The organism is Stenotrophomonas sp. SRS1 (genome assembly GCF_026130205.1).
Lineage (GTDB): Bacteria > Pseudomonadota > Gammaproteobacteria > Xanthomonadales > Xanthomonadaceae > Stenotrophomonas > Stenotrophomonas rhizophila_B.
The window spans coordinates 862412-977754 of sequence record NZ_JAINFD010000002.1 but is presented as its reverse complement, the minus strand read 5'-3'; the positions used below and the strand labels follow the sequence as shown (position 1 = coordinate 977754).

Below are 115343 nucleotides of genomic sequence, written 5' to 3'. Positions count from 1 at the left end.
AGCGACCAGCGCGCGCAGGCTGCTCAGCAGCGGCAGGCCTGCACCCACCGTTGCACTGTCGCCGTACTGCGCAGCACCCTGCTGTCCACTGTCGGCGATGGCTTGGGCACGGGCCAGCTGTGCGCCCTGGCCGAGCTTGTTGGCGGTCACCACGTGCACGCCCCGCGCCAGCCACTGTTCGTGCCAGTTGGCGACCTCGTCACTGGCGGTCGCGTCGACCACCACATCGCCACGCTGGAGGCCTTCGGCTTCCGCCCAGGGCTGCAACGCCACCGCGCCGCGTGCGGCCAGGTTGGCCTGGGCGAGTTCCTGCGCCGGGGTCTGTTCGCAGGCGCGCGCCGTGCGCGAGTTGGCCAGCCAGGAGAACGAGGGCAGCGTGACGCCGCGATCCTGCAGCGCGGCGTACCGTTGCACGAACGCGGTGCCGACCGTGCCGGTACCGAGCAGCGCCAGCTTGCGGTGGGCGGCCAATGGGAGGGTCAGGACCGCGCTCATGCATCCACCTGTTTGCGCCGCTGCACATCACGGTGCTGGTCGATCACCACCTGCGCGCGTTCCAGCCCGGCCTGCAGATCGGCCACCAGGTCTTCCGGCGATTCGATCCCGACCGACAGGCGCAGGAGCCCTTCGCTGATCCCGGCGTGCGCACGCGCTTCCGGGGTCATGGCCGCGTGGGTCATGGTCGCCGGATGCGCGATCAGGCTCTCCACGCCGCCCAGCGATTCGGCCAGGGTGAAGCAGCGCAGGCCATCCACGAAGGCGCGCACGGCCGCATGCGGATCCTCGCCCGGGCACGAGGCCAGTTCGAACGAGAGCATCGCGCCGAAGCCGCTCTGCTGGCGCGCGGCGATCGCATGGCCGGGGTGATCGGCCAGGCCCGGGTAGTACACGCTGGCGACCGCATCGCTGGCGGCCAGCAGGTCGACCACGGCCGCCGTGTTTTCCTGGTGCGCACGCAGACGCGCACCGAGCGTCCGCAGGCCGCGCAGGGTCAGGAACGCATCGAACGGCGAACCGGTCAGGCCCAGCGCGTTGGCCCACCACACCAGCTGCTCGTGCACCGCCGGATCGCGCGCGATCACCGCACCACCGACCACATCGCTGTGGCCGTTGATGTACTTGGTGGTGGAGTGCAGCACCAGATCGGCACCGAAGCTGATCGGCTGCTGCAGCGCCGGCGACAGGAACGTGTTGTCGACGACGACCTTGGCACCGGCCTTGTGCGCGGCATCGATGACGAAGCGCAGGTCGGTGATGCGCAGCAGCGGGTTGGACGGGGTTTCGATCAGCACCAGCGTCGGCGACTGCGCCAACGCATCGGCCAGCGAGCGCGGATCGGTCAGGTCGGCGGTGATCAGGCCGAAGTGACCCTTCTTGGCCAGCGCATTGAACAGGCGCCAGCTGCCGCCGTATGCATCGTGCGGCACCACCAGGGTATCGCCGGGCTGCAGCAGCGCGTTGAGCACCAGGTTGATCGCGCCCATGCCGGTGGAGGTGATCACGCCACCGGCGCCGCCTTCCAGTTCGGCCAGCGCTTCACCGAGCAGATCGCGGGTGGGGTTGCCGCTGCGCGTGTAGTCGTACTGGCGCTTGTTGCCGAAGCCATCGAAGCTGAAGTTGGAGGACAGCACGATCGGCGGGGTCACCGCGCCGTGGGCGGTGTCACGGTCGATGCCGGCACGCACGGCGGCGGTGACGCGGCTACAGGAAGGCTCGGTACCAGCGGAACGGCTCATGCGGATTCTCCGGGGGAACGAAAAGCGGTGGCGAGGATCGCGTCGATGCGATCGGTTTCTTTCAGGAAGGCGTCGTGGCCATACGGCGAGCGCAGCACGCGCAGGCTGCCGCGCGGGCCCAGCCCTTCCACCAGTCCGACACAGTCGGCCAGCGGCACCAGGCGGTCACCCTCCACGGCAACGACGACGGTCGGCACCTGGATGGCGGCCGGGTCGATGCGGTGCAGGTCGATCGATTCGGACAGGCGCAGATAAGCATCGACCGGGGTGCGGGCGACGTACTGCGCACCCGCTGCATCCAGATAGTCCTCGGCGGCAACGCGCACGCGGCCATTGACCACTTCCGGCGCGGCATCGAAGCGCTCGCCGAATTCTTCCGGCGTGCGGTAGCTGAGCATGGCGAACTGGCGCGCGAGCGACAGCCCGTGGCTCTCGGCGCATTGCAGCTGACCCAGCGCGACCGCACGGCGCTGCAGCGCGCGCCAGGCCGCGGCATACGGGTGCGGGCGATGCGCACCACTTACCGCGATCAGCTTCTGCACGCGCTGGCGGTGACGGATCGCAAACTGCTGGCCGACCAGCGCGCCGTAGGAGTAGCCCACGAAGCACTGCAGGCGGGCGATGCCGAGATGGTCGAGCAGCAAGGCCAGCGCGTCAGCCTGGTCGGCGGTATCGATCGGCAGATCGAGCGCGCCGTCGGCGCCGATGAAATCGAACGCCAGGATGCGCAGCGAGGCCGGATCCAGCGCGCGACCTGCGGCCACCAGGCCCTCGGCCCAGCCCTTTTCCGGGAACTCGGCATTGGCCGCCACATGACGGTGCGCGGAGATACCGCCGGCCAGCACCACCACCGGCGCATCGGCGCGGCCGACGATCTCATAGCGCAGGCGTACCGGTCGCGGTCCACCGTGACGCATCGACAGCACCGCCGCGATATCACCGCGCACGGCGTTCAGCCCGGCGTCGACGGGGACGCTGAGCGGGGCGAAGGGATCGGTGGCGACAGGGGCGGCGGTGGCGAAGCGCATGGCGGTATCCAAAGGAGGAAAACGGCCATCGAGCTTTCGCGGAGCTCGCGTTCGAAGCGCGCGCACGGTGCACGGTTCGAACCATCTTTCGGAAGACACCAACGGTCTCCGCAGGATTTGGCACCTACGCAGGTCGCTTTCGCGTCTGCGGGCTGCCCCGGCTTCAAAGGGCCTGTCCCTCTGCCGGTCTCGATGGTGGAGCCACGATGCCAGCGCTTCCGGCCCATGTCAATCCCTTCATCGGCATGAAGCGATATATATTCCGGATGATCATCAGTCGCGCATACTCCGGGATCCTCCCTGCCCGGCCGACGCCTTGCGCTGCCTGCGTTTCACTGCCCTGACGCTGATGATGATCCCGGTGCTGAACGCCTGGGCCGGCCCGGGGGTGAACTGGCGGAACGGCTGGCACCTCGACCGGCCAGCACCCGCTTCGGCACCCCGCGACGGCCTCGCCACGGATGTGCCGGCCTTGGCCGTGCTGACCTTGGAAGGGGCTGGCGAGCGCTGGCAGGCGCGCGTGGACAACCGCGTGGCCGGGCCGGTCCAGGTCGAACTGCGACCCGCCGCCGGCGCCGCCGCGCTACCGGGGCTCCCCCTTCAGACGGTGGTCGCCGCAGGCGCCAGCGTCGTGGTGACCCACCTGCAGCCGCCGGCCGGCAGTACCGCGATCCGTCTGGATCTGACGGCCGTTCCGGGCGACCCCGGCGCGCGCGCGCAGGATGTGACCTACCAGTTGCCGTTCGATGCCGCCCGCATCCAGGTCAGCCAGGCACCGCGAGGGCGCTTCAGCCACCACGATGCCGAGAACCGCGAGGCCATCGACTTCGCCCTGCCCGAAGGCACGCCCGTACTCGCGGCGCGGGCAGGAACCGTCATGCAGGTCCAGGCCGGGTATCAGGGCAACGGGCAGGACCGGGACCATGATCTGGGCCGGGCCAACCTGGTGCGGGTGCTGCATGAGGACGGCAGCATGGCCGTGTATGCCCACCTGCAGCACCACGGCGTGCTGGTCCGCCCCGGCGAGCAGGTCCAGGCAGGGCAGCGCATCGGCCTATCGGGCAACACCGGCTACAGCGCCGCGCCGCACCTGCACTTCGCGGTCCAGGTCAATGCCGGGATGCGGCTGCGCTCGATCCCGGCACGGATCGTCAGCCCACACGGCGAGCTGCACTTCGCCCGGAGCACGGACGAGGCCGGCCCATCCGCCCTGCCCTGACCCCGGCCGCCCTCCCCCGCTATACTGAGCGGCTTATCTCCATGAAAAGCGCCCCGGGCGGGCGCGTCACGCCATGTCCGAAGTCGCTACCGAAGCTGCGCGCCGCCGCACCTTCGCCATCATTTCCCATCCTGACGCCGGCAAGACCACGCTGACCGAAAAGCTGCTGCTGTTCGGCGGTGCGATCCAGATGGCCGGTTCGGTCAAGGGCCGCAAGGCCGCGCGCCATGCGACCTCCGACTGGATGGCGCTGGAAAAGGAGCGCGGGATCTCGGTCACCTCCTCGGTGATGCAGTTCCCGTACGAAGGCAAGATCGTCAACCTGCTCGACACCCCCGGCCACGCCGACTTCGGCGAGGACACCTACCGCGTGCTCACCGCGGTGGACTCGGCGCTGATGGTGATCGACGTGGCCAAGGGCGTGGAAGAGCGCACCATCAAGCTGATGGAAGTCTGCCGGCTGCGCGACACGCCGATCATGACCTTCATCAACAAGCTCGATCGCGAGGGCAAGGAGCCGATCGATCTGCTGGACGAAGTGGAAAGCGTGCTCGGCATCCAGTGCGCGCCGGTCACCTGGCCGATCGGCATGGGCCAGCGCCTGAAGGGCGTGGTGCATCTGATCAGCGGTGAGGTGCATCTGTACGAACAGGGCCGCAACTTCACCCGCCAGGATTCGACCATTTTCCCCTCGATCGATTCGCCGGGGCTGGCCGAGAAGATCGGTGAGCGCATGCTGGCCGACCTGCGCGACGAGCTGGAGCTGGTGCAGGGCGCCAGCCATCCGTTCGACGTGGAGGCCTACCTGGCCGGCAAGCAGACCCCGGTGTTCTTCGGCTCGGGTGTGAACAACTTCGGCGTGCAGCCGCTGCTGGACTTCTTCGTCGAGCATGCGCCGTCGCCGCAGCCGCGCGCCACCACCGGCCGCGTCATCGCACCGCAGGAAAACAAGCTCACTGGCTTCGTGTTCAAGATCCAGGCGAACATGGACCCGCAGCATCGCGACCGCGTGGCATTCATGCGGGTGTGCTCCGGCCGTTTCGTGGCCGGCATGAAGACCTTCCATGTGCGCACCGGCAAGGAAATGAAGCTGGCCAATGCGCTGACCTTCATGGCCAGCGACCGCGAGATCGCCGCCGAGGCGTGGCCGGGCGATGTGATCGGCATCCACAACCACGGCACGATCTCCATCGGTGACACCTTCACCGAAGGCGAAGCGGTCAGCTTCACCGGCATCCCGAACTTCGCGCCGGAACTGTTCCGCCGCGCCCGCCTGCGCGATCCGCTCAAGCTCAAGCAGCTGCAGAAGGGCTTGGCGCAGCTCTCCGAAGAGGGCGCGACGCAGTTCTTCCGCCCCCTGATGAGCAACGACCTGATCCTGGGCGCGGTGGGCGTGCTGCAGTTCGATGTGGCGGCGTACCGCCTGAAGGACGAGTACGGCGTGGAAGCCACGTTCGAGCCGGTCAGTGTGACCACGGCGCGCTGGGTCACCTGCAGCAACGAGAAGAAGCTGGAGGAGTTCCGCGAGAAGAACGCAGGCAACCTGAGCATCGATGCCGCCGGCCAGCTGGTGTACCTGGCACCGACGCGCGTCAATCTGCAGCTGGCGCAGGAACGCGCGCCGGACGTGCGCTTTGCGGCCACGCGCGAAGCCGCGCACAGCGTGTCGGTCAGCTGATCGCTCAGCCGATCTGTCGGCTGAACGGCCGCGCGTGCATGCGCGGCCCATCTTGGCGATGATAGGGGGGAGCGGGCTCCCCCTCCCCGCACATCCGATCAACGCCATGACCTCTGTCGTTTCCGTTCGAGAAGAAATCGCCAGCGCCTTGACCCACGGGCTTGGCGCCGTTGCTGCACTGGCTGGCAGTGCGGTACTGATCACCCTGGCCGCCATCTATGGCGACGGCTGGCAGCTGGCCAGCGCGATCGTGTTCGGCGTGGCGCTGTTGCTGTTGTATACGGCATCCACGCTGTATCACGCGATCCAGCATCCGGTCGCCAAGGGCCGGCTGAAGGTGTTCGATCACTGCGCGATCTATCTGTTGATCGCCGGTACGTACACGCCGTTCACGCTGATTGGTCTGCGCGGGGGGCCGTGGGGCTGGGGCATGTTCACCGCGATCTGGGCGCTGGCACTGTTCGGGGTGGTGTTCAAGCTGTTCTATACCGGCCGGTTCAAGCTGTTGTCGACGATCATCTATATCGCGATGGGCTGGATGGTGATGGTGGCGATCAAGCCGATGTGGCATTCGCTGGATGCGTGGACGCTGGGGTGGCTGCTGGCCGGCGGTGTGTTCTATACGTTGGGGACGGTGTTCTATCACCGGGAGTCGGTGCCGTATTCGCATGCGATCTGGCATTTGTTCGTGATCGGCGGGAGTGTGTGTCACTTCGTTGCGGTGACGGCGCAGATTCTCTGAGTGCTGTTTTTCTGCCAGGCAAGTGCGACGGCACCCTGACCAGCGACAGCAATAGCACTAGCACTAGCAACAGCAACAGCAAGAGCGAGACCAAGAGCGACTCGGGCGTCAGGAATGCGCCAGGCGGGGTCGGCACGGGTGGGTCGGCTGGACACGCCGTGAATCCGTCCCTGGAGGCTCATGTCGCGCCATCCATGGCGCTCATGGTCCCGCCAACCCACCCGCACCGCCCCCGCTCACCGTTGGCTGGTGGCCTGAGAAGGTCAAAGCCCTGGTTGGACCGGTGCCAAGCATGGCCGCCGTACTGCGCCTGGCGTGGTCGTCGCCAGCGGCGACGCTGAGTATCGGCACGCCTCACCCTGACACTACCCTTACCAATGCTTCGCGTTGCCTGCACGATGCAAGGGCAACCATGGGGAGGTGAATACTGTGCCCTCCCCTGTTCCTTCCGATGCTCCTTCTCGTTCCCGCTGGCGCTGGCGTCGTCCTGGCAAGCGGGGGCAGCGGTGGTTGGCGATCCTGGTGTTTCTGTTTGCTGCACTGCTGATTCTGATCGCGTTGTGGGATTGGAACTGGTTCAAGGGGCCAGTGGAACGGGCGGTTCAGGCCAAGACCGGGCGGGAGTTCCATATCCATGGGGATCTGGATGTCGATCTGGGTCTGGTCACGACGGTGCGCGGCGATGGGCTGACGTTTGCGAATGCGACGTGGGCCAAGCAGCCGCAGATGGCGACGGCGGATCGGGTGGAGATCGATCTGCGGGTGTGGCCGTTGTTGCGCGGGCAGGTGCGGATTCCGGAGATCCGGTTGATCCGGCCGGATCTGTTGCTGGAGACGGCGCCGGAGAAGAATCAGCCGGGCAATTGGGATTTCCTGGGGCCGAGCGACGGTGATCCGCCGGTGCTGCAGCGGTTGTTGGTCGATGATGGGCGCCTGCAGTTCCAGGATGCGGCGGGCCGGACCGATGTGATGGTGTCGCTGGACAGCGGCAAGCCACGCGACAAGGACAGCGGTCCGCCGCTGCTGGTGAAGGGCAACGGGCGCTGGCAGGGCAATCCGTTCTCGCTGGAAGGCAATACCGAGTCGCCGTTGGAGCTGACCAATACCGGGCACCCGTTCCGCATCCATCTGGATGGGCGCGCCGGGAATACGCATGCGATCGCCAGTGGGACGTTGACCAACCCGTTCCAGCTGCGCGTGTTCGATCTGGAGTTGATGTTGAGTGGTCAGGATATGGAGGATCTGTATCCACTGATCGGGGTCGCCATGCCCTCCACGCCGCCTTACAGGCTCAAGGGGCAGCTCAAGCGCGACAACGCGATCTGGCGTTATGAGAATTTCACGGGTACGGCCGGTGACAGCGATCTGGGCGGGACCGCGCAGATCGACGTGAGCGGTGACCGGCCGTTCCTGAAAGCGGACCTGGTATCCAAGCGGTTGGACTTCGATGACCTGGCCGGGTTCATCGGGGCGCCGCCGAAGACGGGTGCGGGCGAATCGGCCAATGCCGAGCAGAAGGCCCAGGCGGCTGCGCTGGCGACCCGCGCCAAGGTGCTGCCCGATACGCCTTACAACCTGTCCAAGCTGCGTGCGATGGATGCAGATGTGCGGTGGAAGGCGCAGCGGATCAATTCGCCGACCTTGCCGCTGGATGACATGGATGCCCACCTCAAGCTCAATGACGGGCTGCTGCGCCTGGAACCGCTCAACTTTGGTGTGGCGGGCGGCGATATCCGCAGCACGATCCGGATGGACGCGCGCAAGCAGGCGATCTCCACGCAGCTGCAGGCGACCATCCGCAAGGTGCAGCTGGGCAAGCTGTTCCCGGATGCGAAGCTGGCCGAGCAGGCCTCGGGCGGCATCAGCGGTGATATCAACCTGACCGGACAGGGCAATTCGGTGGCAGCGATGCTGGGCAGTTCAGACGGCGCGGTAGCCCTCGGCATCGGCCGTGGGCATGTCGGCAATCTGATCATGGAACTGGCCGGACTGGATGTCGCCGAATCTGTGAAGTTTCTGTTTACCGGTGACAAGCAGATTCCACTGCGTTGCGCGTGGGGCGACTTCGGAGTCGCCAACGGTGTGATGCAATCACGTTCGCTCGCCTTCGATACCACCGACACCCTGATCCTCGGCGAAGGCAAGGTGGATCTGAAGCAGGAACAGCTGGACCTGCTGCTGCGGCCACGCCCGAAGGACATGAGCATCCTGGCGCTGCGCTCGCCACTGCGCATCGGTGGCACCTTCAAGGATCCCTCGTTCCGCCCGGACTTCAAGGCGCTGGGCATCCGCGGAGCGATCGCGCTGGCGTTGGGCAGCATCGCCCCGCCGGCTGCCCTGCTGGCCACGATCGAGACCGGCCCGGGCGAAGACAGCAACTGTGGTGGGCGTTACGCCAAGTAAGCAGATGCGGTCATGGCCGGATGCCGGCCGCTGACCGGCCATCCGGGCAACATCCAGGGCCGCTCAGCCGGCGACGATGTACTGCTGCAGTTGATCGAGTTTCTGCGCCTGTTCGTCGATCACCGATTTGACCAGATCGCCGATCGAGATCACGCCGAGCACGCCCGTGCCGTCGACCACCGGCAGATGCCGGATGCGGTAATCGGTGACCAGTTGCAGGCAGTGTTCCACCTGCTCGCCGGGCGCTACCGTCACTACCTTGGGGGTCATGATCTCGCGCACTTCGGTCGTGCTTGACGAGCGCTCGTGCAGGACGATCTTGCGCGCGTAGTCGCGCTCGGAAAGGATCCCGACCAGTTGCCGGCCCTCCATCACCAGCACCGCGCCGATGCCCTTTTCGGCCATCAGCCGGATGGCATCGATCACCGCCGATGTCGGCGCTACGGCGAATACCTCAGGGGACTTGCCTTCCAACAGCTGTCGTACCGTGGTCATCTCGCTGCTCTCCACCGATGGGATGCACGGTCGAGTCTGCCACGAACGGCGCCTGCCAGGTGTCAACCAGATACAGCGGGCGCTGTTTGGATTCCTCATAGAGGCGGCCGAGGTATTCACCGATCAGCCCCAGCGCGATCAGCTGGATGCCGCCCAGGAACAGGATCACCGCCATCATGGTCGGCCAGCCCGCGACGCGGTCGCCGTACAGGGCGGCCTTGAGGACGACCACCAGTGCGAACAGGAACGCGACGCTCGCTGCGGCCAAGCCCAGGTAGGTGGTCGCCCGCAGCGGCGCGGTCGAGAACCCCGTGATGCCTTCCAGCGCGAAATTCCACAGCCGCCAGACGCTGAACTTGCTTTCCCCCACCAGCCGCGCGTGACGATGATAGGGCAGCGCCTTGCGGCGGAAACCCACCCAGCCGAACAGCCCTTTCATGAACCGGTGACGTTCACGCAGCTGGCCAAGTGCCTGCAGCGCGCGCGGGGAAAGCAGTCGGAAATCCCCGGTATCAGCGGGAATCGGCGTGTTGGACAGGCGCCCGATCACCCGATAGAACACCTTCGCGGTGGACCGTTTGAACCAGCTCTCGCCATCGCGTTTCAGGCGCGTGCCATACACGTTGTCATAGCCCTGCTGCCAGAGCGCGACGAACTCGGGAATCAGTTCGGGCGGGTCCTGTCCATCGGCGTCGAGAATCATCACCGCGCCGTTGTCGACAAAATCCAGCCCGGCGGTCAGCGCCGCCTCCTTGCCGAAGTTGCGCGACAGCCGCAGCACGCCGACGCGGGGGTCCGCATCCGCCAACCCTTGCATCACCTCCCACGAGGTATCGGTACTGCCGTCGTCGACATACAGCACCCGGCCATCGATGCCACCCAGGTCGTCGAGCACCGCGCACAGACGCACGTGCAGCATCGGCAGGGCCAAGGCTTCATTGTGGGCGGCAACCACGACGGTCAGGCGTTGGGCGTTCATGCCGCGATTGTAGCGTCAGCCAATCACGTACATGAATGCTCAGTCGTCGCCCAGGTAAGCGTTGCCGCCCAGCTGGCGGGCCTGCCGCTGGATCCAGGCCGCACGGCGCTGCACGTAGGGCCCCGGCTTGGCGGCGTTGTAGCGGCGCGGCGATGGCAGCACCGCGGCCAACCGGGCGCTTTCGGCCGGGCTCAGCCGCGAGGCGTCCTTGTTCCAGTAGTGCCGGGACGCCGCCTGTGCGCCATAGATGCCGTCGCCGAACTCGGCGATGTTGGCGTACATCTCCAGGATCCGCGACTTGGGCCATAGCGCTTCGATCAGCACCGTGTACCAGACTTCCAGCCCCTTGCGGATCCAGCTGCGGCCCTGCCACAGGAACAGGTTCTTGGCGACCTGCTGGCTGATCGTGCTGGCCCCGCGCAGGCGGCCACCGCGCGCGTTGTGATCGCGCGCCTTTTCGATCGCCTGCAGGTCGAAGCCATTGTGCTCCGGGAAGCGCTGGTCCTCGGCGGCCACCAGCGAAATAGGCAGGCTCGCGGCCATCTGGTCCAGGTCACGCCACTGGTAATGCAGCCGGTAGCCCCAGTCGCCCTGCCCCAGCGCCTCGCCGTAGCGCCACACCATCACGCTGGACACGGGCGGATCGATGAAGCGCAGGGCCAGTACCTGCAACACGCTGATGCCGACGAACAGCACCGGCAGCCACATCAGGCGTTTCCAGCGCCAGCGCCGCGGCGGTGACGGTTCCAGGTCCGGCTCGACCTTGAGGTTGCTGCGCTCTGCCCCCATTACTGGTGCATCCTTTACTTGCACGGTTGTCGGCGCATTATCCGGCAACCGGCACTCCTTTCGCGCAGCCACCGAACCGATGACCGCCCAGACCGACACCCTTGCCCGTTTCCTGCTCCCCGATGCCGGCGTCCGCGGCGTGCACGTGCACCTCGATGCGACCTGGCAGGAGATCCTGTCCCACGCCGCCTACCCGCCGGGTGCAGCCGAACTGCTCGGCGAAGCGAGCGTCGCCTCGGCGCTGTTCACCGGCCACACCAAGGTTGATGGCCGGCTGTCCATCCAGCTACGCAGCAACACCGCGCTGCGCACCCTGTTCGCCGAGTGCACCGCAGCCGGTACCCTGCGCGGCATCGTCCAGCTGGCCGACGGCGGTGGTGATGCCCCGCGCGATCTGACCGCCCTGGGCGATGACGCGCTGCTGGCGATCACCATCGAGAACCCCGGCCTGGACCCGCGCGAACCGCAGCGCTACCAGAGCCTGGTCGGACTGAGCGCGGCCGGCCTGGACGAGGCATTCGAGGATTACTTCCGCCAGTCCGAGCAGTTGCCGACCCGGTTGCTGCTGGCTGCGGATGGCACCCGCGCCGCAGGCCTGCTGCTGCAGAAGCTGCCGGGCGATGAAGGCGACCAGGATGGCTGGTCGCGTGCCAGCGCGCTGTTCGAGACACTGGGCAAGCAGGAACTGCTGGATGTGCCCGGCCACGACCTGTTGCATCGCCTGTTCCATGAGGAACACCCGGAACTGCTGGGCGACAAGGCGCTGCGCTTTGCCTGCTCCTGCTCGCGCGAGCGCGTCCAGGGCATGTTGCAGTCGCTGGGCGAAGCGGAAGCACGGGCGGCCGCCGAGCCGACCGGTGCGGTCGAAGTGCGCTGCGAATTCTGCGGGCAGGAGTATCACTTTCCGTTGACGGAATTCGACATACTGTTCCGCGAGATGGATGTATCCTCGCCGGCACCTGAACGGCTTCAGTAATTTTGGTACGAGTTTTGTTCTGGGGAGAACCAAGACTTGTTAAGAAATCATAAACGCCCTAGGATCAATGCCCCGCTTCGGCGGGAACTTGTCGTCACAGCGCTTGTCTGAGAGTTCCCATGCATCCCCTTCTGCGTCTACCGCTGGCCCTGATGATCGCCCTTGGCGCGGTCTCGGGCGCGCATGCGCAGGCCAAGGGCAGGCAGGACGGCACGGTGTTGCCGGTCTGGAACAAGGGCAGCGGCAAGGTCGAGGCGCTGCTGTATCTGGAGCCGACCGGCGAACAGGCCGTCGGTGCCCGCTGGCATTTCGGGCGCAGCTCGCTGGATGCGGCCTTTGGGCTGTCCTCCGGTGATTCGCTCGGCCTGCTGTGCAACAGCAGCCGCGGCACCAGCATCAGCGGGTTGGCCAGTCATTGCATGCTGGCTACTCTGGGCGATGAAGAAGACAACACCCTCAGCCGCCGGGTCAGCGGCACCGCCGCCTTCAACCGGCCCGGTGGGCGCGTGGGCATCACCGCCGGCAGCGGCCGCGACACCCTGCCAGCCTGGCTGGCGGGGCCGAACAAATCGCCGTCGCTGCGCGCCGAACAGAACGATCTGACCGTCTTCGGGCAGAAGAACATCGGCCGCGAAGGCTTCGTGTCGATCGGCGGCACGTATGCGAAGGCACGCCTGGTGCCGATCGCGGACGCCTCGCCGGCCATCGTCGACCGCTGGGACAGCAAGAGCCTCACCATCGGTGCTGGCTACGGCAATTTCAGCGGCAACATCATCGGCCGCGTGGTCGATGTCCCGGGGCAGCCCGGCAAGTGGGAAGGCCTGGGCGTCGGCTTGACCTGGCGCACCCCATGGAGCGGCCAGCTCACCGTTGGCGCCGAGAACGTCGTCACCCGCGGCAAGAATCCGTTCGCTCCGCGCAATGAGAGCACCGACGAAGGCACCGTGCCCTACGTCCGCTACGAGCAGGACCTGTAAGCCCTCACCGATGGGCCTGCAACGGGCCTGCACTGGTGCACGGGTGATTCCTGCCCCCCCCCTATCTGGATTGATTGACCGCTGCCTCCTGCGGCGGCATTGCCGTGCGCGCGTTCACCGTGCCCCTCATTACCGTCAGTCATGTAACGATTCCTAGCATAAGGCGTGCCGAAACGCCCGCTGACGGGACAATCACGACGCTTCAGGAACGCGGCGCCCGGTCGAGTGCGAGCCCTCCCGGCCGCCCATTCAGGCGAATTCGATACAAATCGACATAAAAAATGTGCCAAAAGTCATCACATCTTAGGCACTGCCAATGGGCCCGAAGCACTCATCGCACCCGCAATACCCTGGGGCACAAGGACTTTGCCGAATTTCACCTAAATCACATGAAGTATTAACGGGTCTTTAATTTCTCCGAATACGTGGTTACTATCGAGTCAGCTTCGCGACTTGGAGACGCCTTTCGTCTCCGCCCCGCAGAAGCCAACTTCGTGTCGTACCCAAGCCCACTTGGAGAGAGAGAGAGCAATGAATTTCAAGCACAACAAGCTGCGTGATGCAGTGGTGATCGCGCTGGTCGCGACGGCAGGCACTGCCACCACCGCTGTCGCCCAGGAGTCGGCATCGCCGACCAACCTCGATCGCATCGAGGTCACCGGTTCCCGCATCCGCTCCGTGGACGTCGAGAACTCCCAGCCGGTCTTCATCATGGACCGCGCTGCGATCGAAAAGCAGGGTCTGACCTCGGTCGCCGATGTGCTCCAGCGCATCTCGGCCAACGGCGCCGGTCTGAACACCAACTTCAACAACGGCGGTGACGGCTCGTCCACCATCAGCCTGCGTAACCTGGGTTCGGAACGCACCCTGGTGCTGGTGAACGGCCGCCGCTGGGTGTCCAACACCTCCGGTTCGGTGGATCTGAACACCATCCCGGCCTCCATCATCGAACGCGTTGAAGTGCTGAAGGACGGCGCCTCGTCGGTCTACGGTTCCGACGCCATCGCCGGCGTGGTCAACCTGATCACCCGCGGCGATTACGAAGGCGCGGAAGTCAACGCCTACGTCGGCCAGTACGGCCAGGGCGACGGTCAGCGCACCTCGTTCGACGCCACCGTCGGCACCAGCAGCGATCGCGGCAACCTGGTCATCAGCGTGTCGCGCGTTGAAGAAGACGCCGTCTCCGCCGGTGACCGCGCCATCTCGGCCGTGCCGGAATTCGGCCGCGGCAGCGCCACGTACAGCAGCTACTCGGCCAACGGCAAGATCAACGCCTCGGCAGCTGCAGGCGGCAATCTGGCCCTGCGTCCGGGCGCCATCGCCAGCGGTCTGGCCAGCGATCCGTACTACGCGCTGAACCAGTACATCCCGTACACCAGCGACTTCAACTACAACTTCGCCAAGGACAATTACCTGGCGACCCCGCAGAAGCGTAGTGCTCTGTTCGCGCAGGGCAGCTACAACCTGTCGGACAACATCACCTTCAAGATGGATGCGCTGTACAACGAGCGTCGCTCGGCCCAGCAGCTGGCCGGCTTCCCGCTGAGCACCATCAACACCGGCCTGAGCCTGAGCGGTGACAGCTACTACAACCCCTACAACGCCGCTTACGGCGGTGATGGGCGTGATGTCAGCTGGACCCACCGTCTGACCGAAGCGTCGCGTCTGTACGACCAGAACACCAAGACCAGCCACGTCTATCTGGGCCTGGATGGCTTCTTCGAGTTCGCCGGCCGCCAGTTCAACTGGGATGCCGGTTACGCGTTCAACAAGACCAACGAAGTGGAGACCCAGGTCGGCGACGCCAACCTGCTGTCGCTGGAAGCTGCCCTCGGCGCGTCCGAAGTGCGTGGCGGCCGCGTGGTCTGCGTTGACGGCCCGGGCGGCGACATCATCAGCGGCTGCACCCCGTTCAACCCGCTGTCGCCGGCCGGTGGCGTGAGCCAGGAGATGCTGGACTACATCCTGTTCACCGCACACAACACCTACCAGTACCGCAACGAAAGCGTCACCGCGAACCTGTCCGGTGAACTGTTCGAACTGCCGGCTGGCTGGCTGAGCTTCGCGGCTGGTTTTGAACACCGCAAGGAAAGCGGCTATTCCTCGCCGGACGCCTTCATCGCCAACGGCCTGACCTCGGGCAACTCCTTCACCGCGACCTCCGGCGAGTACTCGCTGGATGACGCGTACATCGAAGTGGCGATCCCGCTGCTGAAGGACCTGCCGGGTGCCCAGCTGCTGGAACTGAGTGCTGCCACCCGTTACTCGGACTACAGCAACTTCGGCAACACGCTGAACAGCAAGTTCGGCTTCAAGTGGAAGCCGCTGGACGAAGTGCTGGTCCGTGGTAACTGGGCCGAAGGCTTCCGTGCACCGTCGATCACCAATCTGTACCGTGGTGACTCCGACACCTTCGCCACCTACTCCGATCCCTGCTCGGGCGACGGTCGCTTCGCCGGCAACGCTGGCGTGCAGGCCAACTGCGCCGCCCGCGGCGTCCCGGCTGGCTTCGTGGCCGATTACAACAGCGGCGGCGGCGTCAACGGTGGCCAGACCATCTATCCGTTCACCCTTGGCGGCAACCCGGATCTGACCCCGGAAACCGCCACCAGCAAGACGCTGGGCGTGGTGTACAGCCCGTCCTGGGCGACCGGCCTGAACATCTCGCTGGACTGGTGGTCCATCGAGCTGGAAAACCGCATCAGCAGCTTCGCGGCCAACACGATCCTGGACAAGTGCTACGTTGACAACATCTCCAGCTACTGCGACCTGATCACCCGTGATGCGACCGGTCTCGTCACCGGCATGTTCATCGGCCCGATCAACGCCGGTTTCCAGGAACTGGAAGGTTACGACCTGACCGTGAAGTACCGCCTGGCAGACACCAGCGTCGGCACCTTCGGCTTCACCCTGGATTCCACCTACGTCACCAAGAACCGCTCGCGCGATTCGACGCAGGACGATTGGGAAGCGCTGAACGGCAAGTACTTCGAGTCCGATCCGTACTGGCGCCTGCGTGGCAACCTGACCACCGACTGGACCTACGGTGATTTCAGCGCCAGCTGGATGATCCGCTACCGTTCGGGCCTGACCGAAGATGTGAGCGAAGGCACGCTGGAATCGATCACGTACCACGATCTGCAGCTGAGCTACAACCTGCCGTGGAATGCGACCGTGCGCGTCGGTGCCAACAACATCTTCGCCAAGGACCCGCCGGTCACGCTGGATGCGTTCGCCAACTCGTTCGACCCGCAGTACGACATCCCGGGTCGTTACATGTACATGCAGTACACCCAGCGCTTCTGATGGGTCTGAGGTAGTAGCAACCGCTTGAGGATGGCCCGGTTCGCCGGGCCATCCTTTTTTCCTTCCAGGACCGAGGATGAGCCCCATGAAAAAAAGGATGTTGACCGGCCTGCTGCTGGCGTTCGCCGTCTCCGGCGCCGCTTGGGCGCAGGACAAGAGCGTGATCGATCTCAACCACTCGTTCGCCGAACAACGCAAGACGGTCATGGCCGATCTTGAGAGCGACAAATATCGCGAAATCTCGCTGGAACAGAAGAGCTCGGTGGTGGCGGCACTCAACCGCATCCAGGCCAAGCTCGGCAGTGCCGACGATGTCTCGCGCCTGCACGAAAACGACCGCGTTGCGGTCATGAACGACCAGTCGCAGATCAATACGATCCTCACGCAGGCCGCCGCGGACAGCCGCCTGGTGTGTCGCCGCGAGAAGACCATCGGCAGCAACCTGCCGCAGAACAACTGCCTCACCGTCGCCGAACGCGCCCGCCTGAAGCTGCGCGCGCAGGACGACACCGTCCGTGCGCAACAGCGGATCGGTCAGAGCCAGAAGTAAGTAAACGCACTACCGCTGATACGCAAAGGCCTGCCCCGATCGGGGCAGGCCTTTTTTGTGCATGCGATGACCAGGCGCGCCGCGCCGCCCTCACCCGATCGGAATCAACGTCTCGATCACATGCTCCACGTAGGCCTCGAAATCCTCGCGCGCCTGCTTGGGCTGCTGCAGCTGCAGCGACAACTGCAGGAAGCCGACATAGGCGGCATAGGCCAGGCGTGCACGATGCTGCGCGTCGGTACGGCTCAGGCCGGCCTGGCGGAACGAGGCGACCAGATACTCCAGCCGGCGATGCGAAACGCGGTCGATGACCGGGCGCACCATCGGGTGATCGAGCGCCTTGAGCAGCTCGCTGTAGATGATGTGCGGCTGCACTTCATGCGCCACCACCTGGAACAGCTGGCGCAGACGCACGCGTGGATCGGTGACGTCGGCCAGGCTGCCGAACACCTGTTCCTGCTCGAACAGTTCCCAGCGCTCCAGTGCGGCCTGCAGCAATGCATCGCGCGAAGGGAAGTGCCAATAGAAGCTGCCCTTGGTGACACCGAGGCGACGCGCCAGCGGCTCCACCGCGACCGCGCCCACGCCTTGTTCGGCAATCAGATCCAGTGCGGCCTGGGCCCAGTCTTCGGCACTGAGGCGGCTGTTGCGGCCGGCACGTGGCTCGCCGGCGGAAGCTTCGGGTTCATTCATAGGTGGATTTAACCATACGCCGGAGTTGGTTGCAGTATGTGAATCAGCAAAAGGGCGCTTCACGCCTGCTGCCACAAGGGATGGACCCACCATACTCCGAAGTATTGACATCGCACAGGGCAAGTCCATACTAGCGAGTATGGTCATTCCTCCTTCTCCCCTGCCCCGCCTTGGCGATGAGCGACTGACCGGCGCGCATGACGCCGTGCTGGCCGCCACCCGCACAGGTCCGGGGCGCCGTGGCACGGTGCTGTTCGCGCACGGCTTCGGCCAGACACGGCATGCGTGGAACGCCACCGCGAACGCGCTGGTCGACGCCGGCTACCAGACCCTGGCTTACGACGCGCGTGGCCACGGCGATTCCGACTGGAACCCGGCCGACCTTGCGTATCACGGTGAACAGTTCGCCGATGATCTGATCGTGCTGGCCGGTGAACAGCCGCAGCCGCCGATCCTGATCGCCGCCTCGATGGGCGGTCTGTTCGGCCTGCTCGCCGAGTCGCGCTGGCCGGGCCTGTTTTCGGCGATGGTGCTGGTGGACATCACCCCCCGCTGGGATACCGCCGGTGTCGAAAAGATCCTGATGTTCATGACCGCGCACCCGGAGGGTTTCGCGTCGCTGTCCCAGGCCGCCGACGTGATCTCCTCCTACCTGCCGCACCGCCCGCGCAAGTCGGATGATTCGCTGCGCGCATTGCTGCGCGAGGACGGCCACGGCCGCTGGCGCTGGCATTGGGACCCGCGCCTGGTCGCCGAGCTGGCGCGCGACAGCGAGCACCACCAGGACGCGCTTGCCGAGGCGGCGCGCCAGGTGAAATGCCCCGTGCTGCTGGTCAGCGGCGGCCGCAGCACCCTGGTCACCCCGCAGACGGTGGCCGAGTTCCTCGCGTTGGTGCCCCATGCACGCCACGTGCAGTTGCCGGAGGCCACGCACATGGTCGCCGGCGACGACAACAACGCCTTTACCGCTACTGTGTTGGACTATCTGGACGTGTTGCCCTCGGCCTCCGCCGTCGCATCGTCCGCCATTACCGAGCACGTCACCGGAGCACGCTCATGAGCATTGTCGTTCCCTTCCTCGCGATCCTCCTGGCAGGTGCGTTCGTCGCCTACCACCGGATGCGCCTGATCACCTGGACGATCATCAGCCTGGTGCTGCTGGCCGCCTGCTGGTTCATCCCGTACGTCAACCAGACCGCCACGATCGTGGCTGCGGCCATCGTCGCCGTCATCGCCGTGCCGCTGCTGCTGCCCTTCATCCGCAAGCCGCTGCTGACCGCGCCGATGATGAAGGTGTTCCGCAAGGTACTGCCGCCGCTGTCGCAGACCGAGCGCATCGCGCTGGAAACCGGCTCGGTCGGTTTCGAAGGCGAGCTGTTCACCGGTGATCCGGACTGGAACATCCTGCTCAACTACCCCAAGCCGCAGCTCACCGCCGAGGAACAGGCGTTCCTGGACGGCCCGGTGGAAGAGCTGTGCAAGATGGTCAACGACTGGGAAATCACCCACGTTTACGCCGACCTGCCGCCGGAGCTGTGGAGCTTCATCAAGAAGAACAAGTTCTTCGGCATGATCATTCCGAAGGAATACGGCGGCCTGGGCTTCAGCGCGCTGGCCCACCACAAGGTCATCCAGAAGCTGGCCTCGGTGTCGAGCGTGGTCAGCTCCACCGTCGGCGTGCCCAACTCGCTGGGCCCGGGTGAACTGCTCAACCATTACGGCACCCAGGAACAGAAGGACCAGTACCTGCCGCGCCTGGCTGATGGCCGTGAAGTGCCCTGCTTCGGCCTGACCGGTCCGTTTGCCGGCTCGGATGCGACCTCGATTCCCGATTACGGCATCGTCTGCAAGGGCGAGTGGAACGGCGAGCAGGTGCTCGGCGTCAAGCTCACCTTCGACAAGCGCTACATCACCCTGGCCCCGGTGGCCACGCTGATCGGCCTGGCCTTCCGCATGTACGACCCGGATGGCCTGATCGGCAGCACCCGCGATATCGGCATCACCCTGGCGCTGCTGCCGCGTGATACCGCCGGCGTGGAAATCGGCCGTCGCCACTTCCCGCTCAACTCGACCTTCCAGAACGGCCCGATCCGCGGCAAGGATGTCTTCATCCCGCTGACCCAGCTGATCGGCGGTGCCGAGAAGGCCGGCAAGGGCTGGAACATGCTCAACGAGTGTCTGGCCGTCGGCCGCTCGATCACCCTGCCCTCCACCGCCAGTGGCGGTGCCAAGGCTGGTGCGGTGGTGACCGGTGCCTATGCGCGCATCCGCAAGCAGTTCGGCCTGTCGGTCGGCCGCTTCGAGGGCGTGGAAGAAGCGCTGGCCCGCATCGGTGGCAAGGCCTACGCGATCAGCGCGCTGTGCCAGGCCACGGCGGCGGCGGTGGACCGTGGCGACGTGCCGTCGGTGCCGTCGGCCATTGCCAAGTACCACTGCACCACCATGAGCCGTGAAGTGATCTCGGACGTGATGGATGTCATCGGCGGCAAGGGCATCATCCTGGGGCCGCGCAACTTCGCCGGCCGCAGTTGGCAGGCCGCGCCGATCGCGATCACGGTCGAAGGCGCCAACATCATGACCCGCAGCCTGCTGATCTTCGGCCAGGGTGCGATCCTCTGCCACCCGTGGGTACTGAAGGAAATGAAGGCCGCGCAGGATCCGGACACCCGTGCCGGCCTGCAGGAATTCGACCGCAGCCTGTTCGGCCACATCCGCTACGGCATCTCCAACGCCGTGCGTTCGTTCTGGTTCGGCCTGACCGGTGCCCGTTTCGGTGCCGCCCCAGGCGATGGCTACACCCGCCGCTACTTCCGCAAGCTGGACCGTTACTCGGCCAACCTGGCGCTGATGGCCGACATCTCGATGATGACGCTGGGCGGCAAGCTGAAGTTCAAGGAATCGCTGTCCGGCCGCCTGGGCGATGTGCTGAGCCACATCTACATGACCAGCGCCATGCTCAAGCGTTACCACGACGAAGGCGCACCGGCCGCCGACCAGCCGCTGCTGGCCTGGGCCTTCCATGACAGCGTGCACAAGATCGAAGAGTCGCTGTCGGCCGCCCTGCGCAACTTCCCGGTGCGTCCGATCGGCTGGCTGATGTGGGCGCTGATCTTCCCGTTCGGTCGTCGTGCCGAGGCGCCGGGCGACCGCCTTGGCCACCGCGTCGCCGCGCTGCTGATGGCGCCCAACGAAGCCCGCGACCGTCTGGCCAGTGGCGTGTTCCTGACCCCGTGCGAAAACAACCCGGGTGGCCGCATCAACAGCTACCTGTCCAAGGCGATCATGGCCGAGCCGGTGGAGCGCAAGTTCATCAAGGCGCTCAAGACCAAGGGCATCGAGGCGCTGGACTTCGTTACCCAGCTGGACGAAGCCGTGGCCGAAGGCGTGATCACCCAGGACGAGCGCACCCTGCTTGAGGAGCTGCGCACGCTCACCCTGGAAACGATCACCGTGGACGACTTCGATCCGGAAGAGCTGCGCTCGGCGGGCTACTACAAGCGTGCCCAGCAGGACGCGCAGTCCGAAGCCGCCTGATCCCGATCCTGGCACCAGGTAAACGACAACGGCGGACTTCGGTCCGCCGTTTCTTTAGGGAGATCTTTGATGTCCGCTCCACTGCTCACGCTTTATCGCCGCATGCAGCGATGGCCTGCCGGCAACTGGCTGTTCTCGCGCGCGGTGTGTTTCAAGGCACCCTACTTCGCCAGCATCGCCCCGCGCATCACCCTGCTTGAACCGGGCCGCTGCGAAGGCCGCATCGCGCACCGGCGCAAGGTCACCAACCACATCGGCACGGTGCACGCGATCGCGCTGTGCAACCTGGCCGAGCTCACTGCCGGGCTGATGGTGGATGCCTCGCTGCCCAAGGGCATGCGCTGGATCCCGAAGGGCATGGAGGTGCAGTACCTGGCCAAGGCAACAGGCTCCCAGCATGCCGTGGCCATGCCGGAGCAGCCGATCGTGGCGGCCGAGGCGGGTTACGCGCTGCCGGTGAAGGTGCAGGTGCGCGATGACGCCGGCACGGCGGTGTTCGAGGCCCGGATCGCGATGTGGGTGTCGCCGGTCAAGCGTTGATCGTTGGCGCGCAGCCACCCATGGGGTGGCTCTACATCCGATTCGTGTATCGCAGGGCAGAGCCACGCCACGCGTGGCTGCCGCCTGTCAGGCCGGCACCATCCACCATGCCGCCACGGCCAGGATCGCCGGCACCGCCTGGATGAAGAAGATCCGCTTGTTGACGCTGTACGCGCCATAGCAGCCAGCCACGATCACGCAGCCCAGCGAGAAGTTCACCAGCATCGGCAGATGATCGAACAGGCCCCAGAACAGGCCCGCGGCAAGGAAGCCGTTGTACAGCCCTTGATTGGCCGCCAGCACCCGCGTGGCCTGCGCTTTTTCCGGCGTATTGCGGAAGGTCTTCAATCCCAGCGGCTTGGTCCACAGGAACATTTCCAGGACCAGGAAGTACACGTGCAGCAGGGCGACCAGCAAGGTCAGTGACAGCGCGATCCAATACATGGGCAGGCTTCCAGAACGTAATGCAGAGAGCTTACTCCGGGCGCTCGCCCGGCAGCTTCTTTTCTTCGCGCAGCAGGCCAAGGGCGGCGACGGTCATGGCACCGGCCACGACCAGGCCACCGAGGAACACGATGTGCGAGCCGAACAGGGACAGCCCCTTGTGCACCCAGGCGAAGGTCAGGTCCGCACCGCGGTAGACCACAGTGTCGATCGCCGCGCCGGCCTTGTAGCGCCACTGTCGGTCCACACGGGTGTAGATCGTCTCGCGCGCCGGTTTGGCCAGCGAGAATTCGCTGGCGCGGGTCATGACCTGGACCATCGCCACCATCAGCGGCAGCGGCGAGGCGGCCAGGATCGAGAACCCGATGATGATCGCCACCCCCGGAATCAGCAGTGCGGGTGCGATCCCGTACCGCGACAGCAGCCAGCGCGTCGCGCCGAGCTGGATGATCAGGGTCAGCGCGTTCACGGCCAGATCCACGCGCGAGAAGAACGCCGTGCTGGCGGCAGGGTCGGTGTACAGGCGTCGTACGATCGAGGCCTGCTCGTTGTAGAGCATGGTGCCTACGCCCACGCCGAACAGCACCATCAGCGCCAGCCAGCGCAGCATCGGCTCACGCACGATCAGCTTCAGGCCATCGAACACGCTGCCGCCCATCGGCGTCTCGCCGGAGACCAGTTCCCGCTCCTGTTCGCGTGCCACCGCCCACAGCCGCAGCCGCCAGATGCAGCCCAGGCAGATCAACAGGAAGCCGGCCGAGACCAGCATCAGATTGGCGATGCCGACCCGCTGCACCAGCGCCGAGGTGATGATCGGCCCAAGGAATGCGCCGATCGTCCCGGCCGCGCCGAGATAGCCGTAGTACGCGCGCGCCTCCACGTTGGAGAACACGTCGGCCATGAAGCTCCAGAACACGGCCACCGCGAACAGGTTGAAGACGGTGATCCAGAAGAAGAACGCCATGCCGCGCCCGGGCACGCCGGTGTCGAACATCACGTAGAACCCGAGCAGGGTGACGATGAAAAACCCGTACACCACCGGCAGGAATACCCGGCGCGGATAGCGGCTCACCAGCGCGCCGTACAGCGGCTGCAGCACCAGCATGATGAAGAACACGCAGGTGAACAGGAACTGCAGCACGAAGTCCTGCAGGGCGATCCCATGGCCGGCGAACCACTCGATCAACGGCAGCGGGAACACCGTCTGCAGATCGGAGGAGGCCGCCATCGCTTCGCGCACCGGGCGCAGCACGTAGTAGCCGCTCAGCAGGCAGAAGAAATACAGCGAGGCCCAGATCAGCGGTGGCGAACGCCGCCACGCACTCAGCATGCCACCGGCTGCCGTGCCGGTCCCGGTCGCCGCGGTCATTGCCCGCTCTGCGCGCACAAGGGGCGTTGCAACGGCAGCATGTGGGGAACTCCGGGCGTCGAAGCGCGCAAGGTAAACGATGCACCGCAACATCGCCAGCCTCCGGCACGCCCATCGGCGCAACGCTGCGTGACGCACCCCGCAGCCCCTGCCTGCCGCAACCTGTCTTATGCTCGGTGCGCACCCCGGCAAGGAGCGGCATGTACGACTACATCGTGATTGGAGCCGGTTCTGCCGGCTGCGTGCTGGCCCACCGGCTCAGCGAGGACCCGGCCTGCCGGGTACTGCTGCTGGAAGCCGGTCCGCGCGACACCAACCCCTTCATCCACATGCCGGCGGGCCTGGCGCGGCTGGTCAACAACCGCCGCATCAACTGGAATCTGGAGACCGAGCCCGAGCCTGCGCTGGACGGCCGTCGCCTGTGGTGGCCGCGCGGCAAGGTGCTGGGGGGCTCGAGCTCGATCAATGCGATGTGCTACGTGCGCGGCGTACCGGCCGACTACGACGGCTGGGAAGCGGGTGGTGCCACCGGCTGGGGCTGGGACCAGGTGCTGCCCTGGTTCCTGCACAGCGAGCGCAATAGCCGCGGCGCCAGCGCGCTGCACGGCGCCGCAGGACCGCTGTCGGTGTCCGACCTGCGCCACCACAATCCCCTCTCGGCCGCGTTCATCGCCGCCGCCCAGCAAGCCGGCCATCTCCACAATGCGGACTTCAACGGTGACCAGCAGCTCGGCGCAGGGCTGTACCAGGTCACCCAGCGCGACGGTGCACGGTGTTCGAGCGCGGACGCCTACCTGCGCCCTGCGCGCCACCGGCGCAACCTGACGGTGCTTACCGGTGCGCAGGCGACCGCGCTGAGCTTCGAGGGCACGACGGCGACCGGCGTGCACTATCGACGCGGCCGCCACCACCTCCATGCACGCGCGGCGGTCGAGGTGATCCTCAGCGCCGGCGCCATCCATTCCCCGCACCTGCTGATGCTCTCCGGTATCGGCGAGGCGGACACGTTGCGCTGCCACGGCATCACCCCGCGCGTGGATCTGCCCGGTGTCGGCCGCAACCTGCACGACCACCTGGACATCTGCACCGTCGTGCACACCACACCGGGCGTCAGCTACGACCGCAGCAACGAGCTGCGCATCGCCGTGGACTACTTCCTGCGCGGCCGCCGCGGTGCCGGCACCAGCAACCTGGCCGAGGCCGGCGGCTTCGCCCGCTCGTCGCTGGCCACCGATGCGGGTGCCGACATCCAGTTCCATTTCGTCCCGGCGATGCTGGACAACCACGGCCGCCACCGGCTGCCGGGCGATGGCTACACGCTGCATGCCTGCCCGCTGCACCCGCGCAGCCGCGGGCAGCTGCACCTGCGTGATGCCGATGCGCGCTCACCGCCGCGCATCCACGCCAACTACCTCGGCGATGCGGAGGGCCACGACCTGAAGATGATGCTCGAATGTGCGCGCCTGTCGGCCCGGATACTGCACCAGCCCGCCTTCGACCGCTGGCGCGGCGCGCCGGTCTTCCCCCCGCACGACGCGCTGGACGACACGGCACTGGAAGCCTTCATCCGGGCCAAGGCCGAGACCATCTACCACCCGGTCGGCACCTGCGCGATGGGGCAACATGCCGAGGCCGTGGTCGATCCGACCCTGCGCGTGCATGGCACCCAGCGGCTGCGGGTGGTGGACGCGTCGGTGATGCCGCGCCTGGTCAGCGGCAACACCAATGCCCCGACCCTGATGATCGCCGAGCGTGCAGCGCATTGGATCCGGACCGCCGCCACTGCCTGAACAGGGGTGCGCTGGACCGTCCTTACCGCCCGGGCAAAGGATCCTTTGGAGATCGGCAAAACCCGCGTATTTTCAATGCGATACGCATTCATCTTCGTTTCGTTTGTGCAATCACGAAAAGCGGCGCTAGAATCGGTCACAGCAGTCGCGCACGGGCACCCATACGATGAACCAGAACAACAGGCGCCGACCGATCCGTTCGGCGGCAACCGGGTTGTTGGGCATGTTGATGCCCATCGCCATGTCTTCCACTGCACAGACACCCGCCGCTGCGCCCGCCGGGTTCCCGGTCAACATCGAGGAATCGGCGCCGAGCGCCGCCCCGCATACCCAGCCTGCCGCGTATCGCACCACCCCGGCCGGCCTGAAAGTGCAGCCGCCCGCGCAGAGCTTCAACGTGGCCTCGATCGAATCGATGGCGCAGCAGCTCACCTACGGCGAGCGCGTACCCGGCATGGCCGTTGCGATCGTCCAGGGCGGCCGCGTGCTCAGCGCGCGCGGTTACGGTGTCACCGACGTCAACAATCCGCAGCAGGTCGACGCGCACACCGTATTCCGCCTGGCCTCGCTGTCCAAGGCCTTCGCCGGCACCATGGCCGGCCTGCTGGTCAACGATGGCACCCTGCGCTGGGACAGCAAGGTCACCGACTACGTGCCCGGCTTCCAGTTGAGCACGCCCGAAGCGACCGAGCGCCTGACCGTGGCCGATCTGCTCAGCCACCGCGTTGGCCTGCCCTACAACGCCTACGACCGCGACGTCGAAGCCAACGCCGAGTACTACACGCTCACCCACAAGCTGGCGGCCACCTCGCTCAAGTGCCTGCCCGGCGACTGCTATGCCTACCAGAACGTGGCCTTCAGCCTGATCGGTGATGTGGTCTACGCCGCCTCCGGCAGCTTCTACGAACAGTCCGTCGAGCGCCGCCTGTTCAAGCCGCTGGGCATGGATGACGCCAGCCTCGGCCTGGCCGGCATCCAGGCCAGCTCGCGCTGGGCGCGCCCGCACGTGCGCAGCCGCAACGGCTGGGTCGCGCTCACGCCCAAGCCGACCTATTACCGGCTCGCCCCGGCCGCCGGCGTCAATGCCAGTGCCAGTGACATGGCGCAGTGGCTGCTGGCACACACCGGCCATCGCCCCGACGTCCTGCCCGCCCCGTTGCTGGCCACGCTGCACGCCAGCCTGATCAGCACCCCCGGTGAGATGCGCTCGGGCTGGCGCCGCGAACGCCTCAACTCGGCCGGCTATGCACTGGGTTGGCGCACCTTCGATTACGCCGGCCATGAAGTGATCTTCCACGCCGGTGCCGTCCAGGGTTATCGCGGCCTGGTCGCCCTGGTGCCCGAACGCGACCTCGGCATCGCCATCATGTGGAACGGCGAAAGCAGCCTGCCCAGCGGCCTGCTGCCCACCGTACTGGACCAGGCCATGGGCCTGCCGACCCAGCGCTGGCTGGACGTGGACACCGACTTCGGCAGCGACAGCCTGATGGCCGAGGATGCCGCCCCGCAAGGCAAGCGCAAGGGCGTGTCGTCGAACCGCGCGGTCGCTTCGCCGCGCTGATCCTGCCCGCACGTGGCATTGAAAAAGGCGGCCGGATGGCCGCCTTTTTTGTGGTTTTTGGTACCGCCCATAAAAAAACTCCTTCCCCGCTGGGCTGCCAGGGAAGGAGTCTCAGGTACGGCTATCGGGAAAAACTCAGATCAGCGGTGCCGGGGTTGCCGGCAGTGCGACCGGTGCGGCCTTCTTCTTGCGAACGGCCGGCTTGCGCTTTGCAACCTTCTTCACTGCCTTCTTCGCGGATGCCTTCTTGGCCGGAGCCTTGCGGGCAGTCGCCTTCTTGGCGGTGGCCTTCTTGGCTACCTTGCGGGTGGCCTTCTTGGCGGTCTTCTTCGCGGTCTTCTTGGCAGCCTTCTTCGGAGCGGCTTTCTTGGCTACCTTGCGGGTCGCCTTCTTGGCCGTCTTCTTTACCGCCTTTTTCGCGGTCTTCTTGGCAGCTGCCTTCTTTGCAGTCTTCTTGACGGCCTTCTTCGCCGTCTTCTTCACTGCCTTCTTCGCGGTCTTCTTGGTGGCGGCCTTCTTCGCAGTCTTCTTCACTGCCTTCTTTGCCGTCTTTTTCACTGCTGCCTTGCGAGCGGTCGCCTTCTTGGCCGCCTTCTTCACCGTCTTCTTGGCAGCCGCCTTCTTGGCTACCTTCTTCACGGCCTTCTTGGCAGTCGCCTTTTTAGCGACCTTCTTGGCTGCCTTTTTGGCGGCCGGCTTTTTCTTCGCAGCTTTCTTGGTTGCCATGGGATGGCTCCTCGTCAGTGATCTATGGAGTGGAAACGCCCAGGTAAAGCAAACCCGCCGTTGCTGCGTCGCGGGGACCGCCGTCGCGTCATGCGCGTCGTGACGGATACGGTGACACCCGCCGCATGTGGCCAGGCAGGTATCGAAGAGGAAAGGAACTTGCGGTTCGCCGGAGGAAGCGAAGCCATCTCCACCGTCATGGGACGCGAGGTGGATGTCCAGGTTGTGCTTCGCGACTTGATGTCGATTCTGCTCACTCTGTTCGCAGGCAAGGTCTGCTGAGGCGAAACCTAATCACGCTTTTTTTCACTGTCAACAACCCCGGCGAAAAATTTTCACACTGGCGCCTTGCGGCACGCCCCTCGCCGTACCCGTCAGCGCCCCGACCAGAGCGCCATGCCACCGCCAGCGCGAACACTCCGCGCAATCAAACGCTGACAACGCAGAAAAGAAAAACACTTAAAAGAAGCACTTTCGTGTCGCGACATCGCAACATCGGCGTGCGCCGCCCCGCAACGCCACGTGCGCATCGCATGCCATCGCCCCCGCCACGGGACTCCCCGTGCGCACCTTAAACAGACCGCAAAACTTTTCACATCTGCCCGCGCTTTTTTCGACCCGATTTGCGTAACTGCGCAAACTTTTGACCGTTCGGCACCGACATGTTCGCGCCTGGCGTTCGCCATCGAACGTCGCCGCGCGTCCGCTTGGATGCCTGCTCGGCATGCCGCCGGCGCGTCGCCGCAGACCAGATCACCGGCGCGCATCGGCACCGAACCGATCGTCATGAGCCTGCCGTCGCGACCACCGCCCATCGCGCTCGCAGTGCGATCCTCACGCACCACTAACGCGATCGACGCATGCCCGGGCAAGCAGGCAAAAAAAAACGGCCGCACCCAGGCGGCCGTTTTTCAGCAGACACGACGATCAATGATCTTCGTTTTCCAGCAGCTCGGCGTAGTCGTCCGGACCCAGCAGGTCGTTGACTTCGTCCAGGCCGGCCACTTCGACGACGTAGATCCAGCCGTCGCCGTAGGCGTCTTCGTTGATGGTTTCCGGCTTGTCGCTCAGGGCCGAATTGACCTCGACCACCGTGCCGGTGATCGGGCTGTACACGTCCGAAGCGGCCTTGACCGACTCGACCACGGCAGCCTGTTCGCCGGCCTTGACCTCCTGGCCAACCTCCGGCAATTCAACATAGACCAGGTCGCCAAGCAGGCCCTGGGCGTGGTCGGAAATACCGACGGTGACGCGGCCGCTGCCTTCAACGCGTGCCCACTCGTGGGACTTGAGGAATTTGAGGTCGCCGGGGATCTCGCTCATGGGACTGCTCCGAGGAATATCAGGGGGGTCAAGAAACGGGGGTAGTGTAACCAACCGGCGCGGACACGAACGCGTCCGCACCGGATACATCACGGCATCAGCCGTCGATCAACACGCCGGGCTGGGCCTGGCCTTCGCGCACGAACGGGAACTTCACCACGCGCACTGGAATCTGCTTGCCGCGGATATCCACGCGAACGTCCCCCAGTTCGCCACCCGGCACGCGGGCGAACGCGATGCCCTTGCCCAGGGTCGGCGAGAAGGTGCCGGACAGGATCTCGCCCTCGCCGCTGGCGGTGAGCACGACCTGGCCGTGACGCAGCACGCCCTTGTCATCCATGACCAGGCCGATCAGCTGGCGGGCGTTACCGGCCGCCTTCTGCGCCTCGAGCACATCGCGCCCGATGAAGTCGCGGCCTTCGTCCAGTGCGACGGTCCACGCCAGGCCGGCTTCATAAGGCGTGATCTCCTCGTCCATGTCCTGGCCGTAGAGATTCATGCCGGCTTCCAGTCGCAGCGTATCGCGCGCACCCAGGCCGGCCGGACGCACGCCCGCGGCGCTCAGCGCATTCCAGAACGCGACCACGGCGGTCTGCGGCAGCAGGATCTCGAAACCGTCTTCACCGGTGTAGCCGGTACGCGCCACGAACAGCGCGGTGCCGTCAGCGGTGGCCGTCTCCAGGGCGGCGAAGCGGCCCAGCTTTTCCAGCGCCGCGCGGTCGCCCTCGCCCAGCAGGCCGATCACCCGCTCGCGTGCGGTCGGGCCCTGCACGGCGATGATGGCCAGGTCTTCGCGCTCGATGACCTCCACGTTGAAGGCTGCCGCCTGCTCGCGGATCCAGGCCAGGTCCTTCTCGCGGGTCGAGGCGTTGACCACCATGCGGAAGAAATCGTCAGCCATGTAATAGACGATCAGGTCGTCGATCACGCCGCCGCGGGCATTGAGCATGCACGAGTAGAGGGCCTTGCCGGTGGCCTTGAGCTTGTCCACCGAGTTGGCCAGCAGCGTGCGCAGGAACGGCTTGACCTGCTCACCGCGCAGGTCGACCACGGTCATGTGGCTGACGTCGAACATGCCGGCATCGCCGCGCACCAGATGATGCTCGTCCAGCTGCGAACCGTAATGAATGGGCATGTCCCAACCACCGAAATCGACCATCTTTGCGCCGAGTGCGCGGTGGGTATCGTTGAGAAGCGTCTTCTGGGTCATGACCGGTTCCGGGGGAATGAAGGCAAGCCATCATTATCCCAGAACCGTCTTCACAACGCCTGCGGCGGTGCGGGAAAACCGCGGATCAGGCTTGCTGCACCTTCAGCGTCATCCCTTCCACCGCCACCACGCGCACCGGGCTGCCGGCCGGCAGATCCGGCCCGGCGACCACCCAGAACGCATCGTCGATCTTGGCCCGGCCCTTGCCGGCCACGATGCCCTGGTCGAGCACCACTACCCGCCCGATCAACTGCTCCGCGCGCCGGTTCAACAGCGGCTGATCACTCTGGCGATCGTGCGATCGCCCCCAGCGGCGATAGCACTGGATCGAGACCACGCTGAGCACCACGAAGGCGACCACCTGCCACAACAGGGGGACGTCGGCGAACACCGCGACCAGCACGAACACGGCCGCCGCACCGATCCCGATCCACAACATGAAGGCGCCGGGCGCGAGCGCCTCGGCGGCGAACAGCACCAGTGCCAGCGCGCCCCAGGCCACCACTTCCCAGCGCATGTCAGCCTCCGATCCGCGGCGGGACGCCGCGCGTGGCTTTCTTCTCTTCCTGCTTGGCGAACGCTTCGCGCGCCAGTTCAGCCACGCCGGCGATCGAGCCGATGACGCCACTGGCCTCCATCGGCATCAGCACCAGCTTCTGGTTCGGCGAGGTTGCCAGTTCCTTGAATGCTTCCACGTACTTCTGCGCGATGAAGTAGTTGATCGCCTGCACGTCGCCCTGGGCGATCGCCTCGGAGACCATCGTGGTCGCCTTGGCCTCCGCCTCGGCCAGGCGCTCGCGCGCTTCGGCATCGCGGAAGGCAGCTTCCTTGCGGCCCTCGGCCTCCAGCACGGTGGCCTGCTTCTCGCCTTCGGCGCGCAGGATTTCGGACTGACGCGAGCCTTCGGCTTCCAGGATCTGCGCGCGCTTTTCGCGCTCGGCCTTCATCTGCCGCGCCATCGCATCGAGCAGATCGCGCGGCGGCTGGATGTCGCGGATCTCGATGCGGTTCACTTTCACGCCCCACGGGTTGGTGGCATGGTCGACCACGCTCAGCAGCTGGGCATTGATCACCTCACGCTGGCTGAGCGATTCATCCAGGTCCATCGAGCCGATCACGGTGCGGATGTTGGTCTGCACCAGCGCGATCATCGCCACCTCCAGGTTGGCGACCTCGTAGGCCGCTTTGGCCGCATCGAGCACCTGGAAGAACACCACGCCATCCACGCGCACGGCGGCGTTGTCCTTGGTGATCACTTCCTGGCTGGGCACGTCCAGCACCTGCTCCATCATGTTCACCTTGCGGCCGACCCCATAGACGATCGGGATCAGGAAATGCAGGCCGGGCGACATGGTGTGGGTGTAGCGGCCGAAGCGCTCCACGGTCCATTCATAGCCCTGCGGCACCATCCGCACGGCCTTGAACAGAATGACAACGGCCACGAAGGCCAGCACCAGCGAGAACAGCATGGTTGGAAACATCAGGTCACTCCCTTTCCCCGGTATCGTAGGTCGAGTATAGCCACGCCGTCTTCACACCGGCGTCGGGGAGTGTCCTGGGTGCCCGTCAGACAGGATCAGGCGGTGCGCGGGGCGAACATGATGACCATCATGCCGGCCAGGCACAGGCCGACGCCGAGCAGGTCCCAGCGGCTGGGGCGGATGCCATCCACCAGCCACAGCCACATCAGCGCGGTGCCGATATAGACCCCACCGTAGGCGGCATAGACGCGCCCGCTGGCGGTCGGGTGCAGGGTCAGCAGCCAGGCGAACAACGCCAGACTGACGGCCGCCGGCAGCAGCAACCAGGCGCTGCCGTCCTTGCGCAGCCACAGCCACGGCAGGTAGCAGCCGACGATCTCGGCCACGGCGGTCACGACAAACAGCAGCAGGGTGTTCATCCCGTGCGCTCGGCATCCTTGGCCCGCTGCCAGAGCGCTTCCTGCGCCTTCAGATCGAGCGCACCCATGGACTGTCCGGCCGCCTCGGCCTGGGCTTCCATCGCGCGGAAACGCCGTTCGAATTTGTGGTTGGCCAGCCGCAGGGCGGCACCGACATCGACCTTGGCGTGACGGGCCAGGTTGGCGCAGACGAACAGCAGATCGCCCAGCTCTTCCTGCAGGCGTGCCTGATTTTCCTCGACCGGGCCACGCGCGAATTCAGCAGCGACTTCGTCCAGTTCTTCGCGCACCTTGTCCATCACCGGCGCGGGGCCCGGCCAGTCGAACCCGACCCGCGCTACGCGTGCCTGCAGCTTCACCGCCCGCTGCCACTCCGGCAGGCCACCCGAGATGCCGGCCAGTGCCGAGGTATCGGTGTGGCCCTTTGCAGCACGCTCGGCGCGCTTGATCGCTTCCCAGTTGCTGTTGACGTCATCGGCCCCGTCCACCTGGACCTGGGCGAACACGTGCGGGTGCCGGCGCTCCATCTTGTCGCTGATCGTGCGGGCCACGTCGGCAAACCCGAACGCGCCCTGCTCCTGCGCCATCTGCGCGTGGAAGACCACCTGCAGCAGCAGGTCGCCGAGTTCATCCTTTAGGTCATCCAGATCGCCGCGGTCGATCGCATCGGCGACCTCGTAGGCTTCCTCGATGGTGTACGGGGCGATACTGGCAAAGTCCTGCTGCAGGTCCCACGGGCAGCCCTGCTGCGGATCGCGCAGGCGCGCCATGATGCCCAGCAGGCGGTCCAGTTCAGGGGTGGCAGGCATCGTTGCTCCAGTCAGGTCAGGCGGGCAGCCACGCACGCCACGGCAGGCGGGTATCGCCGAGCGCGATGAAGTCGCCGTTCAAGAGGCTCTCGCGGCGGTTGTAGCGGAACGGCTTGCCGGTCTCGGCCGAGAGTACCGCGCCACCGGCGGCGTGCAGCACGCACTGTCCGGCGGCGGTATCCCACTCGGCGGTCGGGCCGAGCCGCGGGTAGACGTCCAGCGTGCCTTCGGCCAGGCGGCAGAATTTGAGCGAGGAACCCTGTGCGAGCACCTCGATATCGCCCATGCGGTCCAGCAGGGCCTGCGTCTGCTCGCTGCGATGCGAGCGGCTGGCGGCCACCCGCAGCGGCGCCGAGGCGGGCGTGCGGGTCCGCAGCACCGAATCGCGCATACCGTCGCGGCGGTAGGCGAGTTCGCCGCGCATCGCATGCCAGATCTGGCCCGTGGCCGGGGCGAGCACTACGCCGAACGCCGGCGCGCCCTGGTAGATCAGCGCGATGTTGACGCTGAACTCGTCGTTGCGTTTGACGAATTCGCGGGTGCCATCCAGCGGATCGACCAGCCAGTACGCGCCCCAGTGCTGGCGGATCTCCCACGGCACCTGCGCCGATTCCTCGGAGAGGATCGGCAGCTCCGGAGTGAGCTGGGCCAGCCCACGCTCGATCACCTGGTTGGCGCCGAGATCGGCCGCCGTGACCGGGCTGTGGTCGGATTTGATCTCCACATCGAACTGCGTGGCATACACCGCCATGATGGCGGCGGCCGCGTCCTGGGCGATGGCGATGACGGTTTCGCGCAGATCCGTCGTGAGTTTGATCATTCCTTCCGTCCCAGCCACTCGCGTGCGATGAACAGCGCCGCCAGCGATCGGCCTTCGGAGAAATCCTCGCGCAGCATCAACTGGTCCAGATCGGCCAGCTTCCACGGCACGACCTCCAGCTCCTCCGGCTCATCACCGACCAGGCGCTCGGGGTACAGATCCCGCGCCACCACCAGCCAGGACTGATGGCTCATATAGGTGGGGGCCAGCGTCATCGCGCGCAGCACGTCGACCCGGCGGGCGCCGTAACCGGCCTCTTCCTTCAATTCACGGTCGGCGGCCTGCTCGGGGGTTTCGCCGGCATCGATGCGGCCTTTCACCAGCCCCAGCTCATAACGGTGCATGCCGGCGGCGTACTCACGCACCAGCAGCACGGTCTCGTCATCGAGCATCGGCACCACCACCACGGCCCCATGGCCGCGGGTTACGAGCCGTTCGAAGCGGCGGCGTTCGCCATTGGAGAACTCCAGATCCAGATGCTGGCGCTGGAACGGCCCGCTTTCCTCGTCCGTGATCTGGTGGATGATGGGCAGGCGACGGCTCATGCGAGCATCTCTAGAATGGGTACTGGTGAAAACGTGTTCATGAGCCCGAAATGCTAGCAGACCCAGCCCCTCTCACGCTGGCCGATCAGTGGCGGCAACGCGATCTGGCCGTTCTGTGGCACCCGTGCACGCAGATGCGCGAGCACCCGGACACCCTGCCCCTGCTGCCGATCGCCCGTGGCGAGGGCCCCTGGTTGATCGACCATGACGGCCATCCCTATCTGGATGCGGTGAGCAGTTGGTGGACCAATCTGTTCGGCCATGCGCAACCGCGCATCGCTGCGGCCATCGCCCAGCAGGCCACCCAGCTGGAACAGGTGATGCTGGCCGGCTTCAGTCACGCGCCGGCGGTACAGCTGGCCGAGCGCCTGCTGGCGATGGCGCCACGCCAGACCGGACGCGACCCGCTGGCCAAGGTGTTCTACGCCGACAACGGCTCGGCCGGGGTCGAGGTGGCGCTGAAGATGGCGTTCCACTACTTCCGCAACCGGGGCGAGCACCACCGCACCCGGTTCGTCGCGCTGGAGAATGGCTATCACGGCGAAACCCTGGGCGCGCTGTCCGTCGGCGACATTCCCCTGTATCGGCGCGTGTATGCGCCGTTGCTGACCGAAGCGCTGTTCGCGCCCTCGCCCGATGCCTACCTGGCCGAGCCGGGCCAGAGCGCGGCGCAGCGCGCGCACCAGGCCGCCGATGCACTGGCCACACTGTTCGACCAGCACCCGGGCGAAATCTGCGCGGTGATCCTGGAGCCGCGTCTGCAGTGCGCGGGCGGCATGCGCATGTACGACCCGGTCTATCTGCAGCGTGCGCGCGCGCTGTGCGATGCCAATGGTGCCTTCCTGATCGCCGATGAGATCGCCACCGGCTTCGGCCGCACCGGCACGATGTTCGCCTGCGAACAGGCCGGGGTAATGCCGGATCTGCTGTGCCTGTCCAAAGGCCTGACCGGTGGTTTCCTGCCGCTGTCGGCAGTGCTGACCACCCAGGCGCTCTACGACGCCTTCCTGGATGATTCACGCGAGCGCGCCTTCCTGCATTCGCACAGCTACACCGGCAATCCGCTGGCCTGCGCCGCCGCGCTGGCGACCCTGGACATCTTCGCCGGTGAAGACGTGATCGCGCGCAACCGCAGTACCGCCGAGGTGATGCGCACCCTGGCCGCGCCGTTCGCCGACCACGCGCATGTCGCCGATGTGCGCCAGGCCGGGATGGTGGTGGCCTTCGAACTGACCCGCAACGGCGACAAGCGCACGCCGTTCCCGGCCGAGGCCCGGATCGGGTTGCATGCCTATAAAGCCGCGCTCAAACGCGGTGTGGTGCTGCGCCCACTGGGCAATGTGCTGTATTGGATGCCGCCGTACTGCGTTGAGGATGAACAGTTGGACCTGCTTGCCCTGACCACCCTTGCCGCCATCGACGAGGCCGTCGCATGCGCGTGACCCGCAGCCATATCGATCATCCGCTGGCGGTCGGCCAGACGCTGGCACTGCCCGAGGACGCCGCCAACCATCTGGTCCGCGTGATGCGCCTGCGCGAAGGCGACGGCTGCGTGCTGTTCAACGGCGATGGCCAGGACTACAGCGCCACGCTGGTGGCCGTCGGCAAGCGCGATGCGCAGGTGCGGATCGAGGCCGCCACCGCGTTGGACAACGAGTCGCCCTTGCATATCACCCTGCTGCAGGGCATCGCCCGCGGGGAAAAGATGGACCTGATCCTGCAGAAGGCCACCGAACTGGGGGTGCAGGCCTTCGTGCCGGTCAACGCCGAACGCACCGAAGTGAAGCTGGATGCGGCGCGTGCCGAGAAGCGGCTGGCGCACTGGCACAGCGTGGTGGTGTCGGCCTGTGGTCAGTCCGGCCGCGCCCGGGTGCCGACCGTGGCCGCGCCGCGATCGCTGCAGGACGCCGCCAACGCGCTCCCGGCCGCGGCCGTGAAGTTGACCTTGGACCCGCAGGGGGAGCACCGCCTGTCGACGCTCTCGGCCGCACCGGGCGGCGTGGTGATCGCGATCGGCCCGGAAGGCGGCTGGTCGCCGCGCGACCGCCAAGCACTGGCGGCAGCAGGCTTCCAGGGCTTGCAGCTGGGCCCGCGGGTGCTGCGCACCGAGACCGCAGGCTTGGCGGCGATCGCTGCCGTGCAGGCACGGTTGGGCGATCTGGGCTGAAGAATAACGGGGACGGGGGTAGTTAATCGCGCCGATTAACTACCCCCGTCCCCGTTATTACATCACCCCGCGACGGGGAAGGATTCGTCCAGCGCCGCTTCCAGCGCATCCAGGTCGGGCAGCAGCGCGCTCTGTTCGCCCAGCAGGACGCGCATGTGCACGCCTTGCGGCAGGGTCTCCTCGGAGGCATCGGCCAGCAGACCGTCGCGCGGCACCGCGATCAGCTGCGGGAAGGTCTGGGTCAGCAGGGCAAAGTACGGGCGGCGGGCATTGCCACCCAGCGCCTTGAGCACCACCACCTTGTTGTTGGTCACGACCGGTTCGTCGCCCTGCCCGGACAACCGGGCGAACGACAGCAGCGGCACGTCCCAGCCGTGCCAGGCGATCTGACCGACCAGCCAGGCCGGTGCGTCGGGTACCGTTTCGACCGGCACCTTGGACATCATCTCGGCCACGGTGGCGTTGGGCAGCAGCACGCGTTCGTGCCCGGCCTGGATCAGGACACCGCGGATTTCGTCGTTGCTGGCGTAGCTCATGGGTCTTCCTTTAAAGGAGCGTGACGCGCTTACGCGTCCACGCCCCAGCGTTCGGCGATGGTGGCGGCAAGCTGCGGCGGTTCACCGGCGTCCTGCCCTGCGACCACCACGGCACTGGCCGCCGTCGGGTCGTAGCAGCCTTCGCCCACCTGACCGGCAACCCAGGCACCTGCAGCCGCCAGCGCAAGCACGGCATCCAGCTGGGCGGCGTCCGCGCCACTGAGCAGGACCACACCACTATGCGCCGCCGGCAGGGCATCGATCTGGATCCCGGCGGTGTCGGCAATGAACTGCAGGCCGCCCTGGCTGGCGACGACGCCCACGTCGTCCGGCAGGATGTAGACCTGTCCGGCGTCCACCGGCTGTGCCACTTCGGCCAGCACCACCGGCAACGCAGACACGCGCGCCATCTGCTTGACCAGATTGCCGTAGCGACCGCCGTCCAGGCGCATGTGCACCAGGATCGCCGTGCTCAGGGCTTCAGGCAGCGCAGCGAGCAGACGGCGCAGCGCGTCCGGCCCGCCGATACCGGCCAGGACCAGCACGGCACCGCGGCACCCACCCTCGATTCCCGTATCGGGCTCAAGCTCGACCAGCGACAGCCGGTCGATATCGAAGCGCTCCGGTACGGCCTCGGCCGTTGATGCAGCGGGCGACGTCACGACGTGCTCCTCCACCAGCGACCAGCGGCTGTGATCCCCGATCGCGGTGATCGGCGCGACTGCCGCGGCGAGGTCGGCGGGCGGTGCCGCAGCGGGCATCGCAGGTGGGTGCGGTTCGTCCTGGGCCGGCTGCAGCGCAGCCAGCGCGTCCTCCAGCGAGACCGGCTCGCGCAGCTCCTGCGGCGCCTGGTACAGGCCATCGGCGGGAACCTCAGGGGCGGCATCGGCGGCTTCGCGCAGGTGGAATTCCAGCGGCGCATCGGCATGCAGCTCGGCCGGCGTCACCGGCAGGCCCGGTTCGGGCTGCAGATGCTGGTCCTGCTCCGAGCCCGGCGGCAGCACATCCTGATGACCGTGCAGCTTGGCCACCAGATGCCGCGCCCAGCGTTGCGCCTCCCAGCCATCCCGACGCGCGGCCAGGTCGGCCTCATCGAAGATCAGGGTCAGCGATGGCGAGCCCAGCACCGGGTCCAGCCGTTCAAGGGCATCCTCGATTGCCGGCTCCAGTGCGATCAGCACGGCACCGGGATCGGCGTCGCGCAGGGTCTGAAGCTCGAGCGTGATCGGGTCGTCCTCCAGCACCACCTGCGCGCCGGCATGATCCAGCGCTTCGCGCAGTCGGTCACGGGCCGCACCCGGACGGGCCAGCAGCGCGATCGTCAACAAGGTGGGGCCATCACTCGCGGACACGGGCGATCCCCAGCAGGTCGTACACGTTGCGCATCAGATCCAGCTCCTGGTACGGCTTGCCCAGGTAGCGCTGGACACCGATTTCGAAGGCGCGCTGACGGTGCTTGTCGCCGCTGCGCGAGGTGATCATCACGATCGGCACCCCTTGGTAACGCGGGTCCGCACGCATCACGCTGGCCAGCTCGTAGCCGTCCATCCGCGGCATCTCGATGTCCAGCAGCATCAGATCGGGCACGCGCTCTTCCAGGCGCTCCAGGGCTTCGATGCCATCGCGCGCGACGGTCACATCGAAGTTGTGGCGCTCCAGGATGCGGCCGGTGACCTTGCGCATGGTCAGCGAGTCATCGACCACCATCACCAGCGGTGCATCGCGGTCGCTGACCTGGGTGGTCGGGGCGATCGGCTTGTGCGGATTGGCGATGTAACGGCGTACCAGCGGCGCAACGTCGAGGATGACCACCACGCGGCCGTCGCCGGTGATCGTCGCACCGTAGATACCCGGCACCGAGGCGATCTGCAGGCCGACCGGCTTGACCACGATTTCGCGGTTGCCGAGCACCTGGTCGATCGCCACGGCCACGCGCAGGTCGCCCGCGCGCACCAGCAGCAGCGGCACCTGGGCCTGGCCTTCGGCACGGGCCTGGGCCTGGCCGATCAGCGTCCCCAGATCGTGCAGCGCGAACGCTTCGCCGCCGTAGTGGTAGTCGCCATCGGCGGTTTCAAAGCGCTCGCGCGAGATCCGGCCGATGCCGCTGACCGAGGCCACCGGCACCGCGAACGTGGTGTCGCCGATCTGCACGAACACCGCCTGGGTGACGGCCAGCGTCTGCGGCAGGCGCAGGGTGAAGGTGACGCCCTGCCCGCGCACGGAGTGGATGTCCACCGAGCCGCCGAGCTGGCGCACTTCGTTGTGCACCACGTCCATGCCCACGCCACGGCCGGCCAGCTGGCTGACCTGGTCGGCGGTGCTGAAGCCGGGCGAGAAAATCATCGCGTCCAGTTCAGCATCGCCCAGCACCGCATCGGCGGCGATCAGGCCACGCTGTTCAGCACGGCGACGGATCGCCTCGCGGTCCAGCCCAGCGCCATCGTCGGCGACTTCCAGCACGATTTCCGAGCCTTCGCGGCGCAGGCGGATGGCGATTTCGCCTTCCTCCGGCTTGCCGGCGGCACGGCGCTGTGCGGGGGTTTCCAGACCATGTGCCACCGAGTTGCGCAGCATGTGTTCCAGCGGCGCGACCATGCGGTCGAGCACGTTGCGGTCCAGTTCGCCGTGGGTGCCTTCCAGGGTGACGTGGACCTGCTTGCCGGTGTCCTGGCCAGCCTGGCGCACGACCCGGCGCAGCCGCGGTACGAGGCCATCGAACGGCACCATGCGCGCGCGCATCAGGCCGTCCTGCAGTTCCGAACTGACGCGTGACTGCTGTTGCAGCAGCACGTCGTACTGGCGCGAGAGGTCGTCCAGCACGCCCTGCAGGCCGCCCAGATCGGCCGCGGATTCGTTCAGCGCGCGGCTGAGCTGCTGCAGCGTGGAGAAGCGATCCAGTTCCAGCGGGTCGAACTTGTGATCGGCCTGGTCCTGCTCACGCTGATAGCGCGCCACGATCTGCGCTTCGGTTTCCAGGTCCAGGCGGCGCAGCTGATCGCGCAGACGGGCATTGGTACGGTCCAGTTCGCCCATGGCGCCGCGGAAGGCGCCAAGCTGCTGTTCCAGACGCGAACGGTAGATCGCCACTTCACCGGCATGATTGACCAGGCGGTCGAGCAGATCGGCGCGCACGCGCACCTGTTCCTGCTGCGGACGCGGCAGACCGTCGTCTTCGCTGACGGTTTCCAGCGGCACCGGTGCGGACAACGGGGCAGCGACGAGCGCGGCGATCGCGGCTTCGACCTTGGCGTCGCCGGAAGCAAGTGTCTGCTCGGTGGTCTCGATCTGCTCCGGCTCGGCACGGCCCTGGGTGCGCTGCTCGAAGGCGGCGATCAGGTCGTCCGGCATGGCCACGGTGCGGTGCTGCCCGGTCCGGGTCAGCAACTGATGCAGACGATCGAAGCCACGCTCCAGCAGATGCACATCGCTGCGGTCGATATCGGTGCGGTTGGCTGCCACGGCTTCCAGCAGCGATTCGATGCCATGGCCGAGATCACCGATGGGATTGATGCCGGCCATGCGTGCGCCACCCTTGAGGGTGTGCAGGTCGCGCTGCAGACCGGCGATGACGTCGCGATCCTGCGGTGCGGCCCGCAGTTCGCTGATCAGACCATCGCAATGGTCGAGCAGATCCTTGCCTTCCTCCACGAAGATATCGACCAGCTCCTGATCGAGCTGGGTGAAATCGAGGGCGTCGCCGGCATCGAGTTCAACGTCATCGTCCGATGCTGCCGCCCCGAATGCGGTGTCGGCAGGCTGCGGAGCGGTGGTGACCGGCGCCGGCGCGTCTTCCAGTTCAAAGAAGCGCGCGGGTGCGGCGTCGGTGGGTTCGCTGTCGTCTGCGTCTGCGGTATCGGTCGCTTCGAAGGCTTCGGCAAAGGCGTCCCCTTCCACCGGTGCGTCGACCGTGGCATCCAGACCGAGCACACCGTTGTCTTCGCCCGCGTCGGCATCCGGTGCATCGAGCACGGTCAGGCCGCCGTCGATGGCCTGCTGCGCATCCACCACCTCGCCGAAGGCTGGCGGCGGCGGCAGGATGTCGTCCAGCGCCTGCGCGTCGTCGTCGTTCTCATCGCGCCCGTCGGTGTCGCGCCAGCCGTCGTTGGCGGCGTGGTCCACGGCGACCGCGTATGCGCCAGCAGGCACAGTCCCGGTGTCGCCGGGGGGAGATGCATCGAGGGTTGTCTCGACGCTATCGGCGTCGGCGTCGGCGTCGGCTTCGGCGTCGACCTCGGCGTCGGCAAACGCTCCGGCAACGTCCTGAGGTTCGTCCGTCACGGCCGTCGTAGCACCCGGCTCCGGATCGGCCGCCAGCTCGGATGGGGTGAGGTGATCGAAGTACCGCGACAGATCTTCTGCGGAGGTGAGCTCCACGGCATCCAGGCCGGCGTGCACCGCGTCCAGATCGGTCTCCTCGGCCGCGGTGTCCTGCGTGTTGTGAACTTCGTTGAGCACCGGCGACGCCGGCAATCCGCCATCGAAGTAGGCGGACAGATCATCGGTTCCAGTCAGTTCCGCCGCGACCAGCGCGTGGTCAGCCGTGGCCTCGACGTCGACGGTATCCCCGTCGACCAGGGTCAGGCCGTCGGCCTCGATCAGCCCCTGCTGCAGGTCGGCATCGGCAGCGTCATCGATGCTTTCCAGAACCGGTGCCTCCACGTCGGCCGGCGCGTGATCAGCGATGGATTCTTCTGCAACGACGGCTTCTTCTGCAGCGATGGCTTGCCCAGCGTCGCTGGCGTGAGCAGCCACGTCGGCGTCCATGTCCGCAAGGGAGGCGGTATCGGTCACGTCCAGCGCCGAGTCATCCTCCGCCAGGTCCCGTTCGTCATCGACCAGCGCCGGCCAGCGCGCTTCGGGCAGTGTGTCGGCCAGGGCGATCAAGCGGGCAGCAAGTGCGCGCTGGACCGGCACGCGCGGCGCCTCGTCCTGCAGGGCCTCCATCGTGGTGGTGATCGCCGCAGAGGTCTCCCCCAGTGCCTGCAGACCTGCGTCACTGGGCAGCGCATCGGCGGCCAGCGAACGCTTGATGTAACTCTCTGCCGCACCGGTGACGGCAGTGATTTCCGGCACGTCGGTCATGGCGAAGGCGCCATTCATGGTGTGCACCGCGCGCAGCAGGCCATCGGTGACCGGCTGCGGCGCGTCGGACGCGCTGTCCAACCATGCCTGCAGCGTGGCCTGGTGCACCTCGACCTCGGCTTCCAGGATCTCGCGCAGGACGCTGTCGATGTTGGCCGGGGTGCTTTCCACCACCGGCGCGGGAACGGGCACGGTATCGACTGCCACCGGATCCGGCACGGTCGCCGCCGGCGCCACCTGGCGCTGCAGCGGAACATGGAAGGTCTCTTCGCCTGCGGCCACGCGATCGGCGATCGCCTGCATCGCCTGGAGGTCGGCGGTCACGCGGCTGCCATCACGCAGCGCGGCGTTGAGCTGCGGCAGGACGTCGTAGGCCTGCCCGACCAGCGCGACCACCGCCGGCGAGGCCGGACGGCTGCCGTCGAGCACGCGGTTGAGCATGCCCTCGATCTTCCAGCTGAATTCTCCCAGGGTGCGTGCACCGACCAGGCGACCACTGCCCTTGAGGGTGTGGAACACGCGGCGGATCGGTCGCAGCCGGTCCATGTTGTCCGGTGCGATGCGCCAGGCCGGGAGCAGGTTGCCCAGGTTCACCAGCTCTTCGTCGAACTCCTCGATGAAGACTTCGCGGATGTCCTGGTCGATGTTCTCGCCATCGTCCTCGAAGCCGGCCTCGATACTGGTGTCCTCGGCAGTCACGGCAGCGACCTCGGCCACCAGGCCGGTGATCGGTGCAGCAACGGGATCGACACCCTCCGCGCGGAACTGTGCGGCGGCGGCATCCAGCTCGGCCAGGAACCGCACCGATTCGTCGTCCAGCTCAATCTTGCGGATGACGGCGTCCTGCACGCCCGAGGTCGAAAGTGAGGCCGCTGCGGCATCCTGCGCTTGGCCGACGTCGTCGATCTCATCAACGACAGGGGCGCTCAACGCACGGTCACTCTCGTCCGCAGATGCGACCGGGATGTCCTGAAGGAAAGTGGGAAGCGCCTGGACGTCTGCGTCGTCAGGCACCGATCCGGATTCCGATCCGGATTCCGGGTCGGCATCGTCGATCTGCAGCGACAACACGTCATCAGCGTTGTCCAGCCGCTCATCGAAGGTGAACTCGATCGGCTCGTCGCTAAGCTCCAGCGCCTCGTGCTCGGCCGCAACCGGGTCGAACCCGGTGCCGTCCGCCACGAATGCAGGCATCTCCAGGAAGGTCGGATCGGCATCGTCGGTGCGTTCCGACGGCGTCGCATCGAGCCCAGTCTCGGCGGCGACCGCCACCGGCGTTGACACCAAGGGAGGCACGCCCCACGCGGCACCGGCCGGTGCTTCGGCGATGATCGGATCGAAATGCGCGAAAGTCGGCAGTTCGTCCACATCGTTGTTGCCCGCCAGGGTCCACTGCGGCGCATCGGTCGCGATGGGCGCGGTCGACGCATCGAACACCAGGGCAGCCGGCGGGGCCGCGGGCGTCGTGGCCGGCGGCGGATCGAACGTGAAGTCCGGCAGCGGCGGCGGCAGGTTGGCCGGGCGCGGTATCTCGGCGGTGACGCCCAGCGCGATCGGCTCGGCGGCCGGCGCGTCCCACGGGGTCAGCTCAATAGGTTCCGGCGCCACCGGCAATGCGTCCGGCCCGGTATCGGCCGAGGGCTGGTTGGCAGCCGGCAGTGGCCAGTAACGCAGGGTTTCCAAACTGCTGCGGGTGATGTCCAGAATCTCGTCGCGGCCCGCGCGGCCTTCGCGCAGGGCTTCGAGGTAGTACTCCAGGCTGGCCATGGCATCGGCCAGGGTGTCGAGCTGGCGACCGCTCGGCACACGCTGCTTGCCCAGCAGTTCCACCGTGATGTACTGGCGCACGCCCTGCAGGTAGTCGGCCGGAACCGTCAGGTCGAGCATGCGCAGCGCGCCGGCGACCTCGCCCAGCAGGCGCGGGACTTCCTGCAGCTGCTGGTGGTTCCAGTTGGTTTCGATGAAGGCGACGAAGTGCTCACGCGCAGCGGCGAAGTTGGCGATCGCTTCATGCGCCAGCACTTCCACCGTGCGCCGGTTCTCGGCCACGCTCGGGTCATCTGCGCCGCTGCCGACCGCGCCCAGATGGGCGACCTGGTCATCCAGCGAGGCATCCACGTACAGCAGCGCACCGGCGATATCCAGCAGCAGCGTTTCATCGATCTGCTGCACGCCCTGGACCACATCGCGCAGTGCGTCGCGCTGCTGCACCACCACGCCGCGGGCCACGCCCAGACCCATCATGCCCAGCGTATCGGCCACCGCGCCCAGTTCGTTGACCTGGGTCTGCAGGTGCACCGGCTCGCCGCCGGTGCGCAGGTGCAGGTCCAGCGCATCCTTGATGCGCAGCAGCTCTTCCTTGACCGCGTTGCCGACGGTGTCGAGCAGCTCGCGGTTGCGCCCGCTCAGGCTGCCGCGCGCATGATCCAGCTCGGCCTCGGTGGCGGTCGCACTGTCCGGCGCGAAGGCGAACAGCACGCTTTCATTGATACCCGGTGCGGCGCGCGCCGAGCGGATGTCATTGAGCAGCGGCAGCAGCACGATCGGGATGTCGCGGTGACCGTTCTGCAGGCGCTCCAGATAATCGGGCAGCAGCACGCTGCCACGCATCAGCGTGGCGCAGGCTTCATCACGGTCGGGCACCTCACCAGCTCCGATCGCATTGGCCAGCTGCTCCAGCTCCTCGGCCACCATCGCCGGGGCATACAGCTCGACCATGCGCAGGGTGCCCTGCACCTGGTGCAGGTAGCCGGCGCAGAAGCGCATGCGGCTGCCATCGGCAGGGTCTTCCACGTAGTACTCGACCTCGTTGCGCACCTGGCGCAGGGTCTCGTCCAGCTCCGGCTTGACCCAGCCCAGTGCAGCGTGGCTCATGGCATCGCGCAGCGTGCTCATGCCAGGTCTCCCGGCAGCTCGGCGCACATGGCGTGCGGTGATTTCTCGCGATGCATCATCTGCTTGTTCCTTCCCTCTCCGCCCTGCCCGCGGCTCACGCCGGCAGCTTGAAGTCGGCAACCGAGCGGCGCAGGTCGGCCGCCAGCTGTGCCAGGTGGCCGATCGACTCGGCGGTCTGTCCCGCGCCCTGCGAGGTCTGGCCGGTAATCTGACGGATCACGCCCATGGTGCGGGTGATGTCCGATGCCGCGGCCGACTGCTGCTGGGCAGCGATCGAGATGTTCTTGATGAGGTTGTTCAGTGCGTTGGAGACGCGCTCGATTTCGGTCAGCGCGGTACCGGCGTCTTCGGCCAGGCGTGCACCGGAGACCACTTCGGCGGTGGTCTGCTCCATCGAGCTGACCGCTTCGTTGGTATCGGCCTGAATGGCCTGCACCAGGTTTTCGATCCGTCGCGTCGCACCGGACGTACGCTCCGCCAGGCGCTGCACTTCGTCGGCCACCACCGCGAAACCGCGACCGGCCTCACCGGCCGAGGCGGCCTGCACCGCGGCGTTCAACGCCAGGATGTTGGTCTGCTCGGAAATGTCGTTGATCAGTTCCACGATCGAGCCGATCTCCTGCGAGGATTCGCCCAGCCGCTTGATGCGCTTGGAGGTTTCCTGGATCTGGTCGCGGATCTGGTCCATGCCCTGGATCGTCTCGCGCACCACGCCGGCACCCTCGGCAGCGATCACCACCGAACGCTGTGCCACGTCGGCCGACTCGGCCGAGTTGCGTGACACCTGTTCGATGCTTGCTGCGATTTCGCCAATGCGGTCCGAGGCGGAGGTGATCTGGTTGGCCTGGTGGCCCGCCGCTTCTGCCAGCTGCATCGCCGTGGCCTGGGTTTCCTGGGTCGACACGGCAACCTTGGCCGAGGTGTCGTTGATCGTGGTCACCAGATGGCGCAGTTCGTCCACGGCGTAGTTGATGGCGTCGGCGATGGCGCCGGTCATGTCCTCGGTCACCGAGGCCTTCACCGTCAGGTCGCCTTCACCCAGCGAGCTGATTTCGTCCAGCAGCCGCATGATGGCCTGCTGGTTGCGGCTGTTGTACTCCACCTGGGTCTGGTAACGCAGTTCCTGCTCGCGCGAGCGGCTGCGCACGGTGCTGCCGACGAAGCCGACGATGGCGATCAACGAGAGCGCACCGGACACCACGCCCAGCCAGAAATTCGGGAACAGGCGGGTATCGCGCAGCGAGCCGAACGAAGAAAACGCCTCGAACAGCTTTTTGCTGTCGCGGAGCATGTCGGCCGAGCCACCGGTCAGGGCGGCCGCCGAGGACTGCGCCGCGAACAGCTGGCGGGAACTGGCCAGGATCGCATCGGCGTCCTGCTTCATGGTGTCCCACTGCTTCTGCGACTGCTCCAGCGCGGCCAGCGCCGGAGCGTTGCGGACCGGGGCGATGCCCAGCTCGTCATTGCCGTTGCGCAGCGCATCCAGAATCTGGGTGAACACCACCGAGTCGCGGGCGAGCGCATCGCCGGCAGCGGCGGCATTGGCACCGCCGGCACGCATTTCGGTCACGCGGCGGGCCATGGAGCCGACCACCACCACCTGCTGCAGCGCGTTGTAGACCTGCGAGGAGGGCGCGCCACTGGCCGACATCGCGCGGACCACTTCGTTCAGCTGCGCCTGCAGTGCCGGCACGCCGTTGACGAAGTTGTTGGCGTTGCCCGCCAGGGCCAGCACCGCCGGTTCACTGGCGACCAGCTGGCCGGCGCTCTTGCCGAGCGGCTCCCACGTCTTGATCAGCGCATCGAGCGGGCCGGCGACATTGGTCTCGGTGCCGTAGCGGCCCTGCAGGGCACTGACCGTGGTTTCGATGTCGGTCTTGGTCAACTTGAACGCGGTGAACGCCTGGGCGTTGCCCGAGACCGCTTCACGGCCCTGGTTGGCCAGCTGCTGCGAGAGCACCTGCAGGTTCGCCGCATCGGTGCTCGCACTGGCCAGGCGACTGCCCTGCCAGGTCGCCACGCCGGTGTTGACGCCGAACACGATCATCGACACGGCCAGCAGGCCGAGCCAGAAATTGGTGCCCACCGAGCCGAGCTTGCCGGCCTTGGCGGATTCCGAAGCAGTACTCATCGTTCAACCTCGATCTTCAATACGGAGAGACAGGCGCCTGCGGTCAGGCCGCGGCCTGCCTGAATTCGGGGGTACGCGACAGCAGCGACAGCGAGAACACGCCCCAGTCATGACCGTCGCCGTGGAAGGCGCGGTCGACGAAATGCGCATAGCGGCCGGTCGCCAGATCGCCTGCAGCGGTGTCCTGGTCCTGCTCGAAGCTGCGCTGGCCGAACAGTTCATCGATGGTCAGCGCGACGTCGCCGCCGGCCTGGCGCATGATCAGCACGCGCTGGCCTTCCTGCTGCACGGTGCGCTCGCCTTCCAGGAAGTACTTCAGGTCCACCACCGGGAACAGGTTGCCGCGCAGGTTGCCCACGCCCAGCAGCCACGGCTGCGCGCCCGGCACCGGGGTGATCGGCGGCATCGGGACGATTTCCACCACTTCCCGGAAGTCCGAGACCAGCCGGCGCTTGCCCACCCGGTAGCCGACGCCACGCCACAGGTCCTGCGAGAACTGCCGCTCGGGCAGCTGCACCGCATGGGCCAGGCTGCGCCGCTCGTAAGCCTCGAGGATGTCGAAAGGAGAACGCATCAGACCACCAACTGGTTGATCCGCGCGATCAGTTCCTCCTCGCGCGGCGGCTTGACGATGTAGTCGGCCGCCCCCTGGCGCAGCCCCCACGCCTTGTCGGTTTCCATCGCCTTGGTGCTGACGATGACGACCGGGATGTGCTTGATCGCCGCATCGCGCGCCATCGCGCGGGTGGCCTGGAAGCCACTCATGCCCGGCAGCACCACGTCCATCAGCACCAGCTGCGGCGACTGCTCGCGCACGAGCTTGAGCCCGTCCTCGGCGTTGTCCGCTTCCAGGACTTCATGACCGGCCTTGGTCAACCACTGCGTGAACACCGCACGGTCGGTCGGTGAATCCTCGATCAGTACGATTCGAGCCATTGTGCCTTTCCCCCCTGGTCAGGCGTTGACGTATGTGCGGATGGCACCCAGCAGTTCTTCACGCGTGAATGGCTTGGTCAGGTACTGCTCCGAGCCGACGATGCGCCCCCGCGCCTTGTCGAACAGGCCGTCCTTGGACGACAGCATGATCACCGGCGTCGACTTGAACAGCTGGTTGCCCTTGATGAGCGCACAGGTCTGGTACCCATCCAGGCGCGGCATCATGATGTCGACGAAGATGATCTGCGGCTGTTGGTCGGCGATCTTGGCCAACGCCTCGAAACCATCGGTCGCGGTCACCACCTCGCAGCCTTCGCGCTTGAGCAGTGTTTCCGCCGTCCTGCGTATGGTCTTCGAATCATCGATGACCATGACGCGTAACCCTGCGAGTTCCCCACCCGCAGCCATGTATTCAGTCATTACCTTTCCCCAAGCGCGCGACGCGTGCACTGATCCGGCGTCGCTGCGAAAGCGTATCTATATCCCAATACCGGCGCGCGCTTCAAGCATCCCCATCCCGGCCCCGCCGCGAGCGCCTCCCGCCGGCCCGGTGCCGGGCATTCTGCGCAAACCCGGGGCGGCCCGCCGCCCGGCCGGACACTGCGTTGCGCTGCCCGGGGCAGGCATTGGGCGGCCATTGTCGCTACCATCATCGGCCTGCCCGCCAGGTTGCGACCATGCCGTTGAATGTCATCGTGGTGATGGACCCCATCGCCCATATCAAGATTGCCAAGGACACCACCTTCGCGATGCTGCTGGAAGCCCAGCGCCGCGGCCATGCCCTGCACTACGTCAGCCCCGGCGGGCTGGCCCTGCGCGACGGCCAGGCCATCGCCCGCACGGCACCGCTGCAGGTGCGCGAGGACAAGAACGACTGGTTCACCCTGGGCGAGTTCAGCCAGACGGTCTTCGGCCCCGGCCAGGTCGTGCTGATGCGCAAGGACCCGCCGGTGGATGCCGAATTCATCTACGACACCCACGTGCTCAGCGTCGCCCAGCAGGCGGGGGCGATGGTGGTCAACGATCCGCAGGGCCTGCGCGACTACAACGAGAAGCTGGCCGCCCTGCTGTTCCCGCAGTGCTGCCCGCCGACGCTGGTCAGCCGCCGCAACGCCGACCTGAAGGCCTTCGTGCTTGAACACGGCCAGGCTGTTCTCAAGCCGCTGGACGGCATGGGCGGGCGCTCGATCTTCCGCAGCGGCACCGGCGACCCGAACCTCAATGTGATCCTGGAAACCCTGACCGACGGCGAGCGCACGCTGGCCCTGGCGCAGAAGTTCATCCCGGACATCACCGCCGGCGACAAGCGGATCCTGCTGGTCGATGGCGAGCCGGTGGACTACTGCCTGGCGCGGATTCCGCAGGGTGACGAGTTCCGCGGCAACCTGGCCGCCGGCGGCCGCGGCGAAGGCCGCCCGCTGAGCGAGCGCGACCGCTGGATCGCCGCCCAGGTCGGGCCGGAGATGAAGCGGCGCGGCATGCGCTTCGTCGGCCTGGATGTGATCGGCGATTACCTGACTGAAGTAAACGTCACCAGCCCGACCTGCGTGCGCGAACTCGACGCCCAGTTCGGGCTGAACATCGCCGGCACGCTGTTCGACGCGATCGAGGCCGGCCTGCCGCGATGAGCGCCAGCGTCGTCCCGGCCCCGACGTGGCAGGCGCGCGAATCCCAGCGGCTGGGCGCGACCCTGACGCTGTCCGTGCTCGTGCACGCGCTGCTGCTGCTCGGGGTGGGCTTTGCGGTGAGCGACAACGCGCCACTGGTGCCGACCCTGGATGTGATCTTCAGCCAGACCCAGACCCCGCTGACGCCCAAGCAGGCCGATTTCCTGGCCCAGGCCAATCAGCAGGGCGGCGGCGACCACGACAAGGCCCAGCGCCCGCGCGACAACCAGGCCGGGATCGTGCCGCAGGCGCAGGCAGGGCTGTCACCCGTCCCGCAGCAGCGCCAGGAGGCGGCCAGCGTGCCGCCGCCGCAGACCCGTGTGGTCAACAGCCGCAATGGCACCGACACCATCGCCGAGGCGCAGCCACAGCCGCTGCCCGAGCAACCCCGCCCGGATGTACCGATGACGGCCCGCGAGCAGCGCGATGTGGAGATGGCGCGGCTGGCCGCCGAAGTGCACCTGCGCTCGGCCCAGTACGCCAAACGCCCGAACCGCAAGTTCGTCTCGGCCAGTACCCGCGAATACGCCTATGCCAATTATCTGCGCGCGTGGGTCGACCGCGCCGAGCGCGTCGGCAATCTGAACTACCCCGATGAGGCACGCGCCCGCCGGCTCGGCGGCCAGGTGGTGATCACCGTCGGTGTGCGCCGCGATGGCACGGTCGAAAGTGCCCGCATCCTGCAGTCCAGCGGCACGCCGTTGCTGGATGAAACCGCGCTGCGCGTGATCACCCTGGCACAGCCGTTCCCGCCACTGCCCAAGACCGAAGATGCGATCGACATCCTGCAGGTGACCCGCACCTGGGTGTTCCTGCCTGGCGGCGAGCTGCGCGACGACCGGTGATCGGGCGCGGATCGTGCGCAGGGTCGTGCGCAGGGTCCAGCCACGCATGGCGTGGCTCTACGAGAACGCCGCGCAGGTAGTGCCACGCCATGCGTGGCTGGGGCTTACGATGCGATGCGCAGCTCGGCGCTACGAGGCCGCCTGCGTTACGAGGCCGCCTGCTTCGCCGCCCGCGCCGCCTGCTGTTCCACCAGGGTCAGTGCCACGTTGTTGCGCAGATACGCCGGCTCCACCAGCTCCGGTGCCACGCCCTCGCCGCGCTGGAAAGCGGGCACCGCCAAGGCCAGCACGTCCGAGGCACGCGGCAGCGCCAGCGCGTCCACGCCGGTCAGTTGATCGGCCAACCGCGTCGCCAGCACGCCGTCGGCCGCGCCGAAGCCAGTCCCCACGCCGAACCAGCGCGTGCCCTCGGGCAACACCACCTGCTCCGGCGCGCACACGCTCTCCTCGCCCTGCAGCTGCCACTGCCCGTCCACGCGGAGGTGGCGTGCGGCATAGACCTCGCCCATGCGCGCGTCGATGCTGGCCAGTACATGATCCGCTTCAGCCGGGGCACGCAGCGCCAGCGCCTGCAGGGTGGAGACCGCGATCAGCGGGCGGTCCAGCGCCAGGGCGATCCCCTGGGCGATGGCGATGGCCAGCCGCACGCCGGTGAACGCGCCCGGCCCCCGCCCCAACGCGATCGCATCCAGCTGCGAACGGGCCACCCCCGCCTCGGCCAGCAGCGCCTCGGCCCAGGGCAGGCTCAGTTCGGCGTGGCGGCGCGGGGCGATCTCGAAGCGCTCACTGACCTGCCCATCCATATACAGGGCGACGGAACAGGCTTCGGTGGCGGTTTCAAAGGCGAGCAGTTTCATGGCGGTCAGAACAGGGAAGTGGGAAAGTCATCGGTGGACGGCAGACGTTGCACGGACTGCGGTGATGCAGGCGCAGCGACGGGTGTGGGGTCAGCGACGGGCCATTGTGGCGCAAAGAAGGACTGCACATCGGCCAGCGAACGGGTACGTCGGAACGGCGGCAGTGAATCCAGGAAAATCCGGCCATAGCCACGGCTGAGCAGGCGTGGATCGCACAGCACCAGGACACCGCGATCGGTTTCGCTGCGGATCAGGCGGCCCACGCCCTGCTTGAGCGCAATCACCGCCTGCGGCAGCTGCTCATCGCGGAACGGGTTGCCGCCGTCGCGGCGGATTGCATCCAGCCGCGCTTCGAACACCGGATCGTCCGGCGCGGCGAAGGGCAACTTGTCGATCACCACCACGCTGAGCGCATCGCCCACCACGTCTACGCCTTCGCGGAAGCTGGCCGAGCCCAGCAGGACGCCGTTGCCCGATTCACGGAAGCGCTGCAGCAGGGTCGCGCGCGGTGCCTCGCCCTGCACGAACAGCGGCCACGGTGCGTCGCGCAGCGCCTCGGCCGCTTCGCGCAGCGCGCGGTGCGAGGCGAACAGCAGGAACGCGCGGCCGTGTGAGGCCTCCAGCACCGGGGTCAACGCTCGGATCAATGCGGTGCCAAAGCCGCGCGCGGCCGGATCGGGCAGATCGGTCGGCAGATAGCACAGCGCCTGTTGGGCCCAGTCGAACGGGCTGGGCTGCAGCAGGCTGACCGGATCATCCAGGCCCAGCCGCTGGGAAATATGCTCGAAACCCCCGTCCACGGTCAGCGTGGCCGAGGTGAATACCCAGGCCGCCATCGATCGCTGGCGATGCTCACGCAGCGGACCGGACACATCCATCGGCGTGCGCTGGCAGCGGAAACCGCGCGGTGTCAGTTCATACCAGAGCACCTCCGCTGGCGGCGGCGCTTGGTCCGGATCGGTGTCGAAATCCAGCATCGGTGCATCGTCGCCCAGCCAGCGCGACAACCGCGAGACCGCTTCCATGGCGCGGGCATGGCAGGCGTCCAGGCCGGGCGACGCCTCGCGCACGCCGGCCAGCGCATCGCGCAGCTGGACCAGCGTGCTCATCGCGGCATCAAAGCCATCACGCACCTGCGGCACGGTCAGCGCGCGCCACTGGGTGCCGCGCGGCGGCAGGCCATCCATCGCCACGCGCAGGTCGCGCAGGGTCTGCTCCAACGCGGCCGCAGGCTCCTGCAGGGCGGCCTGCGCACCGGCCACGCTGCGACTCTCGGCCAGGCAGTCGCGTGCCAGCTCCTGCCACGGGCGCATGCCGAAGCCTTCGCCGAAAAAGTTGGCCGCCAGTTCAGGCAGCTGGTGCGCCTCGTCGATCACGAACGCCTGCGCGCCCGGCAGGATCTCGCCGAAGCCTTCCTGCTTGAGCGCCAGATCGGCCAGCAGCAGGTGGTGGTTGACCACCACCACGTCGGCCGCCTGCGCCCGCTGCCGTGCCTGCACGACGAAGCAGTCATCCCAGAAGGGGCACTCGGTGCCCAGGCAGTTATCGACGGTGGAGGTCACCATCGGGTACAGCGGCGAGTCCTCCGGCAAGGCCTCCAGCTCGGCCATGTCGCCGAACTTCGTACGGCCGGACCAGGCCAGGATGCGCTGGAACTGCGCGACCTGCTCAGGGGAACTGAAGCGGGGCTCGCCCCGGGCCTGCTGCAGCCGATAGCGACACAGATAATTCGCGCGCCCCTTCAGCAGCGCACTGCTGTGGCCCACACCGAGCGCGGCCCGCACGCGCGGCAGATCGCGGTGATACAGCTGATCCTGCAGCGCGCGGGTACCGGTGGAGATGATGGTCTTCAGCCCGGACAGCAGCGCGGGCACGAGGTACGCATAGGTCTTGCCGGTGCCAGTGCCGGCCTCGGCCAGCAGGACGTCGCGCTGGTCGAACGCTTCGGCGATCGCCGCGGTCAGGCGCAGCTGGGCCGGGCGCGGAACAAAGGCATCGAGCTGGCTGGCGAGCGCACCGCCCTCACTGAGGGCATCGCGGCTGGCGTGGGCAAGTTGGGACATGACGCAATGATAAAGGGTGCCGACCGATGCCCGGCGCTACGCCGTCACGCATCCGACTGCATCGCCCCTATCAGTAGCGCATGATCCCCGGCACCGTGCAGCCGTCCAGCTGGGCATGCGCCGAGGCCGCGTTTTCTTTCTCACCCCGGGCCAGACGCGCCTGCTCGATCGTCGCCCAATGGCGACGGCACAACGGGCCGGTCTTCGAACCGAGTTCGACCGACTTGCGGGCGAACGTTTCCGCCGCCGCCCAATCGCCCTGCAGCAGCGCGATCTCGGCACGGTCCTGCAGCACTGACGGGTCCGAGGCCATGATCGCCAGCGCCTGATCGAGCGCCGCCGCAGCGCCGGTCAGATCGTTGGCCTGGCGACGGGCATGCGCGGCCTGGCGCAGGTCTTCCACCTCGCTGTCGCGCAGCGGCTGCACGGCCAGCTCTTTGTCGTCATTGCCCGCGGCGGCATCCACGGCGGCCAGGCGCTGGGCCGGCGTGGTGGTGTCGACCGGTGCCTTCACGACCGGCGGTGGCGTGACGCAGGCCGCCAGCGCGAGGCACAGTGTGGCAAGCGACGTGGAACGGATCAGGAAACGGGTGGTCATGCAGGCAGGCCTCGATCAGGGTTGACGCGCGGGGGTGGCGGCCGGTGCATTCTGCGCCGGTTCGGGGGCGGGCTCGGGCTTTTTCTCCAGGCCGAACCAGCTGCGCCAGCCACCGCCTTCACTCTGTTCGCCGCCCTCCCCTTCCGGCAAGGCGCTCGGCGCGGTGCACGGTACATAGGCCGGGGTGTAGCCGACCACGAACGGGAAGCGACGGGCGCCCGGGCAGGCTTCATCGGTGGTGGCCGTGCCGCTGGCCTCCACGTACTGCCAGTCCAGGCCCTTGTTGCTGACCTTCAGCGGCGAGCTGGGCAGGCGCTGGAAAATGCCGGACCAGACCCGCATCGACCCGGTCGCGCCATACAGCCCGGCTTGTTCATTCTGGTCGTTGCCCATCCAGATCACGGCCAGATGGTCACCGGTGTAGCCGGCGTACCAGCTGTCGCGGCCGTCGTTGGTGGTGCCGGTCTTGCCCGCCGGCTGCAGGCGGCCCAGGCCGTCGGCGTTGAGGCGCTGCGCGGTACCGCTGGCGACGACCTGCTGCAGACCGATGCTGATCAGGTTGGCGGCAATCGAGTCACCTTCCTGCGCCGGCGCCGGGGTCTTGTCGTAGCGCTTCATCAACTTGCCCTGCGGATCGAGCACGCCACGCACCGCATGCAACGGCTGGATCTCGCCCCCGGAGGCCAGGAACTGATACAGCTGGGCCATCGCATACGGGCTTTGATCCGTGGAGCCCAGGATCACCGCGGGATTGGGCTCGGCCTTGATGCCGGCCAGAACATGGATCAACTGCGTGACCCGCTCCGGGCCAACCTGCATGCCTACCCGGACCGTGGCCTGGTTGTAGGAATGGGCCAGCGCGTCGATCAGGCGGACCGTGCCGTGGCTGCGGTTGTCCGCGTTGCCGGGTGACCACTGCTTGCCGCGGCTGAGCTGCACCGTCACCGGCGAATCGTCGACCCAGCTGGACAGCGAGTAGCGGTCCGGCTGCGCCAGCGCCAGCAGATACACGAACGGCTTGAGCAGCGAGCCGACCGGGCGCTGCGCCTCGATGGCCCGGTTGAAGCCCGGTTCGGACACATCACGGCTGCCGACCACGGCCAGCACATCCCCGTTGTGCACGTCGGTCAGCACCAGGCCGGCCTGCAACGCGGGACGGCGCTTGCTTTCCAGTGATTTGATCGTCTTGGTGACCGCACCTTCGGCATAGGCCTGCGCCGAGGGCGCCATGCCGGTCATCACGCTCAGGCCGGCGCCCTGCAGCACCGACTCGGGGTAATCGTGGCCGAGCTGGCGACGGACCAGATCGACATAGGCCGGGAAACGGTTGGCCGCGATCAGGCCCGGGGTCTTGGGCACGCCCAGCGGTGCATCGACCGCACGCTTGTACTCGGCATCGTCGATCAGGTTGGCTTCGCGCAGCTTGCCCAGCACGAAGTTGCGGCGATCCAGCGCGCGCTCGGGATTGCGGCGCGGATCGTAATACGACGGGCCCTTGACCAGGCCGATCAGCAGCGCGACGTGCTCGGTATTGAGCGAGGCCAGATCACGCCCGAACCAGAACTCCGCGCCCGAGGACATGCCGTGGATGGCCTGGCTGCCACGCTGGCCCAGGTAGACCTGGTTGAGGTAGGCCTCCAGGATGGTGCGCTTGTCGTAGCGCGCTTCCATGATCAGCGCGTACAGCACCTCATTGAACTTGCGGGTGACCGTCTGCTCTTTGCCGATCCCGAGCAGGCCGCTGCGGGCCAGCTGCTGGGTCAGGGTCGAGGCCCCCTGCCGGCTCTGGCCACCAGAACGCACGGTCACCCAGATCGCGCGGGCGATGCCGCTCAGGTCGATGCCGTGGTGCCGGTTGAAGTCCTTGTCCTCCACTGCCTGCAGGCCGGTGACCAGCAGTTCGGGGGTCTCTTCGATCCGCACCAGCCGCCGCTCTTCCTGCTTCTGGCCGTACAGCGTGGCGATACGGGCCGGATCCAGGCGCGCGGCCTTCAGCGCCTTGCGGGTGTCGGGGTCACGCAGCGAAGCGATCGACCCGCCGGACAAGCTCAGCTCGACGCGGCGCGGGGCGACCCGGCCGTCAACGTCGTTGTAGCCACGGCTGGAGATGACGAAACGCCCCCCCTCCTGCGTGTATGTGGCCGGTGATTTGCCGATCCCGTCATCACGGTACGCCGAGGCCGCCAGCTCGGTCTTGAGCGTGGCCGCATCCATCGCCACGCCGGGCGCCAGCGGCAGCGGGCGCGCATAGACACGCGTGGGAATCTGCCAGCGCAGCTCACCGAAGCGCTGGGTGACCTGTTGGTTCAGGTACACCGTATAGGGGATCAGGAAGCCCAGCCCCAGCGCGACAGCCGCCATGCTCCAGGTGATCAACCGGCGCCGCCACAGCGGCCCGCGGCTTTCGGTGTCGTCTTCGAACTCGTCGATGTCGTCGGAATCGTAGCGTCGGGGCACGGGGATGCGAGAATATGGATTCCGGCGAGTCTAACGCAGCCACCGCGAGCGGCGCGTTCTCCCGGGTTCCCCCGCTTAAGCTGGAGTTGCAACGGGATGTCGATGTCCTTGGCCGATGCTCGCTATTTCCTGAACCGCATGCGTGGCCTGTTCCGTCGCAGTCTGGCCAGTCTGCGCACCCGGGGCTGGCGCGCGACCCTGCAGCGCATCCGGGTGCATACCCAGGCCGTGCCGACCCCGCGTGGCGCGCCGTTGTACCTGCCCGATGCCGTGCCCTTCTCGCCGTTCGCGCTGCCGGCCAGCGACCACCCGGTGGTCAGCATCATCATTCCGGTCTACAACCACGCTGCGCACACGCTGGCATGCCTGCGGGCGCTGGCCGCGCATCCGCCGCAGGTCGCGTGCGAGATCGTGGTGGTGGACGACGGCAGCAGCGATGAAACGACGGCCTGGATGCCGCAGATCAACGGCCTGCGCTATGAAGTGCGGGCAAGCAACGGCGGCTTCATCGAGGCCTGCAATGATGGCGTGGCGCGTTCGCGTGGCCAGTACATCGTGCTGCTCAACAACGACACCGTGCCGCAGCCGGGCTGGCTGGATGCCCTGCTCGCGACCTTCGCGCGGGTGCCGCGCGCGGGCCTGGTCGGTTCACAGCTGCTCTATCCCGATGGTCGCCTGCAGGAATCGGGCGGCGTGATCTTCCAGGACGGCAGCGGCTGGAGCTATGGCCGCTTCGAGTCGCCCGAGGATCCCCGCTACAGCGCCCTGCGCGATGCCGACTACTGCTCCGGTGCGGCGGTGATGATCCCCCGCGCCCTGTGGGATGCGCTTGGCGGTTTCGATCTGCGCTACAAGCCGGCGTATTACGAAGATACCGATCTGGCGTTCGCGGTACGCGCCAGCGGCCACCGCGTGCTGGTGCAACCGGCCAGCCGCGTGGTGCATGACGAAGGCACCAGCAATGGCACTGATACCGGCAGCGGGATCAAGGCCTACCAGGTCCGCAACCGCAGCGTGTTCGCCGCCAAGTGGGCCGATGCACTGAAGGCGCAGCCGGCGGTCGGCAGCGTGCCCGCGCCGGCCCTGCTGCACCGTGCCCAGCGTCAGGTCCTGATCCTGGATGAAGAGGTGCCGCAGCCGGACCGCGACTCGGCCTCGCTGCGCCAGTACAACCTGATCCGCATGCTGCTCGAGGAGGGCGTGCATGTGGTGTTCGTGCCGACCCGTCGCGAGCATGGCGGCGCGGCGACCGAGGCGCTGCAGGCGCTGGGCGTGGAGGTCTGGTACGCGCCTTACCTGGCCGGCGTCGCGCCGTGGCTGCGCGCCAACGGCGCCCGCTTCGACGTCGCGATGATGGTGCGCTATCACGTCGCCCACGAATGCCTGCCGCTGCTGCGCAGCTTCGCGCCGCAGGCGCGCACCGTGTTCGACACCGTCGATCTGCATTACCTGCGCGAGCGACGCGGCGCGGAGATCGCGGGGGATGCCGGGCTGCTGCGCAATGCCGAGCGCACCCGCGCGCGCGAGCTGGCGGTGATGGCGCAGGTGGATGTGACCGTGCTGGTCAGCGCAGCCGAGCGTGAACAGCTGCGCGTGGATGCCCCGGGTGCGACGGTGGAACTGATCTCCAATCTGCATGAAGTGGCCGGTGCCGGACCGGACTGGGCCGAGCGTCGCGACCTGGTCTTCGTCGGTGGCTTCCGCCATCCGCCGAACCTGGATGCGATGCAGTGGTTCATCGGCGAGGTGTTCGCGCGGATCCGCGCGCAGCTGCCCGACATCCGTTTCCACTGCATCGGCGCAGCGGTGCCCGATGCCCTGCGCGAGCTGGCCGCCACCCAGCCGGGCGTGGAGATACACGGTTTCGTGCCGGACGTGGTGCCTTACATGGATGGCGTACGCATTGCCGTCGCGCCGCTGCGCTTTGGTGCCGGGGTCAAGGGCAAGGTCAATCTGAGCATGGCGCATGGCCAGCCGGTGGTCGCCACGACCTGCGGTGTCGAAGGCATGCACCTGCGCGATGGTGAGGATGTGCTGGTCGCCGATGATGCCGAGGCGTTCGCGCAGGCGGTGGTCCGGCTGTACCAGGACGAGGCCTTGTGGCGCCGGCTCTCCAGCGCCGGGCTGCAGAACATCGTGGATCACTTCTCACTCGATGCCGCGCGCACCACGGTGCAGCGGGTGTTCCTGGCCTAGCTCGCCGCCCCGCCGCCGGCGCTGCGCAGGCGCTCGGCGAATGCCGGCAACTCGGGCAGGTCCGGTTGCCAGCGGCGCGCCTGCATCAATGCCTGCTGCGCGAAGACGATGTCGCCCGATCCCAGGCGCTCGCTGCCGATGGCCAGCCAGCGCTGCGCCAGCCGACGACGCGCGGCGGCCTGGCCGGCATCGTTGCTCGACAAGGTCTGCCAGGCATCCAGACAGGCGCCCGCCGCCAACACACGGTTCTCGCGCAGCCGATCCTCGAAACACTGCCGGCTCGCCGGCAGCAGGCGCTGTGCGGCCGCCCGCACGCGCGGATCCTGTGGGGCGACGCCTTGGGCTTCACGCAGGGCGTCGTAGGCACTGCGACCGGGAGGATCTAGAAACTGTCCGGCGCCCTCCGCTTCGTCCAGGCGCGCGAGCAGACGCTGAAGAGTGCGTTCGCGCTGGGCTCGCGGCACTGCCGGGGTCGTCAATGCCGCCTGGGAACGGCGGGCCTGGTCGATCGTATGTCGCACCGTCTCGAGCGCACGCGTGGACGCCCCCAGCGCTTCGGCTGCCTGCAGCGACTGGGCGGCCTCGTCGAAACGGAAATTGCCGGCCTGTCGGGTCGCCCGCATCAGCTGAGCGTCGGCGACCTGCAGCTGCCCACGGTGCGCGGCAGGATCATCCGGCATTGCCGAGAGCACCGCAGCGAAGGCCGCTGCCGCCGCCTCGAGCTTCTGCCGACGCAGTGCGGTCTCGCCCTCGCGCTGGCGGCGTTCCAGCGCGTTGTTCACGGCTTCCTGGGTAGCCGGCAGGTCGACATGCCCGGCATCGAAACCACGGGCGCTGCGCACCAGCGCCGCCGCGCGTGCAACATCGCCGCCCTCCGCTGCAGTGCGTGCCTGCTGCAGCAGATCGGACAGCGCGTCCTCACGCCCTTCCAGCGCGCGCAGTTGGTTGGGCATCAGCGCCAGCACCTGCTGGAACAGCGGCAACGCGCTATCCGGGCTGCCATCCAGTCGTTGAGCCTGCAGGGCCGCTTCGGCACGGCCGAGCAAGGCGCCGATCCCGGCGCGAGCCTGATCACGCTCCCGAAGCTGCTGGGCCAGCGCATCGGCATCGCGTTGCGGCACCTGCAGGTCGCGGGCCAGCGCCAGGGCGGCGGTCGCTGCGGCATGATCGCCGTGGTTCAGCGCATCGTGCGCCTGTTGCAACGCCGCCTGGCCGGTCCGTGCGAGTCCGGTACGCGCCTGCAGCCGATCATTGTCCAGCGCCAACGCCGCCTGGTACGACTCGCGCGCACCACGACCGTCCGGGAGCGTCAATTTTCCCGCCGCCAGGGCACGATCGCCCTGATCGAGCAGCTGCTCGATCTGCGGCTCGTTCCAGAACCAGTTGGCCAAGGGCCGCCGCAGCAACGCCAGGCTGACGAACAGCAGCACCGCCACCAGCGCCGCCCAGCGCCAGATGCGGCGGGCGTGGCGCGCCTGCAGCCACCACCAGCGACCCTCGCGGCGTACCCGCCGCAGCGCCTCGTGCGCGGCATCATGCCTGTCATCGTCCCGGCTCATGCCACGAGCCTAGCGTGGGGCACGTGAGGTCAGCCTAGACGCCGGGCTTCGCTGACGCCGGGCAGCGCGTCCAGCTTGCCCAGCAGGGTGGAGAGCTGCCCGTAATCGCTGACCTTCAGGCGCAGGCGCAGATGCGCCCGGCCACTGTTGCGGACGTTGTCGCTGTGGATGTCCAGCACGTAGGCATCCTCCTGCGCGATCAGGTTGGTGATGTCCTTCAGCAGCCAGCGCCGGTCGACCGCATCAACCACGACGTCCACTTCGTAGCCACCGCCGGCCTGGCCCCACTCCACCGGCAGGATGCGCTGTGGACTGGCGGCCGCCAGCCGCGCCAGCGCGGCGCAATCGGTGCGATGCACGGTGACGCCACGGGCGCGGGTCAGGTAGCCCACGATCGGCTCACCAGCCACAGGCTGGCAGCACCGGGCGAGCTGCACGAGCAGATTGCCCACGCCCTGGACGGTGAAGTTGGCGCTGCGCACGCTGTCACGCCGCGCCGTCGGGCGCGGCAGCGCGGGCATCGCCGGCTGGCTGGCGGCACGCTCGGCTTCCAGCAGCGTGCGGCTGACCTGGTTCGGTCCGGTGTCGCCCAAGGCCACCTGGATGTAGAGATCATCGACGCTGTCGGCGTGGAACTTCTTCACGGCGATCGACAGATCGGCGTGCTGCAGGCCGAGGCGCTTGAGTTCCCGCTCAAGCAGTTCGCGACCGGCCTGCACATTGCGCGCACGGTCCAGCTTGTGGAACCAGCCGCGCACCTTGTCGCGCGAGCGGTTGCTGGCCAGGAAACCGCCGGAGGCGAGCAGCCAGTCGCGGCGCGGGTCGGCTTCTTTACCGGTCAGGATCTCGACGCGGTCGCCACTGCGCAGGCGGTAGGTCAGCGGCACGATGCGGCCGTTGACCTTCGCCCCGCGGCAGCGGTGCCCGACCATCGTGTGCACGTGGTAGGCAAAATCCAGTGGTGTGGCGCCCTGCGGCAGGTCCATCACCTCGTCCTTGGGGCTGAGCGCGTAGACCCGGTCTTCGGTCAGTTCGGCATCCAGCGCACCGGCCAGCTCGCCGGCGTGGCCCTCCTGGGATTGCTCCAGCAACTGCCGCATCCAGGTGATCTTGCGATCGAACGCCTTCTCCGCGCCCTTGCTGCCTTCCTTGTAGCGCCAATGCGCGGCGACACCGAGCTCGGCCTGGGCGTGCATGTCATGGGTACGGATCTGCACTTCGATGGTGCGCCCTTCCGGACCGACCACGGCGGTGTGCAGCGAGCGGTAGTCGTTGGCCTTGGGCCGCGCGATGTAATCATCGAATTCGCTCGGCACCGGCGCCCACAGCGCATGCACCACGCCCAGCGCGGCATAGCAGGCGGCCACGTCGTCGACCATCACGCGTACCGCACGGATGTCATACAGCTGCTCGAAGGCCAGCCGCTTCTTCTGCATCTTCCGCCAGATGCTGTAGATATGCTTCGGGCGGCCGCTGACCTCGGCGCGGATGCCCTGCGCCAGCAGCTCACGCGAGAGCGCCTTTTTGACGCCTTCGACGTAGCGCTCGCGCGCCAGACGGGTTTCATCGACCTCACGTGCGATGCGACGGTAGGTTTCCGGCTCCAGGTGACGGAACGCCAGATCTTCCAGCTCCCACTTCAACTGCCAGATGCCGAGCCGGTTGGCCAGCGGCGCGTGGATGTCGCGGGTGAGCTGGGCCAGCGCGCGGCGCTCTTCTTCGGGCAGCCGATCGGCACCGCGCATGCGGGCCAGCTGGCGGGCGAGCAGGATCGGCACCACGCGCAGATCGCGGATGATCGACAGCAGCAGCCGGCGCAGGCCTTCGCTGTTGCGCCCGGCCTCGCGCCCGGCGTGCAGCGCCCAGACCTGGTCGGCCGCATCCTGCCCATCGAGCAGGCCGACGATCACCGGCTTGAGCGCACCCAGCGGCAGCGCATCCATCCCCGCACGCAGCCACGGCAAGTCGAACAACAGCGTGGCCAGCAGCGCCGACTCGTCGGCAGAGAGCAGCGAGAGGGCATCGAGGGTGTCGGCCAGCACCGGCCAACCCACGCGCATGTCCGGATTGGCCTCGGGCAACTGCCAGCGCTGCAGCAACGCATCGCGCAGTTCAGGCGGCAGCGAGGCCACCGAGGGACGGTTCAACAAGGCATCCAGGCCGGGGGCAGAAGCGCGGTTCACAGCATCGTACAGACAGGACAGAGGCCACCTACACTAGCGCCGCAGCGCCCCCCCTACAATCGCCGTCGCCTGCATGTGCACATGCCGGGGCGCTGGCACTACACTGCGGCCATTCCTAGGAGAGACCCTGCCATGCGCTATTCCCGTCTGCGGTTGTTGGCCTGTGCGGCCGTTCTGATGAGTCTTTCGCTGCCGGCCCTGGCCCAGCGTGTGGTCGACGGTGATCTCCAGCAGCAGATGTCACCGGCCGAGTTCAAGGCGGCCGGGCTGGACAAGCTGAGCCCGCAGGAAATGGCGTCGCTCAACAACTGGCTGCAGGGCAAGGTGGCCGCGGCAGCCGCCGATGCACGCGAGCAGGTGCGTGAGCAGGTGCGCGAACAGGCCCGCGAAGAAGGCCGCCAGGAGGTCATCGTCAAGAACCGCGGCTTCTTCGACTTCGGCAGCAAGGATCCCATCGACAGCACGCTGCCGGGCGAATTCACCGGCTTTGGCAAGGGCCGCACCTATACGCTCGCCAATGGACAGGTGTGGGAGCAGACCGATGCGGCAGCCGTGGGCAGCGTGCGCAGGACCGATGCAAAGGTGTCGGTCATTCCGGGCATTTCCGGCGTGTGGTATCTGCGCGTGGAAGGCATCAACACCCGCGCCAAGGTCCGACGCGTCAAGTAATCCCGGCGCCCCGTGCCGTCACGGCACGGGGCGCCAGCCGGATCAGGCCTTCTGCAGCGCCGCCACGCGCTGGGCCAGCTTCTTGGCCGAAATGCCGGTCCTGGCACCCAGCTCCTGGGCGAACAGCGACACCCGCAGCTCTTCCAGATCCCAGCGCAGGTCCTGCCATTGCGGCCGCTGCCGCAGACCGCGCGCCTCGGCCTGGGCCAATGCGTCCACGAACGGCCGCAGTTCCAGCATTCGTGCCTGGTCGCGCGGTGGATCGCGCTTGGCACGTTCGGTGCGCAGGATCATGGCGCGCAGGTAACGCGGCAACTGCGCCAGGGCATCGGCCGGAGTCTCGCGCAGGAAGCCGGGATGGACCAATGCCGCCAGCTGCTGCTCCATGTCATCGAGATTGCCACGTGCCCAGCCCATCAGCGGCGCCTCCAGCTGCGGCTTGAGTTCGGCCACATGGGCCAGGATGTTCTCGGCCAGCTTCAAGCGGGCCATCGCCTCGCCGAACAGCGCCTTGCCCGCCTCCGCGCTGCGCTTGGCGAACGCAGCCGGGTCGCGGATATCACCGAGGCCATCGGCGAGCACGGCATTCATCGCGGCATCGACCAGGTCGCCGCGCAGGCGCTCCTGCGATTCGATCGCGGCATACAGCAGCCCGGTCTTGGGCGGCACCGGCAGCTGCTTGCGTGCCTGCTTGGCCTTGTCGGCCAGCGCGATCTCCAGCAATCGACGTACGCCGAGCGGATGCTGCTCCAGCGCCTCGTTGCGATCGGCAAAGATCTTCAACGCGGCGGTCTCGCCCTGGTCGACCAGGGCCGGGTAGGCCGGCACGCCCGCTTCGCCGGGCACCTGCAACGGAATCGGGCTGGCCGGGAAATCCCGCAGCCCGTCGGCCGCCAGCGCCCGGCCGGCGCGTGCGGCAAAGGCATCACCGGCCTTGTCACCGAAGCGGGCGCGCAGTGCATCCAGATCGCGCGAGGTCGCCAGCACCTTGCCATCGGCATCGCGCAGCCGCAGGTTCATGCGCAGATGGGCGTCCAGCGCTGCGTCATCGAAATCGGACGCGGCCAGCTTGGCACCGGTCGCACGCGACAGGAACCGTGCCAGCTCGCCACGGATGTCATCGGCGGTCGGCTCGGCAAACGCTTCGGCGAACGCGCGCCCGAAGTCCGGTGCCGGCACATAGTTGCGGCGCATCGCCTTGGGCAGGCTACGGATCAGGGCTGCAGCCTTGTCGGCTACGAAGCCCGGCGCCAGCCACGACAACCGCGCCGGATCGAGCGCGTTGAGCAGGTGCAGTGGCACCTCCAACGTGACGCCATCTTCGTCGGCACCCGGCTCGAAGGTGTAATGCAGCGGCAGCCGTGCATCACCCAGCGGCAGGTACGCGGGATACCGTTCGGCGTCGCTGCCCTCGCCCGGCAGCAGATCGGCCAGTGTCCACGACAGCGCGCGGCGTTTCTCCGGCGCCAGCGCCTTCCACCAAGTGTCCAGGCCCATCGCCGAATGGATCTCGGCCGGGATCCGGTCCAGGTACCAGCGCGCCTGCCAGCCTTCGTCGGCGACGATGCCGGCGCGGCGCAGCTTGGCCTCCTCTTCGCGCGCCTGCTCCAGCACCTTGAGGTTGTCGGCGACGAAGCCGGCACGGGTGTTGATTTCGCCAGTCACCAGAGCCTGACGCACGAAGATGTCGTGCGCTTCGCCCGGTGCGATGCGGCCATAGTGCACCGGCTTCTTCGGGGCCAGCACCAAGCCGAACAGGCTGATCTGCTCCGAAGCCAGCACCTGGCCCTGCGCGCGCGACCAGTGCGGGTCGAAGTGCTTGCGCAGCAGCAGGTGGGGCAGCTCATTGATGACCCAGTCCGGCTCGATCGCCGCGTTGGTCAGGCCCCAGATCTTCTGGGTATCCAGCAGCGTCGCGGTCAACAGCCACGGCGGCGGCCGCTTGGCCAGGGTCGAGCCCGGGAACGGCAGGAAGCGGCGCTGGCGCGGTGCCAGGAAGTCGCCCTTGTCGCTGCGGTGGCCGATCTGCGTGGGCAGGCCGGCGATCAACGCGCGGTGCAGGGTCTGGTAGGCAGCGGCGCGCACTTTGTCGCTGAAGGCGTTGCGCGCCTCCGCGTCGACACCCTTGACCGGCGCCACCTTGCTCTCGACAGGCGTCGGCTCGGATTTTCCTTCACGGGCCAAGCGCGCGGCACGATGCTGCTGGCCGCGCGTCGCCTTGATCTTCGCCTCGTCATCGCGTGCCGGTGCCGGTGCGGAAGAACCGGCCAGCAGCGGTGCCAGCGAGGTCTCGGCGGGCTCCTCGCTCCAGCCCAGCTCCTCGCACAGCACGCGCAGTTGGCGATGCAGCTCCCGCCACTCGCGCATGCGCAGGAAGCCGAGGAAATGCCGGCCGCACCAGTCGCGCAGCTTGGACTGGGTCAGGTCTTCATGGGCTTGGCGGTAGCCATCCCACAGCCGCAGCACGCCGACGAATTCCGAGCGCCCATCGGCGAACAGCGCATGCGCGTTGTCGGCCGCGGCGCGCGCTTCCGGCGGGCGTTCGCGGGGGTCCTGGATGCCCAGGAACGAGGCGATCACCAGCATCGGGCGCAGGCAGCCCTGCGCCTGCGCGGCGACCAGCATGCGGGCCAGTTTCACGTCCACCGGCAGGCGCGCCATCTGGCGCCCGATCGGGGTCAGGCGACGCTCGGCATCGACCGCACCCAGTTCCCCCAGCTGCTGCCAGCCATCCGCGACGGCACGCTCGTCCGGGGCCTCCAGGAAGGGAAAGTCTTCGATCCGGCCCAGGCCCAGCTGCAGCATCCGCAGGATCACCCCGGACAGGCTGGAACGGCGGATCTCCGGATCGGTGAACTCGGGGCGCGACAGAAAATCCGCTTCGGAATACAGCCGGTAGCAGATGCCTTCGGACACGCGGCCGCAACGGCCTTTGCGCTGGTTGGCGCTGGCCTGCGAAACCGCTTCGATATGCAACCGGTCCAGCTTCTGGCGCGGGCTGTAGCGCTTGATGCGGGCGAAACCGGGGTCGATCACATAGCGGATGCGCGGCACCGTCAGCGACGTTTCGGCCACGTTGGTGGCCAGCACGATGCGCCGGTTGGCGCCCGGGTTGAACACCAGGTCCTGGTCCTTGACCGACAACCGCGCATACAGCGGCAGCACATCGGTGCCACGGTACTTGCGTCGTTCCAGCGACTGGTGCGCATCGCGGATTTCGCGCTCGCCCGGGAAGAACAACAGGATGTCGCCACGCGGGTCGATCCGGGTGATTTCATCCACCGCCGCGACCACCGCATCATTGACGGTGCGCTCGCCATCGCGCCCACCGTCGGCTTCGCCACCGCCCTCACCTTCCAGCGGCCGGTAACGCACCTCCACCGGGAAGGTACGGCCTTCCACGCTGATCACCGGGGCATCGTCGAAATGCTGCGCAAAGCGCGAGGTGTCGATGGTCGCCGAGGTGACGATCAGCTTCAGGTCCGGGCGCTTGATCAGCAGCTGCTTGAGATAGCCCAGCAGGAAATCGATGTTGAGGCTGCGTTCGTGCGCCTCGTCGACGATGATCGTGTCGTAGTTGGACAGCCAGCGGTCGCTGCTGATCTCGGCCAGCAGGATGCCGTCGGTCATGAATTTGATGCGGGTATCGTCACCGACGCGATCGGTGAAGCGCACCTGGTAACCCACCGTGGTGCCCAGCTCGGACTGCAGTTCCTGCGCGACGCGGGTCGCCACCGCACGTGCGGCGATCCGTCGCGGCTGGGTGCAGCCGATCATGCCGGCGGTGCCACGGCCGGCGGCCAGGCACAGCTTGGGCAGCTGGGTGGTCTTGCCCGAGCCGGTTTCACCGGCGATCACCACGACCTGATGGTCGCGGATCAGCGCGGTGATGGCCTCGGCTTCACGCGCAATCGGCAGTTGCTCGTCCAGAGTGATGGCCGGCTGATTCAGCGCACGCGCTTCACGGCGCTGCACGGACGCCTGCAAGGCCTGCTCGAACGCCGCCGCCAGCCCCGTATCCGCCGGTTTGGCCCGCCAACGCGAGAGCATCCCCAGCAAACGACCGCGGTCGCGGCTCATGGCGCCGTTGATGGCGGCCTGCTGCTGGGCCAGGCGTGCTGCATGTGGTTTTTCGATAGCGCTCATCAATCGATTCGTTTAGAACTTTTGTTTACTACTGAAAGGGTAGTCTGATCTATTGTGAAGGCCATCCGATTCATCCCATCCATAAGGAGTTCTCCCATGGCGAAGACGACCAAGACCACGGCAAAGCCCAAGACTGCCAAGCAGAAGCTCGGCGCGGCGGCCCCGTCGGCCCCGAACATCGATATCGGGATCAAGGAGGGCGATCGCAAGAAGATCGCCGATGGACTGTCGGCCTTCCAGGCTGATGCGTTCACGCTCTACCTGAAGACCCACAATTTCCATTGGAACGTGACCGGGTCGATGTTCAACTCGCTGCACACCATGTTCGAGACCCAGTACACCGAACAGTGGGCGGCCCTGGATGACGTAGCCGAACGCATCCGTGCACTGGGCTTCAATGCCCCGGGCTCGTACCGCGAGTTCGCGGCCCTGACCTCGATCGCCGAGGAGCCGGGCCTGACCGACAGCGCGGACTGGCGTGAAATGGTACGCCAGTTGGTCACCGCCAACGAGGCGGTGTGCCGTACGGCGCGCAAAGTGCTGGATGTGGCCGACGATGCGGACGACGCGCCGACCGAGGATCTGATGACCCAGCGTCTGCAGACCCACGAAAAGTACGCCTGGATGCTGCGTTCGCTGCTGCAGTAAGAATGTGTTTTTGGCGGGCTTGGTTGACTGACGGCAACGGCAAAGGCTTTGGCTGACGGGGTCTCCGTGTTGGCGAGCGGGGGCCAGGCCCCTCCGGGACGCGCCGTAAACCCATCCTTGGGGGCTCGTCGTGCGCCATCCATGGCGCACGACGGTCCCGTCAGGGCCTGGCCCCCACTCGCCAGACAGATCAGGATGGACGGTTGGGCAAGCCAGAGCGGCCTCTTTGGCAAGCGGTAACAGGCCACAGGTCACAGGCAAGCAACAGCAGACAGGCGCCGATTGGCGCCTGTCTGCGTTTGACTGGCGCGTGACGGGCTCTGGACTGGCTCTCCTTTGAAGACCAGCCAAGTGTCGATGGCGCGGTGTGGGTGGGTCTGCAGGACCGTTGTGCGCCATGGATGGCGCACATCGAGCCCCCATGGACGGGTTCACGGCGGGTCCAGCAGACCCACCCACACCGCGCCAACCCCGCAGGAGGACACGCCCGACGCTTTGCGCCTTCAGCTCTGCCTCTGGCTCTGGCTCTGGCTCTGGCTCCGGCCTCGGCTTTCCTACAGACCGATCCGGCATCAGAGGACACGGCCCGTAGCCTTGGCAAGGTAAACTAGCGCGATGTCTTCCCGCCCCGCGCACGACCTGCTCAGCCGCATCTTTGGTTACGACGAATTCCGCGGTCCGCAGCAGGCGATCGTCGAGCATGTCGCCGCCGGCAATGACGCGCTCGTCCTCATGCCCACCGGCGGCGGCAAATCGCTCTGCTACCAGGTCCCCTCCCTGCTCCGCGACGGCACCGGCATCGTCATCTCGCCACTGATCGCCTTGATGCAGGACCAGGTCGAAGCCCTGCGCCAGCTCGGCGTCCGCGCCGAATACCTCAACTCCACCCTTGATGGCGAAACCGCCGCCCGGGTCGAGCGCGAACTGCTTGCCGGCGAACTGGACATGCTCTACGTCGCCCCCGAGCGACTGCTGACCGGCCGCTTCCTCTCGCTGCTCTCGCGCAGCCGGATTGCCCTGTTCGCCATCGACGAAGCTCATTGCGTCTCGCAGTGGGGCCACGACTTCCGCCCCGAATACCGCCAGCTCACCGTCCTGCACGAGCGCTGGCCCGACGTCCCGCGCATCGCGCTGACCGCCACCGCCGATCCGCCGACCCAGCGCGAAATCGCCGAACGCCTGGACCTGACCAACGCCCAGCACTTCGTCAGCTCCTTCAACCGTCCCAACATCCGCTACACCGTCGTCCAGAAAGACAACGCCAAGCGCCAGCTGCTGGACTTTCTCAAGGTCCACCGCCAGGAAGCCGGCATCGTCTACTGCATGTCACGGCGCAAGGTGGAAGAAACCGCCGAGTTCCTGTGCAAGGAGGGCATGAACGCCCTGCCCTACCACGCTGGCCTGCCGGCGGAGGTACGCGCCGCCAACCAGCGCCGCTTCCTGCGCGAGGACGGCATCGTGATGTGCGCCACCATCGCCTTCGGCATGGGCATCGATAAACCGGACGTGCGCTTCGTCGCGCATACCGATCTGCCCAAATCGATGGAAGGGTATTACCAGGAAACCGGCCGCGCCGGCCGTGATGGCGAGCCCGCCGAAGCCTGGCTCTGCTATGGGCTCGGCGACGTCGTGCTGCTCAAGCAGATGATCGAACAGTCCGAAGCCGGCGAAGACCGCAAAACGCTCGAACGTTCCAAACTCGATCACCTGCTCGGCTACTGCGAATCCATGCAGTGCCGCCGTCAAGTCCTGCTGGCCGGGTTCGGGGAAACCTACCCCCAGCCCTGTGGCAACTGCGACAACTGCCTGCTGCCACCGGATGCCTGGGATGCCAGCGTTGCCGCCCAGAAGGCACTGAGCTGCGTCTACCGCAGCGGCCAGCGCTTCGGCGTGGGCCACCTGATCGACATCCTGCGCGGCGGCGACAACGAGAAGGTGCGCCAGTTCGGACACACCGAATTGAGCACCTACGGCATCGGCAAGGATCTCGACGCCCGCACCTGGCGCAGCGTGTTCCGCCAGCTGGTCGCCTCCAGCCTGCTCGAGGTGGACAGCAGCGCCTACGGTGGCCTGCGCCTGACCGATGGCAGCCGCGAGGTGCTCAAGGGCCAGCGCAAGGTCATGATGCGCCGCGAGACACCCAAGGCCGCCCGCGAGCGCGACCGCAGCGGCCAGCGCACCGGCCTGTCGGTGCTGCCGCAGGACCTGGCCCTGTTCAATGCCCTGCGCGGCCTGCGTGCCGAACTCGCGCGCGAGCAGAACGTGCCGGCCTTCGTGATCTTCCACGACAGCACCCTGCGCAACATCGCCGAACAGCGTCCCACCAGTGTCGATGCGCTCGGCCGGGTCGGCGGCATCGGTGGCACCAAGCTGGCCCGCTATGGCGATCGCCTGGTCGAGATCGTGCGCGAGGAAGGCTGATGCCCGGGCAAGCCCGCACGAACCGGCCTCCAGAGTTGAACCACGTGTTCAGCCGCAGGTGCGACCGCCCGGATTTGGCAGTAAGGTGAGCCCCATGTCCGCAAGTGGCCTGCTCCTGCGAGTGGTATTGATGCTCAGCCTGTTGCTCAACGGGCTGAACGTCGCCATGGCCGGTCCCATGGCGCTGGCCATGGCCGAACCGACCCGAACCAGCACACCCGGCCCGCCCTGCCATGGCGATGCACCGATGCCTGCCGCGCACCATCACGACGCCATGGCCACCGCCGACACCGGCGTCCAGGCCCCGCACGATGGCGACCATTGCAAGATCAAGGACTGCCTGCGCAGCTGTGCCCAGCAGCCCAGCCTGACCGTCCAGATCGCGTGGATCGCCACGCCGCCACCGTTGTCGCGGGCACCGATCCTGACCGCGCATCCGTCGCGGCCGATGCCCCCGCTGGACCGCATCACCCGCCCTCCGATCGCCTGATCCACCGCGCGCTGCGAGCGCCGGCCTCAGGCTCTGCCCACGCGCCCCGGCGTGTGTGCGATGACGGCACCACGTGTGCCATTTGAATCGGATTCGGAGTTGCAATGTCTTTCCCAAAAACACCCGGCACGGGCACTCCGCTCATGCCGTCGCGCCGCCTGTTCGTACAGGGCGTCGCTGCCGGCGGCGTGGTCGCCGGCCTGGCCGCCACCGGCCTGAGCCCGCGTGCGTTCGCCGCCGCCGGCCCCGGTCTTGCCGGTGCCCCGCAGGTCCTGAGCAGCCATGACGTGCAGCTGAGCATCGGCGAATCGCTGGCCAACTTCACCGGCCACACCCGCCCGGCGATTACCGTCAATGGGAGCCTTCCGGCGCCGATCCTGCGCTGGCGCGAAGGCCAGACGGTCAACATCCGCGTGGCCAACACGCTGCAGGCCCACCCCACCTCCATCCACTGGCACGGCCTGCTGCTGCCGGCCAACATGGATGGCGTGCCCGGCCTGAGCTTCAACGGCATCGCCCCGGGCGATGCCTACCAGTACCGCTTTACCCTCAAGCAGTCCGGCACGTACTGGTATCACAGCCATTCCATGTTCCAGGAGCAGGCGGGTCTGTACGGCGCTCTGATCATCGACCCGCTGGAACCGGCGCCGTATCACGCCGACCGCGAGCACGTGATCCTGCTCTCGGACTGGACCGACCTGGACCCCGGCGCGCTGTTCCGGCGCATGAAGAAGCTCGCCGAGCACGACAACTACTACAAGCGCACCCTGCCCGACTTCCTGCGCGATGTGCGCAAGGACGGCTGGGCCGCGGCCACCGCCGACCGCGGCATGTGGGGCCGGATGCGGATGACGCCGACCGACATCTCCGACATCAACGCCCACACCTATACCTACCTGCTCAACGGAACCGCCCCGGCCGGCAACTGGACCGGGCTGTTCCGCAGTGGCGAAAAGGTGTTGCTGCGCTTCATCAACGGCGGCTCGATGACCTATTTCGACGTGCGCATCCCTGGCCTGAAGATGACCGTGGTCGCCGCCGATGGCCAGTACATCCACCCGGTCAGCATCGATGAATTCCGCATCGCCCCGGCCGAGACCTTCGATGTGATCGTCGAACCCAGCGGCCAGGACGCGTACACGATCTTCTGCCAGGACACGGGCCGCACCGGCTATGCCGCCGGCACGCTGGCGGTGCGCCACGGCCTGCAGGCGCCGATCCCCGCGCGCGACCCGCGCCCGCTGCTGACCATGAGTGACATGGGCCACGACATGGGCCATGCCTCCAACGGGATGGCGGGCCACGACATGAAGGGCATGGAAGGCGGCTGCGGTGCCAGCATGGGCCACGGTGCACACGGCACCGATCCCAAAGCGCCGCGTCACCCGGCCAGCGAGCAAGGCAACCCGCTGGTGGACATGCAGAGCATGGCCACCGCGCCCAAGCTGGATGATCCTGGTATCGGCCTGCGCGACAACGGCCGCAACGTACTCACCTACGGCGCGATGCGCAGCCTGTTCGACGATCCCGATGGGCGCGATCCCGGCCGCGAGGTCGAGCTGCACCTGACCGGCCACATGGAAAAATTCAGCTGGTCCTTCGACGGGATCCCGTTCGCCAGCGCCGAACCGCTGCGCCTGAACTACGGCGAGCGCATGCGCATCGTGCTGGTCAACGACACGATGATGCAGCACCCGATCCATCTGCACGGCGTGTGGAGCGATCTGGAAAACGCGGCCGGCGAGTTCCACCTGCGCAAGCACACCATCGACATGCCGCCCGGCACCCGCCGCACCTACCGCGTCCGTGCCGACGCACTTGGGCGCTGGGCGTACCACTGCCACCTGCTGTACCACATGGAAGCGGGCATGATGCGCGAAGTGAGGATCGAAGAATGAGCCGCTCACCTCTCACCGTGCTGTCCGCACTGAGCGCCGCCCTGCTGCTGGCGTTGGCCGCACCGGCCTGGGCACAGTCGCATGCCGGCCATGCCACGGCGCCGACCACGACTGATGCATCACCGGCGGATGACCGCCCGATGGATCACGGCAGCATGGATCACACCAAGATGGACCATTCAACGATGGACCACGGCAGCGCTGATCACAGCCAGATGGACCATTCGAAGAGGGACCATGGCAGTACCGATCACAGCCAGCTGGACCATTCGACGATGGATCACGCCGCGATGGGGCATGGTGTGCCGAGGGCGCCCGCGCCCACCGAGCCGCTCGAACCGATTCCGGCCGTGACCGCCGCCGACCGGCTCGCCGCGTTTGCGCCGATCGACCACGGCGCGATGGAGCATGCGCCGGAGATCCATAGCCTGCTGCTGGTCAACCGGCTCGAACACTGGGATGGCCAGCACGGCAGCGGCCAGGCCTGGGAGGCCAGCGGCTGGGTGGGCGGCAACATCCACCGGCTGTGGGTGCGTAGCGAAGGCGAGCGCAGTGACGGCCGTACCGGATCGGCCGATCTGGAAGTGATGTATGGGCGCAGCGTGTCGCCGTGGTGGGATGTACTGGTCGGCGTGAAACAGGATTTCCGGCCGGCCGATTCACGTACCTGGGCGGCGTTCGGCATCCAAGGCCTGGCGCCGTACAAGTTCGAGACCTCGGCCACGGCCTATCTAGGCGAAGGCGGTCAGTTGGCGGCCACGGTCGAGGTGGAATACGAGCTGCTGCTGACCAACCGGTTGATCCTGCAGCCGCTGCTGGAAGCCACCTTCTCGGCCAACGACGAGCCCTCGTATCGCAACGGCGCGGGCCTCAACAAGGTCGAAGCCGGGCTGCGCCTGCGCTATGAATTCAGCCGCCGCTTCGCACCGTACATCGGCATCAGCCACGAGCGGTTGTTCGGCGATACCGCCGACTACCACGAAGCAGCCGGCGAAGGTGCGCGCGATACCCGCTGGGTGGCGGGCGTGCGGGTCTGGTTCTGATCCGGCAACCATGACAGGTTCCGGGTACCGACGTACCCGGAACTACGGCCGACCCCAGACGATAGCGTAAGCTGCCGGCCCCACCTGCCTGCCTTGCGCCATGACGTTGACCATCCGCCGTGCCACCGTCGCCGATGCCGCTGCGCTGTCGGCGATCGCCATCGCCACCTACACCGAAACCTTCGGCGATTCCTACCCCCCGCAGGACCTGCGCGATTTTCTGGACAGCCATTACGCGGTCGAACCGCAACGCCGCGAGCTCGCCGATCCACGCAACGCGGCGTGGCTGCTGGACAACGGCGAACGTGTGGTGGGCTATCTCGCCGCAGGCCCGAACAGCCTGCCGCATGCCGAGGCCAGCGAGGGCGATATCGAGCTCAAGCGACTGTACGTGCTCGCCAGCCACCAGGCGGGTGGTCACGGCGCGCGCCTGATGGACGCGTTCCTGGCATGGCTGGATCAACCGCAGCGGCGCACGCTGTGGATCGGCGTGTGGTCCGAGAATCTGGGTGCGCAACGCTTCTACGCACGCTATGGCTGCCGCAAGGTGGGCGAATACGATTTCCCGGTCGGCGAGAGCGTCGACCGGGAGTTCATCCTGCGCCGCGCCTGAGCGCAGCGCAGGCATGCATCAGAAGTCGAACAGGTCCGACAGGAAGCTCTCTTTCTTCTTCTTGCGGTAGCCGTGCTGATCGCCGTACTGCTGCTGGCCCAGATGGCGTGTATCGCGGTGCTGCACGGCGGCCGGCGGCGGCGGAGCAGCAGCGCGTGCCGGGGCGGGCGCAGGCGCTGCGGCACTGGCGGAGCGCTCGATGATCTTGTCCAGTTCACCACGGTCCAGCCACACGCCACGGCACTGCGGGCAGTAGTCGATCTCGATGCCCTGACGCTCGGACATCTGCAGCGCTTGGGTTTTGCATACGGGGCATTGCATGGGCGGTAATCCAGGGGGCAAAGCCGCACTCTAGCCGGTCATACCTGACCGTGGTGCAACGCGGCCATGACCGATGGCCCCCCGACCAATGCCCCATGCTGCCGCTGCGGCCGTGCCCAACAATCCGACCAGTCCCTGGATATGGAGCGTCCCATGTCGTCCCTTCGCCTGCCTGCGTGGCTGGCCGCCTGTGTGCTGGTGCTGACCCTGGCCGTGTCGATCAATCTGCGCGACCTCGCCGCGTGGCTGGGCACGCCAATTTCGACGCTGCCAATTCCCTATGGCGGGGCCATCCTCGACAACGGCCTGGGCGTGCTGCTGGTGCTGGCCGTGGCTGCACTGCTGCTGCGCCCCGGGCAGCGCCTCCACGCGCTGCTCGGGTTGCGCTGGAATGGCTGGCAGGGCCCGGCGCTGGCCCTGCTGGCGACCCTGCCGTGCTGGCTCGGCCTGTGGTGGCTGGGCGGGGTGAATCCCACCCAGGACCTGCTGGCCCTGCTGATGCTCGGGGTGTTGTTCCCGCTGGCCGAGGAGATCATTTTCCGCGGCTTCGGTTTCATCTTCGCCCACCGCCAGCAGCGCTGGCCGTGGCTGGCCGCTGCGCTCGTGCAGGCGGTGGTCTTCGGTGCGATCCACTGGTGGTCGTTCGGCGGCGGCGGGGGCATGGCGCTGCAGGTGTTCGCCATCACCGGCATCGGCGGGCTGGTGTTCGCCTGGCTCAATACGCTGGACGATTACACCCTGTGGAGCGGACTGGCCCTGCACGTGTCGCTCAATCTGGCGTGGAACGTGTTCGCGATCACCGAGGCGACTGCCGTCGGCTGGCCGGCGACGGTGCTGCGCCTGTCGGCGGCGGGCCTGGCGGTCGGGCTGGTGTGGGCCTGGCAGCGCCGTCGGAAACGTTCACTCGCCCTCGCCTGACCCGCGCCAACGCGGGCAGCACGGCCGGTTCACCGGGCATTTCGGCAGCGTCAACGATCTCCTCACCAGCGCCCCGCGATAATTGCGCGCCCCTCTCCGGGGGAAAGCCGGAACCACGCTCCATGTTGTTGTCCAAGCACCATCCCGAACCGCGCGTGCTGTTGATCGAAGACACCGAAGACACCCGCGAGCTCAGCCGCATGGCCCTGGAAAGCCAGGCCTGCGAAGTCGTGGCGGTCAGCTCCGCCGAAGCCGCGCTGGGCCTGCTGCAGGCCGGCGAGCGCTTCGACCTGGTGTTCACCGATGTCTGCCTGGGCGCAGTGAGTGGCATCGAGGCGGCGCATCGGGTCAAGCAGGAACAGCCCGGGCTGCCGGTGCTGGTCACCTCGGGCCTGGAGCCCTCCGTGGTGGTGCCGCAGCTCGGTCCCGGCATGCATTTCCTGCCCAAGCCCTACAGCATGAGCGAGCTGCTCGACGCGATCCGTGCCTGCTTCCAGCAGCCGCTGGCGGCCTGCGCCTGAGGCGAGTCGCCTGCGTCGGTCGGCGGCCGTCCGAGCGCGCCGCTGAGTGACCTTCATCCGGATTTCATGTCCGCGTGGCCATCGTCGGTGCCGGGAACGGGGGTCTCCCGCTTTCCATACGATGCGACACGCTCCTTTTCCTTGCCGGAATCGACGACATGCTCTTCCGTATGCTGCTGGCTACACCCTTGCTGTTGATGCTGCCGTTGGACGACGCGCGCGCGGATGACGTCGTCACCTGCGAGAGCCGCGACAATCGCTATCAGTCCTGCACCCTGCCTCGCGCCGGCTACGTCACCCTGGACCGCAAACTGTCCGGTGCGGACTGCCGTCAGGGCCGCAACTGGGACTACGACCGTCGTGAGGTCTGGGTCGACGATGGCTGCCGCGCCTCGTTCCGTGTACATGGCGACAGCGATCGCGATGACCGCCACGACAAGGACAACCACGACGCCAAGGTCGCCGCCGGCGTTCTGATCGGCGCGGCGATTCTCGGCGCGTTGGCGCACAACGCCGACAAGGATGATGCGCGCTACGACGATGACAGCTACCAGGGCGCCCGGCACAGCTCGTATGTCCCCGGCTGGATGATCGGCGAGTTCGAGGGCTACAACCCTACCTTCAACGCCGACATCCGCATGCGCATCGACAGCGATGGCCGCATGAGCGCACAGACACGTGGCCAGACCTTGAACGGCTGGATCAACGGCGGCCAGCTCAACGTCGGCAGCAGTGTGTTCGACATCAGCCAGAGCCGCGATGGCTTTGTCACCACCGAAGTGGGCGACCGGCAGAACGAAGTGCGCTACCGCCGCGTGCGTTGAGCGACGCGGCGGTGATCGTCATCCCCTGGCGAGCTGGCACTGCAGGGTGGTGCCGTAGAACTCCAGCGTGGTCTGGTCGTTGTGGGTGCGCAGGTCGACACCTTCGCGCCCCCAGCGACCGCCGTTGTTGTCGTCCTTGGTGACCGGCACCGGGAACACGATGGCCTGATCCCTGCCCCAGCTGACCACGGCCGCGGTCGGGTCGATATCGTTGTAGAACACGGCGGTCACCGGCTTGCTGTTGTCATCACAGCGGTACTCCACCGTCGCGGGTACCTGGATGCCGCCGCCATTGATGGTCAGCTCGACCAGCCGGGTCTGATAGGACTCCACGAGACAACGGTGCGGATCCACCGCGCGCGAACAGGCATCACGCCCCTTGATCCAGCCCCGCTGTTCGGCCGCGATGTCCAGCTCGTCCGGGCTGGTCTGCACCCGCTTGTAGAGCGCGGCCAGCTGGCGATCCAGCGCGGCCAGGCGCGCGTCGCCGCACACCAGCGTCTCCGCCTCGGACTGCGCCTTGGCGCAATCGAACGACGGCGGCTGCAGGGTCGGGCTGGCGGGGGCGGCGGGCGCGCTGGCAGCGGGGGCCGACGTGGCCGGCGCGGCAGGCTCTGCCGGAGTCGCGGTATCGGACGGCGCCGGCTTGGAACAGGCCGCGAGCGCAAGCGCCCCCACACCCAGCAGGACGAAACGGTTCATGGCACCTCCAACATCGATCAACGAATGACTGGCTATTGTGCCCCCGTAAGCGGTTCTGCGGTGTGCACAGGCAGACCGCTCGTGGGCCACGCCTGCATCTCTGCTCACCGTCATTCGAGGACAACCGATTGCCGCGCACCCGCAGGATGCCCCGGCGACGCATGCTGCGCACCGGGTTGCCGCCCTGCCCCGGGTCACCTACGCTCCATGCCCGAATCGATCCAAGGACCATGCTCCGGATGAGTGGCAGCCCGTTTTCTTCTCTCACGCGACGACTGGCATGGCCGGCGCGTGCGCCTGCCCAGAGACCGCTGGGCGCGGCCCTCCTCGTGTTGTTTCTGGTCGCCTCACCCGCACGTGCCGATGACATACCGCCGCAGTTCATGGCGCAGTACGAAGCCACGCGCGATTACCTGCAACTGCTGCAGCAAGCCGACGCCGACAAGGCACCGGAGCAGCTCGACAGCCCACGCGCCATGCAACTGCTGGCGGCGGTGACCAACAAGACCGACGTCCTGGCGCCGGACTACGCGACGGCGGACCTGGGTCTGCTGACCAACGCGTGCCAGTACGGCGTAACGCTGTCCACCCGGTTGATGCAGTTCGGCATGGGTGCGATGCCAGCAGCCGTGCTCCTCCATTCCGGCGAGCAGGCCCGCCAAGGCAACCACAACGCCGAGCGCTTCCAGGCACAGCTGGGCCTGCTGCTGCCGTACCTGCTGCAGTGCGGTGCACGGATGCAGCCACTGGTGGATGCGTGGCTGACCGTTGCAACGCCCGCAGAGCTTGCCGGTCTGGGACCGGGCGGCACCGACACCCTTCGCCGCAATGCGCAACGCCAGTATCTGGAGATGCTGGAGGTGATGCGTGCCCAGGCGGCGGGCAGCACGCTGAAGCGGACCCTGGTTCGTGCGCTGGCGGAGACGGCAGCGCCTTACGCGCAGATGCTGCAGCCCGCGCAACGGCAGCCGGTGCGCGACGCGTTGAAGGAAGCGCTGGAACAGGTGGACCCAAGCGACGTTGCGCTCCTGCAGCAGGCCATTGCCGGGTTCAGCACCGACCATTGCGGGACACTCTGCCAATTCTGATACATCGACGGCCGCGTCCACCAACTCGGCGCCTCGGATGAAGGGACGTTGTGGACCAGCAGCGTCGTGGGTGGTCACACCCACGCGGTGTAGCACTTGGTCATGAGACTACCCTGACCCGATGCTCATCCCAGTGCGACCCTCGAGTAACAGCGGCAGGTCCACGATGGTGCTGCGACATCACGTCGCCTTGGAGTCACCCATGTCCAACATGCAGAACAACGAAAACAACGTGAAGAATGCGGCCAACGCCCCGAACGCGCCGCAGTCCGACCAGGAACGCAAGGACGCACAGGCCAAGCAGCAGCAGAAGCAGGAACAGGACACCAAGAAAGCGCCTGATGCTGGCAACAAGCCGCAGCAGAAGTAAGTTTCCTCTGCTACTGGATTCCCTCTGTTACAGGGTGGGGCTGCGCAACCGCGCAGCCCTGACAGGTTTACCTGGCTCGCAGCAACGCCATCACCGCATCGCGTGTAGGGACAGCTCGAGGCTCGTCATGACGCCGGTCGGCACGTCATCGTCCAATACCCACGCACTGCCTGCGACAGACGCGTTGATCACGTCCAGCACCGAGGGTGCGAGGCGAACGCCTTCCCCGATCGCCACCAGCATCATCCGGCGGTAATACAGCACGCCATCTTCCACCAGGCATGATCCGCCCAGACGCAATCGTCGCCCGGTGGCGTCTTGCAATACGATGTTCATGGTGTGTCTCCGTGTCGGCCTGCACTGGTGTGCGCACGCCTTCTTCTTGATCTGTGATGACGGCGGCGGACGCCGGCCGTCGCGTTGCCGTGGCGGCAACTGCGCCAGGCGGATGAATCAGGGATCACGCTCGCGCAGCGTGGCCAGCTGCTGGCGCATATCGTCCCAGCACAGCCGCGTCTCCCGCAGCAGGTTGCCGAGGGTGCGGCGTGCCTGCCCGGACAGTGCGTGGTGGTGGACGGTGGCTTCCATCGCGCGAACCAGACGGGCTTCGGCCGCATGGCTCTCGCTCACGTACTGGATGCCGGCATCGCCGAGCACCGCACCGAACCACCCGAACCCACCGCGCACATGCCCTCCGAGCGTCCCATGCAGTGCCGGCTGTCCGCCAGCGCGACGCACCAGCGTGGTGACCTCCGTGACGACCTTGGTCTTGGACGCGGCCATGCGCATCATCAGCGCGCTCAACGTCGGATCCGTTACCTGCACGCCCGCGACGGCCCTGGCGTATATGCCGTGACCATCGCGCGCAATGCTGATGATCTGATTGAGCCCGCGTACCGCTTGGCCGTTATTGTCGGTATTCATGACACCGCTCCGTGGAATCGCAGATCCCACTGTGGCCCGTTACCGTTTGATCCTGCGCCTGCGTGGGGGAGGATTGTGTGAGGGGGGATCGATCGCCCGCTACACTACGGCCGCTGCAGGATCCGCAGTGTTGATGGCCGCGCTGCGCATGGAACGAAGCTACTTCTCCACCCTGCTCGCCCTGATCCTCCATCAGATCGATGCCGCCTTCTGGCGCGAGTGGGAGATGTTCCTGCTACCCGGCGGCGTTCAGGGCTTCGTGGTGTTCAATCTGATCGCAGTGGGCATCCTGCTGGTCGGCTACCGACATGTGGTGCTGCAAACCAGCAAGGCGCGCGGTTACGCGCTCCTCTGCGCCGCGCTGGGCCTGGCCACGTTCGCCATCCACGTTGGCTTTGCCGCGTTCGGGCATCGCGCCTTCCACCTGCCGTTGTCGATGGCGGTCATTCTCACCTGTCTGGTCTCGGCGCTTTGGTTGCTGCGCTCGATACGTACCGCCACGCGGACTGCAACCCGGTGAAAGCGGCCAGCACCGTCGCAAAGACGAGTGCCGTCTGCAGAACATCCATTCCCATTGCCATGCCGCCGCCCCGCATCGACCCGCCGTGTACCCACCGCATCACACGGAAACGGGCCTGCGGCGCTCAAGGTCTGGAGGGGTAGCGTGCGCGTGGGAGCCATCCGTGGGCATCGGTCACTTCCTCGCTGGGCGTCGGGGAAACGCGCATGAGGCTGTGAGAATTCCTACGGGCTAGAGACGCGCACCCTGCGTGGCACCATGTTCGGTGGTGTCGTCGTACTGTTTATCGCGCGCGGCGTATTCATCGAGAACCGCTTGCCCGATACGGTTGAGTTCCTCACCGAGCTGCGGGCAGCGCATCCCACCGCCAACTGCCGCGAACCGCCGCTGGATTTCCTCGGCAGCTTGACCGGGATGGGCTGCATGGCCGTCTTCGTGCACCCGCAACGCCTGGCTGTAGCGCGCCCACTCCTGTTGCAGCGACGCAGGCGCTGTATCGGCGGCGGTCCAGCGCGGCAGCACCATGGTGGCCCTCACATCCACGCGCAGCTTGCCGATTCTGCAGCCGCCCCCTCGCGGGGCGTAGTCGTAGTTCCAGCCAACTTGCCAGTCCACGTGGCCGTGATGGCGCGCGCCGTCCTTGCCGACGGGCCCGCGCGCATTCTAGGACGCGCGCAGTTCCTGCAGGTTGCCGCCCTGCACGTCGTAGTAGGTGATCGTCAGATCCTGCGCGGCCCCCGCATCCAGGGCGATCAGGGCAAGGGCCATTGCAGCGCCATGCAGGATCGCGCGACGACGGGAGGCAGACGGGGGATGTGGGAAGTGGTTGCTCACGACGCGTTCCATGCGGAGGGAGGGGGGCTTCATGCGATCCGGGCAGAACCGGAGACATGAAAAAGGCGACCTCGCGGTCGCCTTCATCATGGATGCAGTGGTGGGCCGTGATGGATTCGAACCATCGACCAAAAGATTAAAAGTCTTCTGCTCTACCAACTGAGCTAACGGCCCATTGCATCCCCGACGTGACGCCGGGGGTGCGCATTCTAACGCATCTTGGCGCTCATGCGTACCCGTCCAGCATCACACGTAGTGGGTCGGGTCCGGCACGCCGGCATCCGTGAAACCCTGCGCACGCAGGCGGCAGGCATCGCAATGCCCGCAGGCGCGGCCCAGGTCGTCGGCGTTGTAGCAGGATACGGTCAGGCCGAAGTCCACGCCCAGCCGGACGCCCTCACGCACGATGTCGGCCTTGCTCAGGAACTGCAGCGGTGCATGGACCTGGATGCCCGCCCCTTCCACGCCGGCCTTGGTGGCCAGGTTCGCCAGCGCCTGGAAGGCCTGGATGAACTCGGGGCGGCAATCCGGGTAGCCGGAGTAGTCCACCGCGTTGACGCCGCAGAAGATGTCGTTGGCGCCCAGCACTTCGGCCCAGCCCAGCGCGACGGACAGCATGATCGTATTGCGTGCCGGCACATACGTGACCGGGATGCCCTCGCCGCCCGCTTCCGGGACGTCGATGTCATCGGTCAGGGCCGAGCCACCGATGCTGCGCAGATCGACATTGACGGTCTTGTGGGCGACCGCGCCGAGCGCGCTGGCGACGGCGGCGGCGGCGTCGAGTTCGGAGGTGTGACGCTGGCCGTAGCGCACGCTCAGGGCGTGGACGGCAAAACCCTGCTCGCGGGCGATGGCAACGACGGCGGCGGAGTCCATGCCGCCGGACAGGAGGACGACTGCTTTTTTCATGGGGGAGTTTCCGGTGGTTTGCGGGGAACCAGCACGCTGTCCCGCGCCGGACGTCTTTACTGATGGTGGGGCGTGGTCGATGGCAAGCGCAGCGCCGTAGCACTGCAGCCGGCATTACCTCCCGGGCTCGTCATTCCACAACAGCTTGTGCAGCTGCATCTGGAAGCGCACCGGCAGGCGGTCGGCCACGATCCAGTCGGCCAGCTCACGCGGGCTGACCTCACTCTTGCTCGGCGAGAACAGCACCATGCTGCGCTCGTTGAGGCGGTGCTCGCGGACCATGCCGCGGGCCCATTCGTAATCCTCGCGGCTGCACAGGACGAACTTGATCTGGTCGCGCTTGGTCAGCAGCGGCAGGTTCTCCAGGCGGTTGCGGGCCATTTCGCCGGAGCCGGGGGTTTTCAGGTCGACCACGCGCGACACGCGCGGATCGACGGCGCTGACATCCAGCGCGCCGGAGGTTTCCAGCGAGACGTCCAGGCCGGCGTCGCAGAGCTTCTCCAACAGCACCAGGCAGCGCTTCTGCGCCAGCGGCTCGCCACCGGTCACGCAGACGTGGTGGACGCCCTGGGCGAGCACCTCGTCCACGATCGCGTCGATGTCCCACCAGGTGCCGCCGTGGAAGGCGTAGGCGGTATCGCAATAGGTGCAGCGCAGCGGGCAGCCGGTGAGGCGCACGAACACGGTCGGCCAGCCGGCGGTATCGGCTTCGCCCTGCAGGGACAGGAAGATCTCGGTGATCTTCAGTCGCGGCAGCGGGGACTGCACGATCTCACTGGGGAGTGCGGCGGCAGCGGACAGGGTCGTGGTCATGGCGGTGATTCTTGGGGGACGGCTTCGGAAACGACAACAGCCGGGCATGGCCCGGCACGGGGACCGGGCAGCGCCCGGTTGGCGATCCATCAGTATACCGGGCCCGGCCGCGACAGCGGCCCGGGGCGGGTTCAGCGGATCTGCTGACCCAGCCGGATCGACTGCAGACGGTCCTGCGCGGTGCGCGCGGCGTCGGAGCCGGGATACGTGGACACGACCTGTTCGAGGGTCGCCTGGGCCTGGTCGACCTTGCCTTCGCCATACTGGGAAAGGCCGATCTTGAGCAGGCCACCGGACGCCTTGTCGTGGGTCGGGTAGCGCGAGATGAGGTCGCGGAACTGCGCCTCAGCCAGCGGGAAATTGCGGGTGGCGTAATAGCTCTCGCCCAACCAGTACAGCGCGTTGGGGGTATAGACGCCGTTGGGGTACAACTCGAGGAAGCTCAGGAACAGCTGCGCCGAGTCGTCGTACTTGCCGGCCTTGAGCGAATCGAAGGCGACGTTGTAGGCGGTGCGTTCGTCGCCACTGGCAGCAAGGCTGCCGGCATCGCCGTGCACGGTAGGTGGCCGCTCGGAAGCGGCCGTTGCCGGTTTCGGGGGTGCTGCGGGGGCAGGCGCGGCTGCGGCCGGGGCGGCGGGAAGCACGGGGGCTCCACCTTCCAGGCGGTTCAGGCGGCTGTCCAGATACAGATACTGGTCTTTGGCGGTCTGCTTGAGCTGCTCATTGTCGTGCTGCAGCTGCTCGACCTGCGACTGCAGGGCCTGCAACTGGGTACGCAGCTGATTCAGCTGATTGAGCATGTCCATGTTGGACTGGTTGTTGTTCGCCTGCTGCTCAAGCGCGCCGACGCGGTCGGCCAGACTCTGCCGCTGCGCATTGGCCGGTGCGGCAGCCACGAGGGCTGCCGCAACGATCATCGATAGAAATCGAAAGCGCATCTATTACTGAGCCGTGTACACGATCTCGACGCGACGGTTCTGCGACCAGCAGGACTCGCCCGACTCGGTGCAGACCGGGCGCTCTTCACCGTAGGACACGACGGTCAGCTGCGAAGCCGAGCCACCGTTGGCCTGCAGTGCCGAGGACACGCCGTTGCCACGACGCTCGCCCAGAGCCTGGTTGTAAGCGCGCGAACCGCGCTCATCGGTGTGGCCCTGCAGGGTCATGCGCGAGGACGGACGGTCACGCAGGTACTTGGCGTGGCACGCCATGATGGCCTGGAACTCCGGCTTGACGCTGTCCTGGTCCAGATCGAAGTACACCACGCGCTGGCGCAGGCAGGAATCGGTATCCAGATCACCCGGACCGTACAGGCCCGAGGTCGACGGGCCGGTCGGAGCGGTGGTGCTGCCGGTATCAACCGGGGCAGCCGGCACTTCCTTGACCTTCTTGGAACAACCGGCCAGGGCGGCCACGGACAACAGGGAGACAAGCAGAACGCGGGTGGTCTTGTTCATGGCGATACCTTTGAGGCTCCTAAAGCCGGATGAGGGATGAATACGGAGAAATCTTAACACTCTGTTAGCGCTTTGTACGGTATGGCGACCAAGAAGGCTCACGAACGTCGCCATCCGCCAACACCAGTCGCTGGCGCACGCGCGCATCGGCCGATACGGCATACAACACGCCACGGCCACCCTCACGGGCGGCGTACAACACCATGCTCGCGTTGGGCGCGAAGCTCGGCGATTCATCCAGCGATCCTGGCGACAGCGTGCTCCAGCGGGCCGAGCCGGTGCTGCTGTCCATCATCGCGATCTTGTAGGTGTTGCCGCTGCCCTGGGCAACCACCAGCTTCTTGCCGTCATAGGACAGGCTCGGGGTGGCGTTGTAATTGCCCTGGAAGGTCACGCGCGAGGCACTGCCGCCGCTGGACGCCACCTGGTAGATCTGCGGGCGGCCACCACGGTCGGAGGTGAAATAGACGTTGGAACCGTCTGCGCTCCAGGTCGGCTCGGTATCGATGGCGAAGTGGTTGGTCAGCTGGGTCAGCTGCTTGCTGCCCAGGTCCATCACGTAGATCTCCGGGTTGCCGCTGCGCGACAGCGACAGCGCCAGGCGGCGGCCGTCCGGGGAGAACGAGGGCGCGCTGTTGATGCCGCGGAAGCTGGTCACCAGCTCACGGGCGCCGCTGGAGATGTTCTGGATGTAGATCGCCGAGTTGCCACGCTCGAAGCTCACGTAGGCCAGCTTGTTGCCGTCCGGGCTCCAGCTCGGCGACAGCAGCGGCTCGGCCGAACGGACGATGGTCTGCGGATTGAAGCCATCCGAGTCGGCCACCATCAGCGCATAGCGCATGGCGTCGCCCTTGCCGCTGGCGGTGACATAGGCAATGCGGGTCCAGAAGGCACCGCGCACACCCGTGATCTTTTCGTAGATGGCATCGGCCATCTGGTGGGCGACATCGCGCATCGCGTTGCCGCGGGCGGTCATCGCCAGGCCGAGCAGGCGCTCGCCCTTGGGCACGTCGTACAGCTCGTACTCGACGCGGTAGGCGCCCGCACCGGCGTCCATCACGCGCCCAACCACGACGTAGTTCTGCTTGAGCGCACGCCAGGTCGCGAACTGGATCTCGCTGCCACGGGTCGGCTTTTCGACGATCTGGGCTTCCGGCAGATTGCGGAACTGGCCCGAACGGTCCAGGTCGGCGCGTACCACGGCGGCCACATCGGTCTGCGGTGCACCGGCCGAGCCCTGGTAAGGCATGGGGACAACGGTGATAGGCGTGGCGGAGGCGTTGCCGCCAATGATGTCGATATCCAGCCCCTTCTGCTGCGCCACGGCAGCGAAGGGCAACAACAGGGCCGCAACAACGGCAAGCCAACGAGGCATTTTTTTCATGGAGCGCTCAATAGGGAGGAAACCAGAACGAGGGATAACAGGACGGCGGTGAACAGTTTCGCAATCATGAACCAAGGCAGTGTGAATTCCGAGTCACCGGCCGCACGAAACTCACAGGCCGTTAACGACCAGGTCTCAGTTCGAGGCGTGGAGCCGCATCGCCACGCATTCAGTGGCGGTCTTCAAGCCGATCCCTGCACCGCCCGGCATCAATCCTGGGCGGTGAAGGTGAAGTTGATCGTGGGCGCGAACACCGACTCGAAACCACGGTACGGCAACGGCTGGGCATTCAACACGGCCGCCTCGATCGAGCGGCGGCCGGCCTCATCGAACGGGCAGTTCCCGCTGACCTTGGCCTGGATGACCTGCCCCCCGGGGATCTGGTTGATCGACACCTGGCAGCGCTGCCCAAGCGGGACCGTGTCCGGCCGGGTCCACTGCGCGGATACCTTCTGCTGGATCGCCGCAGCGTACTTGGCGCCCAGGTCGTCGCTGGTTCCACCGGCACCGGCGGCCGGCTTGGCCGTACCAGTGGCGCCGGAGGTCGACGCCGAGGCATTGGCCGCGCGTGCCGCCGAGACCTGGCGCAGCTTCTGCTCGGCCAGCTTGGCTTCGTTCTCGGCCTGGGCACGTTTGCGACGGATTTCGGCGAGCTTCTTGTCGCGCTCGGCATCGGCCTTGGCATCGTTGGCCTTCTGTTCCTGCTCGGCCAGCTTCTTCTTCTCGGCCTCTTCCTGCTGCTTGGCCAGGCGCAGTTTCTGCTCGGCCTGGTCCTGGCGCTTGCGCTCGGTCAGGTCGATCTGTTCCTGACGGCGCTTGGCCTCCTGCTCCTGCTTGGCCTTCTCAGCCGAGATCGCCAAGGCGTTGACCGCCTCCTGATCAACCGTGTCGGGCTGGGCAATGCGCTCCTGCGCCTGTTGCTGCTGCGGCGTGGGGGCATCCTGAGGGCGCGGCTCCTCAATCGGCTGCGGTGGCGGGACGGTATCTTCCGGCACCGGTTCGGGCTCGGCGACCGGCTCGGGCAGGTCCGGCAGCGCTTCGGAGGCACGCAAGGCCTGGCGCGCGGCCGATGCCTCGGAGGCGGACAGCTGCAGGCTGGCTTCGATCGCCGGATCGCCGGCGGCCGCTTCGGTCGTGCGTTGCGGCGACCACAACCAGGCGGCGATGAAGATCAGTGCCAGCAGCAGGTGGACGCCGAGCGCCAGCGCGACCGGCAGGCCCCACTCTTCATCCCGTGCGCGCTGCGGTGGCAGGGCTTCAGTGTGCATCGGTCGCCAGGCCCACCTTTTCCACGTTGGCGCGCTTGATCACGTCCATGGCCGCGACCACCTTTTCATACGCCACCGCCCTGTCGGCGGCGACGATCACGCGCAGGTTCTTGTCCTGCGAGGACAGTGCGGACAGCTGGGCCTGCAGCCGGTCAGCGTCCATCGGCTCGGGGTCCTTGGCCTCGGGCAGCTTGAGGCTGAGCTGGCCATCCAGGCGGACGGACACGACCACCGGATCCTGCTTGCTTTCCAGTGCCTTGGCCTGGGAGGTCGGCAGATCCACTTCAAAACTCAGCGTGAGCAGCGGCGCGGTCACCATGAAGATGATGAGCAGCACCAGCATGACGTCGATGTACGGCACGACGTTGATTTCGGATTTGAGCTTTCGGCGCTTGCGGCGGCCAATGGCTGCGGTCATGGCAGGACTCCTGTGCTGGGCGCTTACTCGTCGCCCGCGGTCTGACGCTGCAGGATCGAGCTGAACTCTTCTGCGAAGGTTTCAAAGCGGACCGACATGCGCTCCACGCGCGTGGTGAAGCGGTTGTAGGCCCACACCGCCGGGATCGCCACGAACAGGCCGATCGCGGTGGCGAACAGGGCTTCGGAGATGCCCGGGGCCACCGAGGCGATACCGGCCTGCTCACCGCTGTTGATCATGTCGTGCATGGTCACCATGATGCCGAACACGGTGCCGACCAGGCCCACGTACGGGGCGGTCGAGCCGATATTGGCCAGCAACTCCAGGCTGCGTTCCATCTGGTCCACTTCACGGGTGTAGGTGGTACGCATGGCGCGCTGGGCGCCTTCAAGCTGCGCACGGCCGTCCAGGCGACGCTTGTCGCGCAGGCGGGTGAACTCGCGGAAGCCGGCTTCAAAGATCGCTTCCAGGCCGCCGACCTTGCGGTTGCGGTCGGTCGCCGAGCTGTACAGCTTGCCCAGGTCCGCGCCGGACCAGAAGCGGCTTTCGAACTCATCGGCCTCGCGGTTGGCGGCGTTGAACACGCGCGCCTTGCGGAAGATGATCACCCAGCTGATGAACGAGCCGGCCAGCAACAGCAGCACGATGATCTTCACCGGGATGCTGGCCTTGATCATCAGGTCCAGGTAATTGATGCCACCGCCATGCGCGGCTTGGGCGACAGTCTGTGCCGCGGCGCTGGTGACTTCCTGCGGCAGCGCTTCGGTCACCGTGGCCTGCAGGGCCAGGAGCATTGCGATCATCCGTTGTTCCTCAGTGTGCGGATTCTGGAAATTCGAGGTGTTTCAGCGCGGCATGCAGTGCATCGTCCATGCCACGCGGTTTGAAGGTGGTTGCATCGAGCGCGGCGATCTTCACCTGCGCGGTCAGCAGTGTCTCATCGCCCCGATGGACCGCCTGGGCGAACACCATGCTGGCGCGCTTGCACTGCACCAGCGTGGCGGTGACCGCCAACGCATCATCCAGACGCGCCGGCTTGAGGAAATCCATGGACATGCTGCGCACCGCGAACACCAGGCCATGGTCGCAGCGCATGCGCTCCTGACCATACCCCAGCGCCCGCATCCATTCGGTGCGCGCCCGTTCCATGAAGGCCACGTAGCGGGCGTGGTACACGACCCCGCCAGCGTCGGTATCTTCCCAGTAAATGCGTGTCGGCCAACTGAATCGGGGATCAACCGACATCCGGAATCTCCGCGAACAGGTCGGCCGGCGGGTTTTTCGGCTTCAACCCCATGTGCCGGTAGGCCTTGTGCGTGCACATCCGGCCCCGCGCGGTGCGGATCAGGAAGCCCTGCTGGATCAGGTACGGCTCGACCACATCCTCCAGCGTGCCACGTTCTTCGGACAGGGCGGCCGCCAGCGACTCGATGCCGACCGGGCCACCGTCGAAGTAATCGACCATGGTCCGCAGCAGCCGCCGATCGAGCTCGTCGAAGCCCTCCGGGTCGACCTTCAGCATCTGCATCGCCGCCTGGGCGACGTCCTGGTCGATGTGGCCGGCGGCCTTCACCTGGGCGAAATCGCGCACGCGGCGCAGCAGCCGGTTGGCGATACGCGGGGTGCCGCGCGAGCGCCGCGCGATCTCGGCCGCGCCTTCGGCGGTGCAATCGATGTTGAGGATGCTGGCCGAACGCCGGACGATCTTCGTCAGCTCTTCCGGCGTATAGAACTCCAGCCGGTGCACGATGCCGAAGCGGTCGCGCAGCGGCGCGGTCAGCAGGCCCGCGCGGGTGGTCGCGCCGATCAGGGTGAACGGCGGCAGATCGATCTTGATCGAGCGGGCCGCAGGGCCCTCGCCGATCATGATGTCGATCTGGAAATCTTCCATCGCCGGGTACAGCACTTCTTCCACGACCGGCGAGAGGCGGTGGATTTCATCGATGAACAGCACATCGTGCGGCTGCAGATTGGTCAGCAGCGCGGCCAGGTCACCGGCTTTTTCGATCACCGGCCCGGAGGTGACGCGCAGCGCGACCCCCAGCTCATTGGCGATCACATGGCTCAACGTGGTCTTGCCCAGGCCCGGCGGCCCGAAGATCAGCACGTGGTCGAGCGCGTCGCCACGGGCCTTGGTCGCCTCGATGTAGATCGACAGCTGCTCGCGCACAGGGGCCTGACCGAGGTAATCGGCCATGCGCTTGGGGCGGATGCTGGCGTCGGTGCCCTCGTCTTCGCGGGTGGCACCGGCGGCGATGATGCGGTCGTCGGTCATTCGGCAATTATGCGGCAAAAGCGGCGCGATCCGCGCCCGGTAGTGCCGGCCGCTGGCCGGCTCCGCGAGATGCAGATGTCATGAGGAGACGGCCAGCGGCCGGCACTACCGGGATCGCATCGGAGGAAGAGCCCCCTTGTTGTTCAAGGGGACGCGCCGAAGGCGCGGGGATAAGGTGGAATGCCGCCGGGGCCCACGATTTGCGGAGCAAACCGTGGGGCGAAGCCCAGGTAGAGATTTGACGCGTCAAATCTCTACCTGGGCCCCCAGCTCCACAAGCCGATTACCCGGAATCCGGAAGAACCCGGTCGCCGGCGCGGCGTTCCGGTGCATCAGCGCGAACAGCTTGTCGCGCCAGATCGGCATGCCGCGGTTGGCGGTGGCCACGATGGTCTCGCGGCTGGCGAAGAACGTGGTGTCCATCGGATCGAAGTAGATCCCGCCGTGGTCGCACGAACGCATCAGCGCCAGCGGCACGTCCGGGGTCTCCATGAAGCCGAACTTCACGTAGATCCGGTAGAACTCGTCGCCCACCGATTCGATCTTCAGGCGCTGGCCAGAGGGCGCGTACGGCACCGGCAGGGTCACCACGTGCAGGAACACGTTGCGCTCATGCAGCACCTTGTTGTGCTTGAGGTTGTGCATCAGCGCGTGCGGGGCCACCGAGGGATCGGCGGTCAGGAACACGGCAGTGCCTGGCACCCGCACCGGCGGGGCCAGCATCAGGCCCGGCAGGAAGGTGTCGATCCGGATGCCGTCCTTGCGGATTTCATCGCGCAGCAGCTCGCGGCCACGGCGCCAGGTGCGCATCATGGTGAACAGCACGATGCCCAGCACCACCGGGAACCACGCGCCCTGCAGCAGCTTGGCGCCATTGGCGATCACAAAGCCCAGATCGATCACGAAGAACACCGCGCACAGCGGAATGATCCAGTAGCGCGAGGTCGGCCACAGCGCGCGGGCCACCAGGGCCAGCAGCAGGGTATCGATCAGCATCGTCGCCGAGACCGAAATGCCGTAGGCCACGGCCAGGTTGGAGGAGCTGCGGAACGCCAGCACCAGCCCGATCACCATCACCGCGATGCCCCAGTTGATGCCCGGGATGTAGATCTGGCCGATGGTGTCGTGCGAGGTGTGGGTGATGCGCATGCGTGGGATGTAGCCCAGCTGCATGGCCTGCCGCGACACCGAGAACGCACCGGTGATCACCGACTGCGAGGCGATCACCGCGGCCATCGTGGCCAGGATGATCATCGGGTACAGCGCCCAGTCCGGCACCGCTTCGAAGAACGGGTTCTTGACCGCCTCGGGGTTGTTGAGCACCAGCGCGCCCTGCCCCAGGTAGTTCAGCACCAGGCACGGCAGCACGAAGAAGTACCAGGCGTGGCGGATCGGCTTGGCGCCAAAGTGGCCCATGTCTGCGTACAGCGCCTCGCCGCCGGTCACGGCCAGCACCACCGCGCCGAGGATGAAGATGCCGTGCCAGCCATGCTCCATGAAGAAGCGCAGCGCCCACATCGGGTTGAACGCCTTGAGCACCTCGGGCGCATCGACGATGTTGTAGATGCCGATCGCGGCCAACGAGATGAACCAGATCGAGGTGATCGGACCGAACAGCTTGCCGATCTTCTCGGTCCCGAAGCGCTGCACGGCAAACACCGCCAGCAGCACCACCACCGTGATCGGCACGATGAACGCATGCAGCCCCGGGGCCGCGACCTCCAGGCCTTCCACCGCGCCCAGCACCGAGATGGCCGGGGTAATCACGCCATCACCGAAGAACAGCGAGGCACCGAAGATGCCCAGGATGCCCACCACGTAGGCCGAGCGCGAGCCGTTGCGCAGCGTGCGCTGGGTCAGCGCCATCAACGCCATGATGCCGCCCTCGCCCTCATTGTCGGCACGCATGATGATGGTGACGTACTTGAGGGTGACCACGATGTTCAGTGCCCAGAACGCCAGCGACAGCACGCCCAGCACGGTGTCATGGTCGCTGTTGAGCCCGTAGTGCGGGGAGAACGCTTCTTTCAGCGTGTACAGCGGGCTGGTGCCGATATCGCCGAACACCACGCCGATGGCGCCGATCATCAGCGCCATGCCACCGGCGGCCGGCGCGTGCCCGTGCGGGGACGGGCCATCGCTGTGCTGGGAAGAAGTGGTGGACATGGGGCTCCGGGCGGACGCGGTCGGTGGTGTCGGTAGCTAGGGAAAGGCAGGCGCGCGGCTCAGCGCAGCGCGGCCTGCAGGGCCTTGCGGATGACCGTGGCGACATCGTCGCCCTCGGCGTTGGCATCGCGTGCCATGCGCGCGGCCTCGGTCGGCTTGTAACCCAGCTGCTGCAGGGCCACGGTCGCCTCGGAGACCGGATCGGTGGCCGGTGCGGCACCGGCGATCGGCGCGCCGCCGCCACCGAAGTTGGCCGCGCGGTCGCGCAGCTCCAGCACCATGCGCTCGGCGGTCTTCTTGCCGATGCCCGGAATCCGGGTCAGCGCGGTGATGTCACCGGCCTGCAGCATGCGCGCGAACTCGTCCACGCTGACGCCGGAGAGCACGGCCAGCGCAATCTTGGCGCCGATCCCGCTGACCTTCTGCACATCGCGGAACAGGCGCCGCTCGCCCTCGCGCAGGAAGCCGTACAGCGAGACGCTGTCTTCCTTCTGCGCGTAATGGGTGAACAAGGTGACCTCGCGGCCCAGCTCGGGCAGATCGTAGAAGGTGCTCATCGGCGCCTCCAGCTCGTAGCCGACGCCATTGACGTCCACCATCAGCCAAGGCGGCGCCTTGTAGGCCACGATCCCGCGCAGACGACCAATCATGCAGTGTTCCTCATTTCCGGCTCCAGGCCTGGCGCGCATTGACGCCCAGGCGCAGCGCCGTCGCCCGGACATGGGCGTGGGTGATCGCCACGGCCAACGCATCGGCAGCGTCGGCCTGCAGCTTGGTTTTCAGGTTGAGCATGAGCCCGACCATGTGTTGGACCTGTTGTTTTTCCGCGCCACCGCGGCCGACCACGGCCAGCTTGATCTCGGTGGCGGCGTACTCGCTGACCGGCAGGTCACGCATCACCACGGCCGAGATGGCGGCGCCGCGCGCCTGGCCCAGCTTCAAGGCCGAATCGGGGTTGCGCGCCATGAACACCTTTTCGATGGCCACTTCGTCGGGGCGGTACTCCTCGACCAGGGCGGTCAGACCGACCACCAGCAGCTTCATGCGCTGCGGAAAGTCGTCCGCGCCCAGCAGCACCAGCGGCAGGTGATGCACATGCACCACCTTGCCGGCGGCGTCCACATCAATTATGCCGACCCCGGTGCGCTGCGAGCCGGGGTCGATGCCGAGAATGCGGGTCATGCGGCACACGCACGGGGATAACAGGGAACGGCTGGAGTCATCATGGTCCGCATTGTCCGCTCACCGGTCGCGCAAAGCGACCGGTGAAGCGCCCGCTCAGGCGTAGGCGTCCGCGCCGAGTTCGGCGTTGGAGAACACGTCCTGCACGTCGTCCAGGTCTTCGAGCATGTCCAGCAGCTTCTTGACCTGCAAGGCGGTGTCGCCTTCGACCTTGATGTCGTTGTCGGCACGGTAGGTGATTTCGGCGTGGTCCGGGGTGAACCCGGCGGCCTCCATCGCATCCTTGACGGCGTGATAGCTGTCGGCCGCGGTGACCACGTCGATCGCCCCGTCTTCCGGGTAGACCACGATGTCGTCCGCGCCGGCCTCGATCGCCGCTTCGGTGACGGCTTCTTCGTCCGCGCCGGCCGCGAAGTGCAGCACGCCCAGGCGCTTGAACATGAACGACACCGAGCCTTCCGTGCCCATGTTGCCGCCGCACTTGCTGAACGCATGGCGGACATCGGCCACGGTGCGCACGCGGTTGTCGGTCAGGCAGTCCACGATCACGGCCACGCCACCGGGGGCATAGCCCTCGTAGCGGATCTCTTCGTATTCGACGCCTTCCAGCTCACCGGTCGCCTTCTTGATGGCGCGCTCGATCACGTCCTTGGACATGTTCGAGGACAGGCCCTTGTCCATGGCCACCCGCAGGCGCGGGTTGTTGTTGGGGTCGCCTCCACCGCCGCGCGCGGCAACGCCGATCTCGCGGATGATCTTGGTGAAAATCTTGCCGCGCTTCGCGTCAGACGCGTTTTTGCGGTTCTCGATGGAGGGGCCTCTACCCATGGGGTGACTCTCGTGTTTCTGTCAGGAACAGGGCGCGAATTCTACCTGATCCGTCGGCCTGCCCGTGTCAGTGCCGGGCCCGATCAGGCGGCGTGGGCCGCGTCGTCCCGGCGGAACCGGCCATCGCGAAGGAAAGCAGCGGTCTGGCGCGCGGCATCCGGCGAAAATACCAACCCGCTGTGGCTGGCCGGGATCACGCAGTGGTCGGCCAGACCGGGCAACTGCGTCTCATCCAGCGCCACGGTGCCATCGGAGGCATCGCCACAGGCGCCCAGCAGGCTGCCCAGCCCGTGCGGGACGGAGCCGGCGATCAGGCCGACCTGCGCCCTGCCCTCCCAGGCCGGAAGGCCATCGAGCAGCAGTTCAGAGCTGCGTCCCAGCGCCAGTGACCAGCCGTGATCGCTCAGGGAACGGGCGGTCACGCTGCCGCGCAGCGGCGAACCGAGGCAGACCACCCGCGAGACCGGCAGCTCCGGCGCGCGCCGCAGCGCCTCCAGCGCGACCAGTCCGCCCAGGCTGTGCCCGACCAGCGAGACCGGGCCGCTGTCCTTGAGCCGCTCCAGCAGTTGCGGCACCGCGACCTCCGGCCCCCCGAACACACTGGAATACCCGAAGGTATCCACGGCGAAGCCACGGGCACGCAGACGCCAGGCCAGCGGGCCGACCCACGCGCGCGCATTCCAGATGCCATGCAGCAGTAAAACAGGGGGATTCATGGTGTCAGCCTAGCCCGTTGGGCGGGGCGCCTGCAGAAGGAAACAGCGTCATTAGACGAATGGACCGGACAACGGCAGGTGAAGCCGCCTGGGCCCTTCAGGATCGCGCTCAGGCGGCCGTTGGCGGACGGCGCAGGATGAACTCCAGGTCGCGCACCTTGCCGACCGGGAACTCGTAGGTGCCGACCTTGCTGAAGCCGTAGCGGGCGTAGAAGCGCTGCGCGCCGAAGTTCTCCGACCACACCCCCAGCCACACCGTGCGCGGGCCCTCGCGTTCCAGCCAGGTCAGCGCGGTTTCGAACAGGCGACTGCCCCAGCCACAGCTCTGCTGGTCCTTGATCAGGTACAGGCGCTTGAGTTCGCCATCGCCGGGCTGCACCTGCTCGTGCGGCAGCCCGCAGGGGCCGGCAGCGGCGTGGCCCACGGCAACACCGTCCAGCTCCAGCAGCCAGACCGCGTAATCGGGGTGTTCGAGGATGATGCGCTGGCGCTGCGCCGGGTACGCCTCATCGAGGAAGGCCTGCAGATCGTCCGGCGGGTACAGGGGACCGAAGGTTTCCACGAAGGTACGGGCGGCCAGCACCGACAGGGTCTGGGCATCGTCCGGGGTGGCGCGGCGGATGGTGTAACGGCCTGGGGTCACGGCGGGAGCATCGGCATCGGCGGGAGCCGCCAATTTACCTGAACGCTGCGGTGATGGCGCGGCCCGGCACCGACCTCCTGCCGGTACCTGCCGCACCCCACGCCGACAGATGGCCGGCGTGTACCGGCTTATTCCTTGACCGCGCGCGGACGGACCTGGACGTGCACTTCGGCCAGCTGCTCGTCCGGGATCGGCGACGGGGCACCGGTCATCAGGCACTGCGCGCCGGTGGTCTTCGGGAACGGGATGACGTCGCGGATCGACTCGGTACCGGCCATCAGTGCGGCGATACGGTCGATACCGAAGGCGATGCCACCGTGCGGCGGTGCGCCGAAACGCAGCGCGTCGAGCAGGAAGCCGAACTTGCCCTCGGCCTCTTCGGCACCGATGCCCAGCAGGTCGAACACCGCGCTCTGCATGTCCGAGCGGTGGATACGGATCGAACCGCCGCCGATCTCGTTGCCGTTGAGCACCATGTCATAGCCGCGCGATACGGCGGTCTTGGCGTTGGCGCGCAGATCGGCGATGTCATCCACTGCCGGTGCGGTGAAGGGGTGATGCAGGGCAACGTAGCGCTGGGCTTCGTCGTCGTACTCGAACATCGGGAAATCGGTGACCCACAGCGGTGCCCAGCCGGCGGCGACCAGGTTGAAATCCTTGCCGGCCTTCAGGCGCAGGGCGCCCATGAAGTCGGAGACCTTGTTATAGCCACCGGCGCCGAAGAACACGATGTCGCCGTTACCGGCGCCCACCTGGGCGACCAGCGCGGCGAAGGCCTCTTCGCTGAAGAACTTGGCGATCGGCGAGCTGACTTCGCCGCTCTCGCTGATCTTGATGTAGGCCAGGCCCTTGGCGCCGTACTTGGCGGCATGCGCGGCGTAGTCGTCGATCTGCTTGCGCGACAGGCTGGCACCGCCCGGGATGCGCAGCGCGGCCACGCGGCCGTCGGCATCGTTGGCGGCGGCAGTGAAGACCGGGAACTCGCTGGTCTTGACCAGCTCGGCCACGTCCACCAACTCCAGCGCGATGCGCAGGTCCGGCTTGTCCGAGCCATAGCGACGCATCGCCTCGGCCCAGGTCATGCGCGGGAAGCTGGCGGCCAGCTCCACATCGACCACTTCCTTGAAGATGGCACGGATCATGGTTTCCACGAAATCCTGCACGTCGCGCTCGCGCACGAAGGCGAACTCCATGTCCAGCTGGGTGAATTCCAGCTGGCGGTCGGCACGCAGAGCTTCATCGCGGAAGCAGCGCGCGATCTGGTAGTAACGGTCGAAGCCGGCCACCATCAGGATCTGCTTGAACAGCTGCGGGCTCTGCGGCAGGGCGTAGAACTCGCCCGGGTGCATGCGCGCCGGCACCAGGAAGTCGCGGGCGCCTTCCGGGGTGGCCTTGGTCAGGATCGGGGTTTCGATGTCCTGGAAGCCGGTGGCGTCCAGGTGGCGGCGCAGGGCCTGCACCAGCTTGATGCGGGTGCGCTGCATGCGCTGCATTTCCGGGCGGCGCAGATCCAGGTAACGGTACTTCAGGCGGGTTTCTTCGCCCGGGTTCTCGTGCGCGTGGAACGGCAGCGGCTCGGCCTTGTTGAGGATGGTGATGGCCGTGGCGATCACTTCCACGTTGCCGGTGCGGAGCTTGTCGTTGGCCGCATGGCGCGCGCGCACCACGCCTTCCACCTGCAGCACGTCCTCGTAGCCCAGGCTGGCGGCCACGGCGAACACGGCCGCGTTGTCGACTTCCACCGTCACCTGCACGATGCCTTCATGATCACGCAGATCGATGAAGACCACGCCCCCCTGGTTGCGGGCAACGTCGGTCCAGCCGGCGAGGGTTACGGTTTGGCCAATCAGGGTCTCGTCGACCAGGCCACAGAAGTGGGTACGCATGGGGGTAAAGCTCCGCAGGAGAGTGCCGGCGCCAAGCTGCGCCGGAAAGCCCGTTATTCTGCGGCCGCCAGCCCGGCGGGGCAAATCCGGGCGCCACGGCCCGGCATCACGCGTTGTGAACCGGGGGCATTCCTATAGTCCGCGCACCAACGACCGCACGGGGATGTCGCCATGCAACGCCGTCTGAGCACCGTCTGCCTCACCCTCGCCCTGGCCTGTATGGCCCCGGCCCTGCACGCCCAGATGAGTACCCGGGCCTATGCCCCGGAAAATCTGTCGCAGCTGTCCTCCTCCGACCGCAGCCGGGTCATCACCCAGGAATATGCCGACCAGTCCAATGGCCGCCGGATCCCGGATGACCAACTGCGTTTCTACCTGGCCCAGGTCAACTCGGGCTGGAGCTTCTCCCGCATCAAGCAGGACATCGCCACCTCGTTGCGCGGCAACGGCGGCGGCAACTGGAATGGCGGCGGCAACGGGCCTGGCAACAACGGCACGGTCCGCTGTGAGAGCCAGGACAACCGCGAGCGCAGCTGCAACACCGGCTGGCGCAGCGCGCAGCTGGCACGGCAGCTCTCCGGTACCACCTGCACCGAGGGCCGCAACTGGGGCTCGCGCAATGGCACGGTCTGGGTCAGCGGCGGTTGCCGGGCCGAATTCGTCGAGGGCCGTGGCAATGGCGGCAACTGGGGCGGCGGTGGCGGCACCGGCGCGACGATCCGCTGCGAGAGCCAGGACAACCGCGAGCGCACCTGCAACACCGGCTGGCGCAACGCCACCCTGGTCCGCCAGATCTCGGGCTCGGCCTGCGTCGAAGGCCAGACCTGGGGCGTGCGCAATGGCGCAGTCTGGGTCAACCGGGGCTGCCGCGGCGAATTCGCCGAAGCGCGGGGCAACAGCGGCGGCAACTGGGGCGGCCCCGGCGGCAACAGCAACTACAGCGTGACCTGCAGCAGCAACGACAAGCGCCAGCAGACCTGCGCCTGGGACGACCGCCAGGGGCGCCCCGCACTGGTACAGCAGCTGTCGGGCACGGCGTGCGTGGAGGGCCGCAGCTGGGGCTACAGCAATGGCAGCCTGTGGGTCAGCGGCGGATGCCGCGCCCGCTTCGGCGCACGCTGAGCGCCCCGTTATGGGTCGGTGCCGACCGTTGGTCGGCACCCTTGAACGTTACGGCGCGGGCGTCTCACTGCCCCACGGCGGCGGCGGCAGGGCCACCGGTTTGCTCAGATCGAACACCACCTGGAAGTGGCGCCCGCCCGGGCGAGTCAACTCGTAGACGAAGCGCTGATCCGGCTCCACGTCCATCGCCCAGGTGTTCTGCACCGAGGCAAGCATGTCCGCCTTGCGGAACATCGCCACCGAGTCCGAATCCACCGGGAACGACTGCCGCTCCGCAGTGCCGGGCGGTTTGCTGTCTCCACCGTACATCGTGACCGCGTCAGGGCTGCCGTCTTCGTGGCGGTGATCATGCTTGAGGCGCACCCCGTTTTCGGTACGGGTCAGCACCCAGGTACGTGAATGATCATCACCGACATGGAAGGGAATCCGCAGCTCATGCGCCGGATCCTCACAGCCCCGCACATGCATCACCAGCCGCTTGCCCTCGAAGGGATCGGGCGCATCGGTCTTTGGCTCGTTGACCGCGATGCGGCCTTCAAAGGCCTTGCCGCAGTGCGCGGCCACGGCCGACATGAAGGCATCGGACGGCGCATTGGCGATGTCGTGCGAGACCGCATCGGGTTGAGGGGAACAGCCGGCCAAAGCCAGCACGAGAACAGCGGGAACGAGGGCGGAAGCATTCATGCCCCCACCCTAACGGCCCCGCACGGCGCGTGCAAACCGGGGCGGGCCGTCCTCAGCGGTGCAGCCAGACCTGGCAGTGCCCGACGGTCTGGGCGGTGGCGCCGGCGCTGTAGCGCGCGATGATCTGCTGGTGGTACGCGCTGCGGGCAGGATCGCTGCCGATCCCATTGGGGCAATCCACCAATGCACCCAGCGGGAAGTCACCCAGCGCGGCGTCCGAACCGGCCATCGAGGCCAACGCGGTGGTCGGGGCCCAGTCGGGCACCATCACCGCGCGCCGACCGGCGAAGTACGGCAGCTCGGACGACCAGTCCTGTCCAAAGCCGACGATGACGCTTTGCGCCTGCGTGCCCGATTTGATCAGCGCCGCGATCTGCGCCACCTCGCCCGGTTCGCGCGCCTCCCGCATCCGCTTGGCGTAGTTGCCTGCCAGGTTGCCGAAGGACAACAGGCACACCAGGCCGACCAGCCAGATCGGGCGGGCCGTCTTGCCGCTGAGCTGCGCGCGCTGGATGCTCCACCACACCACCAGGCCCACGATCGAGGTGGCGAACACGATGTTGGCCGCCTGGTAGTACGGGTGGGCGATGTGCAGGTTGGTGAACACCGCCACCGGCGCCAGATAGGCCACCACCAGCAACAACACCGCGCCGCGGATCGGTCGCGCGCACAGCCCCACGACCAGCAAGATCAGGAACACCCAGTTCGACCCGACCGCGCCGCTGAAGCGCTTCTTGAACACCGTGCCCCACCAGGTGGCCGGATCCAGCTTCTGCTGCAGCGTGCCGTAGTTCCACGCCGACAACGCGCTCGAGGTCACCTCATGCGCCAGCGGCGATTGCGCCTTCAGCGCATCGGCATGCGAGAGCCATTGGGTCATCACGGCCAGCACGGCCACCGCCGACAGCGCGCCCCAGGCCAACAGCGGCCAGTGCCGGGCCAGCCACTGCGGACGCCAACCGTGCTCGCGCACGGCCAGCCACGCAACTGCCAGTGCAACAAAGGCGGCAAACGCAAAGAATGTCGTGACCTTGACCAAGGCCGACAGCACCGCCGCGATCACGGCGACCAGACCCAATCCGAACAGGCGTGGGTAATCCAGCGGCGCCGCCCGCAGCCGCGCCAGCGCCCAGACGAACACCAGCCCGAAGAACACCGCCGTGGATTCGATCATCACCGAGCGGCCCCAGAACAGCGCATACGGCGATGCCGCGAAGGCACCAGCGATGCACAGCGCCAGCGCACGCTCCGGCCGGATCGCCAGGGTCACGCGGTACACCATCACGATGCAGCCGACATGGAACAACGCCGACACCAACCGGGCGCTGTTGTCGATGCCCATCCCGGTGGCGTTGGACAGCATCGCCGCCAACCACTGGTACAGCGGGAACTCGAACGGAATCGACCACGGCGCGCCGATCACCGGGGTGATGTAGCTGAACACCGGGAAGCCGCGGGCGATCCAGTCAATCGACAAGGCGGTCTGGGTCTGGCGGAAACCGGATGCATCCACCGGCGGCATCGACCAGCCATAGCAGAGCAGCGCCACCAGCATCACGGCGGCAAAGTACAACAGAATCTTCCCCGGCAAGAGGCTGCGCTTCGTATCGACGTCCTGGATCACACCTGCTACTCCTGTTGAAACACCCGGATCCCGGGCAATGAACGAAATGATCGCGCGCAGCCAACCGCCGCGCGCAGCCCGCGGAGTTTCCAGCCTTCACCCCGACAGCGCAAGCCATTCGCACCTGCGCTGACAGGACCTTCAAGCGGGCTATGTTAGGGTTGTTCACGTGTTAGTTTTTTCATTTCCACCGAGACCGCCCGCATGTGGCGGCTGACCGCCCTGCTTGCCGGCGTGGCGCTGCTGCTCACCGGCAGCGGCCTGCTCGGTACGTTGCTGGCGGTGCGCGGTGGCGAAGCCGGCTTCGGCGCAGGCACCCTGGGCTTGGTGATGTCCGGCTATTTTGCCGGCTTCTTCATCGGCACGTTCTTCGCGCCCTCGCTGATCGGCCGCATCGGCCATATCCGTGCGTTCGCCTTCTTTGCCGCCCTCGCCGCCATTGCGGTGCTGGTGCACCCGCTGTGGATCAATCCGGTGGGCTGGGGCGTGCTGCGCATCATCACCGGCATCGCGCTGGTGGGCCTGTACACGGTGATCGAGAGCTGGCTCAACGCCGAGCCTGACCCGCGCCTGCGCAGCCGCGCTTTCTCGCTGTACATGGTGGTCAATCTCTCCGCGCTGGCGCTCGGCCAGGTGCTGCTGATGCTCGGCGATGCCGGCGCGACCTCGATGTTCATGCTCACCGCGATCCTGGTCTGCGCGGCGGTACTGCCGGTCACCGCAACGCGTCTGCGCCCGCCCGAGATCCCCTCGGTGCCGCGTCTGAAACTGGCGCGTCTGTATGCGATGGCACCGGTGGCGACCGTGGCCGCCGGTCTGTCCGGCCTGGCGATGGGCGCGTTCTGGGGCCTGCTGCCGGTGTATGCCGGCGAGATCGGCCTGGACGGCAACGGCGTGGCCTTGTTCATGCTCACCGCCATCGCCGGCGGTGCATTGCTGCAGTGGCCGCTGGGCCACATCAGCGATGGGCATGACCGGCGCACCGGGCTGGTCGCCCTGAGCCTGGCCGCAGCGGGTATCGCCGTGGTGGCCTCGCTGCCGATGATCCAGGTGCAGACCCATCTGGTGTTCGGCCTGTTCTTCTTCTACGGCGGGCTGGCCTTCGCGCTGTATCCGTTCGCGGTGGCGCACATGCTCGACTACCTGCCGCGCGAAGATCTGCTTTCGGGCTGCTCCAGCCTGCTGCTGGTGCATGGCGTGGGCGCCGCGCTCGGCCCTGCGTTGGCCGGTGCGGCCATGCAGCGCTTCGGCGCGCCGGCACTGCCGCTGTACTTCGCGGTGGTCCTGATGCTGCTGGCGCTGTTCACCACCGCGCGCCTGCTCAGCTTCCAGCGCCTGCGCACGCATCCGGTCGGCTTCCGGCTGATGCTGCGCACCACGCCTTCAGCGCTGGAGCTGATGCCGGAGACCGACACCGCGCCGCCGGATCCCGATACTCCCCTCCCCTCTGACTCCGATAAGGAAGTGCATTGACTGTTTCGACACCGACCTCCCTCACTCCAACCCGTACACCGCCGGCCCCGCCGGCACCGCAACTGATCCTTGCCACCGATCTGGATGGCACCTTCCTCGCCGGCGATGCCGCCGCGCGCCATCGGCTCTACCGGCTGGTCGACCAGCACCCCGGCATCCGCCTGATCTTCATCACCGGCCGCGGCCTGGAGGCGGTCATGCCCCTGCTCTCCGATCCGGCCATTCCGCGCCCGGACTATGTGGTCTGCGATGTCGGCGCCACCGTCGTCGACGGCCACACCCTGCAGCCGCTGCAGCCCCTGCAATCGATGATCGACGCGCACTGGCCGGGCGAGCAGGTCGTCGCCGCCGCGATGCGTCCGTTCACCGCACTGCAGCGCCAGGATGTGCCGCAGGAACGCCGCTGCTCGTACTTCTGCGATCCCGACACGCTGGCGCCACTGCGCTCGCAGATCCAGGCCGCCGCACAGGCGCTGGGCTGCGATGTGCTGTACTCGGCCGACCGCTATCTGGACATCCTGCCGCCCGATACCGACAAGGGCCGCACCCTGGCCGCGCTTGCGCGCCTGCTGGAGCTCCCGCGCGACCGCATCCTGGTGGCCGGTGACACCCTCAATGACCTGTCGATGTACACCTCCGGTTTCCGCGGGGTGTGCGTGGGCGATTCCGAGCCGGCACTGACCGCCGCCACGGCCGATCTGAAGCACACCTTCCATGCGCAGGCGCCGGGCTGCGGCGGCATCCTCGAGGCGATCGAACATTTCGGTCTGCTCGCCGATGACGACCCCTTCCTCCGCCCACCACCGCAGGCGCGCGCGGACGGCGCCGACCTGGTGATGGTCTACCACCGCCTGCCCTTCGATGAAGTCATGGAGGACGGCGTGCTGGTGCAGCGCCCGCCGCGCTCGCCCAACGGCATCATTCCCTCGCTGCTGAGCTTCTTCGAAGGCGGCCAGAAAGGCTCCTGGGTCGCGTGGGGGATCGATGATCCCAAGCGCGGCCCGTTCCAGACCCATCTGGCGGTGGATGCCGAGCGCTACCCCACCCTGACCGCCGCGCGCGTGCCGCTGAGCAAGCAGGAAGTGGACATCTTCTACAAGCGCTTCTCCAAGGAAGCGTTCTGGCCGATGCTGCACGTGTTCTGGGAGCGCGCGAAATTCCGCGAAGAAGACTGGCAGGTGTTCCTGAAGGTCAACCGCAAATTCGCCGAGGCCACCGCCGCCGAAGCCGCGCATGGCGCGACCGTGTGGATCCACGACTACAACCTGTGGATGGTGCCGGCCACGCTGCGCGAGCTGCGCCCGGACCTGAAGATCGCCTTCTTCCACCACACCTACTTCCCGTCGGCCGATGTGTTCAACGTGGTGCCCTGGCGCCGCGAAATCATCGGCAGCCTGCTCAGCTGCGACTACATCGGCTTCCACATTCCGCGCCAGGTGGAGAACTTCGTGGACGTCGTGCGCGGCGCGATGCCGGCCGAGCGTCTGGCGTGGGAAAGCTGCGCCCCGCGTTTCCTCACGTACGGGTGTGCGGTGGGTCTGGACACGATGACCACGCGCCTGCGCGTGGGTGACCGCGAAGTCGCCCTCGGCGCGCACCCGGTCGGCACTGATCTGCGCCGCATCCACAACGTGCTCGCACGCAGCGATGTGCGCAATGACATCTTCAAGCTGCGCCGGGAGATCGGCGCGCGCAAGCTGGTGCTGTCGGTGGAGCGGCTGGATTACACCAAGGGCACGCTGGCCAAGCTGGAGGCGTTCGAGCGCCTGCTGGAACAGCATCCGGATCGCCAGGGCAAGGTCACCCTGCTGATGATCTGCGTGCCGGCCGCGCGCGAGATGACCATCTACCGCACGCTGCAGAACCAGATCGAACAGGCGGTCGGCCGGATCAACGGGCGTTTCTCGCGATTGGACTGGACCCCGGTGCGCTTCTTCGCCCAGGCACTCCCGTTCGAAGAAGTGGTCGCGCACTACGCCGCCGCGCAGGTGATGTGGATCACCCCGCTGCGCGATGGCTTGAACCTGGTGTCCAAGGAGTTCGTGGCCACGCAGGGCATCGAGGGCAGCAACGGCGTGCTGGTGCTCAGTGAGTTTGCCGGTGCGGCGGCCGAGCTGAAAGGCGCCGTGCTGACCAATCCACATGACCCGGCCGACCTCACCGCCGGCCTGCTGCAGGCCTTGTCGATGCCCGACGATGAAGCCACCGGGCGCATGCGCCAGCTCTTCGGCAGCGTGGAGTACTACGACGTGGATCGCTGGGGCCAGGACTTCCTGGAAGCGGTACGCACCAGCCACACCGAAGGCTGACGTTGTAGAGGTAGTGCCGGCCGCTGGCCGGCTCCAAGCGGTGCCGGTTTCATGGGTTGCCGGCCAGCGGCCGGCACTACCCTGTGCTGCACCGACCAACGGTCGGTGCCTGTCGGCGGCGTGGCTTACCCGGCGTGCTGCATGATGCTTTCGGCAAGCACTGCCACCTGCCGCAGCACGTCGTTGCGGCCGGCATCGTCCACCGTCGCGCCCTGCAGATAGCTGGTCAGCACCCACGGTGCACCGCCGGCGAGCGGCCACAGGATCGCGATGTCATTGGTGGTGTCCTCGCCATTGCTGCCGGTCTTGTCACCCACCCGCCACGCCTTGGACAATCCGGCGCGCAGCCGTGTATCGCCGGTTTCGTTGTCGATCAGCCAGTCGGCCAACTGCTGTTTCGAGGCGGGCTTGAGGACGTCACCGAGCACGAAGCGCTGCAGGCTGGCGGCCATCGCGGCCGGGCTGGTGGTATCGCGCGGATCACCCGGGGCGAAGCGGTTCATCTCCGGCTCGAGACGGTCATTGCGGGTCACGGCATCGCCGTTGGCACGCAGGAACGCGGTGACCCCGGCCGGCCCACCCACCGCGCCCAGCAGCAGGTTCGCGGCGGGGTTGTCGCTGGTGATCATGGTCGCCCGGCAAAGATCGCGCACGGTGACGTCCTTGCCGATGTGCCGCGTGGTCACCGGCGCATGCGAGAGCATGTCCTGCTGGCGCACCGCCACGCGCTGGTCCAGCGAGAGCCTGCCCTGGTCGGCCAGGTGCAGCACCGCGGCGGACAAAACGAACTTGAACGTGCTGCACATCGGGAAGCGTTCGTCCTGCCGGTTGCCGGTGCGCCAGCCGGTGCCGGTGTTGAGCAGGGTCACGCCCAAGCGCCCGCCACTTGCTACTTCCAACGCCGCGAAGTCCTTCGCCGCGACGGCGGGTTTCGGCGCGGGCAGCGGCGTCTTGGCGAAGGCGGTGGCGGCCAGTGCAGACGCGGCGGCCGCGCCCGTCCATTGCAGGAACTGTCGTCGAGCGATCATGCAGGTTCTCCTTGGCGAAGGCCTGAGTATTGGCAGGTCCACGCCCGTCCACCAGCGACGATTTTCAGTGCGAGGCATCAATTTTCCTTATGCTTAAACCAAGGCCCGATGACGACGGCTCGGCGCATTGGCGTCGTAGATGGCCATCATTGCACCCAACCCGGCAGGCGATGCGATGATGCATCACCCCTGCTCACGGCTCGCCCCATGCTCCGCCCCCAGCTGCCGCTCAACGCCCTGCGCGCCTTCGAGGCTGCCGCGCGGCACCAGAATTTCACCCGCGCCGCGCTGGAGCTGTGCGTCAGCCAGGCCGCGCTGAGCCATCAGATCCGGGCGCTGGAGGACCGGCTGGGCGTGTCGCTATTCACCCGGTTGCCGCGCGGGGTCGCCCTGACCGATGAGGGGGCCCGTCTGTATCCAGTGCTCAACGAGGCCTTCGACCGCATCGCGGTGAGCCTGGACCGCTTCGTCGGCGGACACTTCCGCGAGGTACTGAGCGTGGGGGTGGTCGGCACCTTCGCCACCGGCTGGCTGCTGCCGCGCCTGGGGGATTTCAACGCGCGCCATCCGGATATCGAACTGCGCCTGCAGACCCACAACAACCGCATCGATCTCGCCGGTGAAGGGCTGGACCTGGCGATCCGGTTCGGTGATGGCGATTGGCAGGGGCAGATCAGCGACGTCGTACTCGATGCACCGTTTGCGCCGCTGTGCGCGCCGGCGCTGGCACGTACGCTGCGGCAGCCGCGCGATCTGGCCAACGTGGCGTTGCTGCGCTCCTACCGCAGCGACGAGTGGCCACGCTGGCTGCAGGCGGCCGGAGCACCGGAGCTGGACGCGCGTGGGCCGGTGTTCGATTCGTCGCTGACGCTGGCCAGTGCCGCCGCCGCAGGTGCGGGCGTGGCACTGTTGCCGTTGAAGATGTTCGAGCAGGACCTGGCCCAAGGGCGCTTGATCCAGCCCTTCGCGCAGACCCTGGACCTGGGCAGGTATTGGCTGACGCGGCTGCGCTCGCGCGCTGAGAGCGACGCGGCGCGGCGGTTCCGGGAATGGCTGGAGGCGCAGGACGATGTGCCGACCAGCGGTCGGCACCTACCGGTTGCCTGAGGGTGCCAGGGAGATGCGACCGTTGGTCGGCATGCCGTTTACGCGTCCAGCAATTCCATCCACGTCTGCTCGGCCTTGCTGAGCAGGGTGGCGGTCGCTTCGCGGTCACGGCCAAGCACGGCCATGCGGGTCGCATCGGCATAGTTGGAGGGATCGGCCAGCTGGCGGTCCAGATCGGCCAGCAGCGCTTCCAGCTCGCCCACCTTGGCTTCGGCGGCGGCCAGCTTGTGCGGGTTGGCCGGCTTGCGCGCAGGCAGCGGCGGGGTCGGCGGCACCGGCTCCGGTGCGGCCGCGGCCATCTTCTGCTTGGTGCCCTGTGCGGCCGGACGCGAACGCAGCCACGCCGCGTAGGCATCCAGATCGCCGTCGAACGGCTCGACCACGCCATCGGCTACCCGCCAGAACGTGTCGCAGACCAGACCGATCAGATGGCGGTCATGCGAGACCATCACGATCGCGCCTTCGAAGTCGGCCAGTGCTTCGGCCAGCGCTTCGCGCATTTCCAGGTCCAAGTGGTTGGTCGGTTCGTCGAGCAGCAGCACGTTCGGCTGCTGGTAGGCGATCAGCGCCAGGGCCAGGCGCGCGCGTTCGCCACCGGAGAAGCCGTCCACCGGTTCAAACGCGCGGTCGCCGGCGAAGTTCCACTTGCCGAGGAAATCGCGGAAGGACTGGTTCGGTGCGTCCGGGGCCAGGTCGCGGAAGTGCTCCATCGGTGACTGCCCTTCGTGCAGCGACTCCACCGTGTGCTGGGCGAAGTACCCGATGCGCAGGTCCGGATGCGCGGCACGCTCGCCACTGATCGGGTCCAGCTCGCCCACCAGGGTCTTCACCAGGGTGGTCTTACCGGCACCGTTCGGGCCGAGCAGGCCGATGCGCTGGCCAGCCTCCAGGCCAAAGCCCACGTTGCTCAGGATCACCGAATCGGCGCCGTAACCGGCCTCGACATGGTTCAGGCGGATCAGCGAGAACGGCAGTTTGGCCGGCGGCGCGAATTCGATGCGGAACTCGCGCTCGGCACGCACTGCTTCGGTACCGGCCAGCTTGGCCAGGCGCTTCATGCGGCTCTGCGCCTGCGCGGCCTTGCTGGCCTGCGCCTTGAAGCGATCGATGAAGCTCTGCAGATGCGCGCGCTCGGCCTGTTCCTTGTCGTGGGCGAGCTGCTGCTGACGCAGCTGTTCGGCACGCTGGCGCTCGAAATCGGTGTAGCCGCCGACGTACAGCTTGGCGCCGCCCCCGTGCAGATGCAGGGTGTGGGTGGCCACGTTGTCCAGGAACTCGCGGTCATGCGAGATCAGCAGCAGGGTGCCCGGGTACTTGAGCAGCCACTGCTCCAGCCAGAACACGGCGTCCAGATCCAAGTGGTTGGTCGGTTCGTCGAGCAGCAGCAGGTCGCTGGGCATCATCAGCGCGCGCGCCAGGTTCAGGCGCACACGCCAGCCGCCGGAGAACGAGGACACCGCGCGCGAGTGGGTCTCGGCCGGGAAGCCCAGGCCATGCAGCAGCTTGCCGGCGCGCGCTTCCGCGTCATAGGCGCCGATCTCGGCCATCCGCTGATGGGCGGTGGCCACCGCCTCCCAGTCTTCACGCGCCGCAGCCGCGGCCTCGTCGCGCATCACGGCGGCCACCTCGGTGTCACCCTCCAGCACGAACTGCAGCGCCGGGTCGGGCAGCGACGGGGTTTCCTGGGCCACGCTGGCGATGCGAATCTTGCCGGGCAGATCGACGTCGCCCTTGTCCGCCTCCAGCTCGCCCTTCACGGCAGCGAACAGGCTGGACTTGCCGGCGCCATTGCGGCCGACCACGCCGACGCGGTACCCCGCGTGCAGGGTCAGGTCGACGTTGGACAACAGCAGCCGCTCGCCACGGCGCAAGGCGAAGTTACGAAGGGAGATCATCTTGGGGGTCCATATAACGGAATGGAATGTGCTGGTGAGCACCTTTCCTGCGACGTAATTCTAACGTTAACGAATACTTGACGCGCCCCGGGATGCGCGGCGGGTCTCGTTCCTCTCTCCCACGACCCCGCCTGCGCTTCCCCGGGACCCTCCTGTCGAATCCAATGCCGCACGCAAATGGTTGCTTCTGCAACGTTTTTTCCGAAAACGGCGAAAATTTGACAAGCGATGAATATCCCGTTAATTCGTCTATTGCGCACCGCAACACCCGCCTTCGCTGACCCGATCCTCGATGTCGTCATGTCGCTTTGGTGCAGCACCGTCACTACCGGAGCCACATCCTGATGAACCGCAAGACCAGTACGCTCGCCGCCGCCGTAGCTGTCGCGCTCGGTATGTCCAGCTTCGCCGCCACCGCCCAGGACGCCCCCGCCCGCACCGCGGCCAACACCCTGGACACCATCATCGTCACCGGCACCCGCGTGGCCGACCGCACCGTGGCCGAGTCCCAGTCGCCGATCGACATCATCACCCCCGAGGCATTGCAGTCCACCGGGACCACCGAGCTGGCCACCGCGCTGGCCCGCGCCCTGCCCTCGCTGAACTTCCCGCGCCCGGCACTGACCGATGGCACCAGCGGCATCCGCCCGGCGCAGCTGCGCGGCCTCTCCCCGGACCAGGTGCTGGTGCTGGTCAACGGCAAGCGCCGCCACACCTCCGCGCAGATCAACGTCAACGGCAGCATCGGCCGTGGCTCGTCGGCAGTGGACATCAACGCGATTCCGATCGCCTCGATCGAGCGCGTGGAAGTGCTGCGCGACGGCGCCTCGGCGCAGTACGGCTCGGATGCCATTGCCGGCGTGATCAACATCGTGCTCAAGGGCTCGTCCTCCGGCGGCAGCCTGGCGCTGGATGCCGGCCAGTACTCGGCCGGTGACGGCAACAAGTACCAGCTCTCCGGCGATACCGGCATCGGCTTCGCCGACGGCCGCGGCAGCGTGCATGTGGCCGGCCAGATCGTCCAGCAGGACGAGAGCAACCGTGCCGGCCCGTACCAGGGCACCGTGCCGAACACCAGCAACTTCCCCGACATCGGCCAGACCACCTTCGTGGTCGGCGACCCGCAGGTGGATGCGACCGCCGCGTCGGCCAACGCCAGCTTCCAGTTCAGCGACCACGTCTCGGCCTATGCCACGGCGATGGCCAGCAACCGTGACATCACCTCGTTCGCGTTCTACCGCTCGCGCAACAACCTCAACCAGGGCGCGCTGCTGGCGCAGACCTACCCGGATGGGTTCGTGCCGCAGATCAATCAGTATTCCAAGGACCGTTCGCTGGTCGCCGGGGTCAAGGGCGATACGGACAGCGGCTGGAACTGGGACGTCAGCTACAACTACGGCGCCAACAAGATCGACTTCCACACCCGCAACAGCATCAACTACGCACTCGGCGTGAACAGCCCGCGCTCGTTCTACGACGGCGCGCTGGAGTACACCCAGAACATCGTCAATGCCGATGTGACCAAGACCCTGGATTGGGGCCTGGCCTACCCGGTCACGCTGTCCTTCGGCGGTGAATACCGCAAGGAAACCTGGGAGCAGTCGGCCGGTGAACTGAACTCGTACACCGGCAGCGGTGCACAGGGCTTCGGCGGCTTCACTCCGCTCAACGCGGTGGATGCCGACCGCGACAACTACGCTGTCTACGTAGGCCTGGAAGCGGACCTCACCGACAAGTTCTCCGCCGGTGCCACCGGCCGCTATGAGGACTACTCGGACTTCGGCGACAAGTTCTCCGGCAAGCTCTCCGCACGTTACGCCTTCACCGACAAGGTCGCCCTGCGCGCCACCGCCTCCAGCGGCTTCCGCGCCCCGTCGCTGGCCCAGCAGAGCTACCAGGCCGTCACCAGCACGATCGTCAACGGCGTGTTCGTAGAACGCGGCACCTTCCCGACCACCAGCCCGGCCGCGCAGGCGCTCGGCGCCAGCCCGCTGAAGGCCGAAAGCTCGACCTCCTACAGCCTGGGCCTGGTGCTGCAGCCGGTGGATCGTCTGTACCTGACCGTGGATGCGTACCAGATCGACATCGACGATCGCATCGTGTTGTCGACCAACATCACCACCAATACCGCCGCCAATTCGCTGCTTGCCGGCCTGGGGCTGCCGGGCGTCACCGCGTTCTCCTACTTCACCAACGGTGTGGACACCCGCACCCGCGGCGTGGATGCGGTCTCCAGCTACACGATTCCCTTTGCTGCCAGCTCGCTGGAACTGACCGCCGCCTACAGCTACAACGAGACCGAGGTGAAGAAGTTCATCGGCTCACCGGCGGTGTTCGGCGCGCTGGGCATCACCCAGTCGCTGATCGGGCGTGATGAGATCGGCCGCATCGAGGACAGCTACCCGCGCGACAAGGCCATCCTCAGCGGCACCTGGCGCACCGACCACTGGGACCTCAACCTGGCGGCCACCCGCTACGGCTCGTTCACGGTGCGCAATTCGGCCACCGCCCTGCGCGACCAGACCTATGACGCCTCGTGGGTCCTCGATGCCTCGGCCAGCTACAAGCCGAGCGAGAACTGGACCCTGACCCTGGGCGCGGACAACATCCTGGACCAGTATCCGGACCGCACCGTGGACCTGCAGAACTCCACCTGGGGCATGCTGCCGTACAGCAACTACTCGCCGTACGGGTTCAACGGCGCGTACGTGTACGGTCGCGTGACCTACAAGTGGTAAATAAATCTGCCTGATAAACCACATGCCCCGGTTCGCCGGGGCATGTGCGTTTTGGCCGCAGGAAACCGGGATTCCGCGCATTCACCCTTCAACGCACGGGCTGTCCCGGACAGCATATGACCTGACCACGGGGACATAGCAGCATTGCGGTCGCCGATGTTTGCCCGGACCGGCCGCATCGGTGAAAATCGGGGCATCCCCTATTTCTGCGAGCCCCGATGCACCATGACACCGACCTGATCAACATCGTTGCCGTTGGCCTGGGGCTCGCCTTCATACTCGGCGCGCTGGCCAACAAGCTGCGGTTGTCTCCGCTCGTCGGTTATCTGATTGCAGGCATCTGCGTAGGGCCGTTCACCCCGGGCTTCGTTGCCGACCAGGCGCTGGCCAACCAGCTGGCCGAGATCGGCGTGATGCTGCTGATGTTCGGGGTCGGTCTGCACTTCTCGCTCAAAGACCTGATGGAGGTCAAAGCGATCGCCATCCCGGGTGCGATCGGCCAGATCCTGGTCGCCACCCTGCTCGGCTGGGGCCTTGCCGCGTTGATGGGCTGGCCGGTGATCTACGGCGTGGTGTTCGGTTTCTCGCTGGCCACCGCCAGTACCGTGGTGCTGCTGCGCGCGATGGAGGAACGGCGCCTGCTGGAAACCACGCGCGGCAAGATCGCCATCGGCTGGCTGATCGTGGAAGACCTGGCCTGCGTCCTGGCCCTGGTGATGATGCCGGTGCTGGCCGGCGTGTTCGGCCCGGATGCGGCCAATGAAACCCATACCGTCGGCAGCGTGCTGGCCAGCATCGGCTGGACCTTCGTGCAGCTGGGGCTGTTCGTGGCGGTGATGCTGGTAGTCGGGCGCCGGGTGATTCCGTGGATCCTGGAGCGCATCGCCGGGACCGGTTCGCGCGAGCTGTTCACCCTGGCCGTGCTGGCGATCGCGCTGGGCGTGGCGTTCGGCTCGGCCATGCTGTTCGGCGTGTCCTTCGCACTGGGCGCGTTCTTCGCCGGCATGCTGCTCAACGAATCCGAGCTGAGCCACAAGGCCGCCAACGATTCGCTGCCGCTGCGCGACGCCTTCGCGGTGCTGTTCTTCGTCTCGGTCGGCATGCTGTTCAATCCGGCCATCCTGATCGAGCATCCGTGGCAGGTGCTGGCGACCGCCGCGATCATCATGTTCGGCAAATCCGCCGCCGCGTTCGTGATCGTACGGGCCTTCGGCCACCCGACCGGTACCGCGCTGACCATTTCGGCCAGCCTGGCGCAGATCGGCGAATTCGCCTTCATCATCGCCGGCCTCGGCGTGACCCTGAAGATTCTGCCGCCGACAGGCCAGGCGCTGGTGCTGGCCGGTGCGCTGATCTCGATCATGCTCAACCCGCTGGTGTTCGGCCTGCTCGACCGCTGGCTGCTCAAAAACCAGGAAACCGCCCCCACCACCGTGGAGACGGAATTGCCGCCGGGCCCGTCGCTGGATCTGCACGACCACGCCATCGTGATCGGCTACGGCCGCGTCGGCAGCGCGCTGGCGCAGGTCCTGCGCGACCGTGGCGTGCCGGTGATGATCATCGACGACAACAAGGAACACGTCGCCGAAGCGCACGCGGCCGGGCTGCCCGGTATCCGCGGCAGCGCCGCGTCCGACCGCGTACTGGCCGAAGCGCATCCCGAGCGCGCCAAGATCGCCGTGCTGGCGATCCCGCAGCCGCTGGAGGCCGGTGAGACGCTGGCCAAGCTGCGCGCGCTCAACCCCGGCCTGACCCTGCTGGCACGCGCGCACAGCGATGCCGAGGTGAAGCACCTGCTCGCCCACGGTGCCGACGGCACGGTGATGGCCGAGCGCGAACTGGCCTACTCGCTGGCCGAGATGGTGATGTCCACCCCGCCGTACCGCACGATGGGTCAGCAGCACAGCATTCCGGTGGTGTGAGGGCCGCTACGCGACCGGTACGCAGATATCCGCGCGGAGGATGGCCTCGGGCACTTCCTCCGGATCATCCAGGTAGTGGTAATACAGCTCCGCATCGCGCAGGGCGTGGCTACTGTCGGGCAGCCAGTCGCGTAGCAGGGCATCAGTGGCCGCTTCCAGGCCCGCGTAACTGCCCACATGGCGCAGCACGGCATACGTGCCACCGCCCAGCGTCAGCGCACGCAGCGGAGCCGGTAGCGCCTGCGGCGTGCGCCCGAAGCCCATTGCGCAATCGAATACGCAGTCCTGCGCCGGTGCGTCGCGGTGGTCCGTCCGTGCGATGCCGATCAGCTGCTGCAGCTGTTCGACCCAGCCCTGCTCGGCGGCCCAGGTGAAGATCTCGCCGAAGGCCTGATCCAGATCATCGAAGGCCCCTTGCGTGCGTAGCGCGACCACATCGAACGGTTCCAGCGTGGTCACCGTGACCTGCATGGGTACCGTCCCGTCTGCGTGATCGCCGGCCGGCAGTGACAGCCGCTGCTGCCAGTGGCTGCGCAGCGCGGTGTCCTCGCGCAGGCGGGTGGGCGTGGCATCCAGTGCCTGGCGGCAGGCTCGGGCCAGCGCCTGCGGACTTTCGAAGCCGACGTTGAGCGCGACCTCGGTGACGCGGCTGTCGGCCTGGCCGAGCAGCGTCAGTGCCTGCAGCAAGCGCAGGCGGGCCACGGTGCGCCCGGGCGTTTCGCCGGTCAGCGCGCGATACAGGCGATGGAAGTGGAACGGCGATTGGTGCGCGATCGCGGCCAGTGCCTCCAGATCCGGCAAGGGATCACCGGCGCGCAGGCATGTCTGCAGATGGGCGATGACGCGGTCGATACCGTGGCTCTGGCGGATCTGGGCAATGCGGCGCATGGCGGGCTCCCTCTCTAGGTGACGCTCAGCGTGCGCCGTGCCGCGCTCCTGCGCGTGGCCGATCTTGCGCAGTTGCAGGAACGTCCGAGGATGCTGACCCCGCGCATGGCGCCGCGCCAAAACTACCACGGCGGCCGGCCCGCACCGGCCGCCGTGGGTCCTGCCGCTACGCCTTGGCCAACGCCTGCTCCAGATCCGCCAGCAGGTCGTCGATGTGCTCGATGCCGACCGACAAGCGCACCGTGTCTTCGCTGACCCCCGCCTTCTCCAGCTCGGCCGCATCCAACTGCCGGTGCGTGGTCGAGGCGGGATGCGTGGCCAGTGATTTGGCATCGCCCAGGTTCACCAGCCGGGTAAACAACTGCAGCGCGTCCAGAAAACGCGCACCGGCCGCACGCCCACCCGGCAGCCCGAAGGTCAGCACGCCGGAGCCGTGCCCGCGCAGGTACTTCTGCACCAGCGCGTGTTCGGGGTGATCGGGCAACGCGGCGTAGTTGACCCAGGCGACCTTCGCGTGGCCCTGCAGGTGCTTGGCCACGGCCAGGGTGTTCGCGTTGATACGGTCCAGCCGCAGTGCCAGCGTTTCGATGCCCTGCAGGATCAGGAAGGAATTGAACGGTGAGATCGCCGCACCGGTATTGCGCAGCGGCACCACCCGCGCGCGGCCGATGTAGGCGGCCGGCCCGAGTGCCTCGGTGTAGACCACGCCGTGGTAGCTCACGTCCGGCTCGTTCAAGCGGCGGAAGCGCTGCTTGTGCTCGGCCCAGGGGAAGCGCCCGGAATCCACGATCGCCCCGCCCAGGCTGGTGCCATGCCCACCGAGGTACTTGGTCAGCGAATGCACCACGATGTCCGCGCCGAAATCGAACGAGCGCTGCAGGTACGGCGTCGCCACCGTGTTGTCCACGATCAGCGGCACACCATGCGCATGTGCGATCTTCGCCACCGCTTCGATGTCGGTGATGTTGCCGCGCGGGTTGCCGATGGACTCGACGAACACCGCCTTGGTGCGGTCATCGATCAGCGCGCCGAACGCCTGCGGATCGCGATAGTCGGCAAAGCGCGTCTCGATCCCGAACTGCGGCAGCGTGTGCGCGAACAGGTTGTAGGTGCCGCCGTACAGCGCACTGGCCGAGACAATGTTGTCGCCGGCCTCGGCGATGGTCTGGATCGCGTAGGTGATCGCGGCCTGGCCCGAGGCCAGTGCGAGCGCGCCGATGCCGCCCTCGAGCGCGGCGATGCGCTGCTCCAGCACATCGGTGGTCGGGTTCATGATGCGGGTGTAGATGTTGCCCGGCACCTTCAGGTCGAACAGGTCCGCGCCATGCTGGGTGTCATCGA

General features: G+C 67.0%; 98 protein-coding genes, 1 tRNA gene, 1 pseudogene and 1 riboswitch (2 of these 101 running past the window's edge). Of the genes and pseudogenes, 38 read left to right on the top strand and 62 right to left on the bottom strand.

Going from position 1 to position 115343, the window contains the following annotated elements:
- The 3 genes in view from K4043_RS09980 to K4043_RS09970 are tightly spaced (each overlapping or abutting the next) and all read right to left on the bottom strand, a layout consistent with a single transcriptional unit that may run on beyond the window.
- On the bottom strand, window positions 1-495 hold the 5' portion of the coding sequence (locus K4043_RS09980; protein ID WP_265309210.1) for a homoserine dehydrogenase. It extends 573 nt beyond the left edge of the window; the window shows 495 of its 1068 coding nt (coding positions 1-495); it begins with the start codon at window positions 493-495; its stop codon lies beyond the left edge, outside the window.
- Entirely contained in the window at window positions 492-1736 is a 1245-nt protein-coding gene (locus K4043_RS09975) for an O-succinylhomoserine (thiol)-lyase (protein ID WP_123730458.1), read from the bottom strand. The genes K4043_RS09980 and K4043_RS09975 overlap by 4 nt, the downstream gene beginning before the upstream one ends.
- Window positions 1733-2764, bottom strand: coding sequence for a homoserine O-succinyltransferase (locus K4043_RS09970; RefSeq protein ID WP_265309208.1), 1032 nt, complete (start codon window positions 2762-2764; stop codon window positions 1733-1735). The genes K4043_RS09975 and K4043_RS09970 overlap by 4 nt, the downstream gene beginning before the upstream one ends.
- 78 nt (window positions 2765-2842) lie before the next feature.
- A riboswitch (SAM riboswitch) is annotated at window positions 2843-2963 on the bottom strand.
- A gap of 153 nt (window positions 2964-3116) precedes the next feature.
- Here K4043_RS09970 and K4043_RS09965 point away from each other — a divergent pair.
- The 4 genes from K4043_RS09965 (at window position 3117) to K4043_RS09950 (ending at window position 8806) form a co-directional block, all read left to right on the top strand.
- Window positions 3117-3983, top strand: coding sequence for a M23 family metallopeptidase (locus tag K4043_RS09965; RefSeq protein WP_265309207.1), 867 nt, complete (start codon window positions 3117-3119; stop codon window positions 3981-3983).
- 73 nt (window positions 3984-4056) lie between these two features.
- Entirely contained in the window at window positions 4057-5661 is a 1605-nt protein-coding gene (locus K4043_RS09960) for a peptide chain release factor 3 (protein ID WP_123730457.1), read from the top strand.
- Window positions 5662-5767: 106 nt separating this feature from the next.
- The gene (locus K4043_RS09955; RefSeq protein ID WP_088432947.1) at window positions 5768-6403 is read left to right on the top strand and encodes a hemolysin III family protein; all 636 of its coding nucleotides are present in this window, start codon (window positions 5768-5770) and stop codon (window positions 6401-6403) included.
- 420 nt (window positions 6404-6823) lie between these two features.
- Window positions 6824-8806 carry an AsmA family protein gene (locus K4043_RS09950; RefSeq protein ID WP_265309205.1) on the top strand — a complete coding sequence of 661 codons (1983 nt, stop codon included), beginning with the start codon at window positions 6824-6826 and terminating at the stop codon, window positions 8804-8806.
- A gap of 63 nt (window positions 8807-8869) precedes the next feature.
- Here the strand turns inward: K4043_RS09950 and K4043_RS09945 are convergent, their stop codons facing one another.
- Genes K4043_RS09945 through mtgA form a run of 3 tightly spaced genes read right to left on the bottom strand, consistent with a single transcriptional unit; the run spans window position 8870 to window position 11069 of the window.
- Window positions 8870-9301, bottom strand: coding sequence for a CBS domain-containing protein (locus K4043_RS09945; protein ID WP_265309204.1), 432 nt, complete (start codon window positions 9299-9301; stop codon window positions 8870-8872).
- A complete protein-coding gene (locus tag K4043_RS09940; protein ID WP_265309202.1) occupies window positions 9261-10280 on the bottom strand; it encodes a glycosyltransferase family 2 protein in 1020 nt (339 codons plus the stop codon). Before K4043_RS09940 ends, K4043_RS09945 begins: the two co-directional genes overlap by 41 nt.
- Before the next feature lie 39 nt (window positions 10281-10319).
- Window positions 10320-11069 (bottom strand): monofunctional biosynthetic peptidoglycan transglycosylase, encoded by a 750-nt coding sequence (gene mtgA, locus K4043_RS09935; RefSeq protein ID WP_265309200.1) that lies wholly within the window; start codon window positions 11067-11069, stop codon window positions 10320-10322.
- Window positions 11070-11148: 79 nt separating this feature from the next.
- Between mtgA and K4043_RS09930 the strand changes: the two genes are divergently transcribed.
- The 4 genes from K4043_RS09930 (at window position 11149) to K4043_RS09915 (ending at window position 16878) form a co-directional block, all read left to right on the top strand.
- The gene (locus tag K4043_RS09930) at window positions 11149-12045 is read left to right on the top strand and encodes an Hsp33 family molecular chaperone HslO (RefSeq protein WP_123730452.1); all 897 of its coding nucleotides are present in this window, start codon (window positions 11149-11151) and stop codon (window positions 12043-12045) included.
- Window positions 12046-12197: 152 nt separating this feature from the next.
- Window positions 12198-13022, top strand: a complete 825-nt coding sequence (locus tag K4043_RS09925; protein WP_184997299.1) for a hypothetical protein — start codon at window positions 12198-12200, stop codon at window positions 13020-13022.
- A gap of 531 nt (window positions 13023-13553) precedes the next feature.
- Window positions 13554-16328 carry a TonB-dependent receptor gene (locus K4043_RS09920; RefSeq protein WP_123730450.1) on the top strand — a complete coding sequence of 925 codons (2775 nt, stop codon included), beginning with the start codon at window positions 13554-13556 and terminating at the stop codon, window positions 16326-16328.
- An 85-nt stretch (window positions 16329-16413) separates the two neighbouring features.
- Window positions 16414-16878: a hypothetical protein gene (locus K4043_RS09915; protein WP_265309198.1), complete on the top strand. Its 465-nt coding sequence runs from the start codon at window positions 16414-16416 to the stop codon at window positions 16876-16878.
- 90 nt (window positions 16879-16968) lie between these two features.
- Here K4043_RS09915 and K4043_RS09910 read toward each other — a convergent pair whose 3' ends face one another.
- The gene (locus K4043_RS09910; protein WP_123730448.1) at window positions 16969-17571 is read right to left on the bottom strand and encodes a TetR/AcrR family transcriptional regulator; all 603 of its coding nucleotides are present in this window, start codon (window positions 17569-17571) and stop codon (window positions 16969-16971) included.
- A gap of 139 nt (window positions 17572-17710) precedes the next feature.
- Here K4043_RS09910 and K4043_RS09905 point away from each other — a divergent pair, with 139 nt between their 5' ends.
- The 3 genes from K4043_RS09905 (at window position 17711) to K4043_RS09895 (ending at window position 21645) form a co-directional block, all read left to right on the top strand.
- Window positions 17711-18631: an alpha/beta hydrolase gene (locus tag K4043_RS09905; RefSeq protein ID WP_265309196.1), complete on the top strand. Its 921-nt coding sequence runs from the start codon at window positions 17711-17713 to the stop codon at window positions 18629-18631.
- The gene (locus K4043_RS09900) at window positions 18628-21105 is read left to right on the top strand and encodes an acyl-CoA dehydrogenase (RefSeq protein WP_265309194.1); all 2478 of its coding nucleotides are present in this window, start codon (window positions 18628-18630) and stop codon (window positions 21103-21105) included. The genes K4043_RS09905 and K4043_RS09900 overlap by 4 nt, the downstream gene beginning before the upstream one ends.
- 69 nt (window positions 21106-21174) lie before the next feature.
- A complete protein-coding gene (locus K4043_RS09895; RefSeq protein WP_265309193.1) occupies window positions 21175-21645 on the top strand; it encodes a hotdog fold domain-containing protein in 471 nt (156 codons plus the stop codon).
- Between the two features lie 87 nt (window positions 21646-21732).
- Here the strand turns inward: K4043_RS09895 and K4043_RS09890 are convergent, their stop codons facing one another.
- Together K4043_RS09890 and K4043_RS09885 are read right to left on the bottom strand one after the other, a co-directional pair.
- A complete protein-coding gene (locus K4043_RS09890; RefSeq protein WP_123730444.1) occupies window positions 21733-22089 on the bottom strand; it encodes a DUF1304 domain-containing protein in 357 nt (118 codons plus the stop codon).
- A gap of 31 nt (window positions 22090-22120) precedes the next feature.
- Window positions 22121-23458 carry an MFS transporter gene (locus K4043_RS09885; protein WP_265309190.1) on the bottom strand — a complete coding sequence of 446 codons (1338 nt, stop codon included), beginning with the start codon at window positions 23456-23458 and terminating at the stop codon, window positions 22121-22123.
- A gap of 200 nt (window positions 23459-23658) precedes the next feature.
- Between K4043_RS09885 and K4043_RS09880 the strand changes: the two genes are divergently transcribed.
- Window positions 23659-25248, top strand: coding sequence for a choline dehydrogenase (locus K4043_RS09880; protein WP_265309188.1), 1590 nt, complete (start codon window positions 23659-23661; stop codon window positions 25246-25248).
- 166 nt (window positions 25249-25414) lie between these two features.
- The gene (locus tag K4043_RS09875; protein WP_123730442.1) at window positions 25415-26809 is read left to right on the top strand and encodes a serine hydrolase domain-containing protein; all 1395 of its coding nucleotides are present in this window, start codon (window positions 25415-25417) and stop codon (window positions 26807-26809) included.
- A 135-nt stretch (window positions 26810-26944) separates the two neighbouring features.
- Here the strand turns inward: K4043_RS09875 and K4043_RS09870 are convergent, their stop codons facing one another.
- The gene (locus K4043_RS09870; RefSeq protein ID WP_123730441.1) at window positions 26945-27535 is read right to left on the bottom strand and encodes a histone; all 591 of its coding nucleotides are present in this window, start codon (window positions 27533-27535) and stop codon (window positions 26945-26947) included.
- Between the two features lie 90 nt (window positions 27536-27625).
- Between K4043_RS09870 and K4043_RS09865 the strand changes: the two genes are divergently transcribed.
- The gene (locus K4043_RS09865) at window positions 27626-27817 is read left to right on the top strand and encodes a hypothetical protein (protein ID WP_020424295.1); all 192 of its coding nucleotides are present in this window, start codon (window positions 27626-27628) and stop codon (window positions 27815-27817) included.
- A gap of 645 nt (window positions 27818-28462) precedes the next feature.
- Here K4043_RS09865 and gcvH read toward each other — a convergent pair.
- The 8 genes from gcvH to nudE all read right to left on the bottom strand — a co-directional run bounded on the left by gcvH (window position 28463) and on the right by nudE (window position 34142).
- Window positions 28463-28858 carry a glycine cleavage system protein GcvH gene (gcvH, locus tag K4043_RS09860; protein WP_123730439.1) on the bottom strand — a complete coding sequence of 132 codons (396 nt, stop codon included), beginning with the start codon at window positions 28856-28858 and terminating at the stop codon, window positions 28463-28465.
- 97 nt (window positions 28859-28955) lie between these two features.
- The gene (gene gcvT / locus K4043_RS09855; RefSeq protein WP_265309185.1) at window positions 28956-30068 is read right to left on the bottom strand and encodes a glycine cleavage system aminomethyltransferase GcvT; all 1113 of its coding nucleotides are present in this window, start codon (window positions 30066-30068) and stop codon (window positions 28956-28958) included.
- Window positions 30069-30153: 85 nt separating this feature from the next.
- The gene (locus K4043_RS09850; RefSeq protein WP_123730437.1) at window positions 30154-30585 is read right to left on the bottom strand and encodes an NfeD family protein; all 432 of its coding nucleotides are present in this window, start codon (window positions 30583-30585) and stop codon (window positions 30154-30156) included.
- A gap of 1 nt (window position 30586) precedes the next feature.
- Window positions 30587-31549 (bottom strand): SPFH domain-containing protein, encoded by a 963-nt coding sequence (locus K4043_RS09845; RefSeq protein ID WP_046272684.1) that lies wholly within the window; start codon window positions 31547-31549, stop codon window positions 30587-30589.
- A 95-nt stretch (window positions 31550-31644) separates the two neighbouring features.
- Window positions 31645-31968, bottom strand: a complete 324-nt coding sequence (locus K4043_RS09840; RefSeq protein WP_265309183.1) for a YnfA family protein — start codon at window positions 31966-31968, stop codon at window positions 31645-31647.
- The gene (gene mazG, locus K4043_RS09835; protein WP_265309181.1) at window positions 31965-32777 is read right to left on the bottom strand and encodes a nucleoside triphosphate pyrophosphohydrolase; all 813 of its coding nucleotides are present in this window, start codon (window positions 32775-32777) and stop codon (window positions 31965-31967) included. The genes K4043_RS09840 and mazG overlap by 4 nt, the downstream gene beginning before the upstream one ends.
- 16 nt (window positions 32778-32793) lie before the next feature.
- A complete protein-coding gene (gene cysQ, locus K4043_RS09830; protein WP_265309179.1) occupies window positions 32794-33597 on the bottom strand; it encodes a 3'(2'),5'-bisphosphate nucleotidase CysQ in 804 nt (267 codons plus the stop codon).
- Window positions 33594-34142: an ADP compounds hydrolase NudE gene (nudE, locus tag K4043_RS09825; RefSeq protein ID WP_121039027.1), complete on the bottom strand. Its 549-nt coding sequence runs from the start codon at window positions 34140-34142 to the stop codon at window positions 33594-33596. Before nudE ends, cysQ begins: the two co-directional genes overlap by 4 nt.
- 50 nt (window positions 34143-34192) lie before the next feature.
- Here nudE and bioA point away from each other — a divergent pair, with 50 nt between their 5' ends.
- Together bioA and K4043_RS09815 are read left to right on the top strand one after the other, a co-directional pair.
- A complete protein-coding gene (gene bioA / locus K4043_RS09820) occupies window positions 34193-35584 on the top strand; it encodes an adenosylmethionine--8-amino-7-oxononanoate transaminase (protein ID WP_265309178.1) in 1392 nt (463 codons plus the stop codon).
- Complete coding sequence (locus K4043_RS09815; RefSeq protein ID WP_123730432.1) at window positions 35575-36309, top strand: 16S rRNA (uracil(1498)-N(3))-methyltransferase; 735 nt, start codon at window positions 35575-35577, stop codon at window positions 36307-36309. The genes bioA and K4043_RS09815 overlap by 10 nt, the downstream gene beginning before the upstream one ends.
- A 62-nt stretch (window positions 36310-36371) precedes the next feature.
- Here the strand turns inward: K4043_RS09815 and K4043_RS09810 are convergent, their stop codons facing one another.
- The 7 genes from K4043_RS09810 to pilG all read right to left on the bottom strand — a co-directional run bounded on the left by K4043_RS09810 (window position 36372) and on the right by pilG (window position 48309).
- Complete coding sequence (locus K4043_RS09810; RefSeq protein WP_265309177.1) at window positions 36372-36845, bottom strand: chemotaxis protein CheW; 474 nt, start codon at window positions 36843-36845, stop codon at window positions 36372-36374.
- Window positions 36846-36874: 29 nt separating this feature from the next.
- Entirely contained in the window at window positions 36875-38197 is a 1323-nt protein-coding gene (locus K4043_RS09805; protein ID WP_265309175.1) for a chemotaxis protein CheB, read from the bottom strand.
- Entirely contained in the window at window positions 38184-44822 is a 6639-nt protein-coding gene (locus K4043_RS09800) for an Hpt domain-containing protein (protein ID WP_265309174.1), read from the bottom strand. Before K4043_RS09800 ends, K4043_RS09805 begins: the two co-directional genes overlap by 14 nt.
- Window positions 44823-44916: 94 nt before the next feature.
- Entirely contained in the window at window positions 44917-46953 is a 2037-nt protein-coding gene (locus K4043_RS09795; protein WP_123730428.1) for a methyl-accepting chemotaxis protein, read from the bottom strand.
- A 43-nt stretch (window positions 46954-46996) separates the two neighbouring features.
- Complete coding sequence (locus K4043_RS09790; RefSeq protein WP_259259436.1) at window positions 46997-47527, bottom strand: chemotaxis protein CheW; 531 nt, start codon at window positions 47525-47527, stop codon at window positions 46997-46999.
- Complete coding sequence (locus K4043_RS09785; RefSeq protein WP_123730426.1) at window positions 47527-47889, bottom strand: response regulator; 363 nt, start codon at window positions 47887-47889, stop codon at window positions 47527-47529. Before K4043_RS09785 ends, K4043_RS09790 begins: the two co-directional genes overlap by 1 nt.
- Before the next feature lie 18 nt (window positions 47890-47907).
- Window positions 47908-48309: a twitching motility response regulator PilG gene (gene pilG / locus K4043_RS09780; protein ID WP_121039045.1), complete on the bottom strand. Its 402-nt coding sequence runs from the start codon at window positions 48307-48309 to the stop codon at window positions 47908-47910.
- A 257-nt stretch (window positions 48310-48566) separates the two neighbouring features.
- On the opposite strand from pilG, the gene gshB reads away from it, so the two are divergent.
- Together gshB and K4043_RS09770 are read left to right on the top strand one after the other, a co-directional pair.
- Window positions 48567-49517, top strand: a complete 951-nt coding sequence (gshB, locus tag K4043_RS09775; protein ID WP_123730425.1) for a glutathione synthase — start codon at window positions 48567-48569, stop codon at window positions 49515-49517.
- Complete coding sequence (locus tag K4043_RS09770) at window positions 49514-50401, top strand: energy transducer TonB (RefSeq protein WP_265309170.1); 888 nt, start codon at window positions 49514-49516, stop codon at window positions 50399-50401. Before gshB ends, K4043_RS09770 begins: the two co-directional genes overlap by 4 nt.
- A 146-nt stretch (window positions 50402-50547) precedes the next feature.
- On the opposite strand, the gene tsaB is transcribed toward K4043_RS09770, so the two are convergent.
- From tsaB to mrcB, 4 genes are all read right to left on the bottom strand, one after another.
- Window positions 50548-51258 (bottom strand): tRNA (adenosine(37)-N6)-threonylcarbamoyltransferase complex dimerization subunit type 1 TsaB, encoded by a 711-nt coding sequence (gene tsaB, locus K4043_RS09765; protein ID WP_265309168.1) that lies wholly within the window; start codon window positions 51256-51258, stop codon window positions 50548-50550.
- 5 nt (window positions 51259-51263) lie between these two features.
- On the bottom strand, window positions 51264-53321 hold the full coding sequence (locus K4043_RS09760; protein WP_123730422.1) for an ATP-dependent DNA helicase: 2058 nt from the start codon (window positions 53319-53321) through the stop codon (window positions 51264-51266).
- A 70-nt stretch (window positions 53322-53391) separates the two neighbouring features.
- Entirely contained in the window at window positions 53392-53919 is a 528-nt protein-coding gene (locus tag K4043_RS09755; protein ID WP_265309166.1) for a hypothetical protein, read from the bottom strand.
- 15 nt (window positions 53920-53934) lie between these two features.
- Window positions 53935-56376, bottom strand: coding sequence for a penicillin-binding protein 1B (gene mrcB / locus K4043_RS09750; protein ID WP_123730420.1), 2442 nt, complete (start codon window positions 56374-56376; stop codon window positions 53935-53937).
- Between the two features lie 96 nt (window positions 56377-56472).
- On the opposite strand from mrcB, the gene K4043_RS09745 reads away from it, so the two are divergent.
- On the top strand, window positions 56473-58572 hold the full coding sequence (locus K4043_RS09745) for a glycosyltransferase (protein WP_265309164.1): 2100 nt from the start codon (window positions 56473-56475) through the stop codon (window positions 58570-58572).
- Here K4043_RS09745 and K4043_RS09740 read toward each other — a convergent pair.
- Both K4043_RS09740 and K4043_RS09735 read right to left on the bottom strand, forming a co-directional pair.
- Window positions 58569-60131 (bottom strand): hypothetical protein, encoded by a 1563-nt coding sequence (locus K4043_RS09740; RefSeq protein ID WP_265309162.1) that lies wholly within the window; start codon window positions 60129-60131, stop codon window positions 58569-58571. The two genes, K4043_RS09745 and K4043_RS09740, sit on opposite strands and share 4 nt — an antisense overlap.
- Window positions 60132-60160: 29 nt before the next feature.
- Window positions 60161-62314 carry a bifunctional (p)ppGpp synthetase/guanosine-3',5'-bis(diphosphate) 3'-pyrophosphohydrolase gene (locus tag K4043_RS09735; RefSeq protein ID WP_265309161.1) on the bottom strand — a complete coding sequence of 718 codons (2154 nt, stop codon included), beginning with the start codon at window positions 62312-62314 and terminating at the stop codon, window positions 60161-60163.
- Window positions 62315-62446: 132 nt separating this feature from the next.
- Between K4043_RS09735 and K4043_RS09730 the strand changes: the two genes are divergently transcribed.
- The gene (locus K4043_RS09730; RefSeq protein ID WP_265309160.1) at window positions 62447-62983 is read left to right on the top strand and encodes a hypothetical protein; all 537 of its coding nucleotides are present in this window, start codon (window positions 62447-62449) and stop codon (window positions 62981-62983) included.
- A gap of 42 nt (window positions 62984-63025) precedes the next feature.
- Here the strand turns inward: K4043_RS09730 and hrpA are convergent, their stop codons facing one another.
- Window positions 63026-67129: an ATP-dependent RNA helicase HrpA gene (gene hrpA / locus K4043_RS09725; protein WP_265309159.1), complete on the bottom strand. Its 4104-nt coding sequence runs from the start codon at window positions 67127-67129 to the stop codon at window positions 63026-63028.
- Window positions 67130-67225: 96 nt separating this feature from the next.
- Here hrpA and K4043_RS09720 point away from each other — a divergent pair, with 96 nt between their 5' ends.
- The 6 genes from K4043_RS09720 to K4043_RS09695 all read left to right on the top strand — a co-directional run bounded on the left by K4043_RS09720 (window position 67226) and on the right by K4043_RS09695 (window position 74242).
- Complete coding sequence (locus tag K4043_RS09720; protein WP_265309158.1) at window positions 67226-67777, top strand: Dps family protein; 552 nt, start codon at window positions 67226-67228, stop codon at window positions 67775-67777.
- A 615-nt stretch (window positions 67778-68392) separates the two neighbouring features.
- Complete coding sequence (recQ, locus tag K4043_RS09715) at window positions 68393-70198, top strand: DNA helicase RecQ (RefSeq protein ID WP_265309157.1); 1806 nt, start codon at window positions 68393-68395, stop codon at window positions 70196-70198.
- 94 nt (window positions 70199-70292) lie between these two features.
- The gene (locus K4043_RS09710; RefSeq protein ID WP_265309155.1) at window positions 70293-70688 is read left to right on the top strand and encodes a CopL family metal-binding regulatory protein; all 396 of its coding nucleotides are present in this window, start codon (window positions 70293-70295) and stop codon (window positions 70686-70688) included.
- Between the two features lie 143 nt (window positions 70689-70831).
- Entirely contained in the window at window positions 70832-72586 is a 1755-nt protein-coding gene (locus K4043_RS09705) for a copper resistance system multicopper oxidase (protein ID WP_265309153.1), read from the top strand.
- Entirely contained in the window at window positions 72583-73629 is a 1047-nt protein-coding gene (locus K4043_RS09700) for a copper resistance protein B (protein ID WP_265309152.1), read from the top strand. Before K4043_RS09705 ends, K4043_RS09700 begins: the two co-directional genes overlap by 4 nt.
- 100 nt (window positions 73630-73729) lie before the next feature.
- Entirely contained in the window at window positions 73730-74242 is a 513-nt protein-coding gene (locus tag K4043_RS09695; RefSeq protein ID WP_265309150.1) for a GNAT family N-acetyltransferase, read from the top strand.
- Between the two features lie 18 nt (window positions 74243-74260).
- On the opposite strand, the gene K4043_RS09690 is transcribed toward K4043_RS09695, so the two are convergent.
- Entirely contained in the window at window positions 74261-74563 is a 303-nt protein-coding gene (locus K4043_RS09690; RefSeq protein ID WP_123730409.1) for a zf-TFIIB domain-containing protein, read from the bottom strand.
- 153 nt (window positions 74564-74716) lie between these two features.
- Here K4043_RS09690 and K4043_RS09685 point away from each other — a divergent pair, with 153 nt between their 5' ends.
- From K4043_RS09685 to K4043_RS09675, 3 genes are all read left to right on the top strand, one after another.
- Window positions 74717-75481: a CPBP family intramembrane glutamic endopeptidase gene (locus K4043_RS09685; protein WP_265309147.1), complete on the top strand. Its 765-nt coding sequence runs from the start codon at window positions 74717-74719 to the stop codon at window positions 75479-75481.
- Between the two features lie 122 nt (window positions 75482-75603).
- On the top strand, window positions 75604-76002 hold the full coding sequence (locus K4043_RS09680; RefSeq protein ID WP_123730407.1) for a response regulator: 399 nt from the start codon (window positions 75604-75606) through the stop codon (window positions 76000-76002).
- A gap of 158 nt (window positions 76003-76160) precedes the next feature.
- The gene (locus K4043_RS09675) at window positions 76161-76826 is read left to right on the top strand and encodes a DUF3011 domain-containing protein (RefSeq protein ID WP_123730406.1); all 666 of its coding nucleotides are present in this window, start codon (window positions 76161-76163) and stop codon (window positions 76824-76826) included.
- An 18-nt stretch (window positions 76827-76844) separates the two neighbouring features.
- Here K4043_RS09675 and K4043_RS09670 read toward each other — a convergent pair whose 3' ends face one another.
- Complete coding sequence (locus K4043_RS09670) at window positions 76845-77528, bottom strand: lysozyme inhibitor LprI family protein (protein WP_265309143.1); 684 nt, start codon at window positions 77526-77528, stop codon at window positions 76845-76847.
- 329 nt (window positions 77529-77857) lie between these two features.
- Here K4043_RS09670 and K4043_RS09665 point away from each other — a divergent pair, with 329 nt between their 5' ends.
- Entirely contained in the window at window positions 77858-78616 is a 759-nt protein-coding gene (locus K4043_RS09665; RefSeq protein WP_265309142.1) for a hypothetical protein, read from the top strand.
- A 202-nt stretch (window positions 78617-78818) separates the two neighbouring features.
- Window positions 78819-78986: a hypothetical protein gene (locus K4043_RS09660; protein ID WP_265309141.1), complete on the top strand. Its 168-nt coding sequence runs from the start codon at window positions 78819-78821 to the stop codon at window positions 78984-78986.
- A 90-nt stretch (window positions 78987-79076) separates the two neighbouring features.
- Here the strand turns inward: K4043_RS09660 and K4043_RS09655 are convergent, their stop codons facing one another.
- The gene (locus K4043_RS09655) at window positions 79077-79322 is read right to left on the bottom strand and encodes a hypothetical protein (RefSeq protein WP_123730403.1); all 246 of its coding nucleotides are present in this window, start codon (window positions 79320-79322) and stop codon (window positions 79077-79079) included.
- Window positions 79323-79439: 117 nt separating this feature from the next.
- The gene (locus tag K4043_RS09650; protein WP_265309140.1) at window positions 79440-79910 is read right to left on the bottom strand and encodes a PA2169 family four-helix-bundle protein; all 471 of its coding nucleotides are present in this window, start codon (window positions 79908-79910) and stop codon (window positions 79440-79442) included.
- 133 nt (window positions 79911-80043) lie between these two features.
- On the opposite strand from K4043_RS09650, the gene K4043_RS09645 reads away from it, so the two are divergent.
- Window positions 80044-80430 (top strand): DUF6713 family protein, encoded by a 387-nt coding sequence (locus tag K4043_RS09645; RefSeq protein ID WP_260232255.1) that lies wholly within the window; start codon window positions 80044-80046, stop codon window positions 80428-80430.
- Between the two features lie 231 nt (window positions 80431-80661).
- Here the strand turns inward: K4043_RS09645 and K4043_RS09640 are convergent.
- From K4043_RS09640 to aspS, 20 genes and pseudogenes are all read right to left on the bottom strand, one after another.
- Window positions 80662-81078: pseudogene (locus K4043_RS09640) on the bottom strand (DUF922 domain-containing protein); the annotation flags it as partial.
- 15 nt (window positions 81079-81093) lie between these two features.
- On the bottom strand, window positions 81094-81264 hold the full coding sequence (locus tag K4043_RS09635; protein WP_265309139.1) for a hypothetical protein: 171 nt from the start codon (window positions 81262-81264) through the stop codon (window positions 81094-81096).
- Window positions 81265-81362: 98 nt separating this feature from the next.
- A tRNA-Lys gene (locus K4043_RS09630) sits at window positions 81363-81438 on the bottom strand.
- A 72-nt stretch (window positions 81439-81510) separates the two neighbouring features.
- Window positions 81511-82176, bottom strand: coding sequence for a 7-cyano-7-deazaguanine synthase QueC (queC, locus tag K4043_RS09625; protein WP_265309138.1), 666 nt, complete (start codon window positions 82174-82176; stop codon window positions 81511-81513).
- Between the two features lie 114 nt (window positions 82177-82290).
- Entirely contained in the window at window positions 82291-82989 is a 699-nt protein-coding gene (gene queE, locus K4043_RS09620; RefSeq protein WP_259259409.1) for a 7-carboxy-7-deazaguanine synthase QueE, read from the bottom strand.
- 131 nt (window positions 82990-83120) lie between these two features.
- Complete coding sequence (gene ybgF / locus K4043_RS09615) at window positions 83121-83927, bottom strand: tol-pal system protein YbgF (protein ID WP_123730399.1); 807 nt, start codon at window positions 83925-83927, stop codon at window positions 83121-83123.
- Between the two features lie 3 nt (window positions 83928-83930).
- Window positions 83931-84446 (bottom strand): peptidoglycan-associated lipoprotein Pal, encoded by a 516-nt coding sequence (gene pal / locus K4043_RS09610; protein ID WP_121039134.1) that lies wholly within the window; start codon window positions 84444-84446, stop codon window positions 83931-83933.
- 64 nt (window positions 84447-84510) lie between these two features.
- Window positions 84511-85830, bottom strand: a complete 1320-nt coding sequence (gene tolB / locus K4043_RS09605) for a Tol-Pal system beta propeller repeat protein TolB (RefSeq protein ID WP_123730398.1) — start codon at window positions 85828-85830, stop codon at window positions 84511-84513.
- A 209-nt stretch (window positions 85831-86039) separates the two neighbouring features.
- Window positions 86040-87098, bottom strand: a complete 1059-nt coding sequence (gene tolA, locus K4043_RS09600) for a cell envelope integrity protein TolA (RefSeq protein WP_123730397.1) — start codon at window positions 87096-87098, stop codon at window positions 86040-86042.
- Entirely contained in the window at window positions 87088-87516 is a 429-nt protein-coding gene (gene tolR, locus K4043_RS09595; protein ID WP_123730396.1) for a protein TolR, read from the bottom strand. The genes tolA and tolR overlap by 11 nt, the downstream gene beginning before the upstream one ends.
- A 23-nt stretch (window positions 87517-87539) precedes the next feature.
- Window positions 87540-88319: a protein TolQ gene (gene tolQ / locus K4043_RS09590; RefSeq protein WP_121039143.1), complete on the bottom strand. Its 780-nt coding sequence runs from the start codon at window positions 88317-88319 to the stop codon at window positions 87540-87542.
- A gap of 10 nt (window positions 88320-88329) precedes the next feature.
- Window positions 88330-88761 (bottom strand): tol-pal system-associated acyl-CoA thioesterase, encoded by a 432-nt coding sequence (gene ybgC, locus K4043_RS09585; protein WP_123730395.1) that lies wholly within the window; start codon window positions 88759-88761, stop codon window positions 88330-88332.
- Window positions 88751-89791 carry a Holliday junction branch migration DNA helicase RuvB gene (gene ruvB, locus K4043_RS09580; protein WP_123730394.1) on the bottom strand — a complete coding sequence of 347 codons (1041 nt, stop codon included), beginning with the start codon at window positions 89789-89791 and terminating at the stop codon, window positions 88751-88753. The genes ybgC and ruvB overlap by 11 nt, the downstream gene beginning before the upstream one ends.
- A 246-nt stretch (window positions 89792-90037) precedes the next feature.
- A complete protein-coding gene (locus K4043_RS09575) occupies window positions 90038-91888 on the bottom strand; it encodes a potassium transporter Kup (RefSeq protein WP_184997297.1) in 1851 nt (616 codons plus the stop codon).
- Window positions 91889-92016: 128 nt separating this feature from the next.
- On the bottom strand, window positions 92017-92607 hold the full coding sequence (gene ruvA / locus K4043_RS09570) for a Holliday junction branch migration protein RuvA (protein ID WP_088433901.1): 591 nt from the start codon (window positions 92605-92607) through the stop codon (window positions 92017-92019).
- Window positions 92608-92617: 10 nt separating this feature from the next.
- Complete coding sequence (ruvC, locus tag K4043_RS09565; protein WP_121039160.1) at window positions 92618-93139, bottom strand: crossover junction endodeoxyribonuclease RuvC; 522 nt, start codon at window positions 93137-93139, stop codon at window positions 92618-92620.
- A gap of 96 nt (window positions 93140-93235) precedes the next feature.
- Entirely contained in the window at window positions 93236-93967 is a 732-nt protein-coding gene (locus K4043_RS09560) for a YebC/PmpR family DNA-binding transcriptional regulator (protein ID WP_123730392.1), read from the bottom strand.
- An 83-nt stretch (window positions 93968-94050) separates the two neighbouring features.
- Window positions 94051-94683 (bottom strand): alpha/beta hydrolase, encoded by a 633-nt coding sequence (locus K4043_RS09555; RefSeq protein WP_259259404.1) that lies wholly within the window; start codon window positions 94681-94683, stop codon window positions 94051-94053.
- Window positions 94684-94792: 109 nt separating this feature from the next.
- Window positions 94793-95326, bottom strand: coding sequence for a GNAT family N-acetyltransferase (locus tag K4043_RS09550; protein ID WP_265309132.1), 534 nt, complete (start codon window positions 95324-95326; stop codon window positions 94793-94795).
- Between the two features lie 128 nt (window positions 95327-95454).
- Complete coding sequence (gene aspS / locus K4043_RS09545; protein ID WP_123730390.1) at window positions 95455-97212, bottom strand: aspartate--tRNA ligase; 1758 nt, start codon at window positions 97210-97212, stop codon at window positions 95455-95457.
- 171 nt (window positions 97213-97383) lie between these two features.
- Here aspS and K4043_RS09540 point away from each other — a divergent pair, with 171 nt between their 5' ends.
- Window positions 97384-98334, top strand: a complete 951-nt coding sequence (locus K4043_RS09540; RefSeq protein ID WP_265309131.1) for a DUF3011 domain-containing protein — start codon at window positions 97384-97386, stop codon at window positions 98332-98334.
- A gap of 48 nt (window positions 98335-98382) precedes the next feature.
- Here K4043_RS09540 and K4043_RS09535 read toward each other — a convergent pair whose 3' ends face one another.
- Window positions 98383-99018, bottom strand: coding sequence for a hypothetical protein (locus K4043_RS09535; RefSeq protein WP_265309130.1), 636 nt, complete (start codon window positions 99016-99018; stop codon window positions 98383-98385).
- Window positions 99019-99070: 52 nt separating this feature from the next.
- Window positions 99071-100642, bottom strand: coding sequence for a hypothetical protein (locus tag K4043_RS09530; protein ID WP_265309128.1), 1572 nt, complete (start codon window positions 100640-100642; stop codon window positions 99071-99073).
- Between the two features lie 204 nt (window positions 100643-100846).
- On the opposite strand from K4043_RS09530, the gene K4043_RS09525 reads away from it, so the two are divergent.
- The gene (locus K4043_RS09525; protein WP_123730387.1) at window positions 100847-102115 is read left to right on the top strand and encodes an MFS transporter; all 1269 of its coding nucleotides are present in this window, start codon (window positions 100847-100849) and stop codon (window positions 102113-102115) included.
- 62 nt (window positions 102116-102177) lie between these two features.
- Window positions 102178-104424: a glucosylglycerol-phosphate synthase gene (gene ggpS, locus K4043_RS09520; protein ID WP_321160138.1), complete on the top strand. Its 2247-nt coding sequence runs from the start codon at window positions 102178-102180 to the stop codon at window positions 104422-104424.
- A gap of 125 nt (window positions 104425-104549) precedes the next feature.
- Here ggpS and blaL2 read toward each other — a convergent pair whose 3' ends face one another.
- Window positions 104550-105452 (bottom strand): L2 family extended-spectrum class A beta-lactamase, encoded by a 903-nt coding sequence (gene blaL2 / locus K4043_RS09515; protein ID WP_265309125.1) that lies wholly within the window; start codon window positions 105450-105452, stop codon window positions 104550-104552.
- Between the two features lie 207 nt (window positions 105453-105659).
- Between blaL2 and K4043_RS09510 the strand changes: the two genes are divergently transcribed.
- Window positions 105660-106559, top strand: coding sequence for a LysR family transcriptional regulator (locus K4043_RS09510; RefSeq protein ID WP_265309124.1), 900 nt, complete (start codon window positions 105660-105662; stop codon window positions 106557-106559).
- Window positions 106560-106597: 38 nt separating this feature from the next.
- Here K4043_RS09510 and K4043_RS09505 read toward each other — a convergent pair whose 3' ends face one another.
- Window positions 106598-108454 (bottom strand): ABC-F family ATP-binding cassette domain-containing protein, encoded by a 1857-nt coding sequence (locus K4043_RS09505; RefSeq protein ID WP_123730384.1) that lies wholly within the window; start codon window positions 108452-108454, stop codon window positions 106598-106600.
- A gap of 344 nt (window positions 108455-108798) precedes the next feature.
- Here K4043_RS09505 and K4043_RS09500 point away from each other — a divergent pair, with 344 nt between their 5' ends.
- Both K4043_RS09500 and ybaL read left to right on the top strand, forming a co-directional pair.
- Complete coding sequence (locus tag K4043_RS09500) at window positions 108799-111192, top strand: TonB-dependent receptor (RefSeq protein ID WP_123730383.1); 2394 nt, start codon at window positions 108799-108801, stop codon at window positions 111190-111192.
- Between the two features lie 218 nt (window positions 111193-111410).
- Window positions 111411-113114 carry a YbaL family putative K(+) efflux transporter gene (ybaL, locus tag K4043_RS09495; RefSeq protein ID WP_123730382.1) on the top strand — a complete coding sequence of 568 codons (1704 nt, stop codon included), beginning with the start codon at window positions 111411-111413 and terminating at the stop codon, window positions 113112-113114.
- Between the two features lie 6 nt (window positions 113115-113120).
- On the opposite strand, the gene K4043_RS09490 is transcribed toward ybaL, so the two are convergent.
- Together K4043_RS09490 and K4043_RS09485 are read right to left on the bottom strand one after the other, a co-directional pair.
- Complete coding sequence (locus K4043_RS09490; RefSeq protein ID WP_265309122.1) at window positions 113121-114002, bottom strand: AraC family transcriptional regulator; 882 nt, start codon at window positions 114000-114002, stop codon at window positions 113121-113123.
- Window positions 114003-114168: 166 nt separating this feature from the next.
- Window positions 114169-115343: the 3' portion of an aminotransferase class I/II-fold pyridoxal phosphate-dependent enzyme gene (locus tag K4043_RS09485; protein WP_152151874.1), read on the bottom strand. 127 nt of this gene lie beyond the right edge of the window; 1175 of the gene's 1302 nt are visible here — the last part of the coding sequence; the start codon falls outside the window, past its right edge; the stop codon is at window positions 114169-114171.

What these genes read in the sequence shown, in the direction of transcription:
- K4043_RS09865 (WP_020424295.1), top strand. Translation starts at nt 27,626, where the DNA reads ATGCGCGTCGTGACGGATACGGTGACACCCGCCGCATGTGGCCAGGCA.
- gcvH (WP_123730439.1), bottom strand. Translation starts at nt 28,858, where the DNA reads ATGAGCGAGATCCCCGGCGACCTCAAATTCCTCAAGTCCCACGAGTGG.
- mazG (WP_265309181.1), bottom strand. Translation starts at nt 32,777, where the DNA reads ATGCCTGCCACCCCTGAACTGGACCGCCTGCTGGGCATCATGGCGCGC.
- ybgF (WP_123730399.1), bottom strand. Translation starts at nt 83,927, where the DNA reads ATGCGCTTTCGATTTCTATCGATGATCGTTGCGGCAGCCCTCGTGGCT.
- K4043_RS09895 (WP_265309193.1), top strand. Translation starts at nt 21,175, where the DNA reads ATGTCCGCTCCACTGCTCACGCTTTATCGCCGCATGCAGCGATGGCCT.
- cysQ (WP_265309179.1), bottom strand. Translation starts at nt 33,597, where the DNA reads ATGATCAAACTCACGACGGATCTGCGCGAAACCGTCATCGCCATCGCC.
- K4043_RS09700 (WP_265309152.1), top strand. Translation starts at nt 72,583, where the DNA reads ATGAGCCGCTCACCTCTCACCGTGCTGTCCGCACTGAGCGCCGCCCTG.
- pilG (WP_121039045.1), bottom strand. Translation starts at nt 48,309, where the DNA reads ATGACTGAATACATGGCTGCGGGTGGGGAACTCGCAGGGTTACGCGTC.
- K4043_RS09845 (WP_046272684.1), bottom strand. Translation starts at nt 31,549, where the DNA reads ATGTTTCCAACCATGCTGTTCTCGCTGGTGCTGGCCTTCGTGGCCGTT.
- K4043_RS09505 (WP_123730384.1), bottom strand. Translation starts at nt 108,454, where the DNA reads ATGATCTCCCTTCGTAACTTCGCCTTGCGCCGTGGCGAGCGGCTGCTG.
- ybgC (WP_123730395.1), bottom strand. Translation starts at nt 88,761, where the DNA reads ATGTCGGTTGATCCCCGATTCAGTTGGCCGACACGCATTTACTGGGAA.
- K4043_RS09800 (WP_265309174.1), bottom strand. Translation starts at nt 44,822, where the DNA reads ATGAGCACGCTGCGCGATGCCATGAGCCACGCTGCACTGGGCTGGGTC.
- ybaL (WP_123730382.1), top strand. Translation starts at nt 111,411, where the DNA reads ATGCACCATGACACCGACCTGATCAACATCGTTGCCGTTGGCCTGGGG.
- ruvA (WP_088433901.1), bottom strand. Translation starts at nt 92,607, where the DNA reads ATGATTGGTCGTCTGCGCGGGATCGTGGCCTACAAGGCGCCGCCTTGG.
- K4043_RS09655 (WP_123730403.1), bottom strand. Translation starts at nt 79,322, where the DNA reads ATGAACATCGTATTGCAAGACGCCACCGGGCGACGATTGCGTCTGGGC.
- K4043_RS09705 (WP_265309153.1), top strand. Translation starts at nt 70,832, where the DNA reads ATGCCGTCGCGCCGCCTGTTCGTACAGGGCGTCGCTGCCGGCGGCGTG.
- hrpA (WP_265309159.1), bottom strand. Translation starts at nt 67,129, where the DNA reads ATGAGCGCTATCGAAAAACCACATGCAGCACGCCTGGCCCAGCAGCAG.
- K4043_RS09975 (WP_123730458.1), bottom strand. Translation starts at nt 1,736, where the DNA reads ATGAGCCGTTCCGCTGGTACCGAGCCTTCCTGTAGCCGCGTCACCGCC.
- recQ (WP_265309157.1), top strand. Translation starts at nt 68,393, where the DNA reads ATGTCTTCCCGCCCCGCGCACGACCTGCTCAGCCGCATCTTTGGTTAC.
- K4043_RS09840 (WP_265309183.1), bottom strand. Translation starts at nt 31,968, where the DNA reads ATGAACACCCTGCTGCTGTTTGTCGTGACCGCCGTGGCCGAGATCGTC.
- K4043_RS09945 (WP_265309204.1), bottom strand. Translation starts at nt 9,301, where the DNA reads ATGACCACGGTACGACAGCTGTTGGAAGGCAAGTCCCCTGAGGTATTC.
- blaL2 (WP_265309125.1), bottom strand. Translation starts at nt 105,452, where the DNA reads ATGATCGCTCGACGACAGTTCCTGCAATGGACGGGCGCGGCCGCCGCG.
- K4043_RS09970 (WP_265309208.1), bottom strand. Translation starts at nt 2,764, where the DNA reads ATGCGCTTCGCCACCGCCGCCCCTGTCGCCACCGATCCCTTCGCCCCG.
- K4043_RS09755 (WP_265309166.1), bottom strand. Translation starts at nt 53,919, where the DNA reads ATGACCACCCGTTTCCTGATCCGTTCCACGTCGCTTGCCACACTGTGC.
- K4043_RS09940 (WP_265309202.1), bottom strand. Translation starts at nt 10,280, where the DNA reads ATGAACGCCCAACGCCTGACCGTCGTGGTTGCCGCCCACAATGAAGCC.
- K4043_RS09650 (WP_265309140.1), bottom strand. Translation starts at nt 79,910, where the DNA reads ATGAATACCGACAATAACGGCCAAGCGGTACGCGGGCTCAATCAGATC.
- mtgA (WP_265309200.1), bottom strand. Translation starts at nt 11,069, where the DNA reads ATGGGGGCAGAGCGCAGCAACCTCAAGGTCGAGCCGGACCTGGAACCG.
- K4043_RS09875 (WP_123730442.1), top strand. Translation starts at nt 25,415, where the DNA reads ATGAACCAGAACAACAGGCGCCGACCGATCCGTTCGGCGGCAACCGGG.
- K4043_RS09540 (WP_265309131.1), top strand. Translation starts at nt 97,384, where the DNA reads ATGCAACGCCGTCTGAGCACCGTCTGCCTCACCCTCGCCCTGGCCTGT.
- K4043_RS09695 (WP_265309150.1), top strand. Translation starts at nt 73,730, where the DNA reads ATGACGTTGACCATCCGCCGTGCCACCGTCGCCGATGCCGCTGCGCTG.
- K4043_RS09880 (WP_265309188.1), top strand. Translation starts at nt 23,659, where the DNA reads ATGTACGACTACATCGTGATTGGAGCCGGTTCTGCCGGCTGCGTGCTG.
- K4043_RS09930 (WP_123730452.1), top strand. Translation starts at nt 11,149, where the DNA reads ATGACCGCCCAGACCGACACCCTTGCCCGTTTCCTGCTCCCCGATGCC.
- pal (WP_121039134.1), bottom strand. Translation starts at nt 84,446, where the DNA reads ATGAACAAGACCACCCGCGTTCTGCTTGTCTCCCTGTTGTCCGTGGCC.
- K4043_RS09670 (WP_265309143.1), bottom strand. Translation starts at nt 77,528, where the DNA reads ATGAACCGTTTCGTCCTGCTGGGTGTGGGGGCGCTTGCGCTCGCGGCC.
- K4043_RS09575 (WP_184997297.1), bottom strand. Translation starts at nt 91,888, where the DNA reads ATGGCGCTGATGATCGGCGCCATCGGCGTGGTGTTCGGCGATATCGGC.
- K4043_RS09795 (WP_123730428.1), bottom strand. Translation starts at nt 46,953, where the DNA reads ATGAGTACTGCTTCGGAATCCGCCAAGGCCGGCAAGCTCGGCTCGGTG.
- K4043_RS09955 (WP_088432947.1), top strand. Translation starts at nt 5,768, where the DNA reads ATGACCTCTGTCGTTTCCGTTCGAGAAGAAATCGCCAGCGCCTTGACC.
- K4043_RS09905 (WP_265309196.1), top strand. Translation starts at nt 17,711, where the DNA reads ATGGTCATTCCTCCTTCTCCCCTGCCCCGCCTTGGCGATGAGCGACTG.
- queE (WP_259259409.1), bottom strand. Translation starts at nt 82,989, where the DNA reads ATGACCACGACCCTGTCCGCTGCCGCCGCACTCCCCAGTGAGATCGTG.
- K4043_RS09660 (WP_265309141.1), top strand. Translation starts at nt 78,819, where the DNA reads ATGTCCAACATGCAGAACAACGAAAACAACGTGAAGAATGCGGCCAAC.
- K4043_RS09870 (WP_123730441.1), bottom strand. Translation starts at nt 27,535, where the DNA reads ATGGCAACCAAGAAAGCTGCGAAGAAAAAGCCGGCCGCCAAAAAGGCA.
- K4043_RS09730 (WP_265309160.1), top strand. Translation starts at nt 62,447, where the DNA reads ATGCGCTATTCCCGTCTGCGGTTGTTGGCCTGTGCGGCCGTTCTGATG.
- K4043_RS09685 (WP_265309147.1), top strand. Translation starts at nt 74,717, where the DNA reads ATGTCGTCCCTTCGCCTGCCTGCGTGGCTGGCCGCCTGTGTGCTGGTG.
- K4043_RS09560 (WP_123730392.1), bottom strand. Translation starts at nt 93,967, where the DNA reads ATGGGTAGAGGCCCCTCCATCGAGAACCGCAAAAACGCGTCTGACGCG.
- K4043_RS09810 (WP_265309177.1), bottom strand. Translation starts at nt 36,845, where the DNA reads ATGAGCTACGCCAGCAACGACGAAATCCGCGGTGTCCTGATCCAGGCC.
- K4043_RS09740 (WP_265309162.1), bottom strand. Translation starts at nt 60,131, where the DNA reads ATGAGCCGGGACGATGACAGGCATGATGCCGCGCACGAGGCGCTGCGG.
- K4043_RS09525 (WP_123730387.1), top strand. Translation starts at nt 100,847, where the DNA reads ATGTGGCGGCTGACCGCCCTGCTTGCCGGCGTGGCGCTGCTGCTCACC.
- K4043_RS09915 (WP_265309198.1), top strand. Translation starts at nt 16,414, where the DNA reads ATGAAAAAAAGGATGTTGACCGGCCTGCTGCTGGCGTTCGCCGTCTCC.
- K4043_RS09720 (WP_265309158.1), top strand. Translation starts at nt 67,226, where the DNA reads ATGGCGAAGACGACCAAGACCACGGCAAAGCCCAAGACTGCCAAGCAG.
- K4043_RS09490 (WP_265309122.1), bottom strand. Translation starts at nt 114,002, where the DNA reads ATGCGCCGCATTGCCCAGATCCGCCAGAGCCACGGTATCGACCGCGTC.
- K4043_RS09690 (WP_123730409.1), bottom strand. Translation starts at nt 74,563, where the DNA reads ATGCAATGCCCCGTATGCAAAACCCAAGCGCTGCAGATGTCCGAGCGT.
- K4043_RS09815 (WP_123730432.1), top strand. Translation starts at nt 35,575, where the DNA reads ATGCGCGTGACCCGCAGCCATATCGATCATCCGCTGGCGGTCGGCCAG.
- K4043_RS09535 (WP_265309130.1), bottom strand. Translation starts at nt 99,018, where the DNA reads ATGAATGCTTCCGCCCTCGTTCCCGCTGTTCTCGTGCTGGCTTTGGCC.
- ruvC (WP_121039160.1), bottom strand. Translation starts at nt 93,139, where the DNA reads ATGACCCGCATTCTCGGCATCGACCCCGGCTCGCAGCGCACCGGGGTC.
- K4043_RS09790 (WP_259259436.1), bottom strand. Translation starts at nt 47,527, where the DNA reads ATGCGTTCTCCTTTCGACATCCTCGAGGCTTACGAGCGGCGCAGCCTG.
- K4043_RS09745 (WP_265309164.1), top strand. Translation starts at nt 56,473, where the DNA reads ATGTCGATGTCCTTGGCCGATGCTCGCTATTTCCTGAACCGCATGCGT.
- bioA (WP_265309178.1), top strand. Translation starts at nt 34,193, where the DNA reads ATGCTAGCAGACCCAGCCCCTCTCACGCTGGCCGATCAGTGGCGGCAA.
- K4043_RS09960 (WP_123730457.1), top strand. Translation starts at nt 4,057, where the DNA reads ATGTCCGAAGTCGCTACCGAAGCTGCGCGCCGCCGCACCTTCGCCATC.
- K4043_RS09925 (WP_184997299.1), top strand. Translation starts at nt 12,198, where the DNA reads ATGATCGCCCTTGGCGCGGTCTCGGGCGCGCATGCGCAGGCCAAGGGC.
- K4043_RS09785 (WP_123730426.1), bottom strand. Translation starts at nt 47,889, where the DNA reads ATGGCTCGAATCGTACTGATCGAGGATTCACCGACCGACCGTGCGGTG.
- K4043_RS09675 (WP_123730406.1), top strand. Translation starts at nt 76,161, where the DNA reads ATGCTCTTCCGTATGCTGCTGGCTACACCCTTGCTGTTGATGCTGCCG.
- K4043_RS09900 (WP_265309194.1), top strand. Translation starts at nt 18,628, where the DNA reads ATGAGCATTGTCGTTCCCTTCCTCGCGATCCTCCTGGCAGGTGCGTTC.
- K4043_RS09965 (WP_265309207.1), top strand. Translation starts at nt 3,117, where the DNA reads ATGATCCCGGTGCTGAACGCCTGGGCCGGCCCGGGGGTGAACTGGCGG.
- tsaB (WP_265309168.1), bottom strand. Translation starts at nt 51,258, where the DNA reads ATGAAACTGCTCGCCTTTGAAACCGCCACCGAAGCCTGTTCCGTCGCC.
- K4043_RS09850 (WP_123730437.1), bottom strand. Translation starts at nt 30,585, where the DNA reads ATGCGCTGGGAAGTGGTGGCCTGGGGCGCGCTGGCACTGGTGCTGTTC.
- tolR (WP_123730396.1), bottom strand. Translation starts at nt 87,516, where the DNA reads ATGACCGCAGCCATTGGCCGCCGCAAGCGCCGAAAGCTCAAATCCGAA.
- K4043_RS09680 (WP_123730407.1), top strand. Translation starts at nt 75,604, where the DNA reads ATGTTGTTGTCCAAGCACCATCCCGAACCGCGCGTGCTGTTGATCGAA.
- nudE (WP_121039027.1), bottom strand. Translation starts at nt 34,142, where the DNA reads ATGAGCCGTCGCCTGCCCATCATCCACCAGATCACGGACGAGGAAAGC.
- K4043_RS09645 (WP_260232255.1), top strand. Translation starts at nt 80,044, where the DNA reads ATGGCCGCGCTGCGCATGGAACGAAGCTACTTCTCCACCCTGCTCGCC.
- K4043_RS09885 (WP_265309190.1), bottom strand. Translation starts at nt 23,458, where the DNA reads ATGACCGCGGCGACCGGGACCGGCACGGCAGCCGGTGGCATGCTGAGT.
- K4043_RS09760 (WP_123730422.1), bottom strand. Translation starts at nt 53,321, where the DNA reads ATGTCCCAACTTGCCCACGCCAGCCGCGATGCCCTCAGTGAGGGCGGT.
- aspS (WP_123730390.1), bottom strand. Translation starts at nt 97,212, where the DNA reads ATGCGTACCCACTTCTGTGGCCTGGTCGACGAGACCCTGATTGGCCAA.
- gshB (WP_123730425.1), top strand. Translation starts at nt 48,567, where the DNA reads ATGCCGTTGAATGTCATCGTGGTGATGGACCCCATCGCCCATATCAAG.
- K4043_RS09510 (WP_265309124.1), top strand. Translation starts at nt 105,660, where the DNA reads ATGCTCCGCCCCCAGCTGCCGCTCAACGCCCTGCGCGCCTTCGAGGCT.
- queC (WP_265309138.1), bottom strand. Translation starts at nt 82,176, where the DNA reads ATGAAAAAAGCAGTCGTCCTCCTGTCCGGCGGCATGGACTCCGCCGCC.
- K4043_RS09710 (WP_265309155.1), top strand. Translation starts at nt 70,293, where the DNA reads ATGTCCGCAAGTGGCCTGCTCCTGCGAGTGGTATTGATGCTCAGCCTG.
- K4043_RS09890 (WP_123730444.1), bottom strand. Translation starts at nt 22,089, where the DNA reads ATGTATTGGATCGCGCTGTCACTGACCTTGCTGGTCGCCCTGCTGCAC.
- gcvT (WP_265309185.1), bottom strand. Translation starts at nt 30,068, where the DNA reads ATGACCCAGAAGACGCTTCTCAACGATACCCACCGCGCACTCGGCGCA.
- K4043_RS09910 (WP_123730448.1), bottom strand. Translation starts at nt 17,571, where the DNA reads ATGAATGAACCCGAAGCTTCCGCCGGCGAGCCACGTGCCGGCCGCAAC.
- tolA (WP_123730397.1), bottom strand. Translation starts at nt 87,098, where the DNA reads ATGCACACTGAAGCCCTGCCACCGCAGCGCGCACGGGATGAAGAGTGG.
- K4043_RS09500 (WP_123730383.1), top strand. Translation starts at nt 108,799, where the DNA reads ATGAACCGCAAGACCAGTACGCTCGCCGCCGCCGTAGCTGTCGCGCTC.
- K4043_RS09920 (WP_123730450.1), top strand. Translation starts at nt 13,554, where the DNA reads ATGAATTTCAAGCACAACAAGCTGCGTGATGCAGTGGTGATCGCGCTG.
- tolB (WP_123730398.1), bottom strand. Translation starts at nt 85,830, where the DNA reads ATGAAAAAAATGCCTCGTTGGCTTGCCGTTGTTGCGGCCCTGTTGTTG.
- ruvB (WP_123730394.1), bottom strand. Translation starts at nt 89,791, where the DNA reads ATGACCGACGACCGCATCATCGCCGCCGGTGCCACCCGCGAAGACGAG.
- K4043_RS09770 (WP_265309170.1), top strand. Translation starts at nt 49,514, where the DNA reads ATGAGCGCCAGCGTCGTCCCGGCCCCGACGTGGCAGGCGCGCGAATCC.
- tolQ (WP_121039143.1), bottom strand. Translation starts at nt 88,319, where the DNA reads ATGATCGCAATGCTCCTGGCCCTGCAGGCCACGGTGACCGAAGCGCTG.
- K4043_RS09555 (WP_259259404.1), bottom strand. Translation starts at nt 94,683, where the DNA reads ATGAATCCCCCTGTTTTACTGCTGCATGGCATCTGGAATGCGCGCGCG.